Source organism: Micromonospora sp. NPDC049275, assembly GCF_043197115.1.
GTDB lineage: Bacteria > Actinomycetota > Actinomycetes > Mycobacteriales > Micromonosporaceae > Micromonospora.
In genome coordinates this window covers 544,675-659,460 of the sequence record NZ_JBICSN010000001.1, presented here as the reverse complement: position 1 = coordinate 659,460, position 114,786 = coordinate 544,675, and the positions used below count along the sequence as shown (strand labels likewise).

At 72.0% G+C, this 114,786-nt stretch carries 102 protein-coding genes and 1 riboswitch (2 of these 103 cut by a window edge); of the genes, 68 read left to right on the top strand and 34 right to left on the bottom strand.

Annotated elements, in window-relative coordinates; genetic code table 11:
* Positions 1-1,211, top strand: partial view of a sensor histidine kinase gene (locus ACGFIE_RS03075; protein ID WP_393290427.1) — the 3' portion only. Its footprint begins 151 nt before the window's first position; the window shows 1,211 of its 1,362 coding nt (coding positions 152-1,362); its start codon lies off the left edge, out of view; the stop codon is at positions 1,209-1,211.
* Entirely contained in the window at positions 1,208-2,755 is a 1,548-nt protein-coding gene (locus ACGFIE_RS03070) for a SpoIIE family protein phosphatase (protein WP_363681279.1), read from the top strand. Before ACGFIE_RS03075 ends, ACGFIE_RS03070 begins: the two co-directional genes overlap by 4 nt.
* A 20-nt stretch (positions 2,756-2,775) precedes the next feature.
* Here the strand turns inward: ACGFIE_RS03070 and ACGFIE_RS03065 are convergent, their stop codons facing one another.
* The gene (locus tag ACGFIE_RS03065; protein WP_393290424.1) at positions 2,776-3,642 is read right to left on the bottom strand and encodes a DUF6597 domain-containing transcriptional factor; all 867 of its coding nucleotides are present in this window, start codon (positions 3,640-3,642) and stop codon (positions 2,776-2,778) included.
* A 31-nt stretch (positions 3,643-3,673) separates the two neighbouring features.
* On the opposite strand from ACGFIE_RS03065, the gene ACGFIE_RS03060 reads away from it, so the two are divergent.
* The 4 genes from ACGFIE_RS03060 (at position 3,674) to ACGFIE_RS03045 (ending at position 7,194) form a co-directional block, all read left to right on the top strand.
* A complete protein-coding gene (locus ACGFIE_RS03060) occupies positions 3,674-4,258 on the top strand; it encodes a TIGR03086 family metal-binding protein (protein ID WP_393290422.1) in 585 nt (194 codons plus the stop codon).
* Positions 4,259-4,439: 181 nt separating this feature from the next.
* A complete protein-coding gene (locus ACGFIE_RS03055; protein ID WP_393290420.1) occupies positions 4,440-4,976 on the top strand; it encodes a PadR family transcriptional regulator in 537 nt (178 codons plus the stop codon).
* Positions 4,973-5,674: an ABC transporter ATP-binding protein gene (locus tag ACGFIE_RS03050; protein WP_358096848.1), complete on the top strand. Its 702-nt coding sequence runs from the start codon at positions 4,973-4,975 to the stop codon at positions 5,672-5,674. The genes ACGFIE_RS03055 and ACGFIE_RS03050 overlap by 4 nt, the downstream gene beginning before the upstream one ends.
* Positions 5,671-7,194, top strand: a complete 1,524-nt coding sequence (locus ACGFIE_RS03045; RefSeq protein ID WP_393290417.1) for an FtsX-like permease family protein — start codon at positions 5,671-5,673, stop codon at positions 7,192-7,194. The genes ACGFIE_RS03050 and ACGFIE_RS03045 overlap by 4 nt, the downstream gene beginning before the upstream one ends.
* Positions 7,195-7,213: 19 nt before the next feature.
* Here the strand turns inward: ACGFIE_RS03045 and ACGFIE_RS03040 are convergent, their stop codons facing one another.
* Positions 7,214-7,399, bottom strand: a complete 186-nt coding sequence (locus ACGFIE_RS03040; protein WP_393290415.1) for a hypothetical protein — start codon at positions 7,397-7,399, stop codon at positions 7,214-7,216.
* Between the two features lie 113 nt (positions 7,400-7,512).
* Positions 7,513-9,609 (bottom strand): S9 family peptidase, encoded by a 2,097-nt coding sequence (locus tag ACGFIE_RS03035; RefSeq protein WP_393290413.1) that lies wholly within the window; start codon positions 9,607-9,609, stop codon positions 7,513-7,515.
* A 95-nt stretch (positions 9,610-9,704) separates the two neighbouring features.
* On the opposite strand from ACGFIE_RS03035, the gene ACGFIE_RS03030 reads away from it, so the two are divergent.
* The gene (locus ACGFIE_RS03030) at positions 9,705-11,063 is read left to right on the top strand and encodes an FAD-binding oxidoreductase (RefSeq protein WP_393290411.1); all 1,359 of its coding nucleotides are present in this window, start codon (positions 9,705-9,707) and stop codon (positions 11,061-11,063) included.
* 19 nt (positions 11,064-11,082) lie between these two features.
* Here ACGFIE_RS03030 and ACGFIE_RS03025 read toward each other — a convergent pair whose 3' ends face one another.
* The gene (locus tag ACGFIE_RS03025; protein WP_393290409.1) at positions 11,083-13,152 is read right to left on the bottom strand and encodes a SpoIIE family protein phosphatase; all 2,070 of its coding nucleotides are present in this window, start codon (positions 13,150-13,152) and stop codon (positions 11,083-11,085) included.
* A gap of 345 nt (positions 13,153-13,497) precedes the next feature.
* Here ACGFIE_RS03025 and ACGFIE_RS03020 point away from each other — a divergent pair, with 345 nt between their 5' ends.
* Together ACGFIE_RS03020 and ACGFIE_RS03015 are read left to right on the top strand one after the other, a co-directional pair.
* A complete protein-coding gene (locus ACGFIE_RS03020; protein WP_393290407.1) occupies positions 13,498-17,865 on the top strand; it encodes a HAMP domain-containing protein in 4,368 nt (1,455 codons plus the stop codon).
* Entirely contained in the window at positions 17,862-18,416 is a 555-nt protein-coding gene (locus ACGFIE_RS03015) for a response regulator (RefSeq protein WP_363681299.1), read from the top strand. Before ACGFIE_RS03020 ends, ACGFIE_RS03015 begins: the two co-directional genes overlap by 4 nt.
* Positions 18,417-18,425: 9 nt before the next feature.
* Here the strand turns inward: ACGFIE_RS03015 and ACGFIE_RS03010 are convergent, their stop codons facing one another.
* Positions 18,426-18,923, bottom strand: coding sequence for a GbsR/MarR family transcriptional regulator (locus tag ACGFIE_RS03010; protein ID WP_393290405.1), 498 nt, complete (start codon positions 18,921-18,923; stop codon positions 18,426-18,428).
* Positions 18,924-19,015: 92 nt separating this feature from the next.
* Between ACGFIE_RS03010 and ACGFIE_RS03005 the strand changes: the two genes are divergently transcribed.
* Both ACGFIE_RS03005 and ACGFIE_RS03000 read left to right on the top strand, forming a co-directional pair.
* Positions 19,016-19,912, top strand: coding sequence for an ATP-binding cassette domain-containing protein (locus ACGFIE_RS03005; RefSeq protein ID WP_393290403.1), 897 nt, complete (start codon positions 19,016-19,018; stop codon positions 19,910-19,912).
* On the top strand, positions 19,909-21,522 hold the full coding sequence (locus ACGFIE_RS03000; protein WP_393290401.1) for an ABC transporter permease: 1,614 nt from the start codon (positions 19,909-19,911) through the stop codon (positions 21,520-21,522). Before ACGFIE_RS03005 ends, ACGFIE_RS03000 begins: the two co-directional genes overlap by 4 nt.
* A 156-nt stretch (positions 21,523-21,678) precedes the next feature.
* On the opposite strand, the gene ACGFIE_RS02995 is transcribed toward ACGFIE_RS03000, so the two are convergent.
* Positions 21,679-22,014, bottom strand: a complete 336-nt coding sequence (locus tag ACGFIE_RS02995; protein ID WP_007454492.1) for an STAS domain-containing protein — start codon at positions 22,012-22,014, stop codon at positions 21,679-21,681.
* Positions 22,015-22,178: 164 nt separating this feature from the next.
* Between ACGFIE_RS02995 and hemL the strand changes: the two genes are divergently transcribed.
* From hemL to ccsB, 6 genes are read left to right on the top strand one after another with little or no spacing between them, the layout of a single operon-like run.
* Complete coding sequence (gene hemL, locus ACGFIE_RS02990; RefSeq protein ID WP_393290399.1) at positions 22,179-23,516, top strand: glutamate-1-semialdehyde 2,1-aminomutase; 1,338 nt, start codon at positions 22,179-22,181, stop codon at positions 23,514-23,516.
* 6 nt (positions 23,517-23,522) lie between these two features.
* Entirely contained in the window at positions 23,523-24,170 is a 648-nt protein-coding gene (locus ACGFIE_RS02985) for a histidine phosphatase family protein (RefSeq protein WP_393290396.1), read from the top strand.
* Positions 24,170-24,736 carry a TlpA family protein disulfide reductase gene (locus tag ACGFIE_RS02980; RefSeq protein WP_393290394.1) on the top strand — a complete coding sequence of 189 codons (567 nt, stop codon included), beginning with the start codon at positions 24,170-24,172 and terminating at the stop codon, positions 24,734-24,736. Before ACGFIE_RS02985 ends, ACGFIE_RS02980 begins: the two co-directional genes overlap by 1 nt.
* Positions 24,736-25,551 carry a cytochrome c biogenesis CcdA family protein gene (locus ACGFIE_RS02975; protein ID WP_393290392.1) on the top strand — a complete coding sequence of 272 codons (816 nt, stop codon included), beginning with the start codon at positions 24,736-24,738 and terminating at the stop codon, positions 25,549-25,551. The genes ACGFIE_RS02980 and ACGFIE_RS02975 overlap by 1 nt, the downstream gene beginning before the upstream one ends.
* A complete protein-coding gene (locus ACGFIE_RS02970) occupies positions 25,551-27,206 on the top strand; it encodes a cytochrome c biogenesis protein ResB (RefSeq protein WP_393290390.1) in 1,656 nt (551 codons plus the stop codon). The genes ACGFIE_RS02975 and ACGFIE_RS02970 overlap by 1 nt, the downstream gene beginning before the upstream one ends.
* The gene (gene ccsB, locus ACGFIE_RS02965; protein WP_393290388.1) at positions 27,206-28,183 is read left to right on the top strand and encodes a c-type cytochrome biogenesis protein CcsB; all 978 of its coding nucleotides are present in this window, start codon (positions 27,206-27,208) and stop codon (positions 28,181-28,183) included. Before ACGFIE_RS02970 ends, ccsB begins: the two co-directional genes overlap by 1 nt.
* A gap of 70 nt (positions 28,184-28,253) precedes the next feature.
* On the opposite strand, the gene ACGFIE_RS02960 is transcribed toward ccsB, so the two are convergent.
* The 3 genes from ACGFIE_RS02960 to ACGFIE_RS02950 form a co-directional block, all read right to left on the bottom strand.
* Positions 28,254-29,612, bottom strand: coding sequence for a hypothetical protein (locus ACGFIE_RS02960; protein WP_393290386.1), 1,359 nt, complete (start codon positions 29,610-29,612; stop codon positions 28,254-28,256).
* Positions 29,613-29,716: 104 nt separating this feature from the next.
* On the bottom strand, positions 29,717-29,965 hold the full coding sequence (locus ACGFIE_RS02955) for a hypothetical protein (protein ID WP_363681321.1): 249 nt from the start codon (positions 29,963-29,965) through the stop codon (positions 29,717-29,719).
* A gap of 475 nt (positions 29,966-30,440) precedes the next feature.
* A complete protein-coding gene (locus ACGFIE_RS02950) occupies positions 30,441-30,917 on the bottom strand; it encodes a MarR family winged helix-turn-helix transcriptional regulator (protein WP_393290384.1) in 477 nt (158 codons plus the stop codon).
* Positions 30,918-31,014: 97 nt separating this feature from the next.
* Between ACGFIE_RS02950 and ACGFIE_RS02945 the strand changes: the two genes are divergently transcribed.
* Positions 31,015-31,569, top strand: coding sequence for a carboxymuconolactone decarboxylase family protein (locus ACGFIE_RS02945; RefSeq protein WP_393290381.1), 555 nt, complete (start codon positions 31,015-31,017; stop codon positions 31,567-31,569).
* Positions 31,570-31,617: 48 nt separating this feature from the next.
* Here the strand turns inward: ACGFIE_RS02945 and ACGFIE_RS02940 are convergent, their stop codons facing one another.
* Positions 31,618-32,493 (bottom strand): alpha/beta fold hydrolase, encoded by an 876-nt coding sequence (locus ACGFIE_RS02940; protein ID WP_393290379.1) that lies wholly within the window; start codon positions 32,491-32,493, stop codon positions 31,618-31,620.
* Between the two features lie 226 nt (positions 32,494-32,719).
* Between ACGFIE_RS02940 and ACGFIE_RS02935 the strand changes: the two genes are divergently transcribed.
* Both ACGFIE_RS02935 and mqnP read left to right on the top strand, forming a co-directional pair.
* A complete protein-coding gene (locus tag ACGFIE_RS02935) occupies positions 32,720-34,180 on the top strand; it encodes a menaquinone biosynthesis decarboxylase (RefSeq protein ID WP_393290377.1) in 1,461 nt (486 codons plus the stop codon).
* On the top strand, positions 34,180-35,091 hold the full coding sequence (gene mqnP, locus ACGFIE_RS02930) for a menaquinone biosynthesis prenyltransferase MqnP (RefSeq protein ID WP_393290375.1): 912 nt from the start codon (positions 34,180-34,182) through the stop codon (positions 35,089-35,091). The genes ACGFIE_RS02935 and mqnP overlap by 1 nt, the downstream gene beginning before the upstream one ends.
* A gap of 8 nt (positions 35,092-35,099) precedes the next feature.
* Here the strand turns inward: mqnP and ACGFIE_RS02925 are convergent, their stop codons facing one another.
* Positions 35,100-36,062, bottom strand: coding sequence for a terpene synthase (locus ACGFIE_RS02925; RefSeq protein WP_393290373.1), 963 nt, complete (start codon positions 36,060-36,062; stop codon positions 35,100-35,102).
* Positions 36,063-36,223: 161 nt separating this feature from the next.
* On the opposite strand from ACGFIE_RS02925, the gene ACGFIE_RS02920 reads away from it, so the two are divergent.
* Positions 36,224-36,853, top strand: a complete 630-nt coding sequence (locus ACGFIE_RS02920; RefSeq protein WP_363681334.1) for a UbiX family flavin prenyltransferase — start codon at positions 36,224-36,226, stop codon at positions 36,851-36,853.
* Between the two features lie 100 nt (positions 36,854-36,953).
* On the opposite strand, the gene ACGFIE_RS02915 is transcribed toward ACGFIE_RS02920, so the two are convergent.
* The gene (locus tag ACGFIE_RS02915; protein ID WP_007454516.1) at positions 36,954-37,220 is read right to left on the bottom strand and encodes a BldC family transcriptional regulator; all 267 of its coding nucleotides are present in this window, start codon (positions 37,218-37,220) and stop codon (positions 36,954-36,956) included.
* Positions 37,221-37,489: 269 nt separating this feature from the next.
* Between ACGFIE_RS02915 and ACGFIE_RS02910 the strand changes: the two genes are divergently transcribed.
* The 3 genes from ACGFIE_RS02910 to ACGFIE_RS02900 are packed head-to-tail and all read left to right on the top strand — an operon-like array spanning position 37,490 to position 39,947.
* Positions 37,490-37,948, top strand: coding sequence for an Lrp/AsnC family transcriptional regulator (locus tag ACGFIE_RS02910; protein ID WP_363681336.1), 459 nt, complete (start codon positions 37,490-37,492; stop codon positions 37,946-37,948).
* A 44-nt stretch (positions 37,949-37,992) separates the two neighbouring features.
* Positions 37,993-38,823 carry an SDR family NAD(P)-dependent oxidoreductase gene (locus ACGFIE_RS02905; protein WP_393290371.1) on the top strand — a complete coding sequence of 277 codons (831 nt, stop codon included), beginning with the start codon at positions 37,993-37,995 and terminating at the stop codon, positions 38,821-38,823.
* A gap of 32 nt (positions 38,824-38,855) precedes the next feature.
* A complete protein-coding gene (locus tag ACGFIE_RS02900) occupies positions 38,856-39,947 on the top strand; it encodes a PLP-dependent cysteine synthase family protein (protein ID WP_393290368.1) in 1,092 nt (363 codons plus the stop codon).
* A gap of 98 nt (positions 39,948-40,045) precedes the next feature.
* Here the strand turns inward: ACGFIE_RS02900 and ACGFIE_RS02895 are convergent, their stop codons facing one another.
* From ACGFIE_RS02895 to ACGFIE_RS02880, 4 genes are all read right to left on the bottom strand, one after another.
* Positions 40,046-40,666 carry a putative glycolipid-binding domain-containing protein gene (locus ACGFIE_RS02895; RefSeq protein ID WP_363681445.1) on the bottom strand — a complete coding sequence of 207 codons (621 nt, stop codon included), beginning with the start codon at positions 40,664-40,666 and terminating at the stop codon, positions 40,046-40,048.
* A 107-nt stretch (positions 40,667-40,773) separates the two neighbouring features.
* Positions 40,774-42,747 carry a DEAD/DEAH box helicase gene (locus ACGFIE_RS02890; RefSeq protein ID WP_393290366.1) on the bottom strand — a complete coding sequence of 658 codons (1,974 nt, stop codon included), beginning with the start codon at positions 42,745-42,747 and terminating at the stop codon, positions 40,774-40,776.
* Between the two features lie 259 nt (positions 42,748-43,006).
* A complete protein-coding gene (locus tag ACGFIE_RS02885; protein ID WP_393290364.1) occupies positions 43,007-44,968 on the bottom strand; it encodes a hypothetical protein in 1,962 nt (653 codons plus the stop codon).
* A 112-nt stretch (positions 44,969-45,080) separates the two neighbouring features.
* Positions 45,081-46,610, bottom strand: a complete 1,530-nt coding sequence (locus ACGFIE_RS02880) for a C40 family peptidase (RefSeq protein WP_393291261.1) — start codon at positions 46,608-46,610, stop codon at positions 45,081-45,083.
* Positions 46,611-46,847: 237 nt separating this feature from the next.
* On the opposite strand from ACGFIE_RS02880, the gene mqnE reads away from it, so the two are divergent.
* The 3 genes from mqnE (at position 46,848) to ACGFIE_RS02865 (ending at position 48,821) form a co-directional block, all read left to right on the top strand.
* Positions 46,848-48,017, top strand: a complete 1,170-nt coding sequence (gene mqnE / locus ACGFIE_RS02875) for an aminofutalosine synthase MqnE (RefSeq protein ID WP_354853815.1) — start codon at positions 46,848-46,850, stop codon at positions 48,015-48,017.
* A gap of 23 nt (positions 48,018-48,040) precedes the next feature.
* Entirely contained in the window at positions 48,041-48,478 is a 438-nt protein-coding gene (locus tag ACGFIE_RS02870) for a hypothetical protein (RefSeq protein WP_363681345.1), read from the top strand.
* Positions 48,479-48,548: 70 nt separating this feature from the next.
* On the top strand, positions 48,549-48,821 hold the full coding sequence (locus ACGFIE_RS02865) for a DUF4229 domain-containing protein (RefSeq protein ID WP_363681347.1): 273 nt from the start codon (positions 48,549-48,551) through the stop codon (positions 48,819-48,821).
* Positions 48,822-48,939: 118 nt separating this feature from the next.
* Here the strand turns inward: ACGFIE_RS02865 and ACGFIE_RS02860 are convergent, their stop codons facing one another.
* Positions 48,940-50,277: a C39 family peptidase gene (locus ACGFIE_RS02860; RefSeq protein ID WP_393290362.1), complete on the bottom strand. Its 1,338-nt coding sequence runs from the start codon at positions 50,275-50,277 to the stop codon at positions 48,940-48,942.
* Between the two features lie 223 nt (positions 50,278-50,500).
* Here ACGFIE_RS02860 and ACGFIE_RS02855 point away from each other — a divergent pair, with 223 nt between their 5' ends.
* The 4 genes from ACGFIE_RS02855 to ACGFIE_RS02840 all read left to right on the top strand — a co-directional run bounded on the left by ACGFIE_RS02855 (position 50,501) and on the right by ACGFIE_RS02840 (position 55,742).
* A complete protein-coding gene (locus ACGFIE_RS02855; RefSeq protein ID WP_393290360.1) occupies positions 50,501-52,378 on the top strand; it encodes a M14 family metallopeptidase in 1,878 nt (625 codons plus the stop codon).
* 123 nt (positions 52,379-52,501) lie between these two features.
* Positions 52,502-52,647: riboswitch (cobalamin riboswitch) on the top strand.
* Positions 52,648-52,730: 83 nt separating this feature from the next.
* A complete protein-coding gene (locus ACGFIE_RS02850) occupies positions 52,731-53,660 on the top strand; it encodes an ABC transporter substrate-binding protein (RefSeq protein WP_393290358.1) in 930 nt (309 codons plus the stop codon).
* A 166-nt stretch (positions 53,661-53,826) separates the two neighbouring features.
* Positions 53,827-54,891 carry a FecCD family ABC transporter permease gene (locus ACGFIE_RS02845; protein ID WP_393290356.1) on the top strand — a complete coding sequence of 355 codons (1,065 nt, stop codon included), beginning with the start codon at positions 53,827-53,829 and terminating at the stop codon, positions 54,889-54,891.
* A gap of 59 nt (positions 54,892-54,950) precedes the next feature.
* Positions 54,951-55,742 carry an ABC transporter ATP-binding protein gene (locus ACGFIE_RS02840; RefSeq protein ID WP_393291259.1) on the top strand — a complete coding sequence of 264 codons (792 nt, stop codon included), beginning with the start codon at positions 54,951-54,953 and terminating at the stop codon, positions 55,740-55,742.
* Here the strand turns inward: ACGFIE_RS02840 and ACGFIE_RS02835 are convergent.
* The 5 genes from ACGFIE_RS02835 to ACGFIE_RS02815 form a co-directional block, all read right to left on the bottom strand.
* Entirely contained in the window at positions 55,714-56,487 is a 774-nt protein-coding gene (locus tag ACGFIE_RS02835; protein WP_363681357.1) for a VOC family protein, read from the bottom strand. The genes ACGFIE_RS02840 and ACGFIE_RS02835 overlap by 29 nt on opposite strands.
* 93 nt (positions 56,488-56,580) lie before the next feature.
* Positions 56,581-57,318, bottom strand: a complete 738-nt coding sequence (locus ACGFIE_RS02830) for an ABC transporter permease (protein WP_393290354.1) — start codon at positions 57,316-57,318, stop codon at positions 56,581-56,583.
* An 11-nt stretch (positions 57,319-57,329) separates the two neighbouring features.
* Positions 57,330-58,325 (bottom strand): ABC transporter ATP-binding protein, encoded by a 996-nt coding sequence (locus tag ACGFIE_RS02825; RefSeq protein ID WP_393290352.1) that lies wholly within the window; start codon positions 58,323-58,325, stop codon positions 57,330-57,332.
* The gene (locus ACGFIE_RS02820; RefSeq protein WP_393290349.1) at positions 58,322-58,648 is read right to left on the bottom strand and encodes a winged helix-turn-helix domain-containing protein; all 327 of its coding nucleotides are present in this window, start codon (positions 58,646-58,648) and stop codon (positions 58,322-58,324) included. Before ACGFIE_RS02820 ends, ACGFIE_RS02825 begins: the two co-directional genes overlap by 4 nt.
* The gene (locus tag ACGFIE_RS02815; protein ID WP_393290347.1) at positions 58,645-59,283 is read right to left on the bottom strand and encodes a transporter; all 639 of its coding nucleotides are present in this window, start codon (positions 59,281-59,283) and stop codon (positions 58,645-58,647) included. Before ACGFIE_RS02815 ends, ACGFIE_RS02820 begins: the two co-directional genes overlap by 4 nt.
* A gap of 214 nt (positions 59,284-59,497) precedes the next feature.
* Between ACGFIE_RS02815 and ACGFIE_RS02810 the strand changes: the two genes are divergently transcribed.
* Positions 59,498-60,130: a hypothetical protein gene (locus ACGFIE_RS02810; RefSeq protein ID WP_393290345.1), complete on the top strand. Its 633-nt coding sequence runs from the start codon at positions 59,498-59,500 to the stop codon at positions 60,128-60,130.
* Between the two features lie 187 nt (positions 60,131-60,317).
* On the opposite strand, the gene ACGFIE_RS02805 is transcribed toward ACGFIE_RS02810, so the two are convergent.
* Together ACGFIE_RS02805 and ACGFIE_RS02800 are read right to left on the bottom strand one after the other, a co-directional pair.
* A complete protein-coding gene (locus tag ACGFIE_RS02805; RefSeq protein ID WP_393291257.1) occupies positions 60,318-62,675 on the bottom strand; it encodes a HelD family protein in 2,358 nt (785 codons plus the stop codon).
* Between the two features lie 846 nt (positions 62,676-63,521).
* A complete protein-coding gene (locus tag ACGFIE_RS02800; protein WP_393290343.1) occupies positions 63,522-64,772 on the bottom strand; it encodes a DUF222 domain-containing protein in 1,251 nt (416 codons plus the stop codon).
* A gap of 423 nt (positions 64,773-65,195) precedes the next feature.
* Between ACGFIE_RS02800 and ACGFIE_RS02795 the strand changes: the two genes are divergently transcribed.
* From ACGFIE_RS02795 to ACGFIE_RS02785, 3 genes are all read left to right on the top strand, one after another.
* Positions 65,196-65,774, top strand: coding sequence for an ArsR/SmtB family transcription factor (locus ACGFIE_RS02795; protein ID WP_393290340.1), 579 nt, complete (start codon positions 65,196-65,198; stop codon positions 65,772-65,774).
* Between the two features lie 43 nt (positions 65,775-65,817).
* On the top strand, positions 65,818-67,371 hold the full coding sequence (locus tag ACGFIE_RS02790; RefSeq protein WP_393290339.1) for an MFS transporter: 1,554 nt from the start codon (positions 65,818-65,820) through the stop codon (positions 67,369-67,371).
* Between the two features lie 83 nt (positions 67,372-67,454).
* Positions 67,455-68,306, top strand: a complete 852-nt coding sequence (locus ACGFIE_RS02785) for a menaquinone biosynthetic enzyme MqnA/MqnD family protein (protein ID WP_393290337.1) — start codon at positions 67,455-67,457, stop codon at positions 68,304-68,306.
* Between the two features lie 111 nt (positions 68,307-68,417).
* Here the strand turns inward: ACGFIE_RS02785 and ACGFIE_RS02780 are convergent, their stop codons facing one another.
* Together ACGFIE_RS02780 and ACGFIE_RS02775 are read right to left on the bottom strand one after the other, a co-directional pair.
* Positions 68,418-69,380, bottom strand: a complete 963-nt coding sequence (locus ACGFIE_RS02780) for a hypothetical protein (RefSeq protein ID WP_363681379.1) — start codon at positions 69,378-69,380, stop codon at positions 68,418-68,420.
* Positions 69,380-70,375: a serine hydrolase gene (locus ACGFIE_RS02775; RefSeq protein ID WP_393290335.1), complete on the bottom strand. Its 996-nt coding sequence runs from the start codon at positions 70,373-70,375 to the stop codon at positions 69,380-69,382. Before ACGFIE_RS02775 ends, ACGFIE_RS02780 begins: the two co-directional genes overlap by 1 nt.
* A gap of 371 nt (positions 70,376-70,746) precedes the next feature.
* On the opposite strand from ACGFIE_RS02775, the gene paaA reads away from it, so the two are divergent.
* From paaA to ACGFIE_RS02645, 26 genes are all read left to right on the top strand, one after another.
* The gene (gene paaA, locus ACGFIE_RS02770) at positions 70,747-71,838 is read left to right on the top strand and encodes a 1,2-phenylacetyl-CoA epoxidase subunit PaaA (protein ID WP_363681383.1); all 1,092 of its coding nucleotides are present in this window, start codon (positions 70,747-70,749) and stop codon (positions 71,836-71,838) included.
* Positions 71,835-72,122 carry a 1,2-phenylacetyl-CoA epoxidase subunit PaaB gene (gene paaB, locus ACGFIE_RS02765; RefSeq protein ID WP_234584771.1) on the top strand — a complete coding sequence of 96 codons (288 nt, stop codon included), beginning with the start codon at positions 71,835-71,837 and terminating at the stop codon, positions 72,120-72,122. The genes paaA and paaB overlap by 4 nt, the downstream gene beginning before the upstream one ends.
* A gap of 76 nt (positions 72,123-72,198) precedes the next feature.
* Positions 72,199-72,924, top strand: coding sequence for a 1,2-phenylacetyl-CoA epoxidase subunit PaaC (gene paaC / locus ACGFIE_RS02760; protein WP_393290332.1), 726 nt, complete (start codon positions 72,199-72,201; stop codon positions 72,922-72,924).
* On the top strand, positions 72,921-73,397 hold the full coding sequence (gene paaD, locus ACGFIE_RS02755) for a 1,2-phenylacetyl-CoA epoxidase subunit PaaD (RefSeq protein ID WP_393290329.1): 477 nt from the start codon (positions 72,921-72,923) through the stop codon (positions 73,395-73,397). The genes paaC and paaD overlap by 4 nt, the downstream gene beginning before the upstream one ends.
* Positions 73,394-74,503, top strand: coding sequence for a 1,2-phenylacetyl-CoA epoxidase subunit PaaE (gene paaE, locus ACGFIE_RS02750; RefSeq protein WP_393290327.1), 1,110 nt, complete (start codon positions 73,394-73,396; stop codon positions 74,501-74,503). Before paaD ends, paaE begins: the two co-directional genes overlap by 4 nt.
* 165 nt (positions 74,504-74,668) lie before the next feature.
* Complete coding sequence (gene mqnC / locus ACGFIE_RS02745) at positions 74,669-75,859, top strand: cyclic dehypoxanthinyl futalosine synthase (protein WP_393290324.1); 1,191 nt, start codon at positions 74,669-74,671, stop codon at positions 75,857-75,859.
* Positions 75,860-76,156: 297 nt separating this feature from the next.
* Positions 76,157-77,344: a cell wall anchor protein gene (locus ACGFIE_RS02740; protein ID WP_363687926.1), complete on the top strand. Its 1,188-nt coding sequence runs from the start codon at positions 76,157-76,159 to the stop codon at positions 77,342-77,344.
* Positions 77,345-77,546: 202 nt separating this feature from the next.
* Complete coding sequence (locus ACGFIE_RS02735; protein ID WP_393290321.1) at positions 77,547-78,788, top strand: LPXTG cell wall anchor domain-containing protein; 1,242 nt, start codon at positions 77,547-77,549, stop codon at positions 78,786-78,788.
* Between the two features lie 135 nt (positions 78,789-78,923).
* Complete coding sequence (locus ACGFIE_RS02730) at positions 78,924-79,634, top strand: demethylmenaquinone methyltransferase (RefSeq protein ID WP_039907192.1); 711 nt, start codon at positions 78,924-78,926, stop codon at positions 79,632-79,634.
* Positions 79,635-79,692: 58 nt separating this feature from the next.
* Positions 79,693-79,917: a hypothetical protein gene (locus ACGFIE_RS02725; RefSeq protein WP_363687922.1), complete on the top strand. Its 225-nt coding sequence runs from the start codon at positions 79,693-79,695 to the stop codon at positions 79,915-79,917.
* Positions 79,918-80,055: 138 nt separating this feature from the next.
* Positions 80,056-81,333 (top strand): geranylgeranyl reductase family protein, encoded by a 1,278-nt coding sequence (locus tag ACGFIE_RS02720; RefSeq protein ID WP_234584654.1) that lies wholly within the window; start codon positions 80,056-80,058, stop codon positions 81,331-81,333.
* A gap of 134 nt (positions 81,334-81,467) precedes the next feature.
* Complete coding sequence (locus ACGFIE_RS02715) at positions 81,468-81,833, top strand: NADH-quinone oxidoreductase subunit A (RefSeq protein WP_007454588.1); 366 nt, start codon at positions 81,468-81,470, stop codon at positions 81,831-81,833.
* Between the two features lie 14 nt (positions 81,834-81,847).
* Positions 81,848-82,525: an NADH-quinone oxidoreductase subunit B family protein gene (locus ACGFIE_RS02710; protein WP_007454590.1), complete on the top strand. Its 678-nt coding sequence runs from the start codon at positions 81,848-81,850 to the stop codon at positions 82,523-82,525.
* Complete coding sequence (locus ACGFIE_RS02705) at positions 82,522-83,250, top strand: NADH-quinone oxidoreductase subunit C (RefSeq protein WP_393290318.1); 729 nt, start codon at positions 82,522-82,524, stop codon at positions 83,248-83,250. Before ACGFIE_RS02710 ends, ACGFIE_RS02705 begins: the two co-directional genes overlap by 4 nt.
* A gap of 112 nt (positions 83,251-83,362) precedes the next feature.
* Positions 83,363-84,688, top strand: a complete 1,326-nt coding sequence (locus tag ACGFIE_RS02700; RefSeq protein ID WP_007454592.1) for an NADH-quinone oxidoreductase subunit D — start codon at positions 83,363-83,365, stop codon at positions 84,686-84,688.
* Positions 84,685-85,857 (top strand): NADH-quinone oxidoreductase subunit NuoE, encoded by a 1,173-nt coding sequence (gene nuoE, locus ACGFIE_RS02695; RefSeq protein WP_393290315.1) that lies wholly within the window; start codon positions 84,685-84,687, stop codon positions 85,855-85,857. The genes ACGFIE_RS02700 and nuoE overlap by 4 nt, the downstream gene beginning before the upstream one ends.
* Positions 85,854-87,170 (top strand): NADH-quinone oxidoreductase subunit NuoF, encoded by a 1,317-nt coding sequence (gene nuoF / locus ACGFIE_RS02690; protein ID WP_393290313.1) that lies wholly within the window; start codon positions 85,854-85,856, stop codon positions 87,168-87,170. Before nuoE ends, nuoF begins: the two co-directional genes overlap by 4 nt.
* Positions 87,170-89,677 (top strand): NADH-quinone oxidoreductase subunit G, encoded by a 2,508-nt coding sequence (locus ACGFIE_RS02685; RefSeq protein ID WP_393290311.1) that lies wholly within the window; start codon positions 87,170-87,172, stop codon positions 89,675-89,677. The genes nuoF and ACGFIE_RS02685 overlap by 1 nt, the downstream gene beginning before the upstream one ends.
* Positions 89,674-91,026, top strand: a complete 1,353-nt coding sequence (gene nuoH, locus ACGFIE_RS02680) for an NADH-quinone oxidoreductase subunit NuoH (protein ID WP_393290308.1) — start codon at positions 89,674-89,676, stop codon at positions 91,024-91,026. The genes ACGFIE_RS02685 and nuoH overlap by 4 nt, the downstream gene beginning before the upstream one ends.
* A 1-nt stretch (position 91,027) precedes the next feature.
* On the top strand, positions 91,028-91,669 hold the full coding sequence (gene nuoI, locus ACGFIE_RS02675) for an NADH-quinone oxidoreductase subunit NuoI (protein ID WP_393290306.1): 642 nt from the start codon (positions 91,028-91,030) through the stop codon (positions 91,667-91,669).
* On the top strand, positions 91,666-92,436 hold the full coding sequence (locus ACGFIE_RS02670; RefSeq protein ID WP_393290304.1) for an NADH-quinone oxidoreductase subunit J: 771 nt from the start codon (positions 91,666-91,668) through the stop codon (positions 92,434-92,436). Before nuoI ends, ACGFIE_RS02670 begins: the two co-directional genes overlap by 4 nt.
* 58 nt (positions 92,437-92,494) lie before the next feature.
* Positions 92,495-92,794, top strand: coding sequence for an NADH-quinone oxidoreductase subunit NuoK (nuoK, locus tag ACGFIE_RS02665; RefSeq protein WP_007454601.1), 300 nt, complete (start codon positions 92,495-92,497; stop codon positions 92,792-92,794).
* Between the two features lie 11 nt (positions 92,795-92,805).
* Entirely contained in the window at positions 92,806-94,731 is a 1,926-nt protein-coding gene (nuoL, locus tag ACGFIE_RS02660) for an NADH-quinone oxidoreductase subunit L (protein ID WP_393290302.1), read from the top strand.
* A 64-nt stretch (positions 94,732-94,795) separates the two neighbouring features.
* Complete coding sequence (locus tag ACGFIE_RS02655) at positions 94,796-96,331, top strand: NADH-quinone oxidoreductase subunit M (protein WP_393290300.1); 1,536 nt, start codon at positions 94,796-94,798, stop codon at positions 96,329-96,331.
* Between the two features lie 55 nt (positions 96,332-96,386).
* The gene (nuoN, locus tag ACGFIE_RS02650) at positions 96,387-97,940 is read left to right on the top strand and encodes an NADH-quinone oxidoreductase subunit NuoN (RefSeq protein ID WP_393290297.1); all 1,554 of its coding nucleotides are present in this window, start codon (positions 96,387-96,389) and stop codon (positions 97,938-97,940) included.
* A 90-nt stretch (positions 97,941-98,030) separates the two neighbouring features.
* Complete coding sequence (locus ACGFIE_RS02645) at positions 98,031-99,116, top strand: polyprenyl synthetase family protein (protein ID WP_393290296.1); 1,086 nt, start codon at positions 98,031-98,033, stop codon at positions 99,114-99,116.
* 71 nt (positions 99,117-99,187) lie between these two features.
* On the opposite strand, the gene ACGFIE_RS02640 is transcribed toward ACGFIE_RS02645, so the two are convergent.
* On the bottom strand, positions 99,188-100,378 hold the full coding sequence (locus ACGFIE_RS02640; RefSeq protein ID WP_393290294.1) for an MFS transporter: 1,191 nt from the start codon (positions 100,376-100,378) through the stop codon (positions 99,188-99,190).
* 154 nt (positions 100,379-100,532) lie between these two features.
* Between ACGFIE_RS02640 and ACGFIE_RS02635 the strand changes: the two genes are divergently transcribed.
* The gene (locus tag ACGFIE_RS02635; protein ID WP_393290292.1) at positions 100,533-101,315 is read left to right on the top strand and encodes an IclR family transcriptional regulator; all 783 of its coding nucleotides are present in this window, start codon (positions 100,533-100,535) and stop codon (positions 101,313-101,315) included.
* A gap of 105 nt (positions 101,316-101,420) precedes the next feature.
* On the opposite strand, the gene ACGFIE_RS02630 is transcribed toward ACGFIE_RS02635, so the two are convergent.
* Entirely contained in the window at positions 101,421-103,547 is a 2,127-nt protein-coding gene (locus tag ACGFIE_RS02630) for a PhoX family protein (RefSeq protein ID WP_393290290.1), read from the bottom strand.
* A 227-nt stretch (positions 103,548-103,774) separates the two neighbouring features.
* On the opposite strand from ACGFIE_RS02630, the gene ACGFIE_RS02625 reads away from it, so the two are divergent.
* Together ACGFIE_RS02625 and ACGFIE_RS02620 are read left to right on the top strand one after the other, a co-directional pair.
* Complete coding sequence (locus ACGFIE_RS02625; RefSeq protein ID WP_266249813.1) at positions 103,775-104,290, top strand: sigma-70 family RNA polymerase sigma factor; 516 nt, start codon at positions 103,775-103,777, stop codon at positions 104,288-104,290.
* Positions 104,287-105,006, top strand: a complete 720-nt coding sequence (locus ACGFIE_RS02620) for an anti-sigma factor family protein (protein ID WP_393290287.1) — start codon at positions 104,287-104,289, stop codon at positions 105,004-105,006. The genes ACGFIE_RS02625 and ACGFIE_RS02620 overlap by 4 nt, the downstream gene beginning before the upstream one ends.
* 8 nt (positions 105,007-105,014) lie before the next feature.
* Here the strand turns inward: ACGFIE_RS02620 and rarD are convergent, their stop codons facing one another.
* From rarD to eccE, 4 genes are all read right to left on the bottom strand, one after another.
* Positions 105,015-105,935, bottom strand: a complete 921-nt coding sequence (rarD, locus tag ACGFIE_RS02615) for an EamA family transporter RarD (RefSeq protein ID WP_393290285.1) — start codon at positions 105,933-105,935, stop codon at positions 105,015-105,017.
* A complete protein-coding gene (locus tag ACGFIE_RS02610; RefSeq protein WP_393290283.1) occupies positions 105,932-106,429 on the bottom strand; it encodes a GNAT family N-acetyltransferase in 498 nt (165 codons plus the stop codon). Before ACGFIE_RS02610 ends, rarD begins: the two co-directional genes overlap by 4 nt.
* Before the next feature lie 108 nt (positions 106,430-106,537).
* Positions 106,538-106,924 (bottom strand): phage holin family protein, encoded by a 387-nt coding sequence (locus ACGFIE_RS02605; protein ID WP_007454618.1) that lies wholly within the window; start codon positions 106,922-106,924, stop codon positions 106,538-106,540.
* Positions 106,925-107,013: 89 nt separating this feature from the next.
* Positions 107,014-108,909 (bottom strand): type VII secretion protein EccE, encoded by a 1,896-nt coding sequence (gene eccE / locus ACGFIE_RS02600; protein WP_393291254.1) that lies wholly within the window; start codon positions 108,907-108,909, stop codon positions 107,014-107,016.
* Positions 108,910-109,313: 404 nt separating this feature from the next.
* Here eccE and ACGFIE_RS02595 point away from each other — a divergent pair, with 404 nt between their 5' ends.
* Together ACGFIE_RS02595 and ACGFIE_RS02590 are read left to right on the top strand one after the other, a co-directional pair.
* The gene (locus ACGFIE_RS02595; RefSeq protein ID WP_007454622.1) at positions 109,314-109,634 is read left to right on the top strand and encodes a WXG100 family type VII secretion target; all 321 of its coding nucleotides are present in this window, start codon (positions 109,314-109,316) and stop codon (positions 109,632-109,634) included.
* A gap of 20 nt (positions 109,635-109,654) precedes the next feature.
* Positions 109,655-109,948 carry a WXG100 family type VII secretion target gene (locus tag ACGFIE_RS02590; protein WP_363687884.1) on the top strand — a complete coding sequence of 98 codons (294 nt, stop codon included), beginning with the start codon at positions 109,655-109,657 and terminating at the stop codon, positions 109,946-109,948.
* 85 nt (positions 109,949-110,033) lie between these two features.
* Here the strand turns inward: ACGFIE_RS02590 and mycP are convergent, their stop codons facing one another.
* The gene (gene mycP, locus ACGFIE_RS02585) at positions 110,034-111,257 is read right to left on the bottom strand and encodes a type VII secretion-associated serine protease mycosin (protein ID WP_393290281.1); all 1,224 of its coding nucleotides are present in this window, start codon (positions 111,255-111,257) and stop codon (positions 110,034-110,036) included.
* Between the two features lie 152 nt (positions 111,258-111,409).
* On the opposite strand from mycP, the gene ACGFIE_RS02580 reads away from it, so the two are divergent.
* Together ACGFIE_RS02580 and ACGFIE_RS02575 are read left to right on the top strand one after the other, a co-directional pair.
* The gene (locus ACGFIE_RS02580) at positions 111,410-114,223 is read left to right on the top strand and encodes an SseB family protein (protein ID WP_393290279.1); all 2,814 of its coding nucleotides are present in this window, start codon (positions 111,410-111,412) and stop codon (positions 114,221-114,223) included.
* Positions 114,220-114,585, top strand: coding sequence for a hypothetical protein (locus tag ACGFIE_RS02575; RefSeq protein ID WP_344360983.1), 366 nt, complete (start codon positions 114,220-114,222; stop codon positions 114,583-114,585). The genes ACGFIE_RS02580 and ACGFIE_RS02575 overlap by 4 nt, the downstream gene beginning before the upstream one ends.
* 4 nt (positions 114,586-114,589) lie before the next feature.
* Here the strand turns inward: ACGFIE_RS02575 and ACGFIE_RS02570 are convergent, their stop codons facing one another.
* On the bottom strand, positions 114,590-114,786 hold the end of the coding sequence (locus ACGFIE_RS02570) for an alpha/beta fold hydrolase (protein ID WP_393290276.1). It continues 736 nt past the right edge of the window; 197 of the gene's 933 nt are visible here — the last part of the coding sequence; its start codon lies off the right edge, out of view — the gene reads right to left on this strand; the stop codon is at positions 114,590-114,592.

The following is a 114,786-nucleotide window of genomic DNA, read 5'->3' as shown; positions in this document are numbered from 1 at the left end:
AGGTGGCCCGGGACCTGCTGCGCCTGACCGGCGGCGCGGACGTCACGTTCCACATCGACGCCGGCGCCGACGGGCGGTTCTACCTCCGCGCCGACCTGGCCCCGGTGGCCCCACTGCCCGACGGCCGGTTCGAGCCGCAGTCGGGTGCGGTGTCCCGACTGGTCGACACACTGAGCGTGTCGACCGTCGAGGGGGTTACGGTCGTACGGATGTCCCGAAGAGTCCCGGCCAACGCGCCGACGCCGACCCCGGAGCGGCTGGTCGAGTTCCGCGCGGAACTCGGCCGTACCGCGCCGGGCAGCGCGCTGGACGAACTGACCGTGCAGAACGGCCAGCTCATCGCGGCACTCGACGAGGTACGCAGCCAGCGCGACGAGTTGGCCGTGCTGAACGACGAACTGGCTGAGACCAACCGCGGTGTGCTGGCGCTCTACAACCAGCTGACCGAGGAGTTGGAGGAGACCAACCGGGGGGTCGTCGCCCTCTACGCCGAGCTGGACGAGAAGTCGGCTCAACTGCGGGCCGCGAGCGAGTCGAAGAGCCGCTTCCTGGCCAACGTGAGCCACGAGCTGCGCGCCCCGGTCACCGCGATCATCGGGTTGGGGCGTCTGCTCGCCGACTCCTCCTCCGACCCACTCACCGCCGAACAGGCCCGCCAGGTGGGTCTCATCCGCTCGTCGGCGGAGGACCTGCTCGGGCTGGTCAACGAACTGCTGGATCTCGCCAAGGCCGAGTCGGGCCGCATCGAGCCGGACTGGGCCGACGTGGATCTGCGATCGGTCTTCGGTCAACTGCGCGGCACCATGCGGGCACTTGCCACCCGGCCCCAGGTGGAACTCGTGGTGGAGGAGCCGCCCGCGCCGGCCGCGCTCCGCACCGACGAGGTGCTGCTCGGTCAGGTACTGCGCAATCTGCTGCACAACGGGTTGAAGTTCACCGAGCGCGGCGAGGTGCGGCTGCGCGTCCGGCGTCGCGACAACAGGTGGAACTTCGAGGTCAGCGACACCGGTCCGGGCATCGCGACCGAGCTGCACGATCGGATCTTCGAGGAGTTCTACCAGGTGCCGGGCGCGACCCGGGTCGGCGGCACCGGCCTCGGCCTGCCGTACGCCCGGCGGCTGGTGACCCTGCTCGGCGGCACGTTGGAGCTGGCCAGCGAGCCGGGCCGGGGCAGCACGTTCACAGTCTCCCTGCCCACAGGCGGAGCGTGACGGTGGACGGCGGCGGCCCGGCGACCCTCCTGGTGGTCGACGACAGTCGTACGAAGCGCTATCTGCTGGTCAGCTGGCTGACCCGGGCCGGGTACACGGTGCTCGAAGCGGAGAACGGCGCCGAGGCGTTGGCCCGGGTCGAGACGGACCGGATCGACCTGGTGGTGCTCGACGTCCGGCTGCCCGACCTGAGCGGCTACGAGGTGTGCGAACGGATCAAGGCGTCCCACCCGGCGATGCCGGTGATCCACGTCTCCGCGCACGCCGTGGACGTCGCGGACCGGGCCCAGGGGCTGACCCGGGGTGCGGACGCCTACCTGGCCGAGCCGATCGAGCCGGAGGAGCTGATCGCCACCACCCGGGCGGTCCTGCGGTACTACCAGGCCCGGCAGCGTGCCGAACTGCTCGCCGAGCGGCTCCTCGGCCTCGCCGACACCACAGTGGCGGTGCACGCCGCGGCGACCTTCGCGCGGCTGCTCGAAGTCGCCGCGGAGGGTGCCGCGCAGATCTTCAAGAGCCCGGCGGCGGTGATCGCCGAGACGTTCGACGGTGACTGCCTCGCCGGGATCTGCGCCGGCCCGGGCGCCGAGGCGGCAATCGTGCCGTGGGTCGTCGACGACACCGGGGTGCCCACGGGCGCCACGGTCAAGGTGGAGGCCCCGGCGAACTGGGGGCTGCTCGCCTGGCCGGCGGACGACACGGTGACGGTGGCCGCCGCCCGGCTACGGGAGGACCGGGCCCCGCTGTACGTGGTGGTCCCCACCGCCACCCAGACCGCCCGCACGCCGGTGCTCGTGCAGCTCGCCCAGGCCGTCGCGGCGGCGGTCGAGGCGCAGCGCTCCTTCGACGAGGAGCACCGGATCGCCGTCACCCTCCAGCGCAGCCTGCTCCCGCGCAGCCTGCCCACGGTGGCCGGCCTGGACCTCGCGGTGCGTTACGAGCCGGCCAGCGCGCAGACCGAGGTGGGCGGTGACTTCTACGAGCTGGTGATGCTCGACGGGCACCTGCTGCTGGCGATCGGCGACGTTGCGGGTCACTCGCTGCACGCGGCCACCGTGATGGCCGAGCTGCGGCACGCGGTCCGGGCGTACGCGGTCGAGGGGCACCAACCCGGCGAGATCCTGCACCGGGTCAACGAGCTGATGCGGACCCTGCTGCCGAACGAGTTGGCCACGCTCTGCGTCCTTCTGCTGCACCCGCCGACCGGGCGGGTCCGGCTGGCCAGCGCCGGCCACCTGCCCCCGCTGCTCCAGCAGAACGGAAAGATCGAGTTCGTGCAGCACTCGGCGCCACTGCTCGGCGTCCGCGCGCCCCGACCGGCCGACCTGGAGTTCGTCCTGCCGGCCGGCGCCACCCTGGTGTTCTACACCGACGGGTTGATCGAGCGCCGGGACGCCACCATCGACGAAGGGCTGGCAGCGCTCGCCGCGGTGGCGGCCACCGTCGACGACGACCTGGACGAGTTCTGCGCCCGCCTGCTCGTGGAACTGGCCCCGTCCAAGATCCAGGACGATGTCGCCGTGGTGGTCCTGCGCCGTCGCTGAGGGCCCGCTGCGGTGGCGGCTCAGTGCACCGAGCGCGCGTACGCGGCGGGTGACACCCCGGCGACGGCTGTGAAGTCGCGGACCAGGTGAGCCTGGTCGCTGTAGCCGAGGTTGGCGGCGAGCCCCGCCCAGTCGAGCGGAGCCCCGGCGGCCCGCTCGACGGCCTCCTGGAGGCGGTAGCGGCGGATCACCCACTTCGGGCCGACCCCCACGTACTCCGTGAAGAGCCGTTGCAGCCGGCGGACCGGAACGTCGTGCCGCGCGGCGAACTCGTCGACGCGCAGCACCGTCCGGTCGGCCCGGATGGACTCGGCCAGCCGGACGGCCTCCGCGGCGCCCGGGTCCGGGTCGGGCGCCCACGCGGTGAGCGCCGCGTCGAGCGCGCGACAGCGGTCGTCGTCGCTGCCCGCGCAGACCGGGTGGGCGGGGCGAGTCAGCCGGCCGGCGGGCAGCGGCAGTCGACGTCCGGTCAACCCGGCCACGGACTGCCGCCAGAACGGGTGGAAGCCACCGGGGCGGAACTGGACCCCGCAGACCCGGCCGGTGCCGGTGAGCGTGATCCGGAACAGGTCGCGGCCCACTCCGGCCACCTCGCCGGACTCCACCGCGCCGCCGTCGCGGTGGCTCTGGCCGTCGCTCCCGCCGTTGCCCTCGGCGCGCTCGTTGTCGCGGTCGGCCTCGCCGTCGCTCCGGAACACCACGTTCACCGCCGGGTGCGGCACGATCCGCTGCTCGAAGGGCGCGCTCAACGTCCAGTCGATCAACCAGTAGTGCTCGACCCACGCGCGCAACGGTTCGGCCGGCAGGTGCCGGCGGAACCGGACCTCGCGCAGCAACCGCGCCGGGTCGAGAATGCCCCGACTGTCGCCGCGCGGTCGCTGTCGCATTTCTTCAAGACCACCCTCATACGCTGGCCATATGGCCACTCAGACTAGCGATCTGCTGGCGGCTGCGGCGCCGCGAACCGTGGACGTGGTACGCGGTGTCGCCGACGACCAGCTCGACCTGCCCACTCCGTGCCGCGACTACGTGGTCCGTGATCTGCTCAACCACCTGTTCGAGGTGGTGGTGAACTTCCAGGACCTGGCCGAGAAGAGGCCTGTGGAGTGGGCCGAGAAACCCGACCACCTGGACGACGGCTGGCGGGACCGATTCGTGGTCGAGACCGACCGCCTGGTCGCCGCCTGGTCGGACCCGTCCACCCTGGAGGGTGTCTCGCCGGGCATGGGGCTGCCGCAGACCGTCGTCGGCGGCATGGCGCTGCTGGACCTGATCGTGCACGGCTGGGACCTCGCCGTGGCGACCGGCCAGCCCTACCGACCCGCCCCGGAGGCGGTGGCCGAGCTGCACGCCCTGGTCGAGCAGCTGGGCCCGACCGCCCGCAAGATGGGCGTCTTCGCCGACCCACCCCAACCTCCGACCCCAACCAAAACCCGAACCCCCGACCTGGACCGCCTCCTGACCCAGACCGGCCGAACCCCCACCTGGCCCCAAACCCCCTAACCCCACCCCACCCGCCCACCCCACCCCGGCCCCGACCGGCTGACTCCGTTGATCATGAAGTTATTGCCACGACACGCCGGTGCGGGTGGCAATAACTTCATGATCAACGGAGAGTCCCCGGGGAGGAGTGGGGGGTTGGGGGTGTTGACTTGCGGTATTCGCTCGGTGAATAGTGGGCCCGGTGTCCACGCCTCATGTGCTGCTCGGGTTGCTCGCTGGGGGCAGCCGGCACGGGTATGAGCTCAAGCGTGCACATGACCAGCGGTTGCCGCGGGCTCGGCCGTTGGCGTTCGGGCAGGTCTACGCCACCCTCGGCCGCCTGGAACGGGACGGCCTGGTGGCCGCCGCCGGCCAGGACCGGGCCTCCGGGCCGGACCGCACGACGTACGCGCTGACCGGTGAGGGTCGCGCCACGCTGGACCGGTGGCTGTCCACAGTGGAACCACCGATGCCGTACGTGGCCAGCACGCTCTTCGCCAAGGTCGTGGTGGCGCTGCTGGTGGCCGACGTCGAGCGCGCCCGGTCGTATCTGGTAGCCCAGCGCGCCGCGCACACCGCGCGGCTGCGGGAGTTGACGGCGGTCAAGGCCGACCCGGCCGCAACCCTCAGCGACGTGCTCGCGGCCGACTTCGCGATCGTCCACCTCGACGCCGACCTGCGGTGGCTGCACACCACCCTGGGCCGCGTCGCCGACTGGCACCGGGAGGTGCATCCGTGACGCAACTCCAGGCTCGCGGCGTGGTTCGGGCGTACGGCCCGACGCCCGCCCTGCGCGGTGTGACGCTCGACGTGGCCGAGGGCGAGATCGTCGCGGTCACCGGTCCGAGTGGCTGCGGCAAGTCGACCCTGCTGCACTGCCTGGCCGGGATCCTCCGGCCGGACGCGGGCGAGGTCACCTGGCGCGGCCACCGGATCGACACCTGGTCGGAGGCGGCCCGGTCCCGGCTGCGGCGCACCGAGTTCGGCGTGCTGTTCCAGTTCGGTCAGCTGGTCGCCGAGCTGACCGCGGCCGAGAACGTGGCGCTGCCCCTGCTCCTCGCCGGCACGGGGCGGCGAGAGGCACGGACGGCGGCGCTCACCTGGCTGGAACGGTTCGGGGTGGCCGACCTGGCCGACCTCCGGCCGGGGGAGATGTCCGGCGGTCAGCAGCAGCGGTGCGCCACCGCGCGGGCGCTGGTCACCGAGCCGTGGGTGCTCTTCGCCGACGAGCCGACCGGCGCGCTGGACACGCTGACCGGCGAGCAGGTGCTCACCCAGCTGGTACGCCTCGCCCGCGAGCAACGTACCGCCGTCGTGCTGGTCACCCACGAGCCGCGGATCGCCGCGTACGCCGATCGGGAGATCGTGCTGCGCGACGGCCTGGTGGACCACACCGGCCTGGGGCTCGACGTGCCGTTGGCGGGCGGCTCCCGGTGAGGCCGGCGACGCTGGTGCGGCTCGCGCTGGCCGGCAACCGGACCGACACGACAAGGGTGGTGCTGACCGCGCTCAGCGCCCTGCTGGCGTCGCTGGCCGGGTTGGCGGCGCTCACCGTGCTGGCCATCCCGAAACCGGCGGGTGATGCCTGGGCGGAGTCCGAGCAGTACCGCAACGAGTTGCTGCGGGAGCCGGGGTTGCGCGGGGGGACGGCGTTCGCGCTGCTGATGCTTGCCATTCCGGTGTTGGCGCTGGCCGGCCAGTGCGCCCGGCTCGGCGCGCCGGCCCGGGACCGACGACTCGCCGCCCTCCGGCTGGCCGGCGCCACCCCCGGTCAGGTCACCCGCCTGGCGGTGCTGGAGACCGGCCTGGCGAGCCTGCTCGGCACTCTCGTCGGGCTGGGCGTCTACCTGGTCGGCCGCCAGTTGCTGCACCGGCCGGACGAGCGGGGTCGCCTGGCCCTGCCCACCGACGTGCTGCCATCGACGGGCGCGCTGGTCGCGGTGGTGCTGGGTCTGCCGGTGCTGGCCGCGGCAGCCACCGCCCTGATGCTGCGTGCGGTCACGACCAGCCCGCTCGGGGTCAGTCGCAGGACCGTCCGCGAGCGGGGTCCGCGCCCCTGGGCCGGGCTGTTGATCGGCCTGGGCCTGGCCTGCTTCGTCGCCGTACGCCCGCTGCTCTACTGGGTCGAGGGGAACGACGTGGTGCTGGGCTGGCTGGTGCCGCTGCTGTTCCTGGCGGGTGGGCTCGCCGCGATGATCGGGGTGGTCATCGGCACCGGTTGGATCTCGCACACCTGTGGCCGGTTGCTGCACCGGCACGCCCGTGGCGCGTCGGCACTGCTCGCGGCGGGCCGGCTGCTGGCCGATCCGTGGGCGGGCAGCCGGACGTTCGCCGCGCTGCTGGCCGCCGTGATCTTCGGTGCCGGTGCGGCGGCGCAACGTGCGTACTTCGCCACGCAGGACCAGGTGGAACGGGAACAGAGCCGCCTCGCCGGGGTGGCGGCGGACATCAACCCCTTCTACCTGTCGACAATGGATCTGGTCGACGCCGCCGTGGCCGTGGCGATGCTGATCGCGGCGGGCGGGCTGGTCGTCGCGCTGGTCGAGGGGATCGTCGCCCGCCGACGTGCCTACGCCGCGCTTGTCGCCACCGGCGTGCCCCGTGCCACGCTGAGCGCATCGGTGGCCTGGCAGGCGCTGACCCCGGCGGTGCCGGCGATCCTGCTTGCGCTCACCGTGGGAACGATGCTCGGCCGAGGACTCTTCCCGAGCGTCAGCACGGGCGGGTCGTCGACGGTGGTGTGCGACGCCACGGCCGCGCTCTGTGACGATCCGGCGACCCGCGACCAGTACACCCGGATCGTGCAGATCGCCGAGGCGGAGCGGGCGATCCCCGTACCCCTGGAGCAGCTGGTCTGGCTCGGCGCCGGCGCCCTGGCGGCGGTGCTGGTGACGGTCGGTGTCGGCCTGCTCTTCCTGCGGGTGAGCACGGCGGCGGACGAGCTGCGGACGGCCTGAGCCGGGGCGGCAGGCCCCGTCAGGCGCCGAGCAGGCCGGCGGAGAGCGCGAGCAGCGCGCCGACGACCGCCGAGCAGCAACACACCAGGAGGCCGGCGACCACGGCGAGGATCAGCCAGACACGGCGATCCCGGGCGAGCACCGCGATGCTCGGCCGGCGGACCTCGTCGGCCGACCCGCCGTCATCATCAGGTGCCCCGGTCACGCCGGAAGTCTAGGCCGTGACCACTCCAGCTCGGCCCGAGCCGCGCCTGAACGGTTCATGATCGCGCCCGATCCTGGGGCGTCCAGGATCGGGCGCGATCATGCCGGGGTCGGTCAGGCGCGACCGAGGCGGTCCAGGATCCAGGCGTTGATGAACGCCTCCTCGCGCCACGCGTCGTAGCGCCCGCTCGGGCCACCGTGCCCGGCGCCCATCTCGGTCTTGAGCAGGTAGTCGCCCTGCGGGGCGGTGGCCCGCAACCGCGCGATCCACTTCGCCGGCTCGGAGTAGAGCACCCGCGTGTCGTTGAGGCTGGTCACCGCGAGGATCGCCGGGTAGTCCACAGCCGCGACGTTCTCGTACGGCGTGTACGACTTCATGTACGCGTAGACCTCGGGGTCGTCGAGGGGGTTGCCCCACTCCTCCCACTCGGTGACGGTGAGCGGCAGCGACGGGTCGAGGATCGAGGTGAGCGCGTCCACGAACGGCACCTGCGCCACGATCCCCGTGAACGCGTCCGGGGCGAGGTTGGCGACCGCGCCCATCAGCAGCCCACCGGCCGAGGCGCCCCTGGCCACCAGGCGGTCGCTGGCCGTCCAGCCGGCCTTGACGAGGTGCCGGGCGCAGGCGACGAAGTCGGTGAACGTGTTCTTCTTGGCCAGCATCTTGCCCTGGTCGTACCAGCGCCGGCCCAGCTCACCACCGCCGCGCGTGTGCGCCACCGCGAAGACCACACCCCGGTCCAGCAGGGACAGGCGGGCCACCGAGAACCAGGGGTCCATGCTGGCCTCGTACGAGCCGTAGCCGTACAGCTCGCAGGGCGCCGAGCCGTCCCGGGGTGTGCCGACGCGGCAGACAAGCGAGATCGGCACCCGCGTGCCGTCGTCGGCGAGCGCCCAGTCGCGGTGCTGCTCGTACTCCGCCGGGTCGTACGGCCGCCCGTCCGGCCCGGGCAGCACCGGCTTCTGCTTGCGCAGCACCATCTGCCGGGTGACCAGGTCGTAGTCGTACACCGAGTCGGGGGTGACAAGCGACGAGTACCGCAGCCGGATCTGCCCGGTGCGGTACTCCGGGTTGGCGTCCAACCCGACGCTGTACAGCGGCTCGGGGAAGTCGATGTCGTACGAGTCGTCGCTGCCGACCGGCAGCACCCGCAGGCCGGTGAGCCCCTCGGTGCGCAGCGACACCACCAGGTGGTTCGCGAACGCGTCGACCGCCTCCAGGCGGGTGCCCGGGGTGTGCTCGATGAGCGGCACCCAGTCGCCCGGTGCGTCGGCCGAGGTGAACGCCAGCGCGAAATCCTCCGCGCCGTCGTTGTGCAGGATCAGGAAACGGTGGCCGTGGTGCTCCACGGCGTACTCGACGCCCTGCCGGCGGGGCGCGATCACGGCCGGTGCCCCGGTGGGGTTGCCGGCCGGGATCACCAGCACCTCGCTGGTGACCTTGCTGTGGATGTCGACCAGGATGAACTTCTCCGACCGGGTCAGCTCGACGCCCACCCAGAACCGTTCGTCGTCCTCCTCGTGGACCACCACGTCGTCGCCGGCGGCGGCGCCGATGGTGTGCCGCCAGACCCGGTTCGGCCGCCAGGCGTCGTCGACTGTCACGTAGAACAGCACCGACGCGTCGGCCGACCAGGCGGTGCCGTAGAACGTGTCGGGCACCTCGTCCGGCAGCAGCTCGCCGGTGCTCAGGTCCTTCACGCGCAGGGTGAACCGCTCGTCGCCGGAGAAGTCGGTCGAGTATGCCAGCCAGCGCCCGTCCGGGCTGACGTCGAACGCGCCCAGTGAGAAGAAGTCGTGCCCCTCGGCCAGCAGGTTGCCGTCGAGCAACACCTCCTCGCCGTCGAGCGGGGCGCCGTCCGCGCTGACCGGCGGGTCGGTCTCGCCGTCGCGGACCGCGCGCCGGCAGTGCACCCCGTACTGCTGGCCCTCGATCGTCCGGGTGTAGTACCAGTGCCCGCCCTTGCGGGTGGGCACGGACAGGTCCGTCTCCCGGGTGCGCTGACGGGTCTCCTCGAACAGGTCCGCGCGCAGGGCGGCCAGGTGCGCGGTGCGCTCCTCGGTGTACGCGTTCTCGGCGGTCAGGTAGGCGATCGTCTCCGGGTCGTCCTTGGCGGCGAGCCAGGCGTACTCGTCGACGACCGTGTCGCCGTGGTGGGTGCGCTCGGTGGGCACCCGCTTCGCCGCGGGCGGGGCAGTCTCGGTGGTCACGCGGCCACGTTACCGGCCGGCTCACCCCGTGCGCCGGACCCGCGGCATCCCGAAGGCCGTCACCACGACTTTCGAACACATGTACGATAGCCGGCATGGCGGCAGCAGCGAGTTCCCTCGGCCGGTCCGGCGCCCTCGAGATCACCAGGCGACTGACCGCGATCTGTGGTCCGCCGTTCGCCCGACTCGCCGGCCCGGCCGACGAGGTGGCCGGGCGTCCGGCCCGCTGGGTGGCGGTGCCCGGTGGCCCGCACGCCGCGGCCGAGGTGCTGCGGCTGGCCGCCGCGCACGACCTGGCGGTGGTGCCCCGGGGCGCCGGCACGAAGATCGACTGGGGCGCTACTCCGACCCAGGTCGACATCATGCTCGACACCGGCCGGCTGGCGGGCATCGGCCACGAGCCGGTCGGTGCGCCGGTGGCCGAGGTGGGCGCGGGCACGCCGCTGCGGGCGGTGCAGGCCACACTGGAGCGCACCGGCCAGCGGCTCGCGATGGACGCCCCGTCACCGGGCGCGACGCTTGGCGGGGTGCTCGCCGCCGGGGAGGCCGGGCCGCTCCGGCACCGGCACGGCAGCCCCTGTGACCAGCTCCTCGGCGTCCGCTACCTCGCCGCCGACGGTGAGCTGGTGAGCGTCGGCGGTGGGGCACCCGGGCTCGACCTGGCCCGGCTGCTGTGCGGCTCGCAGGGCGCCCTCGGCGTGCTGGTCTCGGCGAGCCTGCGGGTGCAGCCGGTGCCGGCCAGCCGGCTCTGGGTGTCCCGTCCGGTGTGGACGCCGCTGGAGGTCCACGACCTGGTCCGGGCGATCCTCGCCGCCCGACTGGAGCCGGCGGCCATCGAGCTGGACCTGCCCGGTGGGCCGCCCCGACCGCGCACCGCCTACCCGCCCGGCCACCCGGCCGCCACCGCCCGCGAGCGCCACCCGTCGATGTCCGGCCGACCGGGCGCCCCGTCCCGGGCGGGCAGCCTGGTCGTGCTGCTGGAGGGCGGCCCGGCCGAGGTCACCGAGCGCGCCGAGCGACTGGTCGGCCTGCTGCACGGCGAGGCGACCGTCGCCCACTCCGCCCCGCCGTGGTGGCGGCGCTACCCGTTCGCCCCCGGCGACACCGCACTACGCCTGGAGGTGCCGATCAGCGACCTGCACGCCGCCGTCTACGCCCTGCGGGACGCGGCAGGCGCTCCCGTGCCGGTGCGGGGCTCGGCCGGCCTGGGCGTGGTGCACGCGGCCCTGCCCGGCGCGGTGGCGCCCGACCGGGTGGCGTCCATCCTGGCGGCCGTCCGTGGCGTGCTGCTGGCCCGACAGGGCCACTGCGTCGTGGTCTCCGCGCCCGCTGCGGTGCGCCAGGCCGTCGACCTCTGGGGTGACATCGCCGGCCTGGCCCAGTTGCGGGCCGCGAAGGAGCACCTCGACCCGGAGCACCGCCTCGCCCCCGGCCGCCTCCCCGGCGGCCTGTGACCCGGCTCTGCCGCCTCGGTCAGACCGCGTCGTTGCGGAGCACCAGCACGGCGATGTCGTCCCGGGGCGGCTCGACCGAGAAGTTGATTGCGGCAGCCCGCAGGCGGGCGGCGACCACGTCCGCCGAGTAGCCGGCCAACGGCGCTGCCGCGTCCCGCAACCGGTCGGTGCCGAACAGTTCCCGGCCGCGCCGCCGCTCGGTGACCCCATCGGTGTAGAAGATCAGCGAGTCACCCGGCGCGAGCGTGATCTCCGCCGTCGGCGAGGTGATCGTGTCGAGCAGGCCCAGCGCGGTGCCCCCGGTGCCGACGAACCGGGCGCCGCCCCCACCGGCCAGCAGCACCGGTCTGTCGTGCCCCGCCAGGTGCAGCGAGACGTCCAGGCGGTCACCGTCACCCGGCCCGACCGCCGCCAGGGCCAGCGTGCAGTACCGGCCGCCACCGCGCTCGACAAGCGTTTCGTTGAGCCGGGCCAGCGCCTCCGGCAGCGGCTTGCCGTCGCCGACCAGCACCCGGATCACGTCACGGACCAGCCCGGTGACCGCGGCGGCCTGGACACCCTTGCCCGAGACGTCGCCGATCACCACGAGCCAGCGCCCGTCGGGCAGCGGCACCACGTCGTAGAAGTCGCCGCCCACCTCGGCGTCGTCGCCCGTCGGCACGTACTCCGCGGCGAAACCGATGCCGTCCACCACCGGCAGCACGGGCGGCAGCAGGGACTGCTGGAGCGTCTGCGCGACCCGTCGGCGCTCGGCGTGGATGCGGGCGTTCTCGATCGCCAGCGCGGCCCGCCGGGCCACGTCCTCCAGCACCGCCACCTCGTCCGGGTCGTGCCGGTGCCGCTGGTGCCGGCCCACCGCGAGGGTGCCGAGCCGCTGGCCGCGCGCGATCAGCGGGACCGCGAAGCCCTCCATCGGACCGCCGAGCGGGATCTGCGCCGCGCTGCGGGACGCCTCCCGCAGCCGGGCCTGGACCGAGTCCGGGCCGGTCTCCGCCAGCACCTTGTGCAGTTGCGGCAGCATCGACTCGTCGGCGTGGCTGGCGGCCGCGAGGCGCAGCCGGCCCCACTCGTCGGCGGTGTGCACCGCGCACCACTGGCCGAGGCGGGGCACCACCAGCTGCGGGATCAGCGCCATGGTCAGCTCGACGTCCAGCGACTGGGCGAGCAGCTCGCTCGCCTCGGCCAGGAACGTCAGCCACGCCTGCCGGCGTACGTCCGCCCGGCGCAGCCGGTCGTTCTCCAGGTGCAGCGACAGGCGCTCGGCGGTGAGCACCGCCAGCGGCCGGGCGTACGCCGACGGCGCCGCGTCCAGCTCCAGCTCCCCGGCGTACGGGCGGTGCACGGTCAGCGGCACCCGGAGCAACTCGCTGTCCGGGCGGGGCTGCCGGCCGAAACGCGCCAACAACTGTCGGCCCTGACCGTCGCCCCGGTCCAGCCGGATCGCGCCACCGGCCGCGCCGACCATCTCGGCGACCCGGCTGAGCAGGCTGGCGGCGAAGTCGGGCAGCGGGTCGTCCGCGTACACGTCGGGGGCGGTCTGCATGAGTTCGCTCATCGCGCCGGCGCTCGGAGCGGAACCGTCGACGGCCCCGGGGTTGCCCGCCATCGACGTGCCGCCGGAGCCGGTCCCGGCCGCAGGCTCCGCCCCGGGTCGGTCCAGCCGGAACCAGACGCCCTTGCCGGTCGGGAGGTACGTGGTGCCCCAGCGGCTGGCGAAGTGGTCCACGAGCAACAGGCCGCGGCCTCGCTCGGAGACCTCGTTGATCTCGGTGGCGTCGTTGCGGGTGCCGACGGTCAGTTCGTCGTTGCCCGGACTGGCCGCGAAGTCGGAAACGGTCACGGAGAGGCCGACGTCGTCCGCGACGACCTCGATGTCCAGTTCGGTGCCGGCGTGCTCGACGGCGTTGGTCGTCAGCTCGGTGGTGAGCAGCAGCGCCTCGTTTACCAGGTCGTCCAGGTGCGCCTCGGCGAGGACGGAGCGGACGACCGCGCGGGCGGCCGCGGGCGTACGGCGGTCGGCGGGCAGCCGGACACGCCGGACGGCTCCGCTCCCAGCCCCGGCCGTCGCGGCCCCCGCCTCGGCTGACATCCCCGTATCCTCCACCGTTCCCCCGCCAGGTGCCAAGCCGATGCAGGATCATCCCCGCAGCCCGCAGCCCGCAGCCCGCAGCCCGCAGCCCGCAGCCCGCAGCCCGCAGCCCGCAGCCCGCAGCCCGCAGCCGGTCGGCCGGCCCGAGGGCACGCAGTCGCGATTCACCCGTGATCAGCGCCACTCGGCGAGGTCTGTGCCGGGTTGGGTGTCGCCGGGGGGATCGCGGAGGCCACCAGGGCCGACCGGCGGGTCGCGCACCCTGGCACTACGGCGCGCGCGGGCACAATATGGGGTGCCGGTGTGTCCGTACGGGCACGGCGCCCCCGAGTTGAGCGAGGAATGATGACCACGGCGAAGCAGTCGGTCGCGGACCCGTCCGCGCCCGACCACGAGGCGCTCCTCGGTGAGTTGACCGAGGCGCTGCGACGGATCGGTCGCGGCGACCTGAAGGTCCGGCTTCCCCGCCGCGCCGGCGCTGCCGGTGAGGTGGCGGACGCCTTCAACGAGGTGGTCTCGCTCCAGGAGCGGCAGTACCTGGACCTGAGGCGGATCAGCCGGATCGTCGGTCGGGACGGCCGGCTCACCGAGCGGCTCGACGACGAAGGGCTGGACGGTTCCTGGGCGGAGGGGCAGCGGGCGATCAACTCGCTGATCGACGACCTCGGCCGGCCCACCACCGAGATCGCCCGGGTCATCGTGGCGGTCGCGGACGGCGACCTCTCCCAGCACATGGCGTTGGAGATCGACGGTCGGCCGCTGCGCGGTGAGTACCTGCGCATCGGGCGCACCGTGAACACGATGGTCGACCAGCTCTCGTCGTTCTCCAACGAGGTGACCCGGGTGGCCCGCGAGGTGGGCACCGAGGGCAAGCTGGGCGGCCAGGCCGACGTCCGGGGCGTCGCCGGCACCTGGAAGGACCTCACCGACTCGGTGAACACCATGGCGTCGAACCTGACCGGCCAGGTGCGGTCGATCTCGCAGGTGGCGACGGCGGTGGCCAAGGGCGACCTGTCGCAGAAGATCACGGTCGGCGCGCGCGGTGAGGTCGCCGAGTTGGCCGCCACGATGAACTACCTCACCGACACGCTGCGGCTCTTCGCCGAGCAGGTGACCCGGGTGGCCCGCGAGGTGGGCACCGAGGGCAAGCTCGGCGGCCAGGCCGAGGTGCCGAACGTGGCAGGCACCTGGAAGGACCTGACCGACAGCGTCAACTCGATGGCGTCGAACCTGACGGCCCAGGTCCGCAACATCGCCCAGGTGTCGACTGCGGTGGCGCGCGGTGACCTCTCGCAGAAGATCACCGTGGCGGCGCAGGGCGAGATCCTGGAGCTGAAGGACACCGTAAACACGATGGTGGACCAGTTGTCGTCGTTCGCCGACGAGGTGACGCGGGTGGCCCGTGAGGTGGGCATCGAGGGCAAGCTGGGCGGTCAGGCGCAGGTGCGCGGCGTGTCCGGCACCTGGCGGGACCTCACCGAGAACGTCAACCAGTTGGCCGGCAACCTGACCAGCCAGGTCCGCAACATCTCCCAGGTCTCCACGGCGGTGGCGAAGGGCGACCTGAGCCAGAAGATCACCGTGGACGCGCAGGGCGAGATCCTGGAGCTGAAGAACACCGTCAACACGATGGTCGACCAGCTGTCGTCGTTCGCCGACGAGGTGACGCGGGTGGCCCGCGAGGTCGGCACCGAGGGCAACCTGGGCGGTCAGGCCCAGGTCAAGGGCGTCAGCGGTACGTGGCGGGATCTGACCGACAACGTGAACTCGATGGCATCGAACCTGACCAGTCAGGTCCGCAACATCGCCTCGGTGACCACGGCGGTGGCGAAGGGTGACCTGTCGCAGAAGATCACGGTGGACGCGCGGGGCGAGATCCTGGAGTTGAAGTCGACTGTCAACACGATGGTCGACCAGTTGTCGTCGTTCGCCGACGAGGTGACCCGGGTGGCCCGCGAGGTGGGCACCGAGGGCAAGCTCGGCGGCCAGGCGCAGGTACGCGGGGTCGCCGGCACCTGGCGGGACCTCACCGACAACGTCAACTCGATGGCCTCCAACCTGACCGCCCAGGTCCGCAACATCGCCCAGGTCTCCACTGCGGTGGCGAAGGGTGACCTGTCGCAGAAGATCACGGTGGACGCGCGGGGCGAGATCCTGGAGTTGAAGTCGACCGTCAACACGATGGTCGACCAGTTGTCGTCGTTCGCCGACGAGGTGACGCGGGTGGCCCGCGAGGTGGGCACCGAGGGCAAGCTGGGTGGTCAGGCGCAGGTCAAGGGCGTCTCCGGCACCTGGCGGGACCTGACCGACAACGTCAACTCGATGGCGTCGAACCTGACCAGCCAGGTCCGCAACATCGCCTCGGTGACCACCGCCGTCGCGAAGGGCGACCTGAGCCAGAAGATCACCGTGGACGCGCAGGGCGAGATCCTGGAGTTGAAGTCGACCGTCAACACGATGGTCGACCAGCTCTCGTCGTTCGCCGACGAGGTGACGCGGGTGGCCCGCGAGGTCGGCATCGAGGGCAAGCTGGGTGGTCAGGCGCAGGTCAAGGGCGTCTCCGGCACCTGGCGCGACCTCACCGAGAACGTCAACCAGCTCGCCTCGACGTTGACCACGCAGTTGCGGGCCATCGCCCAGGTGTCCACGTCGGTGACCCGCGGTGACCTGACCCAGCGGATCGCGGTCAAGGCGCAGGGCGAGGTCGCCGAGCTGAAGGACAACATCAACCAGATGATCGTCACCCTCCGGGAGACGACCAAGAAGAACGCCGAGCAGGGCTGGCTGGACTCCAACCTGGCCCGCATCGGTGGCCTGTTGCAGGGCCAGCGGGACCTGGGCGAGGTCTGCCGCATGATCATGACGGAGGTGACCCCGCTCGTCGACGCCCAGCTCGGCGCCTTCTTCCTGGCCGACGACACGGACGGCAGCATGCGGCTGCGGTTGACCTCGTCGTACGGGTACGTGGCGCGCGGGCACGACGTCACCTTCGGGCCGGGTGAGGGGTTGGTCGGCCAGACCGCCCTCTCGCGCCGGACGATCCGGGTCAGCGCCTCCCCGAACAGCCGGCTCACGCTGCGCTCGGGCCTGGCCGAGACACCACCGTCCGATCTGGTGGTGCTCCCCGTGCTGTTCGAGGGCGAGCTTCTCGGGGTGATCGAGTTCGCAAGCGTGGCCGCCTTCTCCGAGCTGCACCTGTCGTTCCTGGAGCGGTTGGTGCTCACCATCGGCATCGCTGTCAACACCATCCAGGCGAACCGGCGTACGGAGGAGCTGCTGGCCCAGTCGCAGCGGCTCGCGCACGAGTTGCAGGAGCAGTCGGCGGAGTTGCAGCGCACCAACGCCGAGCTGGAGGAGAAGGCGACGCTGCTCTCCGAGCAGAAGGGCAACATCGAGACCAAGAACCGGGAGATCGAGCTGGCTCGGCTCGGCCTGGAGGAGAAGGCGCAGCAGCTCACGCGGGCCTCGGCGTACAAGTCGGAGTTCCTGGCCAACATGAGCCACGAGCTGCGTACGCCGCTGAACTCGCTGCTGTTGCTGGCCCGGCTGCTGGCGGAGAACTCGGAGCAGAACCTCAACCCGAAGCAGATCGAGTTCGCCCGGACCATCCACAGCGCCGGCTCGGACCTGCTCTCGCTCATCGACGACATCCTGGACCTGTCCAAGATCGAGGCCGGCCGGATGGACGTCGAGCCCACCGAGATCCGTTTCACGGAGATCCGCGGCTACGTCGAGCAGGCGTTCGCCCCGCAGGCCGAGGAGAAGAACCTCGACTTCCAGGTACGCGTGAGCAAGGACCTGCCGCCGGCGTTGGTCACCGACGCGCAGCGGTTGCAGCAGATCCTGCGCAATCTGCTGTCCAACGCGGTGAAGTTCACCGACAACGGCGCGGTGACGTTGCGGATCGCCCCGGCGGCGGAGAACGCGGTGTTCGACGTGCCGGCGCTCACCAACGCCCAGCAGGTGATCGCGTTCACCGTGATCGACACCGGCATCGGCATCTCCGACGACAAGCTGTCGATCATCTTCGAGGCGTTCCAGCAGGCGGACGGCACGACCAGCCGCCGCTACGGCGGCACCGGCCTGGGACTGTCGATCAGCCGTGACCTGGCCCGCCTGATCGGCGGCGCCATCACCGTGTCGTCGGCGCCCGGGCAGGGTTCGACGTTCACGTTGTTCGTACCGCAGGTGCTGGCGCCGGACGCGGTGGTCGCGCCCCAGTCGCCGTCGCCGCAGCGTGCCGGCCTGCCGTCGTCGCTGCTGATGCCGCCGCTGGAGCTGCTTCCGGCGCGGCCGGAGGCGCCGGCCACCCGCCAGTTGGACGGCGCGACAGTGCTGATCGTGGACGACGACGTCCGTAACGTCTTCGCTCTGACCAGCGCGTTGGAGCTGCACGGCATGACCGTGCTGTACTCGGACAACGGGGCGGACGGCGTCCGCCTGCTGGCCGAGCACCCGGAGGTGGACATCGTGCTGATGGACGCCATGATGCCGGACCAGGACGGCTACGAGACGACCCGCCAGATCCGCCGCAACCACCGGTTCGCCGACCTTCCGGTCGTGTTCCTGACCGCGAAGGCGATGCCTGGTGACCGCGAGTCCGCGCTCGCGGCCGGGGGAAGCGACTACATCACCAAGCCGGTCGACCTGGACGACCTGATCGAGCTGATGTCGTCCTGGATCAGCGGCAGCCGGACCGAGGAGACTTCGTGACCCAGATGGCCAAGGCGCTGCTCGTGGACGACCGCCGGGAGAACCTGATGGCCCTGGAGGCGATCCTCCAGGGCCTGCCGGTTCAGTCGGTGGCGGTGGAGAGCGGCGAGGCGGCGCTCAAGCAGCTGCTGGTGGACGACTTCGCGGTGATCCTGCTGGACGCGCAGATGCCGGACATGGACGGCTTCGAGACGGCCGGCCACATCAAGCGCCGGGAGCGGACCCGGCACGTGCCGATCATCTTCCTCACCGCCGCCGACCGGGACGCCCAGCTCGCGCTCCGGGGCTACCAGGTGGGTGCGGTGGATTACCTGACCAAGCCGTTCGATCCGTGGGTGCTGCGGGCCAAGGTGTCGGTCTTCGTCGAGCTCTGGGTGAAGACTCGGCAGTTGGCCGCCCAGTCGGACCTGGTTCGGGAGCGCGACACGCAGTGGCGGCGGCTCACCGACGCGGTCGACGAGGCGACCACCCTGCTCCGCTCCGATGACCAGGAGTCGCGGGGCCGTGCGGTGGAGCTGCTTGAGCAGGCGCGCTGGGGCAGCTCCGCCTGACCGGGCCGATCAGGCCTCGCCGGGGCGCAGGTGGCCGGTCTGGGCCCGGCGGATCCGCCAGCGCTCACCCAGCGAGTCGATCTCCTCCTGGACGAAGATGAAGAAGTCGCGCATCTCGGCCACCCGCTCGCCGGCAGGCGTCTCCGGGCCCTTCAGGGCGACCACTCCGCCCTCGGCCGCGTCGATGAACGTCTTGTAGAGCGCGGTCTTGGTGATGGTCGCCTCGTACCAGGGGTTGTCCGGCATCCGGTAGCGGTCCCGGCGGGACCGGGGGACGGGCTCGCGGATCAGCATGCCGAACTGGGTGAGGTAGCGGACCGCGCCGCTGACCGCCGCCGCGCTGACTCCGAGCCGCTCGCCGATCTCGGCGGCGGTGAGGGGGTCGTCCGCGCTCATCACTGTGAAGAGCACCCGGGCCGCCATTCGCGGGAAACCGACCTCGGCAAAGGTCAGGGCCATCCGCTCGACGAAGAGGTGCACCGGGTCGTGGCCGTCGCCGGTTGCCATGGTGGTCCCCTCCTGCGTGGTGGTGTGAGCCTCGATGCTGCCCAGATCTCACTGTCTTCACAACTTTCTGAAACGAGTGTAGCTTCCGATGTATGGAAACTCCGATTTCGGTGTCCGGCCTGGTCAAGACCTTCGGCCGGACCCGGGCGCTGGACGGTCTGGACCTGACCGTCCGCGCCGGCGAGGTGCACGGCTTCCTCGGCCCCAACGGCGCCGGCAAGTCGACGACGATCCGGGCGCTGCTCGGCCTGCTGCGGACGGACGCGGGGGACGTCCGCCTGCTCGGCGGCGACCCGTGGCGCGACGCGGTGGCCCTGCACCGCCGGCTGGCGTACGTGCCGGGCGACGTGACGCTCTGGCCCAACCTCTCCGGCGGCGAGGTCATCGACCTGCTCGGCCGGATGCGCGGCGGCCTCGATCCGGCCCGCCGAGCCGAACTGCTCGACTCCTTCGAGCTGGACCCCCGCAAGAAGGGCCGGGCGTACTCCAAGGGCAACCGGCAGAAGGTAGGCCTGGTGGCCGCCCTCGCGTCGGACGTCGAACTGCTCATCCTGGACGAGCCGACCTCCGGTCTGGACCCGCTCATGGAGGAGGTCTTCCAGCACTGGGTGCGGCGGGCCAAGGCCGACGGCCGCACCGTGCTGCTCTCCAGCCATATCCTGGCCGAGGTGGAGGCGCTCTGCGACCGGGTGACGATCATCCGCAACGGGCGGGACGTGGAGACCGGCACCCTGAGCGAACTGCGGCACCTGCGCCGCACCTCGATCGAGGCCGAGCTGACCGGCCCGGTGGACGGGCTGGGTCAGCTCTCCGGCGTACACGACCTGCGGGTGGACGGGCAGCGGGTGCGCTTCGACGTGGAGGACGTCGGGCTGGACGTCGCGCTGCGTCGGCTCACCGAGATCGGCGTACGGAGCCTGGTCAGCCAGCCGCCGACGCTTGAGGAGTTGTTCCTCCGGCACTACCAGGCCGAGCAGGTGCGGTCATGACCGCGTTCACCGGCACCCGGCACCTGGTGCGGCTGATCCTGCGGCGGGACCGGGTCGTGCTGCCGATCTGGGTCCTCCTGCTTGCGGTGCTGCCGGCCAGCTACGCCGCCACGTACGCCGAGCTGTACCCGACCGCCGCCGAGCGCGCCGCGTACCTGGCCGGCACGGCGAGCAACCCGTCGATCGTCGCCCTGCTCGGGCCGGTGTTCGGCGACAGCGTCGGCGCGCTCACCGTCCAGCGGGCCGGTCTGCTGGTGTTGATCGTCGCGCTGATAAGCGTGCTGATGGTGGTGCGGCACACCCGCACCGAGGAGGAGGCCGGCCGGCGGGAGCTGCTCGGCGCGACGGTCCTCGGCCGGTACGCCGGTCTGACCGCGGCGCTGCTGGTGACGTACGCCGCGAATGTGCTGCTCGGCCTGCTCATCGCCGGCGGTCTGGTCGCGGCGGGTATGCCCGGCGCGGGTTCGCTGATCTTCGGCGGCGGGTTGGCGCTCACCGGCGTCGCCTTCGCCACGGTCGGCGGCCTGGCCGCTCAGCTCACCGAGAGCGCCGGTGGCGCGCGCGGCATCGGCCTGGGTGTGCTCGGGCTGGCCTTCGTGCTGCGGCTGGCGGGCGACGCCGGAGGGTCCGGCGGCACCGCCGGAGAGGCCGAGTGGCTGAGCTGGCTCTCACCGCTGGGCTGGGCGGCCCGAGGGCGGGCCTTCGCCGGTGAGCGCTGGTGGGTGCTGCTGCTGCCGGTGCTGTTCGCCGCGGTGGTCGCGCTCGTCGCGTACCCCGTCTCGGTGCGCCGGGACCTCGGCGCGGGGGTGCTGCCGCCGCGGCTCGGCCCGGCCGTCGCCGGTCCGGGGCTGGCCGGTCCGTTCGGCCTGGCCTGGCGGCTGCACCGGGGCCAACTGCTCGGCTGGACCGTCGGCTTCGGGCTGCTCGGTCTGGTGCTGGGCGGCGCGGCGGACGCGGCCGGCGAGGCGGTGCAGGGCAACGAGCAGATCGCCGAGATCATGGCCCGGCTGGGTGGCACGTCGGCGCTCGCCGAGGCGTACCTCGGTGGCACGTTGAGCCTGACCGCGCTGGCCGCAGCCGGATATGGCATCCAGGCCGCGCTGCGGGCTCGGGCGGAGGAGACCGCCGGGCGGGCCGAACCGCTGCTCGCCACGGCGGTGAGCCGGACCCGCTGGTTGGCAGCGCACCTGCTTTTCGCGCTGCTCGGCCCGGTGGTGGTGCTGGCCGTGGCCGGCCTGACGACCGGGCTGGCGTACGGCCTCAGCGTGGGCGACGTCGGCGGTGAGCTGCCCCGACTGGTCGGTGCCGGGCTGGCCCAGGTGCCGGCGGCGTGGGTGCTCGCCGGGCTCGCGGCGCTGCTGGTGGGCTGGCTGCCCCGGTTCTCCTCGGGGGCCTGGGCGGTCCTCGCCGGCTGCCTGCTGCTCGGTCAGCTCGGCGCGGTGCTGAAACTGAGCCAGTGGGCGCTGGACCTGTCCCCGTTCACGCACACCCCACAGGTCCTCGGCAACAACTGGACAGCCACCCCACTGGCCGTGCTGACGGTGATCGCAGCGGCCCTGCTAGCGCTGGCCCTGAGAACCTTCCAAACCCGCGACATCCCCACCCCCTGACCCGGCCTCCGGGCCCGTGAACCACGTTGATCATGAAGTTATTGCCGACAAATGGGACGGAAGTTGGCAATAACTTCATGATCAACCCCAGGGTCGGCGGGGTTAGGCCGGGGGTGGGGGTGGGTGGGTGGGTGGGTGGGGGTGGGTGGGGGTGGGTTAGCCCGTTGGTTGGTCGTTGCGGATCATCAGGGCGCTGCGTAGGCCGGTGATGTCCAGGACGCGGATCAGGAAGTCGCCGACGTGGGTGAGCATCAGCAGGCTCTGCGCGTGACTGGCCTTGCGGCTGAGCACCACGAGCGTCCCCAGGCCCTGCGAGTCGCAGAAGGTGACGCCGCCTAGGTCGAGCACGATCCGCGGAGGCGGGTCGGCCAGCACCTCGTTGACCACGGTGCTGAGCTGGGCGGCCGTGAGCATGTCGATCTCACCGGCCAGGCGCAGCACTGCTTCGTCGCCCGTCCGGTGTAGCGTGATGGACAGTTCGGCACGATCCACCCGGTCAGCCTAGCGCGATCCAGCCGACCCGGCCTGTTGAGGCCGCGAGCCGCCGCCCAACCGGTGTTCGGGCTGGTGACGGGCACCGGCAGTGGGTGAGCCTGGTAACCCCGGCCCGGGGTGGCTGCCGGTTGACCGTCCGGCGCTGACACAATGGCGGCATCGTGACCGACATCGTTTCCGCCGGAAGTGGCCGTTACCCGGCCGACGCGCCGGCTTCCGAGGCCCTGTTCGACCGCGCCCGCGCCATCGTGCCGGGCGGGGTGAACTCCCCCGTGCGCGCCTTCCAGGCGGTCGGCGGCACCCCGCGATTCATGGTCCGTGGCGAGGGTCCGTGGCTGTACGACGCCGACGGTCGCCGCTACGTCGACCTGGTCTGCTCGTGGGGGCCGCTGATCCTCGGACACGCCCACCCCGAGGTGGTGGAGGCCGTCCAGGCCGCCGCGGCCCGGGGCACCAGCTTCGGCACGCCCACCCCGGGCGAGGTGGAGCTGGCCGCCGAGCTGGTCGACCGGACCCCGATGGAGCAGGTGCGCCTGGTCAACTCCGGCACCGAGGCCACCATGTCGGCGATCCGGCTGGCGCGCGGCTTCACCGGCCGCTCCAAGATCGTAAAGTTCGCCGGCTGCTACCACGGGCACGTCGACGCCCTGCTCGCCGCCGCCGGATCAGGCGTGGCCACCCTGGGCCTGCCCGACTCGCCCGGCGTGACCGGTGCGGCGGCCAGCGAGACCATCGTGCTGCCCTACAACGACATCCGGGCCGTCGAGGAGGCGTTCGCCGCCGAGGGCCCGCACATCGCAGCGGTGATCACCGAGGCGGCAGCCGGCAACATGGGTGTGGTCGCCCCCCGCGACGGCTTCAACCAGCAGCTCGCACGGATCGCGCACGCGCACGGCGCCCTGCTCGTGGTGGACGAGGTGATGACCGGGTTCCGGGTGTCCCGCGCCGGGTGGCACGGCCTCGACGCCTCCGATGCCGACCTGTGGACGTACGGCAAGGTCATGGGTGGTGGCCTGCCGGCCGCGGCCTTCGGCGGGCGCGCGGACATCATGGCGCGTCTCGCGCCGGCCGGCCCGGTCTACCAGGCCGGCACGCTCTCCGGTAACCCCCTCGCGTGCGCCGCCGGTCTGGCGACCCTGCGGCTCGCCGACGACGCGCTGTACCGCAAGCTCGACGACACGGCCGCCGTCGTGGGCAAGCTGGCGTCCGACGCGCTTGCCGCCGCCGGGGTCCCGCACCGACTGTCGTACGCGGGCAGCATGTTCTCGATCTTCTTCACCGACGCCGACGTCGTGGACTACGACAGCGCCCGCACGCAGCAGGTGCCCGCGTTCAAGGCGTTCTTCCACGCGATGCTCGCCGCCGGCGTCTACCTGCCGCCGAGCGCGTTCGAGTCGTGGTTCGTGTCGGCGGCGCTCGACGACGCCGCTCTGGAGCACATCGCCGGGGCGCTGCCCACGGCGGCGAACGCGGCGGCAGCGGCGGGTCACGGGGGGTAACAAACTGTGAGCAAGACTGTGGTCCACGTGCTCCGGCACGGCGAGGTGCACAACCCCGACCAGATCCTGTACGGCCGGCTGCCCGGTTTCCGCCTGTCCGAGCTGGGCGTGCAGATGGCCAAGGCCGCCGCGGAGGGTCTCGCCGAGCGGGAGATCGTGCACGTGGTGGCCAGCCCGCTGGAGCGCGCCCAGCAGACCGCCGAGCCGATCGCGGCCCAGTTCGGGCTGCCGGTCGGGGTGGACGAGCGGCTGATCGAGAGCGCCAACTGGTTCGAGGGCAAGAAGGTGTCCCCGGGTGACGGGTCGTTCCGCGACCCACGCAACTGGTGGGTGCTGCGTGACCCGGTGACCCCGTCCTGGGGTGAGGCGTACCGGGTGATCGCCGAGCGGATGTTCGCCGCCGTGCACGCCGCCCGGGTCGCCGCCGAGGGGCGCGAGGCGGTGTTGGTGTCGCATCAGCTCCCGATCTGGACGCTGCGTCGCTACGTGGAGCGCAAGCGGCTCTGGCACGACCCGCGCAAGCGGCAGTGCGGGCTGGCGAGCCTGACGTCGTTCCACTTCGACGGCGCGAAGGTGGCGGGCATCGGCTACAGCGAGCCGGCCGCGCACCTCGTCGCCCTCTCCGCGACAGCCCGGACGGCCAAGGGGGCCTGATGACCGCCCGGAGGTGGACCGCGGGTCTGCTCGCCACCCTCGCCGCGGTGGCGCTGGCCGGCTGCTCCTCCGGGGGCGGCGAGGAGAAGCGCTGCACCAGCGACGGCCTCACGATCACCTGCGCGCCGGACCAGCGGTCGAAGACCCCGAAGATGAGCGGCGACCTGCTCACCGGCGGCCGGTACGACGTCTCCCAGGCACGCGGCCAGGTCGTCGTCGTCAACTTCTGGGGTTCCTGGTGCGCGCCCTGCCGTGCGGAGGCCGACGATCTGGAGGCCACCTACCAGGCCACCAAGGCGTCCGGGGTGACCTTCCTGGGGGTCAACGTGCAGGACAGCAAGGACAAGGCGATCGCCTTCGAGCAGGGGCGAGCCACCTATCCGAGCATCTTCGACCCGTCCAGCCGCCAGGCCCTGAACTTCGACATCCCGCCCAACACCACACCGGCGACGGTGGTCCTCGACCGTGACGGCCGTATCGCCGTGGTGATCCGTCGTGCCGTGACGCAGGACGAGCTCAGGCCGATCGTCGAACGGATCGCGGCCGAGAAGCCGGCGTCGAACTGATGGGCGAGACCTTCCAGGAGCTGGCCCTGAGTGGGCCGCTGGTGCTCGCCATCGGCGCGGCGGCGCTCGCCGGGCTGGTCAGCTTCCTCTCCCCGTGCGTGCTCCCCCTCGTTCCCGGCTACCTCTCGTACGTCACAGGTCTGGCCGGCGCCGACCTGGAGGGCCGCCGGCCGGCTGTCGAACCCGCACCGGCCAGCGGTGGTGTCGCGGTCAGGGAGCGGACGGCGTCGGTAGCGGTCAAGGGTCGGGTGCTCGCGGGCACGCTGCTCTTCATCGCCGGCTTCACAGTGGTCTTCGTCGCCACCGCGATCCTCTTCGCCGGGATCGGTCGGATCTTCTTCGACTACAAACGCGAACTGCAGATCGGCATCGGCGCGCTGATCATCCTGCTCGGCCTGGGCTACCTCGGCATGATTCCGGCACTGCAACGCGAGTTCCGCATCTCCCGGCTCCCGTCGGCCGGCCTGCTCGGCGCACCGGTGTTCGGCGCGGTCTTCGCGCTCAGTTGGGTGCCGTGCACCGGTCCGACGCTCGGCGCGGTGATGGGCATGGCCGCCACCAGCGGTCAGAGTGACCGCGCCGTGGTGCTCGCCGTGGCGTACTGCCTCGGTCTGGGGATACCGTTCGTCGTCTTCGGGCTGGGCTTCGAGCGCCTGCTCGGGGTCTTCCGCGCCATCAGGCGCAACAGCCGCTGGGTCACCCGGGTCGGCGGCGCCCTGCTCATCCTGATCGGCCTGGCGCTTGTCACAGGCGGATGGCAGAGCTTCGTGATCTGGTTGCAGACCACCGTCGGGGTGGGCGAGGTGAGCATCTGATGACTGTCGTCGACGACCGACCGGAGACCGTGGCCCCGGCGCCCCGGCGCCGGCCCAACCGGCTGCTGGCCCTGCTGCGCAACTCGTGGCGGCAGCTCACCAGCATGCGTACGGCGCTGATCCTGCTCTTCCTGCTGGCGATCGCCGCGATCCCCGGTTCGGTGCTGCCGCAGCGCGGGATCAGCCCGGAGAAGGTCAACAAGTACTTCACCGACCACCCGGACTGGGCGCCCCGACTGGACCGGATCGGCGCGTTCGAGGTCTTCGGCTCGGTCTGGTTCTCCGCGATCTACCTGCTGCTGTTCGCATCGCTGATCGGCTGCATCACGCCCCGGCTGCGCGACCACTTCCGGGCGCTGCGTTCCCGGCCACCAGTCGCGCCGAAGCAGCTGGCGCGACTGCCGCAGCACGCCGTACTGCCCGCCCCGGCCGGTGGCGCTGCCGCCGTCGCCGAGGTGCTGCGCAAGCGCCGCTGGCGGGTCGAGGTCCGCGGCGACGAGGTCTCCGCCGAGAAGGGCTACCTCAAGGAGACCGGCAACCTGCTGTTCCACACCTCGCTGATCGCGGTGCTGATCGGTGTGGCGCTCGGCTCGTGGTACGGCTGGAGCGGCAACCGGCTGCTCGTAGCGGGTGCGGACAACGCGTTCTGCAACACCCGCCAGCAGTACGCCGAGGCCAAGCTCGGCCCCCGCGTGGACAGCGCCGACCTGCCCCGCTTCTGCCTGCGGCTGGACGACTTCCAGGCCCGGTTCCTGCCGTCCGGCCAGCCGGAGTCCTTCAAGGCCCGTGTGCAAGTCGACGGCCCGGACGAGCCGACCCGCAGCGTGGAGTTCTCGGTGAACTCGCCGCTGCGCCTCGCCGACGCGAGTGTCCACCTGCTCGGCCACGGGTACGCCCCGGTGATCCGCTACACCGACCGGTTCGGCAACAGCCAGGTCAGTGACGAGCCGTTCCTGGCCACCGGTGACAGGGGCCTGACCGGTGAGGGAGTGGCCCAGTTCCCGGACGCCAACGTCGACCCGGCCACCGGCAGGCGGGCGCCGGACCAGCAGGTGGCGTTCAGCGGCATCTACCTGCCCACGGCCCCGCAGCAGGGCCCGTTCGTCCGCTCGGAGTACCCGACCGAGCGCAACCCGGTGCTGAACCTGGTCGCGTACCGGGGCAACCTCGGCCTGGACGCCGGCATCCCCGGCTCGGTCTACCAGCTCGACCAGCGGCAGGTACGCAACGGCAAGATCAAGGAGATCGGCAGCAAGCTGCTCCGCAAGGGCGAGACCTGGACGCTTGACGACGGCAGCAGTGTCCAGTTCCTGGGCACCGAGCGGTACGTCACGCTCTCCATCCGACACGACCCCGGCTCGCTGCCGCTGCTGCTGAGCTGCGCCACCCTGCTGGTCGGGCTGATGGGCTCGCTGTTCGGTAGGCGTCGCCGGGTGTTCTTCCGGGTGGCGTCGACCGACCCCGGGAACGGATCTCCGACGGGCGGTAGTAGCTTGATGGAGGCCGGTGGGTTGCCGCGCACCGACTATCCAGGGTTCGCCGACGAGTTCGCCCAGCTCGTCACCGCCGTGAGCGGTGCCGACCGGGCTGCCGAGCGGGCCGGCACCGACGCTGACTCCAGCGACCGGGCCGGTGTGCGAGAAGGGACCGAGTGATGTCCGCGCTCTCCGACAATCTGGTGACCTTCGCGATCCTGACGTACCTGATCGCGATGATCAGCCACGCCGTCGAGTACGCGCTGGGCAACGCGCGTACCCGGGTCGCCGTGGCGTCGCCCGCCCGCGAGCTGGTGGGCGCGGGGGTCGGCGGTGGCGGCGGCGTCACCCCGGAGCAGCCCGCGCCGGTCCCGCCGTCGTTCGACGCTTCCGCGCGTCGGGCACGAATCGCCGGCCTGATCGCGGTGGGGGCCACCGCGCTCGCCGCCGTGCTGCACCTCGCGGCGCTTGTCACCCGCGGTCTCGCGGCGGACCGGATGCCCTGGGGCAACATGTACGAGTTCGTGCTCACGGTGACGTTCATCGGGGTGGCGGCCTGGCTCGTGGTGCTCTGGAAGCGGCCGTCGCTGCGCAAGCTGGGGCTGTTCCTGACCCTGGTGATGGTGCTGCTGGTGGCCACCGCCGAGCTGGTGCTGTACGTGCCGATCGTGCCGCTGGTGCCGGCCCTGAACTCGTACTGGTTCGTCATCCACGTCTCGACGATCGTCTTCGCGTCCGGCATCTTTCTGCTCGGCGCGGTGCCGGCGGTCGGCTTCCTGATGCGCAACGGCTACGAGCAGGGCAAGCGGAGCTTCCCGTACACCCTGGCGAAGCGGCTGCCCGGCGCTGTCGGCCTGGAGCGGTTGACCTTCGCGCTGCACGCGTTCGCGTTCCCGGTCTTCACGTTCGCGGTCATCGCCGGCGCGATCTGGGCCGAGGCGGCCTGGGGTCGGCCGTGGGGCTGGGACCCGAAGGAGACCTGGGCGTTCATCTCCTGGGTCGTGTACGCCGGCTACCTGCACGCCCGCGCCACGCCCAGCGTCAAGCGCAACGTGGCCACCTGGATCGCGGTGCTCGGCTTCCTCACCATGCTGATGAACCTGTTCGGCGTGAACATCTTCTTCACCGGCCTGCACTCGTACGGCGGGCTGAGCTGACCCGACCAACGAAAATCGGGCCGGCCACGGAGTTCTCCGTGGCCGGCCCGATCTCGTTGTGGTGACTTGGTCAGCTCAGCGTGACCGGGGCGATGTCGTTGCCCGGGTTGTCGTCCACCCGGGGGTAGCGGCCGTACGGCTGGACCTCTCCGGCTGCTCCGGTGTTGCTGTCGATCCGCAGATCGAAGGTGACAGTGTTGCTGGTCCCGGCGGGGAACACGGCTCTCGGGCCGTAGCAGAACCAGGTGCGCGTGGGTGCTTCCCCGTCCTCCTCGCCGCCGGTCGGCGCGCAGCCGGGGTGAGCCAGCACGGTTACTCCGGTGGGCGGGGTGAAGTAGAACGACCCGACCGTGTCGCCGGAGTTCGTGCCATCCGGCACGCCCGGCCCCTCGTTACGGATGCCCACGGTGACCCGGACGGTGTCGCCGACGGCACCGGTGACGGCGGCCCCCTGGGCGACGATGTCGAAGGCACCCTGGACCTCGCGCAGGTAGCTCTGCCCGCCGGCGCCGGCCACCTCGACCGGAATCACGCCGAGCGGCTTCCCGACCGGCCGCAGCCGCAGCGCCTGGTCGGTCTCGCGGTGCTTGAGCCGCACACCGCTCGGGAGCGGCCCGGCGGTCGCCAACGGCTCCACGAGCTGGGTGATCCGTTTGTCGCCGAGAGTGGCTGGGCCGACAGTGGTGGCGAACCCGCCACGCAGCTCGTGCCGCTGACCCGGCGCGAACGTGCCCCGCACGGTGCAGACGACAACTGTGGCGAGCACCCGGTCGGTGCCGTACCGGCAGTTGCGGTAGCTCGCCGGGACCAGGCCCACCGCGAAGCGCATGGTGAGCCGCAGGTCGACGGCCGGCTGGTCACCTGCGTTGACGACGGCCACCGGAACGGGGCGCGTGTCGCCCACCTCGACGCCGCTGACGTACTCGTCGACCATGTCGAGCAGGTCGGGACCGGACCGGACGGTGATCGTCGCCTGTTGGGCGTACGCGTCGGTCTGCTCGCCGAGCGCCGTGTAGTCGAGGGTGCCGCTGGCGCCGTCGGCGGCACCGGGAGCGGCCCGGAACACCACAGGCACGACGCCGGTGAGCGTGCCGTCCTCGTCGACGGCGGTAGGTGGCATCGGGCAGGTGACCGAGGTGCCCGCGGTGACACACCACTCGGGGAAGCTTGCCGTCGCGACTCCGGCCAGGCCGGTCAGGTCGATCGTCACCCGGGGCTGGGTGGCCCCGGTGCTGCGGAGGTCGAGCGGCACCGTGCGGCCGGGAGCGCCGGGGCCGCCGACAGTGACGTCTCCGAGCCAACCGCTGACCCAACCGGGGTCGTCGCCCGCCGCGGCGGGCGATCCCGCCACGCCCACCCCTGCGGCGGCCACGACGAGCGCGGCCAGGCCGCGCAGGAGCCCGCCACGCGTAACGCGCACAGATCTCATCGATCTCCTTGGTGAGGGATGAACCGGTCGGAAGAAGCCGGGACTGCTCGCCCACGACCCGACCGGCACCCCTGATCCTAGAGATCGCCTGTGACAGTTTTCGATCAGTCGACAGGGCCGCGATGGCCGTCGGAAAGCCGCTCTATTGGGGACGGACGCCCGGGTCGCCACGCGCGCAGCGCCCGCTCGACCTGGATCGTGACCTGGTACGACACCTCCGGCAGGTCGGCCAGCTCGATCCTTTCTCCGCGCAGCGCCACCTGCGCGTGCAGCTCCCGGGCGATGGCGTCGCGCAGCGCGACCAGCAGGGGCGACAACCCGTCCGGGTCACCGACGACGTACGCGTCCGACATGGATCCACCCTGCCCCGAGCCGGTGTGGCCACGCCAGGGCTGGTGAGATGTGTCCGCCGGGCTTGACCCGGACACGGTCGGCCCGCACGTCGGCTTCCGCTTCGGCGTGCGTGGCAAGGGCGCGGTGTCTCGCGCCCGGTACCCGTTGATCCACTCGACTTCCAGGAAGTCGTGGTGTCCGCGCCCGGTCGGCGTTTGATCCACTCGGTTTCCGTGAACTCGCGGTGTCCTGCTGACCGGAGGCACCGACTTCAAGGAACCCGAGTGGATCTTGTCGTGGCGGCCGCCGAATTGAGGGGTCGGGCCGGGTGGTCGGGTGCGGCGGTCGTGCTGGGTGGTCGGGTGCGGCGGTCGGGCCGGGTGGTCGGGTGCGGCGATCGGGCTGGGTGGCCGCGAGTTGGCGGTCAGGCTGGGTGGTCGGGTGCGGCGGTCGGGCTGGGTGGTCGCCGTGCGGCGGTCGGTGCGGCGGTCGCGGTCAGCCGCCGAACCAGCCGGGTACGTCGAGGCGGAACCAGTTCGCCGCTGCCATGGTGCGCAGGTCGTCCTCCAGCGCGTCGACCCGGTCCGCGCCGAGGGTGTCGGCCCACCGCTCGCGCAGCCGGTCGAAGATCTCGGCCGAGCGGCGCAGGCCGTCGGCACCGCGCGGGGTCACCCGGACCAGCCGGCGACGGGCGTCGGAGGGGTCGTCGACCCGTTCCAGGTAGCCGACGGCGACCAGCCGGTCCACCGTCTTGCCGGCGGCCTGCTTGGAGATGCCCAGTCGTTGACCCAGCTCAGTCGCGGTGGTGCCGTCGGCGCCGACGGCCTGGAGCACGAAGCCGTGCAGTGGCCGCAGCTCAGGATGCCCCTGGCGGGCCAACTCGGCGTGCAGGTCGTCGATCAGGGTGCGGAAGCCGGCCAGCAGCAGCAGGGGCAGCACGAAGCCGGGCCGGTCAGGTTCAGGGGTTGCCATGTTCGACAACCACGTTTACTATTTCGTCAACCACGTTGACTATTGTACGGGATGCGGCACCGGCCCTCCCGACCGGCGCTGCCGAAAGCAGGTACCCATGTCCGTCTTCACCGAGCACACCGCCGAAACCGCCCCCGCCGCCGCCCGTCGGGCCGTCGAGGGGGTGCAGGGCCGGTTCGGCTGGCTGCCTACCGGGGTGGCGCTGATGGCCGAGTCGCCGCAGCTGCTCACCGGCTTCCTCACCGCCAGCGCGGGGTTCGACCAGACCGACCTCGCACCCCTGGAGCGGGAGGTGGTCGTCTTCGCCGTCTCCACCACCTACGAGTGCCACATCTGCGTCGCCCTGCACACCGGCACGCTCACCCGGCTCGGGGCGTCCAACGAGCTGATCGCCGCGCTGCGTTCCGCCACCGAGCTGCCCGAACCACGGCTGGAGGCGCTGCGCCGGTTCACGCTGGCCGTGCTCGACCACCGGGGCGCGGTGCCCGACGACCAGTTGGACGACTTCCTGGCCGCCGGCTACCAGCCCCGGCACGCGCTGGACGTGGTGCTCGGCGTCGGGGCGTACACCATCTCGACCTTCGCCAACCGGCTCACCCGCGCGCGGCTCGACCCGCCGCTGGCCGCCCACGCCTGGGCGCCCGCGGCCTGACCCGTTCGCAGACTGGCCCCCGCCCGCAGGCGACGGCGGGGTCGCTGGTCAGGCCGCTTCGAGGAAGTCGCGCAGCAGGGCGAGCATCTCGTCCGGGCGCTCCTCGTACAGCCAGTGCCCGCAGTCCTCGATCACCTCGCCGCGGACGGTGTCGGCGTACCTGCGGACCTGTTCGGCGATCTGTCCACCGAGGCTGGCCGCCGCGCCGACGGCCAGCACGGGCATCTCGAGCTTCATCTCCCGGTACGCCGCGTTGTCGGCGATGTCCCGCTCGAACGCCCGGAAGTGGGCGAAGCTAGCGCGCAGATGCGCCGGATCGCGCAGGTGGCTGGCGAACTCCTCGATGTCGGGCGCGGCGATGCTGCCCTTGCGCACCATGAGCGCGTCGGTGAACCGGTCCACCCAGAGCGACTCCCGCCCACTGACCATGTCCTCCGGGAGCCCGTTGCCGAGGGAGAAGAAGCCGAAGTTCCACACCCCCGGCCCGGCCTGGGTGAGCGCGGGGAAGGTGTAGATGCTCTCGTCGGGGATCGGCGCCTCGCTGAGCACCAGCCGACTCACCCGCTGCGGATGGGCGGCGGCGTACGCGTACGCCACCATTGTCCCCAGGTCGTGCCCGACCAGCCGGAGGTCACCGACCAGGCCGAGCTGGTCGAGCAGGCCGTGCAGGTCGGCGGCGACTGTCTTCTTGTCGTACCCGCCGGCCGGTGCGTCGCTGCCCCCGAAGCCGCGCAGGTCGGGCGCTACCACGTCGAAGGAGCGCCCCAGCTCGGGCAGGAGGTGTCGCCACATGTACCAGCACTGCGGGTAGCCGTGCAGCAGCACCAGTGGCGGGCCACTGCCGCCACGCACGTAGTTCATGGTGATCTGGCCGACCCGCGCCCGTTGCTCGGTGAACCCCGCCGGAACCCGCTCGCCGCTCATTGCCGCCCCCGTCCCCCGTGCCCTGCCCGGCTACCCGCTCAACCGCCCGGCACGCCCGGGGGATGTGGGTTGATCCACTCGCCTTCCTGGAAATCGCGGTGTCCTGCGGCCGGGGACACCACGGTTTCCTGGAAGCCGAGTCGATCAAGGATGCTGGCCCGGTCATCGCGGGTGTCACACCACCCGGCCTGGGCCGTGCGGGAGCCGGTGCGGGAGACTGGGCGACATGGCGGCTCGTGGCTTCCCGTACACCGATCTCAAGGACTTCCTCGCGGCGCTGGAGCGCGCGGGGGAACTGCGGCGGGTCGACGTCCCCGTCGACCCCACCCTGGAGATCAGCGAGGTGGTCACCCGCACGGTGCGCGCCGGCGGGCCGGCGCTGCTCTTCGAGCACCCCACCCGGGGTGAGATGCCGGTGGCGATCAACCTGTTCGGCACCGAGAAGCGGATGGCGATGGCCCTCGGCGTCGACTCGTTGGACGAGATCGGCGCCCGCATCGGCGCGCTGGTCAAGCCGGAGCTGCCGGTCGGCTGGTCCGGCATCCGCGAGGGCCTCGGCAAGGTCATGCAGCTCAGGTCGGTGCCGCCGCGCAAGGTGAAGACCGCGCCCTGCCAGGAGATCGTCTACCGCGGTGACGACGTCGACCTGAACCGGCTGCCCGGGTTGCAGGTCTGGCCCGACGACGGCGGGATCTTCCACAACTACGGGCTGACCCACACCAAGCACCCGGAGACCGGCAAGCGCAACCTGGGCCTCTACCGGCTCCAGCAGCACGGCCGCAACACCCTGGGCATGCACTGGCAGATCCACAAGGACTCGACGGCCCACCACGCGGTCGCCGAGCGGCTCGGGCAGCGCCTGCCGGTCGCGGTCGCGATCGGCTGCGACCCGGTCGTCTCGTACGCGGCAAGCGCGCCGCTGCCCGGCGACATCGACGAGTACCTGTTCGCCGGGTTCCTGCGCGGCGAGCGGGTGGAGATGGTCGACTGCCTCACCGTCCCGCTGCAGGTGCCGGCGCACGCGCAGATCGTGCTGGAGGGCTACCTGGAGCCCGGCGAGCGGCTGCCCGAGGGGCCGTTCGGCGACCACACCGGCTACTACACCCCTGTCGAGCCGTTCCCGGTGCTGCACATCGAGGCGATGACGATGCAGCGCAAGCCGGTCTACCACTCGATCGTCACCTCGAAGCCGCCGCAGGAGGACCACGGCCTCGGCAAGGCCACCGAGCGGATCTTCCAGCCGCTGCTCAAGCTGATGATCCCGGACATCGTCGACTACGACCTGCCGGCCGCCGGGGTGTTCCACAACTGCGCGATCGTGTCGATCCGCAAGCGCTACCCGAAGCACGCGCAGAAGGTGATGAACGCGATCTGGGGCGCGCACCTCATGTCGCTCACCAAGTTGATCGTGATCGTCGACGAGGACTGCGACGTGCACGACTACAACGAGGTCGCCTTCCGTGCCTTCGGCAACGTCGACTACGCCCGCGACCTGCTGCTCACCGAGGGCCCGGTGGACCACCTGGACCACTCGTCGTACCAGCAGTTCTGGGGCGGCAAGGCCGGCGTCGACGCGACCCGCAAGCTGCCCACCGAGGGCTACACCCGCGGTTGGCCGGAGGAGATGAGCATGGCCCCGGAGGTCACGGCCCTGGTCGACAAGCGCTGGAAGGAGTACGGGATCTGATGGCCGTTATCGACGCACCGGTGGAGAAGCCGGGCCGGGTCAAGTCCTTCCTCAAGCTCGTCACGATCGAGCACTCCGTGTTCGCGTTGCCGTTCGCGTACCTGTCGGCCCTCACCGCCATGCAGGTGAACGGCCGGCACGTACGGTGGCTCGACCTGCTGCTGATCACCGTGGCGATGGTCGGCGCACGGACGTTCGCGATGGCCGCCAACCGGATCCTCGACCGGCGCATCGACGCCCGGAACCCGCGTACCGCCGGGCGGGAACTGGTCACCGGGGCGGTGAGCGTGCGGACGGCCTGGACCGGCGCGGCCGTCGCCCTGGTCGTCTTCCTCGTCGCCGCCGCCCTGCTCAACCCGCTCTGCCTGGTGCTGGCGCCGCTCGCCGTGGTGCCGCTCGTCGTCTACCCGTACGGCAAGCGGTTCACCAACTGGCCGCACGCCATCCTCGGGATCGCCCAGGCGGTCGGCCCGGTCGGCGCCTGGCTGGCGGTCACCGGCACCCTGGACGGCTCCGGGCCGGCCTGGCTGCTCGGCGCGGCCGTCGGCCTGTGGATCGGCGGCTTCGACCTCATCTACGCCTGCCAGGACTCCGAGATCGACCAGGAGATCGGCGTGCACAGCGTGCCCGCCCGGTACGGCAGGCGCTTCGCCCTGCACGCCTCCACCGTCGCGCACGTGGTGACGTTCGGGCTGTTCATCTGGTTCGGCGCGCTGATCGGGTTCGGCTGGCTCTGGTGGATCGGGCTGGCGTTGACGGCTGTCGCGTTCGCCTACCAGCACCTGGTGGTCAGCCCGACCGACCTCAGCAAGGTCAACCGGGCGTTCTTCACCGCCAACGGCTTCGTCGGCATCGCGCTGTTCGTGTTCGCACTGCTCGACCTGGTGATCCGCCTCGACCTGCGCCCCTAGGGCCAGGTCTAGGCGTTTGTCGGGTAGCGGGCGCTCTCCAGCGTCCAGTCGATGGTGCCGCGCACCGCGTACGCGACCCCGTCGAGATGGTCGGTGACCGCCTCGTCCAACGCCGGCCCGAACGACGGCACGGCGGCGCGGAGCGCCTCGAACTGTCGCATCGACTCCCGCCAGCGCTCGGCCACCCGGTCGACCGCCTCCGCCGCGGACACGCCCCACTCGGCCTGCGTGGCCAGGACCAGGTTGTGCCCGCCCGAGGTGGCCCGATCCCGGTCCAGCGAGGCCAGGTCGTTGTACCAGGAGAGCAGGTCGTTGCCGGTGCGCGCGACCTGCCGCAGCAGCGGATGGTGGTAGACCGGGTCGGGCAATTGCCGGCCGGTGACGAACTCCACGAGCGGGTACGACACCTCGGCCGCCGACGTTTCCCGCCGCAACTCGACGTACTCGTCGACGCTGGGTGGGCGGACGGCCTCCTTGTTGACCGCCTCCCGCCAGGTGCCGTCGAGGTGCCGGGCCACCGCGTCGGCGAAGCGCAGCCGCCACCGGGCCGGCATCCGGCGACGCGGCTCCCGCCAGGCCAGCACCAGCAGCCGCCGCAGCGGACCGGTCAGGCCACCGTGCCGCAGCCGGGGGCCGTCGTGCAGCAGTGCCAGCGTCCCGTCGCGCAGCGCCCGGATCTGCGCCGGGGCGAGCCGGTGCGGACCGTCGCAGGCGTCGTCGACGAGGAAGAACCAGGTGAAGAGGGCGGTCAGCACGCGCAGGTCGGCCTCGCTGGCATCGGGGTAGAGCCGCCCCGCGTACCGTGCGAAGCCCCCACGGGCCAACCGGTGCAGTGCGGCGTCGTCGAGTGGCAGACCCAGCTCGGGCAGCAGGCCGAGCAGCCACTGCTGGACCCCGTCCGCGTGCGGCGAGAGCCGGGCAGGAATCGGGCACTCGGCGCGCAGCGCCCAGAGGACCTCGCCGGTCGTCACCGCTGCCTCCCGTGCGATCTGCTCCCGGTGCGAATCGCCACCGGCAGCATGTCAGGTCGCCGGGACGGGGAGGGACCCGCCCGGACATCTCGGACGACAGGCGTCGACCGGATCGCGGGGGTGCCCACCGGCGCGCGACGCGGACCAGGCAGGCTGGAGGGATGCGGGAACCATGGGTGATCGGGGTCTCCGGAGCCTCCGGCACGCCGTACGCGGCGGCAGTGGTCGGCGGGCTACTCGACGCGGGCGAGCCGGTGGACCTCATCGTGTCCCGGGCGGCACGGCTCACCGTGCTCGACGAGACCGGCCTGTCGTTCCGCGACGCGCACTGGGCCGAGGACCTCGCGGCCTGGCTCGACCGGGACCTGACCGACGCGGACGTACGGCACTGGCCGGCGGGCGACCTGGCGGCCGGGCCCAGCAGCGGCTCCTACCGGGTACGTGGAATGGCAGTGGTGCCCGCGAGCACGGCGGCCTGCGCGGGCATCGCAATCGGGCTCTCCAAGGACCTGCTGCAACGCGCCGCCGAGGTCAACCTCAAGGAGCGCCGACCGGTGGTGGTGGTGCCCCGGGAGACCCCGGTGACCCGCAGCCACCTGGAGCATCTCATCGCGTTGCACGACGCCGGGGCGGTGGTGCTGCCGGCCAGTCCAGGCTTCTACGGCGCGGGCGCGGCGGCCAGCGCGCAGCAACTTGTCGACTTCGTGGCCGGCAAGGTGTTGGACGCGCTCGGCGTGCCACACACCCTGTTCCGCCGGTGGTCGGGCCAGCTGGGCGCGGCCCGGAGCTGAGCCCTCGGCTCAGCCCGTGCTGCCGTGCCGCCCGGTGGATCGTCGCAGCGGGACGCGGACCGGACTGGTGTCCGGTCCGCCTGACGTTGTCCGCACCAGTTCAGTACATGCCGGCGTTGGCCGGACCCGGCCCGGTGGAGGCGGCCGGTCCCACATTGCGTGGCTTTCCGACCTCGTCCACCTCGTCCAGCATGCCCTCCCCCTCAAGCAGGGCCCGCACCTCGGATTCCCGAAACCGGCGATGCCCGCCTGGAGTCCGGATGCTTCCTATCCGGCCGGCCGCCGCCCATCTCGTCACAGTTTTCGGGTCCACCCGAAACAGCGCGGCGACCTCACCCGGTGTCAGCAGGCGATCTCCAGTGTCCACAGCCCCCTCCTCGCGTCGACGAAGCCCCTGGCTGAACACACTGCCCCCGGCTGGTGCGAGCCCAGAGCCGTCATGAGGGACGTATGGCAATTACAGCACCAGGGACCTGGCCTGTCCGCCAAACGCGAAAAATGCACTGACTGGGAAGTTAGTAAATGGTACTGGTGCAACCCCTACCTAGACCGTCAGTTTATGAACAGTTACTCACTGTTCTGACCAACGGATGCCGAAGGCATCGCGTTACGCCCAACCCGTTAAGGTCACTCTCCGTGGACGCCATCGACCTGAGCCTCGTCGACCTGCTGCGGGGCAACGCCCGCCTCTCGTACGCCGAGCTGGCCCGACAGGTGGGCCTCTCCGCCCCGGCCGTGCACGAACGCGTCGGCAAGCTGGAGAGCAGCGGCGTGGTCCGGGGCTACCGCGCGGACGTGGAACCCGAGGCGATCGGGCTGGGCGTCACCGCGCTCATCGGCATCGTCGAGGACTCCGGCGCCGACTCGGACGACATGCTGGAGTCGCTGCGGGTGCTGCCCGAGATCGAGTCCTGCTACTTCATGGCCGGCGTCGAGTCGTTCCTCCTCAAGGCCAGGGTCGGCACGATCGCCGAGCTGGAGCAGCTCATCGTGCGGCTGAACCGGACCCCCGGGGTCGCCTCCACACGCACCGCCATCGCCCTCTCCACCAAGTGGGAGAACCGCCCCCAGCCGGTCGGCCCGCAGCCCGCCTGACCCCGGCCCTGGTGTCCTCTGCCGGGCGGCGGTAGCGTGCGCCGATGACCTCGCCGGGACGCGGCGCGGCAGTGGTGACCGGAGCCGCCGGCGGCCTGGGCCGCGCCGTCGCCGCCGCGCTGCACGCCGACGGCTGGTCGGTGTTGCTCACCGACCTCGACCCGGACGCGGCAGCGGCAGCCGCCGTGCCGTTCGGCGGCTGGTCGGCCGCCCTGGACGTCCGCGACGAGATCGCGTGCGCCGAGATCGCGGCGACCGCCGCGACCCGAGGCGGCCTCGGCCTCTGGGTCAACAACGCCGGCATCCTGGTCACCGGCCCCTCCTGGGAGCACGACGGGCCGACCCGCCGCCGCGTGCTCGACGTCAACGCGCTCGGCGCCATGAACGGCACGCTGGCGGCGCTGGCGGTCATGCGCGGCCAGGGCCACGGCCACGTCCTGAACATCGTCTCGCTGGCCGGGCTCGTCGCCGCACCCGGCGAGACGGTGTACGCCGCCAGCAAGCACGCGCTGCTCGCGTTCAGCCTCGGCACCCTGTCCGACCTGCGCATGGCCGGGTACCGGCGGGTGCACGTCTCCTGCCTCTGCCCGGACGGCATCTGGACCCCGATGCTGCACGACCGGCTCGACGACCCGGGCGCGCTGGCCTCGTTCACCGGGTCGATGCTGACGCCGCAGCGGGTGGCCGCCCGCGCGGCCCGGTTGGCCCGCCGACCCCGCCCGGTGGTCAGCCTGCCCCGCTGGCGGGGCGCCCAGGTCCGGCTGCTGGACGCCCTGCCCCGACTCGCCGTCGCACTGACCCCTCTCGTTCAGGCCGCCGGCCGGGCCGGGCAACGCCGACAACGCCGTCGGGGCAGCCCACCGGACCGGCGCTGACCACCGCTGACCTGCTTGCTAGGTTTCCGAGCGTGACTCATCTCGACCGGTGCGACGAGACCAGCCGCAGCTGGGTGACCGAGGCGATCGCCGCCGTCGAGGCGGACGCGAACCGCTCGGCCGACACCCACCTGCTGCCGTTCCCCCTGCCTCGGGCCTGGGGAATCGACCTCTACCTCAAGGACGAGTCGTCACACCCGACCGGCTCGCTGAAGCACCGGCTGGCCCGTTCGCTGTTCCTCTACGGCCTCTGCAACGGCTGGATCGGGCCGCAGACCACGATCGTCGAGGCGTCCTCGGGCTCCACGGCGGTCTCCGAGGCGTACTTCGCCCGGATGCTCGGGCTGCCGTTCATCGCCGTGATGCCCGCCTCCACCTCGCCCGAGAAGATCACGCAGATCGAGTTCCAGGGCGGGCGGTGCCACCTGGTGGACGACCCGGCGAGCGTCGTGGTCGAGGCCCGCTGGCTGGCCGAGGACTCGGGCGGCCACTTCATGGACCAGTTCACGTACGCCGAACGGGCCACCGACTGGCGGGGCAACAACAACATCGCCGAGTCGATCTACGCGCAGTTGGAGTTGGAACGGCACCCCATCCCGGCGTGGGTAGTCGTGGGCGCCGGCACCGGGGGCACCAGCGCCACCATCGGCCGGTACGCCCGCTACCGCCGCCTGGCCACCAAGCTCTGCGTCGTCGACCCGGACAACTCCGCGTTCTATCCAGCCTGGCTGGCCGCCGACTGGTCGGTACGCACCGGCAAGGGCTCCCGCATCGAGGGGATCGGTCGGCCCGCCGTGGAGGCGTCCTTCCTGCCCTCGGTCGTGGACCGGATGGTCCAGGTGCCGGATGCCGCCTCGCTGGCCGCGATGCGCGCCGGCTCGGCGGTGCTCGGCCGCCGCGTGGGCGGCTCCACCGGCACCAACCTGTGGGGCGCGTTCGGCCTGATCGCCGGAATGCTCGCCGAGGGCCGCACCGGCTCGGTGGTCAGTCTGATCTGTGACGCCGGTGACCGGTACGCCGACACGTACTACTCCGACGACTGGGTGGCCGCCCAGGGCCTCGACCTGGCACCCCATGCCGCCACCATCGAGCGCTTCCTCACCACCGGCGCCTGGCCCGCCTGAGCAGCACGTTCCCGCCGGGCTGTCCCTGGGCGAGGGCTCTGGCCTGCGATGCGGGTCTGCTTCGGCTGCCGGCCCGGCGGCGTGTCGGATCGGCTCGGTCAGCGTGGGTCGATGCGCTCCGCCAGGCCGGGGTAGCGCACCACATAGCCGTCGGCGTCCAGGTCGATGTCGGCGGTGAAGGTGCCGCTGGCGAACCGCACCCGACCCGGCCCGAGCCCGCTGTAGATCTGCTCGGCCGGCACCACCTCCAGGCCGGGCAGCAGCACCCACGCGACGGTGATCCGGTGCGGCATGTCGGCCGGCCCGCTGGTCAGCCCGAGCCGGCGCACCGGGCCGGAGTTGAACAGCGGCGAACCACTCAGGTCGACGTCGAGCGCCTCGGCCAGCCGATCCGGGTCGTCGGTGCCCGGCAGGCCGGCCCGGGGATGCCCGGCCCCGGTCAGCGCGGCGTCCAGGTTGCCCTGCTCGGCGGTTGTCACCCGCCACCGGGACGCGGCCCGCTCCAGGGTCACCCGGCGCATCCAGCCGGACCCCTCGGCCTCGACCTCGACCCGGGCGGCGCTCCAGTCGGGCGCGGTGGTCAACCGGTAGCGGGCGGTGAACGGGATCGGGTCGACGGCGAGCAGGGTGCCCCGCGCCGCGAGCCCGTCGCCGTCGGTGAGCAGGGCCTGCTCACTGCCGGCGGTGTCCGTCCGGGACCAGAAGATCGACTTCGGCATGGTCGCCATGAGCCGGACGTTACGCGACCGGACCGACATCGGCAGGGCATGCGCGAACGCCGCCGCGAAGCATGCGCTCCGCGACGGCGTTCGGGTGGATCAGTGCGTCAGTGGGTACGCGCCGTCGGCCGGCCGCCGAAACCGCGCCTGTCGTCACGCGGCCTGTCGTCACGCGGCCTGTCGTCCCGACCGCGGCCCTCGGAGCGGTAACCACCCCGGGTGTCCCGGTCGGCGAAACGCCGCTCACCGCCCGGCCGGTCACCCCGGTCAGCCTGCGGGCGGTCGCTGTAGCGCCGCTCGCCGGTGGGTCGGTCGCCGTACTGGCGGTCGCCCTGCGGACGGTCGCCGAAGCGGCGCTCACCCTGCGGACGGTCGCCGTACTGCCGGTCGCCGGTGGGTCGGTCGCCGAAGCGCCGCTCGCCGGTGGGCCGGTCGCCGTACTGCCGGTCGCTGGCCGGCTGGTCGCCGTAGCGCCGCTCACCCTGCGGTCGGTCGCCGTAGCGCCGCTCGCCGGTGGGCCGGTCGCCCCGGCCATCCCGGTCACCGAACTGCGGGCGGTCGCCGAAGCGGCGGTCGCCACCGGGTCGGTCGCCGTAACCCCGGCTGTCCCGATCGGCATGGCGGCGCTCGCCGGTCGGCCGGTCGCCGTACTGCCGGTCGCTGGTCGGCCGGTCGCCGTAGCGCCGCTCACCCTGCGGCCGGTCGCCGTAGCGGCGTTCGCCGGTGGGCCGGTCGCCGAAGCGACGCGGACCGCCGGAACGGTCGTCGAAGCGACGCGAGCCGCCGGAGCGGTCGCCGTAGCCGCGCGGCTCCGCCTCGACGCGGACCGGGACGCCGCTGGGCTCACGGGCGCCGATCAGCTCGCCCAGCACCGGGTCGCCGACCCGAACCCGGGTCTCGGCCGGTGCCACGCCCGCCTTCTCCAGCATTGCGAGGGTCGTACGGCGCTGCTTGGGCAGCACCAGCGTGGCGACCGCGCCGGACTCGCCGGCCCGGGCGGTGCGGCCGGCGCGGTGCAGGTAGTCCTTCGGGTCCTTCGGGGGGTCGACGTGCAGCACCAGGGTGACACCGTCGACGTGGATGCCCCGGGCCGCCACGTCCGTGGCGACCAGGACGTTCATCCGGCCCTCACGGAACTCGGCCAGGGTCTTGGTCCGCATCCGCTGGGTCTTGCCGCCGTGCAGGCCACCGGCCCGGACGCCGACCGCCGCGAGCTGCTCGACCAGCCGGTCGACGCCCAGTTGGGTACGCGCGAAGACCATCGTCCGCCCGTCACGAGCCGCGATCGAGGCGGCCACCGGGAACTTCTCGTGCGGCGGGATCAGGAGCATGTGGTGATCCATGGTGGACACCGACGCGGTGGACGGCGCGGTGGAATGGGTCACCGGGTCGTTCATGAAACGCCTGACCAGCGCGTCGACGTCACCGTCGAGGGTGGCCGAGAAGAGCAGCCGCTGACCGTTGGCCGGCGTCTTCGCCAGCAGTTCGGTCACCTCGGGCAGGAAGCCCATGTCGGCCATCTGGTCGGCCTCGTCGAGCACCGTCACCTCGACGTCGTCGAGCTGGCAGATGCCCCGCTCGATCAGGTCGCCGAGCCGGCCCGGGGTCGCCACGATGATCTCCACGCCGCGGCGCAGCGCGTCGATCTGGCGGTCGTACGGAACGCCGCCGACGGCGGTCTTCAGGAAGATACCGACGGACTTGCCAAGCGGCACCAGGGCGTCGTTGACCTGCATGGCCAACTCCCGGGTGGGGACCAGGACCAGGGCGCGCGGACGCATCGGCCGGGCCCGGTTGCGGTTGGCCAGCCGGGCGATCATCGGCAGACCGAAGGCGAGCGTCTTGCCCGAACCGGTCTGCCCGCGGCCCAGCACGTCCCGGCCGGCGAGCGCGTCCGGAACGGTGGCCCGCTGGATCTCGAACGGGCTGGTGATGCCCTGTTGCGCCAGTGCCCGAACCAGCGGCTCGGGCAGGCCGAGGCTCGCGAAGTCGACCGAATCAGCGGTCTCGGCCAGCGTCGGGTTGGCAGCGGTCACCACCGGTGCGGCGGCGGGGGTCTCCGGGGCGGCGTCGATCGCCACCGGGGCGGAATCGAAAACGGTCGGAACGTTGCTGGGGTCAGCAGAGGTGGTCAACAAATGCCTTTCGAGCGGGGCGCATCTTCGCGATGGCCTGCCGCGGCTGTGCCGCCGGATCGCCCGCAAGATCGCCCATGGGCGCGCACCACGCGCACCGGGTCAGTGATCTCGACCAGTGTACGGCGGTTCGGCGAAGCCGCCAGCCGGTTGACCGACGGTAGTGGGCGGACTCACGGACCCGCGATGGCACCCGGCCGTCGGATCAGCTGTTGAGCACCCCGCCCACCAGGCCGTCCATGGCATCGTTCGCGAGCAGGACGACCAGCACACTGATCGCCACCAGCAGCCCCAACGCGGCGATCAGAACGATTACCACCCGGGTGTTTCGCGACCGTTCGGCCGGCGCGTCCGACCAGCCCTGGGCGAGGATGTGCCCGGTCAGCGAGCCGGAATTCTCCACCGCCGCGTTGGCCGGCAGGGCAATCGTGGCGAACCCCGGCCCCTCACCGCTGCCGTAGACGGTGCCCGCGAGTTCGGTGCCGCCGTCGCGCCTCCCGGCGCGGGGGCCGGCGGGCGAGTCCCGCCGAGCAGGGCCGCCCGACGGCGTGGTCGTCCGGTAGCCCGTACCACCGGTCGCCGGGGCGCCTGCGTTGGTCGGCGTACCGGCGGTGGTCGGCGTACCGGCGGTGGACGGTGGCCAGCTCGGCAGCGCGGGCGCGGGCACCACCGGTGGGGCCGAGACGGGTGCCTCGGTCCGGGTGCTGCTCGGGGCCGACGACGCGCCAGCCGATGCCCATGCGCTGCGCGGGGCCGACGATGCGTCATCCGACATCGGCTGTGCCGTGGACGGGGCAGCCTGCGGGGCGCTGACGGTTCGCGGTGCCGCTCCGGGGGCGGAGGACCAGGCCGGCACCGCTGCCGGTGGTGCCGATACCGACGCGGTGGCCCGTACTCCCGATTCGGAGGACGCGCCGGAGACCTGCCGGTCGAAGTCGGCGCGCTCGACCGGCGACGAGGCGGACCATCCGGCCGGGCCGGCCGGCGGTGCGGAAACCGACGCGGTGGCCCGTACGCCCTGCGTGCCGATCGTCGCCGGGGGCGGCGGAAACGGTGGTGCCGGCATCGGACCGGGCGACGGCGGTGGTGCGGGCACCGGCGGGCCGGGCGGCGGCATCGGAGGCCCGGGGACGGGCGGTGTCGGCGGGCCCGGCAAGGGTGGCAGCGGCGAGGGCGGCGGTACGGGTGGACCGGGCACGGGCGGTACCGGGTCGGGCGGCGGCGTGGGGAAGGGGCCCGGCGTCGGCGACGGACCGGGCGGGTACGGACCCGGACTCGGCGCGGGCTCCGGCTCACCCGGCCCGGGAGGCGTCGGTTCCGGGGTCGGCGGCACGGGAGGCTGCGCCGGTCCCGGGGGCTGCGCCGGCTCCGGCGCCTCGGAACTCACCGGCCCCGACCGGTAGACGGCGGACGTGCTCGCCCGGGAGTCCGGCGTACCCTCGCTGCCGGCCGTGACCCGGCTGCTGCCCGGCACGGTGGCGCTGGCCCGAGCCGGGGCGGTCGAGCTGGCCCGCTGTCCGGGCAACGGGACGCCGGCCGGACTGGCCGAACCGCCCGCCCGATAGGTCGTCGCGCTGGCCGGAGCGCTCGCCGGGAGATCACCTGGCAGTGCTCCGGCGGTCGCGACGCTCGCGCGGGCCCGCACGGGAGCCGCGGCAGCCGGCCCGGGGCCGGGGTCATCCGACGGCTGCTCGACGTCCCCGCCCGAGGCGAGCGCGACGACGTTGTCGCCGGCGTCGGCGCGAACGCCATCCGCGTCGGCGCGAACGCCATCCGCGTCGGCAGCGGCCGAATCGGCGGCGTCGTCCGCGTCGGCGCGAACGCCATCCGCAGCGGCGGCGGCCGAATCGGCGGCGTCATCCACTTCGGCGGCCTTCGCGTCGGCGGCCTTCGCGTCGAGCGCGGCGGCCTCCGTTGCGATCTGCCCGTCGCGTACACCGGCGGCTTCGCCGTCGACCTTGCCAGCCTCCGTCAGCGCCGGGTCGTCGGCGGCCCCGGAAGGCGCGGCGTCGGTGGCTCCGGCGTCGGTGGCGGTGCTGTGCCGCCGCACGGCACCGGCACCGGCAGCGCCGGTGTCGGTCGCCGGATCGGCGGTGGTCAGCCTCGGCGGGTCGGCCCGGTCGACGACGGGGTCGACACTCTCCACCGGATCTCTCTGCTCGGCCATCTCCGCCCTCCGCGCCACGCTCGCACCCGGCCCGTGACATCGGACCGGGTGTGCCTGGTTGTCACCGTGCCACAGATCGCCCCGGGCGGACAGCCGGAGCCCGTGTGGTGGCTCAGCGGTCGGTGCTCGAGCTGCTCGTCGGGCTGTCGCTTGTCGTTCCGCTCCTGCTGGTGGACGGCGCGGCGGGCACGGAGGCCGACGAACTGGCCGGTGCCGTGGTGGGCGGCGTCGGCAGGGTCGTCGGCGTGTTGGTCGGGCTGCCCGTCGGGGTCGGCGTGCTGCCGCCGGTCGGCTTCGGGGTCGGAGTCGGGGTCGGGGTGCCGGTGGGCTTCGGGGTGGCCGATCCGGTCGGCTTGGGCGTCGGCTTGGTGGTCGGCGTCGGCTTCGGCGGGGGAGTCGGCTTGGTGGTGGGGGGCGGGGGCACGTTCGGAGTCGGCACCGCGCCGATCACCCGGGTCGCGGCGTAGAGCCGGGACCAGTTGACCACCGAGACCTTGACCACGTCGCCGGTCGTGGGCGCCTGCACCATCTTGCCGTTGCCGATGTACATGGCGACGTGGTGGATCGTGGTCCAGCTGCTGCCGGAGGCGAAGAACATCAGGTCGCCGGGGAGCAGTGCGTTCTGCGGCACGGTGCGGGCCCGGGTGGCGGCGTACTGGTCGCGGGAGACCCGAGGCAGGTCGAAGTAGTCGGCCCCCGGGGATCGGTACGCCGCCCACATCAGACCCGAGCAGTCGAACGCGTCCGGCCCCTCCTCGGACCACTTGTAGGGGTCGCCGCGCTGGGCGAGCGCGTACCGGACGGCGGCCAGCGCCCGCGGGTGCGCGGACATCCCGTTGCTGCTCTGGCCGGCGACGTAACCCGCGCCCAGCTGCTGCTCGCTGGCCTCCTGCTGACGCTCGATCTCGATCAGCTGCGCGGCGTTGTCCTTGCGCAGTTTGAGCAGGCTGGCCTCGGCGGTGCGCAGGGCCTTCTCGCCGGTGGCGAACTCGGCCTCGGCGGCGTCGACGGCGGCCTTGGCAGTGGTGTGCGCCTGGTAGGCGGCCTGCTCGCTGGCGCGGGCCCGGGACAACTCGCCGGCCACGGCGGTGGTAGCGCCCTCGACCTTCTGGCCGCGGTTGATCCGCTGGAGCCGGCTCAGGCCCTGGATGTCGTCGGCGAAGTCGCCGGGTGGCAGGGCAGCAGCCGCCTTGACCGCGTCCGAGGCGGCCGCGTCGGCTGCCTGCTGGGCGCGGAGCAGGGTGTCCTGCGTGGTCGCCAGCACCTTGCCGGCGGCGGCGAGCTGCGCCTGCGCGTCGGTGCGTTTCTGTCGAATGAGCAGCAGTTGGTCGCCGAGCAGGCCGACCTGGCTCTCGGCGGCGGCGACCTGGGCGGCCAGCGGGCCGGTGCCGATGTTGGCCACCGGCGGGGCGGGGACGCCGACGACGGGCGGGCTGCCGGGCACCTGCGGCGCGCCGATCGCCGGCGGGCGGGCGCCGGTGTCCGGCACCGTCGTGGGCACGCTGGGCTCGGCGTACGCGGGGGTGGCCAGCACGGCGGCGGCGATCGCGCCGAGCAGGGCGGCCCAGAGCTTCGGTCGCAGCACCGGCGAGATCACCGGGCTCCGTCGTCGCTGCCGTCGCCCGCGCCCGCTGTCGACCATTCCACTCCCCGTCCGGTGCTCGGCGCCGCGCTCGGTGGGCACGGCCGTCGGGACGCTACCAGTGTGTGAGTTCCGCCCCACCTTGTCTTACCGCACGATGGCAGTGATGTCGATGCATCGGCGGGTTACGGGAGGCTGAGAGTCCGGTGAACTGGATCGCTGCCGCCGACCGTGCCGCCGGGGCCACCCGAGTGCCGACGTACCCTCGGGAGGGACCGCAGGTGGAAGGGACGTGCCATGGACGCCGGACTCAAGCGTGAGCTCGAAGCGAAGGTGTACGCCGGTGAGCGGCTGAGCCGCGAGGACGGGATCGCCCTCTACGACAGCGACGACCTGACCTGGTTGGGGCGGCTGGCGCACCACAAGCGCACCGAGCTCAACGGCGAACGCGTGATGTTCAACGTCAACCGGCACCTCAACCTCACAAACGTGTGCTCGGCGTCGTGTGCGTACTGCTCGTTCCAGCGCAAGCCGGGTGAGAAGGACGCGTACACGATGCGGATCGACGAGGCGGTTCGCAAGGCCAAGGAGATGGAGGACGAGCAGCTCACCGAGCTGCACATCGTCAACGGCCTGCACCCGACGCTGCCGTGGCGCTACTACCCGAAGGTGCTGCGCGAGCTGAAGGCGGCGCTGCCGAACGTCAAGCTCAAGTGCTTCACGGCGACCGAGGTCCAGTGGTTCGAGAAGATCAGTGGCCTGAGCGCCGACGAGATCCTCGACGAGCTGATGGACGCCGGCCTGGAGTCGCTGACCGGCGGTGGCGCGGAGATCTTCGACTGGGAGGTCCGGCAGCACATCGTCGACCACGCCTGCCACTGGGAGGACTGGTCGCGGATCCATGCCCTCGCGCACCGCAAGGGCATGAAGACCCCGGCGACCATGCTGTACGGCCACATCGAGGAGCCCCGGCACCGGGTCGACCACGTGCTCCGGCTGCGCGAGTTGCAGGACGAGACCGGTGGCTTCGCGGTCTTCATCCCGCTGCGCTACCAGCACGACTTCGTCGACTCGGCGGACGGCAAGATCCGTAACCGGATCCAGGCGCGCACCACGATGGCCTCGCCGGCCGAGTCGCTGAAGACGTTCGCCGTGTCCCGGCTGCTCTTCGACAACGTGCCGCACCTGAAGAACTTCTGGGTCATGCACGGTCTCTCGGTGGCCCAGCTCTCGCTGAACTTCGGCGTGGACGACCTGGACGGCTCGGTGGTCGAATACAAGATCACCCACGACGCCGACTCGTACGGCACCCCGAACACCATGCACCGCGACGACCTGCTGCACCTGATCTGGGATGCCGGGTTCCAGCCGGTCGAGCGGGACACCCGCTACAACGTGGTCCGGGAGTACGACAAGGCGCCGTCGCTGGCCGAGCGCCGCGCCGAGCCGCAGCAGGTCTGGGCCTGAGGCACCACGTACCCTCGCAGTCGATGACCGAGCAGCGCGGATCCGAGCAGCAGGGCGGGTTTCCCCGGCGGGACGCCGAGGGACGCGTGCGTACCCTTGGTGACCTGCTCGGGGTGTGCCTGGCCGGCCTGGTGATCGGCGTGCTGGCGCTCGTGTTGTTCGAGTGGGCGTTCGCCTCGTTCGGCGCCGGCGACTTCGGCCACACCAACGGTTGGCTGGCGGTGATCCTGCCGGCCTGGCTGTTCTGGGACGACTTCCGGGCCTGGGATTTCGGTGCGGCCCGGGTGGTGGCGGCGCTCGTCGCGCTTGCCGTCGCGCTGCTCGTGGGGCTGGTGGTCGCCGGGTTGGGTGCCGGGTTCCCGGCGCTGCTGTCCGGCGCGTTGGGGGCGGCGGCGTTCACAGTGGCGTACGCGATGGTCTGGTTCCCCGGCGTCCGTTGGCTGGCCCGCCGGACCGGCTGACCCCGACCGCCCGCCGGGCGGGTCGACCTCCGCCGACACCGGCGGGCGAGCAGAGAGCGGAGTGGTGCAGGTGAGCGCGGCGGTCAAGTACACGCTGGGCCGGGTCGGGCTGTTCGTCGCCGTGTTGGCCGGCCTCTGGCTGGTCGACATGAACGTGTTTCTGAAGTTGATGCTGGCGCTGGTCTTCTCCGCCGCGCTCTCCTTCTTCCTGTTGCGCGGCTGGCGCGACGAGATGGCCGCTGAGATGGCCGACGCGGCCGACCGCCGCCGCACGGAGAAGGAACGTCTCCGCGCAGCCCTGGCCGGCGAAGACCAACCCCCCACCCCGCCCACCGACTCCTAGAGTTGATCATGAAGTTATTGCCGCGACACGCCGAGTAGTCGGGCAATAACTTCATGATCACCGCGCCGGGGTGGGCCCCGGGGCCGGGCCGGTGGGCCGGGTGGGTGGGGTGCGGGGGCTACCAGTTGGTGGAGCCGGGGACCTTGGGCCAGGGCTTTGACGTCGGCTTGATCAGGTACGCGACGCCGCCCGAGCCGCCGGAGACTCCGCCGCTGGCGTTTGTGCGCTTGGTCCGCAGCCAGATCTGCTCGAACTGCGCACGCTTGTAGACGTTGCGCACGACGTCGTTGCTCGACGACGCGGGGTCGTTGACGATGACGTCGCCGTCGGCGGTGAAGCCGATCACCACGAACAGGTGCCCGGAGGTGCCGTAGTTCGCCCCGTCCAGCTCGCTGGCGAGGAAGGACTGGCTGGTGACCACGGGGATGCCGGCGGCGATGAAGCGCTCCAGCTCGTCCAGCGAGTGCAGTCGGGTCACCCGCCCCTCCAGCCCGGGGAAGCTGGCCGCGTACGCGGTGTTGAACGGCCAGTTCCCGGCGCCGTCGTACGCGTAGTCGTAGGTCATCCGGGCGGCGTGGTTCACCGTCGGATCGGGGTAGGTCGGGTCCACCCAGGAGGTGTCGGCCGCCGACGGCTTGCGCCCCCAGTACTCGACGACCATCTCGGTGGAGGTGGGCGAGCACCACGCCTCGCCGCCGCCGTCGTACTCGGGGTAGTGCCCGGCGTGCACGTTCTGCGAGTAGCGCGGCACCGGCAGCTCGACGCCCCAGGCGATGTGCCCGGCGCTCGGCGGGACGGTGAACCGGTCCGGCACTGTGGAGCTCATCGCGCCGAGCATCCGTACGACAGGCGCGGCGGTCTGCCCGGGCGCCCGGTAGAGGGTCAGCCGCAGCTGGTACGACCGCAGCAGCACTCCGGCGTCGGCGTCGTCGATGCTGAACGTGTCCGTCCAGATCGTCGACCAGGGGTCGCCCTGTTCGTCGACGCTGGTCCGCTTGATGTCGGTGTCGCCGGACGCCCAGCGGCCCAGCACGTACCAGGGGGTCTGGTCGCCGCTGGTGTAGCCGCCCTGCATCTCCACCTGGATCCAGGTGCCGGCGGGGGTCTCGGCGTTCCAGGAGGCGATCAGCTCGGTCGCGTCGAAGCCGATCCGGGTCACCGGCGAGGTCCAGGTGCCGTACTCCCAGGTGCGGGTGGTGCCGGTGTGCGGGTCGGCGTACTCGATGGTGCCGGCCGGGCGGGCCAGGGTGACGCCCGCTCGCGCGCCGGGCACGACGCGGGTGCCGTCCTGGCTGCCCCGGTGCCAGTCGGCGGGGCCGGACCAGTCCTGGAAGGTGATCTGCTCGTCGTGGGCGGGGGAGGGCGGCCGGGCCGCCGTCGCGGGGGCTGCGGTGGCGAGCAGGGTGAGCGCGCTGACGCCGGCGAGGGCGGCCGCGTGCAGGCGGGGACTGGCCATGGGTGCTCCGCGGTGTCGAGAGGGGCATCGTCGCTGGTCAGTTTTCCGCTTGGAGGGAAGTTTCGCCAGATGTTCAGCAGTAGAAAATCTTTGCCGCCGCGATGGTCCACCTGGGATGGACGGGACGGCATCCAAGGCAGCGAGCAATATTGATATGACCATGTGACTGATGGTGAAGTGTGCTTCACCGAGCGGGACATCCCGCCCTCCGAGGAGGTAGTCCATGACCCTGGACAGACCCCACCCTCTCCGTCGCGTCCTGGTGCTCGCCGTCGTCACCGGGCTGGGAATCGTCACCGTCGCCGCCGGACCTGTCGCCGCCCAACCGGCACCCGACCGGACCGCCGAGCCGGCCGCCGCCGGCTACCGGGTGCTCGGGCCCCGGACCCTCGCCGAACGCAACGCGGTGGCCCGCACCGGGGCCGCAATCGACTACTCCGAACACGGCGTGCTGCACATCTCGGCCACCGCCGCCGAGGCCGCCGCCATCGGCAAGCTCGGCTTCCGGTTGGAACCGCTCGCCCCGCCGCCGAACGCCGAACGCGGCGCCGGCGAGGTGGGCACCCTCGCGTTCCCGCCCGCCGACTCCAACTACCACGACTACGCGGAACTGACCGCCGTCGTGAACCAGGTCGTCGCCGACCATCCGGCCATCGCCCGCAAGACCAGCATCGGTACGTCGTACGAGGGCCGCGACCTGATGGCCGTGAAGATCTCCGACAACGTCGGCACCGACGAGAGCGAGCCGGAGATCCTGTTCAACGCCCAGCAGCACGCCCGCGAGCACCTGACCGTCGAGATGGCGATCTACCTGCTCAACCTCTTCACCGACAGCTACGGCAGCGACTCCCGGATCACCAACCTCGTCAACGGCCGGGAGATCTGGATCGTGCCGACCGTCAACCCGGACGGCAGTGAGTACGACATCGCCACCGGCTCGTACCGGTCCTGGCGCAAGAACCGCCAGCCCAACAGCGGCTCGTCAAACGTCGGCACCGACCTCAACCGCAACTGGGGCTACAACTGGGGCTGCTGCGGCGGCTCCTCCGGGTCGACCTCGTCGGAGACCTACCGTGGCCCGTCCGCGTTCTCCGCGCCGGAGACCCAGGCGCTGCGCAACTTCGTCAACGGCCGGGTGGTCGGAGGCGTCCAGCAGATCAAGGCGAACATCGACTTCCACACGTACTCGCAGCTGGTGCTCTGGCCGTACGGCTACACCACCGCGAACACCGCCACCGGAATGAGCGCCGACCAGTACAACACCTTCGCCACCATCGGTCAGCAGATGGCGGCCACCAACAACTACACCCCGGAGCAGTCCAGCGACCTCTACATCACCGACGGGGACAGCCTCGACTGGATGTGGGCGACCCACAACATCTGGGCGTACACCTTCGAGATGTACCCCGGCTCGTCCGGCGGCGGCGGCTTCTACCCACCCGACGAGGTGATCACCGCGCAGACCACCCGCAACCGGGAGGCGGTGCTGCTGCTCAGCGAGTACGCCGACTGCCCGTACCGGGCCATCGGCAAGCAGTCGCAGTACTGCGGCGGTGGCGGCGGCACCACGGTCTGGTCGGACACCTTCGAGACCGCCACCGGCTGGACCACCAACCCGGCCGGCACCGACACCGCCACCCTCGGGGCATGGGAACGGGGCGCCGCCCAGGCCACCACGTCCTCCGGCGCGAAGCAGCTCACCCCGTACGCCGGATCCAACGACCTGGTCACCGGTCGGCTCGCCGGCTCGGCGGCGGGTGACCACGACGTCGACGGGGGCGTGACAAGCGCCCGGTCCCCGGCGGTGGCCCTGCCGTCGTCCGGCACGCTGACCCTCTCGCTGGCCTGGTACCTGGCGCACGGCTCGAACGCCTCGTCGGCCGACTACCTGCGGGTGAGCGTGGTGCACAACGGCGGCACCACAGCCCTGCTCACCCAGGCCGGCGCGGCCGCCAACCGCAACGGGAGCTGGGCGGTGGCGAACCTCAACCTCACCCCGTACGCCGGCCAGTCGGTGCGGATCCTCGTCGAGGCGGCGGACGCCTCCGGCGCCAGCCTGGTGGAGGCGGCTGTGGACAACGTCACCATCACGGCCTCCTGATCGGGTGGGGCCCCGTTCCGCCCCTGCGGGGCCCCACCACCCGCTCCCGAGACTCCGGATCCGGGACATATGCCGCCCCTACGTCCACCGCATCGATCGACGGGTTCTGATCAGCACTTGATCGATTCGGCACGTCCCGGCGGTGCGCTACCGTCTTATCGACCACTCCGCAGCGAAGCCGGTGCGAAACCGGTGCTGTCCCGCAACTGTGATGCCCCGCCCGACGGTGGGGACGAGCCAGGTCGCCTGCGGACGGGTCGCGAAACGCGCTCTCGAGGAAGGGCGCCTCGTGGGCGGGCGTACGGAAGTCCTGTCGGCGAAGCACCACACTCCTCGACCGACAGGAGGCCCCATGTCCAGACGTACCCCTCGGCTCCTCGCCGCGACCCTCGCGGTCGCCGCGCTCGCCCTCGGCGCCTGCGCCGAGAAGACCGACGACAAGCCGGCCACGGGCACCGCGGCCGCCAGCTACCCGGTCACGGTCGGCGCGCTCACCCTCGACAAGCGTCCCGAGAAGATCGTGTCGCTCTCGCCCAGCGCCACCGAGATGCTCTTCGCTATCGGCGCGGGCCCGCAGGTGAGCGCGGTGGACGACCAGTCCAACTATCCGGCCGACGCGCCCAAGACCGACCTGTCGGGCTTCCAGCCCAACGCCGAGGCGATCGCCGGCAAGAACCCCGACCTGGTGGTGCTCTCCAACGACACCAACAAGATCGTCGACCAGCTCGGCAAGCTGAAGATCCCGGTGTACCTGACCCCGGCGGCCACCACGCTTGACGACTCGTACGCGCAGATCACCGACCTGGGCAAGCTGACCGGGCACGCCGACCAGGCCGCCGACGTCGCCAGCCGGATGAAGGACGACATCGCCAAGCTGGTCAAGGACCTTCCGCAGCGCACCGAGAAGCTCACCTACTACCACGAGCTGGGCCCGGAGCTGTACAGCGCGACAAGCAAGACGTTCATCGGCTCGATCTACAGCCTGGTCGGCCTGACCAACATCGCCGACCCGGCCGACGCCGACGGCAAGAACGGCGGCTACCCGCAGCTGTCCCAGGAGGTCATCGTCAAGGCCGACCCGGACTTCGTCTTCCTGGCCGACTCCAAGTGCTGTCAGCAGAACGCCGACTCGGTCAAGGCCCGCAGCGGCTGGTCCGGCCTCACCGCCGTGAAGAACAACCAGGTGGTCACGCTTGACGACGACATCGCCTCCCGCTGGGGCCCCCGTGTCGTGGACCTGCTCCGGGTGATCATCGACGCGGTCGCCAAGGTGCCCGCGTGACCGACGTCCGTCGGTGACCGGGACACCGCCGATGGCCGCCCCGCCACCCGCCAACCCGCCGGCCGGGACGCCATCCTCGTCCCGGCCCGGCGGGCCGCCGTCCGTCGCTGGATTGCCGTCTCCTGACCGGCCCGGCGGGCTGCCCTCCGGCAGTCGGGACGCGGGGTTGCCCCCCGCCCGGTCGCGGCCCGCCGGAGTGCGCAAGCGCTGGTTGGTCGCCGGCGTCCTCGCGGTGCTCGTCGCGCTCCTCGCCGGGGTGTCGCTCGGGCCGGTCAGCCTGCCGCCGGGAAGCGTCGCCGCCGAGCTGCTCAACCTGATCCCCGGGGTGCACCTCGACAGCGGGCTGACCGAGCGCGAGATCGCCATCGTCACCGAACTGCGGCTGCCCCGGGTCGTGCTGGGCCTGCTCGTCGGCGGTCTGCTCGCCCTGGCCGGCGGCTGCTACCAGGGCGTGTTCCGCAATCCGCTGGCCGACCCGTACCTGCTCGGCGTGGCCGCCGGCGCGGGCCTCGCGGTCACCGCGGTGATCGCCCTCGGCGGCGTCGGTCGACAGGGCGCGATCTCCGGGCTGCCGTTGACCATTCCGCTTGCCGCGTTCGCCGGCTCGCTGCTCGCCGTGACGATGACCTACCTGCTCGGCGCGGCAGGCGGGCGGAGCAGGTCCCCGGCGATGCTGATCCTGGCCGGGGTCGCGGTCTCCGCGTTCCTCTCCGCCGGGCAGACGTACCTGCTCCAGCGGCACTCCGACAGCATCCAGCCGGTCTACTCCTGGCTGCTCGGCCGGCTGGCCACCGCCGGCTGGCACGACGTGCTGCTGGTGCTGCCGTACGCCGCCCTGACCACGGTGGTGGTGCTGCTGCACCGCCGCGAACTGGACGTCCTCACGGTCGGCGACGACGAGGCGAAGAGTCTCGGCCTGCACCCGCAGCGCTCCCGCTACCTGCTGATCGCCGCCGCGTCGCTGGGCACCGCCGCGGCGGTCTCCGCGACGGGGCTGATCGGCTTCGTCGGCATCATCGTGCCGCACACCGTCCGGCTGCTCGCCGGGTCGAGCTACCGGGTGATCCTGCCGCTCTCCCTGCTGTTCGGGGCCGCGTTCCTGGCCCTGACCGACGTGGTGGCCCGAACCGCCGCCGCCCCGACCGAGGTGCCCATCGGCGTGGTCACCGCCCTGCTCGGCGGCCCGTTCTTCGTCCTCGTGCTGCGTACCGCCCGACGGGCACTCCTGTGAACCCCGAGTCCGCCACCAGCCCGGCCGGCAACGCCGCGCGTCCCGCGGGCGCTGGCCCGTTGGCCGTCGAGGTGTGGGGGTTGCACGTCAGCCTGGACGGCACGCCGGTCCTCGCCGGCGTCGACCTCACAGTCGTGGCCGGCGAGTGGGTCACCGTGATCGGCCCGAACGGCGCCGGCAAATCCACACTGTTGCGCGCCGTCGGCGGCCTGCTGCCCGCGCCGCAGGCCATCACCCTGTTCGGTACGCCGAGCGCCGCGCTGCGCCGCCGCGACCGCGCCCGGGTGGTGGCGACTGTGACGCAGTCCCCGGTGGTGCCGCCCGGCATGTCGGTGCTGGACTACGTGCTGCTCGGCCGCACCCCCTACATCCCGACGCTGGGTCGGGAGTCGACAGCGGACATCGCCGCCGTGCACGAGGTGCTGGACCGCCTGGACCTGACCGGCTTCCACCGCCGCGAGCTGGCGACCCTCTCCGGGGGAGAACGACAGCGGGTCTTCCTCGCCCGCGCGCTCGCCCAGGGCGCGACGCTGCTGCTGCTCGACGAGCCGACAAGCGCGTTGGACATCGGCCACCAGCAGGAGGTCCTGGAGGTGGTCGACCAGTTGCGCCGCGCGCACGGCCTGACGGTGCTCGCCACCATGCACGACCTCTCCCTGGCCGGCGAGTACGCGGACCGGATGGTGCTGCTGGCCGACGGTCGGGTGGTGGCGACGGGAACCCCGCACGAGGTGCTCACCGAACATCTCCTCGCCACCCACTACCGGGCCAGCGTCCGGGTGATCCCGGGCACCAACGGCCCCCTGGTGGTCCCCGTCCGGCCTAGCTCCGGTCGTCACCCAGGTCGATGACCGAGAAGAGGGCGCCCTGGGGGTCGCGGAGGGCGGCGAATCGGCCGGTCGGGATGTCGCGGGGTGGCACCAGGATGGTCCCGCCCAGTTCGGCGGCGCGAGCGGCGGCGGCGTCGGCGTCGGTGACCGCGAAGTACACCGTCCAGTACGCCGGGAGATCGGCGGGGAAGTCGTCGGCGAGCGGCGGCATCATCCCGGCGACGACCCGCGCGCCGAGCCGCCACCCGGTGTACGTCATGCCGCCGACCGGCTGTTCGTCCGGCTGCCACCCGAACACCAGCTCGTAGAAGACCTTCGCCCCTTCCGGGTCGGGGGTGACCAGTTCGTTCCAGCTCATGGCTCCGGGCACGTTGAACGCCTCGGCGCCGGGCATCGCCAGTGGCTGCCAGACGCTGAACGTGGCGCCCGCCGGGTCGGCGAACACCGCCATCCGGCCCCTGTCGAAGACCTCGAACGGCGGCACCACCACCTGCCCGCCGGCCCGCTCGACCCGGCCGGCGACGAGTTCCGCGTCGTCGGTGGCGACGTACGTCGACCAGATCGGCACCTGGTCGGGTATCGCCGGCGGGCCGACACCGGCCACCGGTCGGCCGTCGAGCAGGAAGACCGTGTAACCGCCCGCCTCGGGTTCCGGTGTCACCCGTCCGGTCCAGCCGAACAGCTCGGGGTAGAAGCGCCGCGCGGCGGTCAGGTCCGGGGTGGCCAGGTCGGCCCAGCACGGCGTACCCGGCGGGACGGTGCTCACGTCAGACCCCTCTCGGCCGGCGGCCACGGGCGGCCCCCCTGCCGGAATCCTGGCACCGTCCCGCCGTCGTACGGGGCGGAAACGGACGAATCGTCAGCTGAACCGGCGACCCTCGTCCCGTCGGTACGCCCAGGCCGCGAGCGAGGCGAGAAGCACGACCCAGACGCCGAGCATGATCAGCGCCAGCGGCTCGACCCGGTAGTCGCCGACCGCCGACCACATCAGCTCGGCCGCGCCCCGGGTGGGCAGGAACGGTGCGATGGTCTCGATGAACCCGGGCGCGTCTCCCGGGGCGGAGAGCAGCCCGCCACCGAATGCGAGCGGCAGGAAGACGATCTGCGCCACCACGATCGCCGCCTTGCTGGGCAGCGAGTAGCCGATGGCCAGCCCCATCAGCGTGAACGGCACCGAGATGACGGCCACCGTGGCGGCGGTCAGCAGGAACGCCAGCGGAGTGACCCGGGCCGGGGTCAGCGTCGCGCCGATCACCACGACCGGGATCAGCGAGAGGTACGTCAGCGCGAGGCCGGCCAGCACCCGGCCCGCGAAGCGAGGCGTGGGCCCGGCCGGCAGAGTCCGCGTGTACGGGCTCCACGGCTGGTCGCGATCCTCGGCGACACCGGCGCCGTACTGGAAGATGTTGGCGCTCATCACCGAGAAGGTGATCATCGAAGCGGTGGCGAAGGTGGCGCCGACCGCGTCGTCGCCGATGAACGGCACCACGAAGAAGATCATGGCGGCGGCGGGGAAGAAGGCGCTGCCGACGACTGCCACCGGGATCCGGATGATCTCCAGTAGCTGGTAGCGGGCGTGGACCAGGGCGAGCTGCACGGTACGCCTCCTCAGAGGGTGGTGGGTCGACCGCCGGCAGCGGCGGTGGGCTGGTCGTCGGCGGCGGTCGGGTCTCCGGCACCGGTCTGGCTGGGTGCGCTGGCCGGGGCCACGCTGCCGACCCGCTCTCCGGTGCTCGGCCGGTCGCCGCTGGTGATGGCGAGGAACGCCTCCTCCAGCGAGGTGGGCCGCACCTCCAGGTCGGTGAAGGCCGCTCGGGAGTTGACAAGCGCGCGGATCAGCTCGTCGGCGTCGGTGGTGAGCAGGTGCAGTCGCCCGTCGACGCGTTCGGCGCGGACGACACCGGGCAGATCGGGCAGCTCGTCGGCGACCAGGCTGACCCGTCGTACGCCGACGATGCCGCGGATGGCCTCGACTGTGTCGTCGGCGAGCACCCGGCCCTGCCCGATCACCACCACGCGGTGGGCCAGCGCCTCCACCTCCTCCAGGTAGTGACTGCTCAGGAGGACCGTGCCGCCGTCGTCGTGAAACGCGCGGATCGCGTCCCACAGGGTGTGCCGGGCGGCGACGTCCAGGCCGGTGGTCGGCTCGTCGAGCAGCACGAGCCGGGGTCGGCCGGCGAAGGCCAGCGCCACGGCCAGCCGGCGACGCTGGCCGCCGGACAGCCCGCCGGTCTGCCGCCGGGCGAGGTCGCCGAGGCCGAAGCGGTCGAGCAGTTCGCCCCGGGGCACCGGGTCGGTGTAGTGCGCGGAGACGAAGTCGACGACCTCGCCCACGCGTAGCGTGCCCGGCAGGCTGGTCTCCTGGGGGGTGACGCCGATCTGCCGGCGGGACGCCGGATCGCGGGGATCGCCACCGAACAGTTCGACCCGGCCCGAGCTGGGCCGACGCAGGCCGACCAGCAGGTTCATCAGGGTGCTCTTGCCGGCGCCGTTGGGGCCGAGCAGGCCGACCAGTTCGCCGGCCCGGACCTCCAGGTCGACGCGGTCGAGCGCGAGGACATCGCCGTACCGGCGGCTGGCCTGGTCGGCGCGGGCGAGGATCATGACTGCTCCTTCGACGGGGTGGGGCCGAGCTGGGCGGGATCGAGCAGTGCGCGGATGGCTTCGGTGTACTCCTCGAACGCCAGCCGACCCCGCCGGCTGAGGCGGATCAGAGTGGTCGGGGTGCGTCCGCGGTGGGTCTTGCTGATCTCGACGTACCCCGCGTCCTCGAGCTTGCGAAGGTGGACGGAGAGGTTGCCGGCGGTCATCGCGAGCAGTTCCTGGAGGCGCGGGAAGGTGATCCGGTCCCCGTCGGCGAGCGCGGAGAGCGCGGCGACCACCCGCAGTCGCGCCTGGGCGTGGATGACCGGATCGAGGTCGGTCATGGCCGGTGTCGCTGTCGCAGTCGGGACATCGTTCCGGCGACCAGGATCCCGCCGCTGCCGGCCACCGCGACGACAAGCGCGTGCCAGCCCGGCCCGGCGATCGCACCCACCACGTTGATCACGCTGATCCAGACGCCCAGCCGGAACAGGTTCCGGTCCAGCCAGATCGCGCCGCCGGCCATCTGCAGCGCGCCTGTCAACCCGACGGCGGTGGCCGACCAGAGCAGGGCCGCCAGATCGTGCGGCAGGTGATCCGACACCCGGCCGACCCCCACGTACACGCTCACCGAGCCCAGGGCCCAGGCGAACCCGTACCAGCGGCCGCGCCGGGCCGAGTCTCCGGTCACCTGGCCGTACGCCCGCGCGCCGGCGATCGCCTGGACCACCGAAGCGGCCGCCAGCAGGACGAAGAGGACGGTCAGGGGCAGCCAGTCGGGCAGTCGCACCAGCACCCGACCGTCCGGGGAGAAGCGCAGGAAGAACAGCCCGAAGCCGACCAGCCAGGCCATCCCCCACGGCCAGTAGAGCAGCCGGGCATCGGGCTCCAACCGGGAAGCGGTGGCGGCCTGCTGGTCACGGATCAGCCGGAGCGCCGTCGCGGCGTCGGCGGGGGGTCGATCATCGTCCTGTTCCACGCAAACAACTTTACGGCGCAAAGTAGAAGTCATGTGCCCCGCTCGGGTGGCGGTTACCCGACAGCGGCGCGCAATGCCTACGGTGAGAACCGTCAGCGGCTGACCCGTCGCACAGGACACAGAGGAGGGCCGGTGTCGAGCCCGAGCAGTGCGCTGGAGGCCCAGCCGTCGAGCGCCGCACCCTCCGGCGAGCGCACGGCCGGCAACTGAGCCGATGGCAAACATCAGTTACCCGGCGTGGCTGACCACCCTCGTCGAGCCGGACGAACAGGTGCTCGCCGTCGCGAAGGCGGAGATCGCCCAGGGCATCCCTCCGGCCGACCCGCCGGCTGTCGACCGGCCGGCCGACCCGCCGGCTGCCGACCGCCCGGCCTCGTCCCGCGCTGCCGGGATCGTCTGCGGGGTGCTGCTCAACCTGCTCGTGCCGCTGCTCTCCTTCCCCAGGGGCGACCGGATAGTCGACCGCGTGATCTTCGGGGTCGCCGGCCGGGGCGCCCCCGGCTCGGCCGCCTCCACGCTGCGGCACGCCCGGCGGCCGGTGCCTCCGGTGACCGCACTGGAGGACACCATCCTCGCGGTCACCGACCGGCGGCTGCTCGTCTGCGCGTCCGGGCCGGTGAAACTCTGGTCGAGCAGGGCCGACGACGAGCGGGCAGCGGCCGAAACCCGGATCGTCTGGTCGGTGCCCCGGCCCGCGGTGGCCGACGCCCGCGTGGGTTGGTACCGCCTCAACCCGAAGCGGCTCCGGATCGAGTTCAGCGACGGCTCGTGGCTGGCGTTCACGGTGCCGATCGCCGAGCCCGGCACGCCGCTGCGCGAGATCGCCGCCGCACTCACCGCCCGCTGACCCGCCGGACACCCCGAGCACCGGCGAACAGGCCGCAGCCTGTGCCAGCGCAGCCTGCGACCAGCGCAGCCTGTGCCAGCGCAGCCTGTGCCAGCGCAGCCTGCGACCAGCGCAGCCTGTGCCAGCGCAGCCTGCGACCAGCGCAGCCTGCGACCAGCGCAGCTTGTGGCAGCGCTGGCAGTGTGGTCTACAGCGGCGCCGACTCCAGTGGCGCGGCCTGCGACGGCGTCTGCGGCGGCGCGGGCAGCAGTGGAGCGGGCAGCAGTGGCGCGGGCAGCGGTTCGCGGTGCAGCACGGAGAGGCGGGACACCGCGCGGGTGAGCACCACGTACAGCCGGTGCAGCCCGCGCGGCTCGGCCGCGACGATAGCGGCCGGCTCGACCACCACCACATGGTCGTACTCCAGGCCCTTCACCAGCGTCGCCGGCACCACTGTGACCCGCTCCGCGGCGGCGACGTCGTCGGCGGTCGCGGTGGCGACGCCCGCGGCGGCCAGCGCCGCGCGCAGCCCGTCGACGGCGTCGTCCGTGGCGATCACGCCGACCGAACCGTCGTGCGCCAGCGCCGCGCGCACCTCGGCCACCGTCGCGACGGTCAGATCCGCCACGGTACGCACATCCAGGCCGCCGTCGTGACGCAGCGACTCGGCCGGCGGTACGTCCACCGCGAGCGCCGGCAGCAGCAGGTTGGCGAACGCGACCACCGCCGCGGGTACCCGGAAGCCGATCGTCAGCGGAACCACCACGGCGTCCGGCTTGCCCAGATGGGTCAGGGATTCCCGCCAGTCGGTCGCCGCCCACGGCGCGGTGCCCTGCGCGAGGTCACCGAGCAGCGTGACCGAACCGTGCTCACTGCGGCGGGCGATGGCCCGACACTGCATGGGAGAAAGATCCTGCGCCTCGTCCACCACCACGTGCCCGAAGCCGGAGGGGCGTTCCAGCAGGCCTGCGGCCTCGTCGACAAGCACCGCGTCGGCGGCGGTCCAGCGGGCGGCCTTCGGCGTACGGGGCGGTTTCGCCCAGACCAGCAACGCCTGCTCGGCGTCACTGAGCAACCCGTCCGCAGCGGCGGCGAGTCGGGCCGGGTCGGACAGCAGGCTGTGCACAAGCCCTTCCGGGGTGAGCGCCGGCCAGACCGCGTCGAGGAGGTCCAGCACGGGCCGGCACCGGCTCATCCGGCGCAGCCACGCGTCGCCGGGCGACTCCGCTCGCCGTGCCTCGGCCTGCCGTTGCAGCAGACTCACCACGCGTGCCCGGACCCGCTCCCGGCCGGTGCCGTACGGCAGCCCTTCCCGGCGGGTCTCCTCGACGATCCGGTGCAGCGGCTCCAGCCCGATCCGCCACCGGAACGAACCGTCCGACACGGTGATCGATTCGGTAGGCGTACCGATCTGTGTCTGCACCGCGCGCCGCAGCACGCTCGCCATCCGTACGTCGTGCTTGAGCGCGGCGACGGCGGGCGCCTCCACCGCCCGCACCGGCACCCGCGAGATCAACTCCTCGACGGTGGCCTGCTCGACCTCGACCTCGCCGAGCGCCGGCAGCACCGCAGCGATGTACGACAGAAAAGCCCGGTTCGGGCCCACGATCAGCACACCCGCCCGCCGCAGCCGCTCCCGGTGCAGATAGAGCAGGTACGCGGCCCGGTGCAGGCCGACCGCCGTCTTTCCGGTGCCCGGCGCCCCCTGCACGCAGATCGAGTCGGCCAGATCGGCCCGTACCAGCTCATCCTGCTCCGGCTGGATCGTGGCGACGATGTCCCGCATCGGCCCGACGCGCGGTCGCTCGATCTCGGCGGTGAGAATCCGGCTGGTCGTGCCCAACTCCTCGCCCCGGTCCAGCCGCTCATCCTCGAAGCTGGTCAAGACCCCGTTGCTGAACCCGAAACGTCGGCGGACCGCCAGGCCCTGCGGATCGCGCGCACTGGCCCGGTAGAACGACCGGGAAACCGGCGCCCGCCAGTCCAGCACCAGCGGCTCGCCATGCTCGTCGGTGACATGCCGCCGCCCCACGTGATACCGCCGACCGTCATGCTCGCCGCTGCCGCTGCCGCTGCCGCTGCCGCTGCCGCTGCCGCTGCCGCTGCCGCTGCCGCTGCCGCTGCCGCTGCCGCTGCTGGCGCCTTCGCTGCCGCCGCTGCTGCTGGCGCCTTGGGTGCCCGTGCCGCTGCCGCTGGCGCCTTGGGTGCCTGTGCCGCTGCTGCTGCCGCCTTCGGTGCTGCCGCTGCCGCCGGCTTCGGTGCTGCCGCTGCCGCTGCTGGCGCCTTCGCTGCCGCCGCTGCTGCTGGTGTTGGCCGTGCCGGCGTTGCTGCTGGTGGTGGCCGCGGCGTTGCTGGTCGTGGGCGCGCTGGTCGTGGGCGCGCTGGCCGCTTCCTCGTCGTGGGAGGTTCCCGCGAAGTCGAGGCGGCCGAAGAACAGTGGCGTGGTGGGGTCGTCCGCCAGTTCGACCACGCGGCGGGCCAGCGTACGGCCGAGCATTTCCGCCGCGTAGGGGTCGCCAGCAACCTGATCACCGGTTGAGAAGAGGGCTTCGGCCCGCTCCCGCATCCGGCGGAGCGCCGCGCGCGAGGTGGCCAGGTGGGCGCGTTCGGCGACCAGATCCGTGTCGAGATGAGCGTCCAGGTCAGGTGCGGGCATGCTGACGGTCCCATCGTTCACATCTGCTGCGCGCTCGCGTATCCGGTGGCGGATGGCCGCCCACCCGGCGCGGCGACGTCCGTTCCGGTGCAGCTCACCTCGGCCGTCAAGCGGGCTGCAACGCTACGCCCTCACGGCGGCCCTTTCCACCGAATTACCGACCAGATCACCCGTGAGTGCTGGCGTGGCGTTTGACGACGTACCGCCGAGCGGGCCGTTCTGCATCGTGTGCGGGCCCGCAGCCGGCGCTGGGTGGGGCAGATCAGCGCAGGACAAGGCCGGGTCGTGCAGCAGGACCGGCCGAGCAGGCAGGGCAGGCAGGGCAGGCGGCGTCGGGCAGGGTCGGGCCGGTGGGGCAGGGTCGGGCCGGTGGGGCAGGCCGGGTCGGGCAGCCAGGGCCGGCCGGGCAGCCAGGGCCGGCCGGGCAGCCAGGGCCGGCCGGGCAGCCAGGGCCGGCCGAGCAGCCAAGGCAGCCAGGCAGGGCAGGCAGCGCCGGTGGGGCAGGCGGCGCCGGCCGAGCAGCCAGGGCAGCGCAGGCAGGCAGGGCAGCGCAGGCAGCGCAGGCAGGCAGGGCAGCGCAGGCAGCGCAGGCAGGCAGGGCAGCGCAGGCAGGCAGGGCAGCGCAGGCAGGGCGGGCAGGGTCGGCCGTGCAGGGACGTTGTGGGAGGGCCAGGTGGGCCGGCCGGTGCGTCGGGGCTGGCGTGGCGATCCGGTCGTTGGGCTCGGCCGGTTCGCGATGGGTGAACCTCGCGGAACTCAGCACCGCCTGTGGTAGAGGTTGCGACGTGGAGCGCGGAGCGGGTCGATCCAGTCCGGCGGGAGGAATTCGGGCTGGCCGTCCGCCGCAATGCGGACTGTCCAGTCGCCCCGGTGGAGGAGGCGGTGATGGTGGCCGCAGAGCAGGACCGCGTTGCCCAGCGTCGTGGCACCGCCGTCGGCCCAGTGGCGGACGTGGTGGCCGTCGCACCAACGCGATGGCTGGTCGCATCCGGGGAAGGCGCACCCACCGTCGCGCAGCACCAACGCGCGCCGCAGGGGACCGGTGAAGAGTCGGCGCTGACGCCCGACGTCAAGGATCTGGCTGTTGCCGCCCAACACGGCCGGCAGCACGGCGGAGTCGCAGGCCAGGCGCCGGACCGCACCGGGTGTGAGAGGCGCACCGGTCTCCAGGGTGCCTACGCCCACGCCGTTGACCAGCGCGTCGAGCGACATCGTGACCACGAGTTGCGGCCGGTCTCCGCCGTTGTCGGGTAGGTGACCGGTGCGCAGTGCCAGCCGGCAGACCTCGCCGAGCGCGTCCGCCCTGCGTTGGCCGGGACTGCGCTCGTCGTGCTCGCCGGCCGGGGCGCAGAGTGGATCGATGGCCTCGCGCAGCAGGCTCGCGGTCTCGGTGTCGAGGTTTCCGCTGAGGCGTACCTGCCCGTCCCTGGGCTCGGAGAGGGTGACGTGCCGGCGAGTCTCGGCCCGCTCGGTGGCCCGGTCGAGGGCGGCCAGCTCTGCCTGGTCGGCCACCTCGGGGGCGACGTGCGTGAGGACGCGCTCCCCGAGACGACTCAGGATGGTCGGGTCGAAGCGGTCGGCCCAGGAGATCAGCAGCTCGGTGGCCTTCTCTGCCACCTCGGGCCCGGCCTCGACCGGCAGGGCCGCGACCGCCTCCGCCACCACCCGGCCCTGCTCCACGGTGAGGCTGCCGTCGAGCACGGCGTCGCGCACCGGTGGTGGGGCGGCGTCGATGGTGGCGGCGAGCTGGACCATCTGCCGGGCCGACCGGCCGGAGAGCCGCAGCCGCTCCCGCAACCAGGCGGCGGTGGACGACGCTCCCTGGGCGACGGCGAGACCACGCGCGTCCAGCTCGCGCACCAGAGCGAGCTGGACGGCCGCCAGACGCTGCGCCGCCATGTGCGCCGCGTCGAGCGACGCGAGCAGATCACCGTCGGGGAGGGCCCACAACGCGGCGTCGGCGCAGTCGTCGACGGCACCCGCCGCCTGCGCCAACGCCCTCAACATGAGACGACAATAGAACAGGTGTACGACACTTTCGATCGAAGAACACGACCGCGCGGCCCGCGATCCGACAAGCCGGCGAGCAGCTGCAGTGTGCACCCGAGGAGCCCGACCAAGCGGGCCTGCGATCCGACAAGCCGACAAGCCGACAAGGTGGCGACGGCTGCAGGCGCACCTGGGGGGCCTGACTGAGCGGCCCAGCGATCGGACAAGCCGGCGGGATGGCGAGCAGTGGCAGTACGCAACCGAGGAGGTCGACCGCGCGGCTCCGTCATCCGGCAGTGCGGCGAGGTTGTGCGCGGCGGCAGCGGGCGCCCTTCCTCCGTCGCGCAGGCCCCCCAGTGGGTCGAGGGCGCCGCGTGATGCTGCGGCCGGCCAACTCGAGGGCCGATGGCGGGTCGAGTGGCTGGCCGGGATCATGGGGTTATGACCGAGGCCCGTCCCGAGCCGCGTCGGATGGTCAGTGACCCGCAGGTCATGCGGGCGTTGGCTCATCCGGCCCGGATCGCGATCATGGAATATCTGAACAGCCGCGAGGGTGGCGGCACCGCCACCGAGTGCGCGGAGATCGTCGGACTGTCGCCTAGCGCGACCAGTTACCACCTGCGGGCGCTGGCGAAGTTCGGCCTGGTGGAGCAGGCGCCTAGCCGGGGGGACGCTCGGGAGCGGGTGTGGCGCACGACGAGCTCAAGCCTGATGGTCGACGCGGGTCATCAGGCCGGGCGCGATGCGCGGGCCGCGGAGCAGGCCGTGGTGGAGGCGCATGCCGTGCTGGCCATGGAACGGACCCGGGACTGGTCGCGTCGCGCCGGGGATGAACCCGCCGAGTGGTACGACGCGGTGATGTTCAACGAGGCGATGCTGGTGCTCACGGCCGAGGAACTCGTGAGGCTCAACGAGGCCGTCACGGCGCTGCTCAGGCCGTACCAAGCTCGACGCCGAGCCGACCCGCCGGCGGGCGCTCGCGCCGTGGCGGTGCAGTACCGGGCGGTGCCGCTGGCGTAGCCGGGGGTTGTGTCGATCAGTTGTGAAGGATTATTTTCGAAGTATGTCCTTCACAACTGAGACATCGCGCTGGCCGGACGTGTGGCTCGCCAGCGCGGCTCGTGGCACCACGATCTGTGGCGACTTCCTCGCCGCCACCGCGCTCGCGCTGGCTCTGCAGGGCGCCGGTGCCGGAGGATTGGCCGTCTCAGGGCTGCTGCTCGCGGCCACTCTGCCCCTGGTGGTGCTGGCCCCGCTGGCTGGACGGCTCGCCGATCGGGTGGACAGTCGTACCCTGCTGGTGACCATCGGGTTGGCGCAGACCGTGATCTGCCTGCTGCTCGCCGTCGCCGACGAACCGGTCCTGGTCGTGGTCCTCGTCGCGCTGCTCGCCTGCGGCCTCGCGGTCACCCAGCCCTGCCTGGCGGCGTTGCTCCCGGAGATGGTCCGCCCGGCCGACCTGCCCCGCGCCAGCGCGATCAGCCAGACCGCTGTCTCCCTCGGCGCGCTCGGTGGCCCGGTGCTGGCCGGGCTGCTGGTGGGGCAGTTCGGCACCCGCGTACCGCTGCTGGTCGACGCCGCGACCTACCTGGCGCTCGTGGTCGCGGGCCTGCTGCTGCGGACCCGGCGCGGCGGCCGACGGCCCGTCGCCGACCAGACCGGCCGTGCCGACCATGCGGGCGGTAGGGATGAGGCGGGCGGTGCGGGCCAGGCGGGCGGTGTAGAACGGGCGGGGCAGGCAGATGAGGCCGGCCAGGCGGATCAGGCGGGCCAGGCGGAGCAGGTCCCGGCGGGAGGCCAGGGCCGCGCGGGGGGTTCGGGCAGCGGGGACAGCCCGGGTGGTACGGGCCAGAGCTGGCGGCTTCGCCGGGATCCGCTGATGCTTGTCATGGTGGTCAGCACCGCCGTGGTGATCGCGGCGATCGGCGGCATCAACGTGATCGAGGTCTTCTTCATCCGGGAGACGCTGAACGGGTCCGCAACCACCTATGGCCTCGTCGGTGCCGCCTGGATGGCTGGGATGTTGCCCGGCGGCTGGCTGGCGGCGCGGCTGGCGCGCCGGCTCGACGACGACGGCGCGCTGGTCCGTGGGGTGCTGATCACACTCGCCGGGTGCAGCCTGATGGTGCTGCTGGCCGCGCTGGTGCCGGCAGCGAGCCTGCTGGTGCCGCTCTGGCTGGTCGGCGGCGCGGCCAACGGCGCGGACAACGTCTTCGCCAACCTTCTCACCGCGCGCCGGGTGCCGGAGGCGATGCGCGCCCGCGCGTACGCCAGTTACGGCGCGGCCGTGCAGGGCGGCTCGATGGGCGGCTACCTCATCGGCGGCGCACTGCTCACCGGTGTCGCGCCCCGGCCGCTGATCGCGGCCGCCGGGGCCGCCGGGCTCCTGGTGGTGCTGGTCTTCGTGCCGGTCGTCGTCCGGGCGACTGCAGGCGTGCGGTCGGCCACCGATACGGGTCGGTGTGACCGCGTGCTGTCGGCCACCGACGCGGGCCGGGGCGACCGCGCGCCGGCGGCCACCGACGTGGGCCAGGGCGACCGCGCGCCGGCGGCCGGACCGGTACTCCTGAAGACGGCCGGCCCCGAGCGCGAGGGAGCGACGGGACCCGAGGTCTAGCGACCGGGTGCGGCGGATGCGGGGTTGGCCACTCCCGGCCGGCCCGCCGAGCCGGGGCCCGAGGCCGGGGATACGGTCGGGTCATGGCTGAGCGCATCGCACGCCCGCGGGTCGGGCACATCCAGTTCCTGAACTGTCTGCCCATCTACTGGGGTCTGATGCGCTCGGGCACCCTGCTCGACGTGGACCTGCACAAGGACTCGCCGGATCGGTTGAGTGCGGCGCTGGTCGCCGGCGACCTCGACATCGGCCCGATCACGCTGATGGAGTACCTGAAGCACACCGACGAGCTGCTTCTCCTGCCGGATCTGGCGGTGGGCAGCGACGGGCCGGTGCTGTCGGTCAACATGGTCTCCACCCGGCCCCTCGCCGAGCTGGACGGCGCGCGGGTGGCGCTCGGCTCGACCTCGCGGACCGGGGTGATGCTCGCGCAGTTGCTGCTCGCCGAGCGGTACGACGTGCGGCCCGACTACTTCCGCTGTCCTCCGGATCTGACCCAGATGCTGCTGGAAGCCGACGCGGGGGTGTTGATCGGGGACGTGGCGCTCCGGGCGTACCACGAGGCGCCGCTGCGGGGGCTCACCGTGACCGACCTCGGTCAGGCGTGGCGGGAATGGAGCGGCCTGCCGATGGTCTTCGCCGTCTGGGCGGTCCGCCGCGACTTCGCCGCCGCACACCCTGGCCTGGTCAAGGAGGTGCACGAGGCGTTCCTGCGCTCGCGCGACCTCTGCCTCTCGGAGCTGGACCAGGTCGCCGAGGCGGCCGCGCGCTGGGAGGCGTTCGATGCCTCCACGCTGGCCACGTACTTCCGGACCCTGGACTTCTCGCTCGGCGAGCGGCAGGTCGCCGGGCTGCGCGAGTTCGCCCGGCGGGTCGCCGCGCTCGGCGAGGTCCCGGCGCTGCCGGACGGTGGCCCGGAGTTCTTCGCCGGCTGACCCGCCGACCCGGGCCGCCCGCCGGGCCGAGCCGGGCCGCCCGCCGGGCCGAGCCGAGCCGAGCGCCCGCCGGGCCGAGCTGACCCGCCCTGCCCTGGCGGGCGAGGGCGGTCAGGCGCCGGGGCGCAGCAGGGCCTCGGTGATCTTTTCGCAGTTCTTCATGCCGTAGTCGTAGCCCATGCCGATCGGGTACTTGACCATCACGCCCATCGTCCAGGTGTCGCCGATGGCCAGGCAGTTGATGTGCATCTCCTGCTCCCTGGTCCGGTCGATCCACCCGTTCTTGATGGCGATCTTCTTCTGCTCAGCAGCCGGGAACGCCTTGCGGATGCCGAAGTCACCGGCGCCGCGAACCAGCTTCATCTCGTTGAGCAGCCACTTGGTCCACTTCGGGCCGGCGGCGGTGCCGGTGGCGATGCAGTTGCCCAGCCGCGCGGTGTCGCGGGGGGAGAGCGCCGTGCGGCTCCACCCGCCGTCGGGGGCGACGCTGCTGTCGGTCAACTTGCACATGGAGATCAGTCGCTTGATCGAGGCGTCCCGGCCGACCTCGTTGTAGAACTGTTCGGCCCGGGTGTTGTCGCTGTCCCGGATGATCCGGGTGGCGTCGGCGAGCTTCGCGTCGCTCGGTGTCCGCCCGGCGTCGGCGGAGCGGCGCAGGTAGTCGGCGACGATCCAGGACTTGATCATCGAGGCGGTGGTGCTGGTCTCGCCCATGTTCTTCGAACCGATGATCTTTCCGGTCCGCCGGTCGAGCACGCTCCAGGAGTACCAACCCTGGATGTCGAGTTTGAGGTCCTTGGCCTGGAAGGGCAGCGGCGCCAGCGAGGGGCTGGGGCTCGGCGACGGCGGGGACGGCTGCCGGGCGCTGCGGTCGGTGGCCGCGCCGGTCTGCCGGTCGCTTGTCGTCGCCTCGGAGTCACCCCACTGGGCGGCCGCGGACGACTCGAACGGTGACCCGGGCAGGAGGCGCAGCGACACCAGCACCAGCCCGATGAGGATGACCGCGACAGCGATCAGGCGCAGCGGTGAGGTCTCGCCCGCACCGCGCCGGGCGGCCCGCCGGTTGCCGGCCATCAGAGCTTCCCGACCGGCTGCTGCGGCACCTTGAGCGCGGCGCCCGGCTGCGGGGTGACCAGTTGGGTGGCCACGCTGGCACAGACCTGCGCGCCGTAGTCCAGACCGCTCTTGATCGGGTAGCGGAGCATCACCGCGAGGCTCCACTTGCCGGTGACGGCGAGGCAGTTGACGTGCCAGTTTCCGTCGCCGGCGATCGGCGTCCAGCCGTTCTTGATGCTGACCGGTCCCTGCGCGGTGATCGACTTCGGCAGGCCGTCGATGATCCCCCAGTGCCCACCGCCGTAGGAGGGCTTCTGGTCCTTCTTGGCGGTGGTGCCGCGAACCTTGCTCATCTGGTCCAGTACCCACTTGGTCCACTTCGGCCCGGCGGCCTTGCCGTCGGCGATGCAGTCGCCGAGCCGGACGGCGTCCCGGGGGGACATCCGGGTGAAGCTCCAGTAGCCGGTGTAGGGCTCGGTGTTGCCGCGCTTGGTGTCAGTGAGGCCGCAGATCTTGATCGCCCGCTGGATCACCGGGTCGGGGATGCTGCTCTTGGACGCCCGGTAAGACCCACCCGCGGCGGCGTAGACCCTGTTCGCCGCCGTGTCGTCGCTGTTGATGATGGCCACTCGGGCCGCCTCCTTCAGCGGGGCGGGCGGCTCCCTGTCCTTGAGCTGACGCAGGTAGTCGGAGACGATCCACGCCTTGATCATCGACTCGGTGGAGCTGGTCGCGGCCATGTTCGCCGACCCGGAGATCTTGCCGGTCTGGCGGTCCATCAGGGCCCACGAGAAGAACTGACCCTTAAAGGCCACCGACACCCGCCCGGCGGCCAGCGTGGGTGGTGGCGGCGGGGTGGGTGCGGGCGCGGCGACGCTGCTGCTGGCGGCACCGCCGCCACCGCCACCGCCGCTGTCGTCGGCGGCGAGCTTGGCGTACGCGGTGGGGACCAGCAGGACGCCACCGAGGAGGACCGCCACGACGGCGAGCACCATGGTCACGCGAGGTCGCATGAGTTGGGTGAGCTCCAGATGTCAGGGCCGGGGGGCCGGCTTCGTTGTCCGGGGCGACCGGTGCGTGCGCCGAGGCCGGGGGGAGATGGCCTCTGTGGAGACGGCGGGTGGGCAGCCGATCGTGTGACCGGCAGAAGTCTACGTCCGAGCGGGCCGGGTGCCAGGGTTCGACACCACCCAACGTGCGATATGGGGACAAAATCCGGTCGGTATGCGGCTTCTAGGGGGTTTCATCTTTTGCCGGTGACCCAAGTCATAGGCGATTGAGTTGCGCTGCGTGGTCGGGAAATGCCCAGGAGTGACGGAACGTGACTCGGGTTTCCTGTTACACCCCCTAGTGCATCGGGGCGCAAGCTGTAACACTTGTCCTCATGTATGGCAACGACTTCTCCGCCCCTGGCGACGCGCCGGACCACGCGCCGGACGACGCGCCCGGCGCCGGCCTGCTCGGCGAGGTCGAGGCGGCCGAGGCGGAGCTGCGTGCCGCCGCCGCCCGCCAGCGCCGCGGCGGCCCCGCACCTGACGAAGACCTGGCGGCGTACTTCACCGAGGTGGTGGACGCCGAGCAGAAGATCGAGCCGCGCGACTGGATGCCCGAGGCGTACCGCCGGACGTTGATCCGGCAGATCGCCCAGCACGCCCACTCCGAGATCATCGGCATGCAGCCGGAGGGCAACTGGATCAGCCGGGCGCCCTCGCTCAAGCGCAAGGCGATCCTGCTCGCCAAGGTCCAGGACGAGGCGGGCCACGGCCTCTACCTCTACGCCGCCGCCGAGACCCTCGGCATCAGCCGCGACGAACTGGTCCAGCTGCTGCTCGACGGCAGGCAGAAGTACAGCTCGATCTTCAACTACCCCACTCTGAGCTGGGCCGACGTGGGCGCGATCGGATGGCTGGTGGACGGCGCGGCGATCGTCAACCAGGTGCCGCTGTGCCGCTGCTCCTACGGCCCGTACGCGCGGGCGATGATCCGCGTCTGCAAGGAGGAGTCGTTCCACCAGCGCCAGGGTTACGAGATCCTGCACACCCTTGCGCACGGCACCCCGGAGCAGCTGGCCATGGCGCAGGACGCGGTGGACCGCTGGTGGTACCCGTCGTTGGCCATGTTCGGCCCGCCGGACGGCGACTCCACCCACTCCGCCCAGTCGATGGCCTGGAAGATCAAGCGCTTCTCCAACGACGACCTGCGTCAACGCTTCGTCGACATGTGCGTCCAGCAGGCGGAGGTCCTCGGGCTGCGCATCCCCGATGACGACCTGCGCTGGAACGAGGAGCGGCAGGCGTACGACTACACCCAGCCGGACTACGACGAGCTGATGCAGGTGATCAAGGGCAACGGGCCGTGCAACCGGGAGCGGATGGCCCACCGCCGGGCCGCCCACGCCGACGGCGCGTGGGTACGCGAGGCCGCCGCGGCGTACGCCGCCAAGCGGGCGGACAAGAGGGAGAAGGTGGCCGCGTGAGCAACGAGCACTCGCCTCTGTGGGAGGTCTTCGTGCGGGCGCGACGGGGGCTGTCGCACACGCACGTCGGCAGCCTGCACGCCCCGGACGCCGAGCTGGCCCTGCGTAACGCCCGCGACCTCTACACCCGCCGGCAGGAGGGCGTGTCGATCTGGGTGGTGCCGGCGGGCGCGATCACCGCGTCCAGCCCGGACGAGAAGGACTCCTTCTTCGACCCGGCCGCCGACAAGGTCTACCGCCACCCCACCTTCTACGAGGTGCCGGACGGGGTGGCGCACCTGTGAGCGAGCGGAGCGAGCGAACCAGCCAGCCCAGCAGCGGGGCGCTCCGCGCCGCCGCCGAGCGAAGCGAGATGGTGGCGTGAACGGGCCGTTCGGCTTCGCCCTGGCCCTCGGTGACGACGCGCTGGTCGCCGCGCAGCGGCTCGCCGAGTGGACGACCCGCGCGCCGGAGATGGAAGAGGACATCGCGCTCGCCAACATCGCCCTCGACCAGCTCGGTGCGGCCCGCCTGCTGCTGTCGTACGCGGGTGAACTGGAGGCGGCAGGTCGGGACGAGGACGCGCTGGCGTACCTGCGTGACGACCGCGAGTTTCGCAACGTGCTGCTGGTCGAGCTGCCCAACGGCGACTTCGCGGTGACCATGGCGAAGCTGTTCTTCCTGGCGGCGTACCAGTTGCCGCTCTACACCGCGCTCGCGTCGTGCGCCGACGAGCGGCTGGCCGCCATCGGCGCGAAGGCGCGCAAGGAGTCGGCGTACCACCTGGACCACGGCGCGCTGTGGGTCAAGCGGCTCGGCGACGGCACCGAGGAGTCGCACCGCCGGATGCAGGAGGCCGTGGACCACGTCTGGCCGTACACCCACGAGTTCTTCGCCGCGGACCCGGCGGCGCCTGTCGACCCGGCGGGCCTGCGACAGGCTTTCGACGAGACCGTCGGCCCGGTGCTGGCCGAGGCCACGCTCACCCGGCCGGAGCGCGGCTGGGCGCCGACGGGCGGGCGGGCCGGCGTGCACACCGAGCACCTGTCCTACCTGCTTGCCGAGATGCAGGTGCTGCACCGCGCCCACCCCGGGGCGAAGTGGTGACCGACGCGCGAACGGCGGCGGCGAGCGTGGTGGACCCGGAGATCCGGGTGATCACCATCGACGAGCTGGGGATCCTGCGCGCCGTCGAGGAGGACGGGGCCAGTGGGCGGGTCACCGTGACCATCACGCCGACGTACACGGGTTGCCCCGCCATGGACGTGATCCGGGCCGACGTCCGGCGTGCGCTGGCCGTAGCCGGCTATCCGGACACCGAGGTGCGGACGGTCTACACCCCACCGTGGAGCACCGACTGGATCTCCGACACCGGGCGGGCCAAGTTGGCCGCCGCCGGGATCGCCCCGCCGGCCCCGGCGTCCGCACCGGGCGTGGTGGCATTGACCCTCGCGGTCCGTTGCCCGCTCTGCGGCTCGCCGGACACCGAGCAGGTCAGCCGGTTCGGCTCGACCGCCTGTAAGGCGCTGTGGCGCTGCCGTTCCTGCTCCGAACCCTTCGACCACCTGAAGGCGCTGTGACTGTCACCATCTCCCGGCCGGTCCGCCGCCGGCCGGCCTTCCACCCGCTGCCGGTAGACGCCGTCGACCGGCTCACCGACGACTCGGTCGCGGTCACCTTCGCCGTAGGAGAGGAGTTGCGGGAGGCGTTCGCGTTCCGCGCCGGTCAGCACCTCACCGTCCGGCGGGTGACCGACGACGGCGACGACGTACGCCGGTCGTACTCCATCTGCTCCACCCCGGACGACCTGGCCCGGCGCGGCCGGCTGCGGATCGGGGTGCGGGAGATCCCCGGCGGCGCGTTCTCGGCGTTCGCCTGCGGCGCGCTGCGCCGCGGCGACACCGTCGAGGTGATGACGCCGCTGGGCACCTTCACCACGGCGTTCGCGGCGGACCGGGTGCGGCACTACGGCGCGGTCGTCGCCGGCTCCGGCATCACCCCGGTGCTCGCGCTCGTCGGGACCGCCCTGGCCGTCGAGCCGGCCAGCACCTTCACCCTGGTGTACGGCAACCGCACGGCCAACCGCGTGATGTTCGCCGAGGAGTTGGCCGACCTGAAGGACCGCTACCCCACCCGGCTGCACCTGGTGCACGTGCTGTCCCGGGAGCAGGGTGAGTCGCCGCTGCTCTCCGGTCGGATCGACGCCGACCGGCTGGAGCGACTGCTGGGCACCATCGTGCCGGGCGACGTCATCGAGGAGTGGTTCCTCTGCGGCCCGTACGGCATGGTGGTCGACGCCCGGGACGTGTTGACCGCGCGTGGGCTGCCGGAGTCGGCGGTGCACACCGAGCTGTTCCACGTCGACGGGCCGCCGGAGCCGGTGGCCCGCCCCGCCGATCAGCCGGGCACCGGCACGGACGTCACAATCGTGCTGGACGGCCGGTCGTCGAGCTTCTCGATGGGCCGCGAGGAGCGGGTGCTGGACGCCGCGTTGAAGGTCCGGGGCGAGCTGCCGTACGCCTGCAAGGGCGGTGTCTGCTCGACGTGCAAGGCGAAGGTCGTCGACGGTGCCGTCACGATGGCCCGCAACTACGCCCTGGAGCCCGACGAGGTGGCGGCGGGCTATGTGCTGACCTGCCAGTCCAGCCCGACCACCGACAAGCTCACGGTCGACTACGACGCCTGAGCGGCTCCTTGCGCAGATCTTGGACACTTTCCGTTCCGAGCTGACGGGAACTGTCCAAGATCTGGGCGCTGGACGGGGCAGCGTGGACTGACACCGCCCTGGGGCGCTCGTCACCGGTGACGGAGGGGCGTGCCGGCCGCTGAGCGGGCGACGTAGGCTCGGGACGTGACGGTGAGCCGGGAGATCGACGACATCCTGCAGCGTGGCGCGGACGGCGGGCGGATCACGCCCGAGGAGGCGCTGCTGCTCTACACCGAGGCGCCCTTCCACGCGCTGGGCGAGGCGGCGGACGCGGTGCGCCGGCGGCGCTACCCGGACAACATCGTCACCTACCTGATCGATCGCAACATCAACTACACGAACGTCTGCGTGACGGCGTGCAAGTTCTGCGCGTTCTACCGGGCGCCGAAGCATGCCGAGGGGTGGACCCACCCGACCGAGGAGATCCTGCGCCGGTGCGGCGAGGCGGTCGAGCTGGGCGCGACCCAGGTGATGCTCCAGGGCGGCCACCACCCGGACTACGGTGTCGAGTACTACGAGGAGCTGTTCTCCTCGGTCAAGCAGGCGTACCCGCAGCTGGTCATCCACTCGATCGGGCCGAGCGAGATCCTGCACATGGCCAAGGTCTCCGGCGTGAGCCTGGACGAGGCCATCGCCCGGATCAAGGCCGCCGGCCTGGACTCGATCGCCGGCGCCGGCGCGGAGATGCTGCCCGAGCGCCCGCGCAGGGCCATCGCCCCGCTCAAGGAGTCGGGGGAACGCTGGCTGGAGGTCATGGAGCTGGCCCACCGGCAGGGCGTCGAGTCGACCGCGACAATGATGATGGGCACCGGTGAGACGCACGCCGAGCGGATCGAGCACCTGCGCATGATCCGCGACGTGCAGGACCGCACCCGTGGTTTCCGGTCGTTCATCCCGTGGACGTACCAGCCGGAGAACAACCACCTCAAGGGCCGTACCCAGGCGACCACGCTCGAGTACCTGCGCCTGGTCGCGGTGGCCCGGCTCTTCTTCGAGACCGTGCCGCACCTGCAGGCGTCCTGGCTGACCACCGGCAAGGACGTCGGGCAGTTGTCGCTGCACATGGGCGTGGACGACCTCGGCTCGATCATGCTGGAGGAGAACGTCATCTCCTCGGCCGGCGCCCGGCACCGCTCCAACCTGCACGAGCTGATCGGCATGATCCGCTCCGCGGACCGGATCCCGGCCCAGCGGGACACCCTCTACAACCGGCTCGCGGTGCACCACACGCCGGCCGACGACCCGACCGACGAGCGGGTGGTGTCGCACTTCTCCTCGATCGCGCTTCCCGGCGGCGGCGCCGGGAAGTCCCTGCCACTGGTCGACGCCCGTTGACCGCCGGGCGGCCGCTGGCTGCCCGGTGTGAACGTCCGTTGCACGGTGGGTGACGCTCGTCGTAGCCCACCGACTCGTCCGAACGCTGACCGTCGTTGCCCGGACAGGCGGACTCTGCGGCACGGTTGTCGGAGCGTCACGCGAGTCATCAACGACAATCAGTGTCAATGCGGACAAGCCTGGGACGATCCCGACCCCGCAGCCCGGCCTGGCCGTTTGTGGGGGATAGCGCGGGTGATCGGCAGCCGATAACCTCCGCGGGTCCATCCATGAGCCAGGCACACGGGGGCACCTCAGATGAACGTACGCAGCCGGGTTTCTGCCCGGATCGGGGCGGCGGCGCTGCTCGCGGCCGGGGCGGTCGGGCTGGCCGGGGCGCCGGCCCAGGCCGCCGACACCAAGGCCGACCTGGAGATCTCGGTCGCCGGCACCAGGCTGGCCGAGGGTACCAAGGGCAAGATCGGCTTCATGAAGGTCAAGAACAACGGTCCGGGTACGCCGAGCGCCCTCACCGTCGGCGTCGACCTGTCCGGCATGCACGACGAGCGGATCATCTCCCTCCCGCTCGGGGAGAACTGCAAGGGCGGCCCGGGCTCGACCATCGAGTGCACCGTGCCCGCGGCGCAGATCCCGGGGCCGGGTGAGACGCTGGAATTCCCGATCTTCACGGCGAAGGCAGCCGTCGGCTACGACGGTGGCGACACGCAGGTCGGGTTCTTCCTCCGGTCGGCGGACGACACCACCCCGGACAACAACATCAAGCAGGTGAAGCTGGAGTTCGACGGCGAGCCGGGCGTCGACCTGGGTGTGGTCGCGCCGGACGTGAAGACCAGGCTCAGCCTCGAGGGCGGTGTGGTGTCGGAGCAGTCCCCGCTGTACCCGGGTGACCAGGCCGTCTTCGTCGGCGAGATCGTCAACCAGGGCGACACCATCGCCAAGGGCGTGGAGTTCACCGTCCAGCTGCCGAAGGGCGCCACCTTCAGCGAGCAGTACGACGGCTGCGAGTACTCCACTGACCTGCGCACCGCGACCTGCACCGACGAGGCCGACCTCATCGGTGCCGACCTGGGGCTGCTGATCACCTTCCCGATCAAGGTGGCGCCCGGCGTCAAGGCACCGGTCGCTCTGCCGAACGGCTCGCTGGTCGCCGACGCCCTCGGCGTCGCGCCGGCCGGCACCCCGTTGCCCGGGGCGGGCCGCAAGGCGGGGATCGAGAACGTCCGGATGCTGGCCAAGGGTGAGCGCGTCACCGACGTGGACCCGACGGACAACAGGGACGATTTCGCGGTCATCGTCGCGGCCAAGGGCGGCTCTGGCGGTGGCACCGGCGGCGACGACGGCGGTCTGCCGGTGACGGGCGCCAAGGCGGGTCTCATCGGTGGCATCGGCGTGGCCGTGCTGCTCGCGGGTGGTGTGATGTTCCTGGTCGCCCGGCGGCGTCGGGTGGTCCTCGTGGCGCCGGCCGACGAGCGGCCGACCGCCTGAGAAAGTCCTCCATCGGCCCAGGCGGGCCGTTCATATAACGCACGGCGGTACGGGCGGGATGGGTGACCATTCCGCCCGTACCGTTTGGCCGGTCCAGTCCGGACGGTTGAAATCCGCCGCCCAGGCTGGCGCCGCAGATTGACCTTCGATAACGTCCGCTCGTTCCGCAACCCGTTCTTTCTTCCCTACCCCCGGGGGACCGATGACAGCGTTCCACCGCTCGGCCCTGGCCCGCGCCGGTGTCGTGGCCCTGCTCGCGGCCGGTGGCCTGGCCACCGTGGCCGCCCCGGCGCAGGCCGCCGACCAGGCCGATCTGGCCCTGGTGCCGATCAGCACCGAACTCGCCAAGGGCGTCAAGGCGGCCAAGGCCAAGCCGTTCAAGTTCCGGGTCGACAACAGCCGGAGCACGGTTGCCGCCACGGGTGTCAGCTACACCGCGGACACCAGCGCGTTGAAGAAGAACAAGGTCGGCGTCGTGGTGCCCGACGGCTGCCAGGTGAAGGGCAAGACGTTCACCTGCCCGCTCGGCGACCTGCCGGCCGGCACCCGCGAGGAGTTCGGCATCCCGCTGTTCTCCACCGGTGGCCGCGGTGACGCCGGCACGCTGGTGGTCACCATCACCTCGACCGCCTCCGGCTCCACGCCGATCGACACGGTCGAGCACCACATCACCGTTGCCAAGCCCGGCTACGACCTGACCAGCTGGGTGCAGGACGTCCAGGCGAACGTTGTGGTGAACGGCGTCCAAGGCGACGACCCCGACCTGCGCCCGGTGCGGCGGGGCGAGACGGTCCCGTTGGACTGGGCGGTCTACAACGACGGCAGCCGCAAGGCGACGGGCATCTTCTACGGCCTGACCCTGCCGGTGGGCGTCGCCTTCGCGCAGAAGCCGGAGGGTTGCCTCGAGCAGGTGTTCCAGGGCAAGCAGCAGCTGTTCTGCGAGGACGCCGGAGCGGTCATCAAGCCGGGCGAGTACTACACGGCGGACGTCCAGGTGACGGTCGGCGACGACGTGACCGAGCCGGTGCTGCACGAGGGCGACCTCTTCGCGTACGGCCTGGACGGCGCCGAGGGGCAGCCCGAGGAGGAGCCCGAGGTGGCCAGCTCGGCGCAGCGTAAGGCGTTCACCGAGGTCGACGAGCTGGACAACCACACCACCTTCGAGGCGTTCGTCGACCTGAGCGCGCAGCCGACGGCCACGCCGACCGCGACCCCGACCGCGACTCCGACGCCGGGGGGCACGACGACGCCGGGTGCGACCGTGTCGCCGACCACCGGTGGCGGTGGCTCCGGTGGCGGTGGGCTGCCGGTGACCGGTGTGCAGGCCGGCCTGATCGGTGGCATCGGTGGTCTGATCCTGCTCGCGGGAGGGGCGCTGCTGGTGCTCTCCCGCCGCCGCAAGGTCGTCCTGGTCGCCCCCGGCGACGAGACCTCGACCGACTGACACCGGCACGATCCGACACCGGCACGACCCGAACAGGCACGACGCGAAGGGCGGGGTGGGCGACCACCTCGCCCTTTCGCGTGTCGAGCGGACCCAGCGGCCGAGGGCTTGAGCGTGGCTGGCAGAGTGGAGCGGGTGAGCCGTACCCCGCAGGGCCAGCGAGCCAGCCTGGACAAGCAGCCGCACGAGGTCGCCGCGATGTTCGACGGCGTGGCGGAGCGTTACGACCTGACCAACACGGTGATTTCCCTGGGGCAGGACCGCTCCTGGCGCCGGGCCACCCGTGCGGCGCTCGGGCTGCGGCCGGGCGAGCGGGTGCTGGACGTGGGCGCGGGCACCGGCGTCTCGACGCGCGAGCTGGCCCAGTCCGGGGCGTACGCGGTGGGCGCCGATCTGTCCCTGGGCATGCTGTACGCCGGCAAGCGGGCACGCCCCGAGGTGCCGCTGCTGGCCGGGGACGCGCTGCGACTGCCGTTCGCCGACGCGAGCTTCGACGCGGTGACCATCTCCTTCGCGCTGCGCAACGTCAACGACACCGACGCGGCCCTGCGCGAGCTGGCCCGGGTCACCCGACCGGGTGGCCGGCTGGTGGTGTGCGAGTTCAGCACCCCGGTCAACCCGGCCTTCCGGACGGTGTACCTGTCGTACCTGATGCGGTCGCTGCCGGTGGTCGCCCGTGCGGTGTCCAGCAACCCCGAGGCGTACGTCTACCTGGCCGAGTCGGTCCGCGCCTGGCCGGACCAGGCCGCCCTGGCCGGGCGGGTCGCCGCGGCCGGTTGGGGCCGGGTGGCGTGGCGCAACCTGACCGGCGGCGTGGTGGCGCTGCACCGGGGGATCCGCCAGTAGCACGGCGCGTTTCGGGAATTTACGGCTTAAGTCCACTTTGCCCCGTACGCTCGTTCGCATGACCGGAGTAGAGCCGGCGGACCCGGTGGCCGCCACCGACGACGACGCGGCCGAACTCATCGCGCAGCTTCGCGCGTTGGCCGGTGCCGACCCGACGGACGTCCGGCAGGTGGTCGCCGAGGTGCTGGCCGCGCTGGACCGGGCGGCCGGCGGCGCGCTGCGGGAGCACCTGCCGGAGGCGATCCGGGTCGACGCGGGGTTGGACGCCTCCCGATCGGCCTGACACCCGCTGCTGTGGACGGTCGCCGGCTGTCACATCGGCGAATTAGGTACCCCTGATCCTGCGCAGGTATGACGCCGGTCATACACTCGTCCCGTCTGGCTTGTGAAGCATTTCACGAGCGTGCGGGAGGAGGCGCGAATGACCGCGGTGGAGCATGACGCCGACGTCATCGTCGTTGGCGCCGGTCCCGGTGGGTCGGCGACTGCGTACCACCTGGCCCGGCACGGCGTACGGGTGCTGGTGTTGGAGAAGACCGAGTTCCCCCGGGAGAAGGTCTGCGGCGACGGGCTGACCCCGCGCGCGGTGCGCCAGCTCATCCGGATGGGCGTGGACACCTCGCCCGAGGCCGGTTGGCTGCACAACAAGGGCCTGCGGGTGATCGGCGGCGGCGTACGCCTGGAACTGGACTGGCCCGAGCTGGCCAGCTTCCCCAACTACGGCCTGGTCCGCACCCGACTGGACTTCGACGACCTGCTCGCCCAGCGGGCGGTCGCGGCCGGCGCCAAACTGCGGACCAACGTCAACGTGCTGGGCCCGGTGCTCGACGGCGACGGCCGGGTCACCGGTGTCGAGGCGGAGGTGGGGCCCGGCAAGGAGCCCGCCACCTTCCACGCCCCGCTGGTCGTGGCGGCCGACGGGGTCTCCGGTCGGTTCCCGCTCGCGCTCGGACTGGCCAAGCGGGAGGACCGGCCGATCGGCGTGGCCGTCCGCCGCTACTACCACTCGCCGGTCAAGCACGACGACGACTACCTCGAGTCGTGGCTGGAGCTGCGCAGCAAGGACAGCGGCGACAACCTGCTGCCCGGGTACGGCTGGATCTTCGGGCTCGGTGACGGGCGGGTGAACGTCGGCCTCGGCGTGCTCAACTCGTCGTCCGCGTTCGGCAAGACCAACTACCGCCGGCTGCTCACCGACTGGCTGGCCAACACGCCCGCCGACTGGGGCATGACCGACGAGGCCAACGCCGACGGCCCGATCCTCGGCGCCGCGCTGCCGATGGGCTTCAACCGGGTGCCGCACTACACGCGCGGTGTTCTGCTCGTCGGCGACTCCGGCGGGATGGTCAACCCCTTCAACGGCGAGGGCATCGCGTACGCCATGGAGTCCGGCGAACTGGCCGCGGAGGTCGCGGTGCAGGCCCTCGCGCGTCCGGCCGGGCCGGAGCGGGAACGCGCGCTGATGGCGTACCCGAACGAGCTGAAGGCCCGGCTCGGTGGCTACTACCGGCTGGGCGGCATCTTCGTGAAGCTGATCGGCCGTCCGGAGATCATGCGGATCGCCACCAAGCACGGCATGCCCCACCCGACGCTGATGCGCTTCGTCCTCAAGTTGCTGGCCAATCTGACCGACCCCCGAGGCGGGGACGCGATGGACCGGGTCATCAACGCGATGACCAAAGCCGCGCCAGCCGTTTAGAGCGACGGCATCGGTGCTGGTCACAGCCCCGACGCCGACAAAGATCGACCCCCGCCGGCAGCCACCGCGAGGGACGTGAATAGTGTGATTTTCGTCAAGCACCGAGGGCAGGGAAGGACGAGCAGGAGAAAACGATGTCGCTCTCGCCTTACGCACCGATCATCGGGCTGTTCGCCCTCGCCGCGGCGTTCTCGCTGTTCTCCGTCGGCGCCGCCCGCTTCGCCGGTCCACGTCGCTACAACAAGGCCAAACTCGAGGCTTACGAGTGCGGCATCGAGCCCAGCCCTCAGCCGGTCGGCGGCGGGCGGTTCCCGATCAAGTTCTACCTGACGGCGATGCTCTTCATCGTCTTCGACATCGAGATCATCTTCCTCTACCCCTGGGCGGTCTCGTTCGACGCTCTGCCGATCTTCGGCTTCGTGGAGATGGTCCTGTTCATCGTCGCGGTCTTCGTCGCGTACGCCTATGTGTGGCGGCGCGGCGGCCTGGACTGGGACTGAGGAAGGAACGTCAGATGGGCATCGAGGAGAAGCTCCCCGCCGGCGTCCTGCTCACCTCGGTGGAGAAGCTGGTCAACTGGTCCCGGAAGTCGTCCGTGTGGGGCGCCACCTTCGGCCTGGCCTGCTGCGCCATCGAGATGATGGCCGCCGGTGGTCCGCACTACGACATGGGCCGCTGGGGAATGGAGGTCTTCCGGGCCTCGCCCCGGCAGGCCGACCTGATGATCGTTGCCGGCCGGGTCAGCCAGAAGATGGCACCGGTGCTGCGCCAGATCTACGACCAGATGGCCGAGCCCCGCTGGGTGCTCTCCATGGGCGTCTGCGCCAGCAGCGGCGGCATGTTCAACAACTACGCGATCGTGCAGGGCGTCGACCACGTCGTACCTGTCGACATGTACCTGCCCGGCTGCCCGCCCCGGCCGGAGATGCTCATCGACGCGATCCTCAAGCTCCGCGAGAAGATCATGTATGAGCCGCTGGGTCCGAACGGTCGCAAGATGCTGGCGGCCCGCCAGGAGCGCGGCGACGTTCCGGTCGTGCCGTACGGCTCCATGCCGTCCTCGTACCGCAACGACAAGGCCCGGCGTGCCGAGTGGACCCAGGCGGTCCGTGAGGGGCGCGAGGAGCAGTTGCGGATCGAGAACTGGATGAACGCCCAGAACCACCTCCACCCGCAGGCAGGCCCCAAATGAGCGACAAGCCCAACGACGCTGGCGTACCGCTGCCGGTGGTGCCTGCCGGCGCCACCAGCGGCGCTCCGGCCGAGCAGCCGCCGGCCAGCCCGGCGGGGCGCGGCATGTTCGGCAACCAGGGCACCGGCGACGTGTCCGGCTACGGCGGCCTGGTCCGCCCGCGCCAGCCCGTCGAGGAGGCTTCCCGGCCGTACGGGGGCTACTTCGACGAGGTCCGCGACGCGTTGGAGGAGGCGTACCCGGCCTTCGCCGACGCGATCGAGAAGGTGGTCGTGGACCGGGGTGAGCTGACCCTGCACGTCCGCCCGGAGCGGATCGCCGAGGTCTGCCAGGTGCTGCGGGACGACCTGGCGCTGCGTTTCGAGCTGTGCTCCTCGGTGTCCGGGGTGGACTACCTCGGTGCCGACGAGCGCCGGCTGCACGTGGTCTACCTGCTGACCTCGATGACCTACCGGCGTCGGATCCGGCTGGAGGCCGCGGTCTCCGTCGAGTCGCCGCACCTGCCCAGCGTCACCGCCGTCTATCCGACGGCCGACTGGCAGGAGCGGGAGGCGTACGACATGTTCGGCATCGTCTTCGACGGCCACCCCAACCTCACCCGGATCCTCATGCCCGACGACTGGGAGGGCCACCCGCAGCGCAAGGACTACCCGCTCGGTGGCGTGCCCGTCGAGTACAAGGGCGCCGAGATCCCGCCGCCGGACAAGCGGCGGTCGTACCAGTGAGCGCGAGGAGTGCAGGGGGTCGGCGCCCCATCCGCCCGCGCGAGGAGCGAGCGGAGCGAGCCCCGCAGTCGCGGGCCGGGACCAGCCGAGTCGCGAACGGAGGGCTAGCACTGTGACCACGTCGAACTACGCGACCGAACGCGAGACCACCGAGGGCAGGGTCTTCACCGTCACCGGTGGAGACTGGGACACTGTCGTCTCGGGCACCGACCCGATCAACGACGAGCGGATCGTGGTCAACATGGGTCCGCAGCACCCGTCCACGCACGGGGTGCTGCGCCTGATCCTGGAGCTGGAGGGCGAGACGGTCCGCGAGGCCCGCTCGGTCGTCGGCTACCTGCACACAGGCATCGAGAAGAACCTCGAGTACCGCAACTGGGTCCAGGGTTCGACGTTCGTGACCCGGATGGACTACCTCGCCCCGATCTTCAACGAGACGGCGTACGCCCTGGCGGTCGAGAAGCTGCTCGGCATCACCGACGACGTCACCGAGCGGGCCACCACCATCCGCGTGCTGATGATGGAGCTCAACCGGATCTCGTCGCACCTGGTCTGGCTGGCCACCACCGGCATGGAGCTGGGCGCGATCTCGATCATGCTGTACGGCTTCCGCGAGCGGGAGTACATCCTCGACATCTTCGAGACCATCACCGGCCTGCGGATGAACCACGCGTACGTCCGGCCGGGCGGTGTCGCGCAGGACGTGCCGGACGAGGCGATCGTCAAGATCCGCGAGTTCCTGAAGATGATGCCGAAGAAGCTCAAGGAGTACGAGGACCTGCTCTCCGGTCAGCCCATCTGGCTCGAACGGACGAAGAACGTCGCGGTGCTGGACGTGACCGGCTGCGTGGCGCTCGGCATCACCGGCCCGGTGCTGCGCTCGGCCGGGCTCGCCTGGGACCTGCGCAAGACCATGCCGTACTGCGGTTACGAGACGTACGAGTTCGACGTGCCGACCCACCCCGACGGTGACGTGTGGGGGCGCTACCAGGTGCGGCTCGCCGAGATCCGCGAGTCGATGAAGCTTGTCGAGCAGGCGCTGGACCGGCTGCGGCCGGGCCCGGTGATGGTCGCCGACCGCAAGATCGCGTGGCCCGCGCAGCTGGCCATCGGCGTCGACGGCATGGGCAACTCGCTGGAGCACGTCGCGAAGATCATGGGTCAGTCGATGGAGTCGCTGATCCACCACTTCAAGCTGGTGACCGAGGGCTTCCGGGTCCCGCCCGGTCAGGTGTACGTCGCCATCGAGGCGCCCCGCGGCGAGCTGGGCGTCCACGCGGTCTCCGACGGTGGCACCCGGCCGTACCGGGTGCACTACCGGGAACCGAGCTTCGTCAACCTGCAGGCCCTCCCGGCGATGGCCGAGGGCGGCCTCATCGCCGACGTGATCGCCGGCGGCGCCTCGCTGGACCCCGTGATGGGTGGTTGTGACCGATGACGACTTTCACTGACGAGACGCGGGAGCGGGCGCGCGAGATCATCGCCCGTTACCCGGCGGACCGGTCCCGCTCGGCGCTGCTGCCGCTGCTGCACCTGGTCCAGGCGGAGGAGGGGTACGTCTCCCCGGCCGGGGTCACGTTCTGCGCCGAGGTGCTCGGGCTGAACAAGGCCCAGGTCGGCGCGGTGGCCACCTTCTACACGATGTACAAGCGCAAGCCGACGGGCGACTTCCTGGTAAGCGTCTGCACCAACACGATGTGCAACGTGCTGGGCGGCCAGGAGGTCTACGACACGCTCGTCGAGCACCTGGGCGTCGGGCACGACGAGACGACCGCGGACGGCACGATCACGCTGGAGCACGCCGAGTGCCTGGCGGCGTGCGACTACGGCCCGGTGATGACGGTCAACTACGACTTCTTCGACGGCGTGGACCCGTCCACCGCGGTCGGCGTGGTCGACGAGCTGCGCGCCGGTGGCCGGCCGATGCCGACGCGCGGCGCGCGGCTCTGCACGCTCAAGGAGATGGCGGTGCAGCTCGCCGGTTTCGCCGACGAGCGCGACGGCGCGGTCGCCGACGGCGGGCCGGGCGAGCCGACCCTGCGCGGTCTGCGGCTGGCGCAGGAGCACAACGTCTCGGTGCCGGGCTTCGACCCGAACACCCCGATCCGCAGCAAGGCCGAGGCCGACAAGGCCGCCGCCGAGGCGAAGGCGAAGGCGGAAGCCGCGAAGCCGGCACCCGCCGAGGCCAGCGCGGCCCCGGTCAAGGGTGGTGACGGGGCGTCCGCCCCGACGCCCGGCAACGCCGGTGCCGGCGAGCCGGCTCCCGCGGCCGCCGCGAGCGGCAGCACCGCGCCGGACGTGAAGGCACCCGACGACAAGTCGCCGCAGGTGCGTACCGCCGAGACCCGGCAGCCCGACGCGCAGACCGCCGTGCCGGACGCGCCCGGCACGAAGGTGCCGACGGACGGCACCGGCAGCGCGCCCGCGACTGGCGACGCACGGTCGGCCGAGGCCGCCGGCGTGGCGGCCAACGAGCCGGCCGGCGACGGCAAGCCCGCCGGCGACGAGGCCGGGGCGCAGGAGCGCAACCTCACCGAAGCGAAGGCTGGCACGGACGCCGACGGCGCCGGACCGGCGGACGCGAGCGAAACGGGGGCCCAGAAGTGACCACTCCCCGCCCGGAGACGCTGGCCAAGCTGACGCCGGTGCTGACCAAGCGCTGGTTGTCGCCGGACGCCTGGCGGATCGGCACCTACGAGCAGTTGGACGGCTACGCCGCGCTGCGCAAGGCCCTCAAGGCCCACCCGGACGACCTGATCCAGCTGATCAAGGACTCCGGGCTGCGTGGTCGGGGTGGCGCGGGCTTCCCCACCGGTCTCAAGTGGGGCTTCATCCCGCAGGGCGACGGCAAGCCGCACTACCTGGTGGTCAACGCCGACGAGGGCGAGCCGGGCACCTGCAAGGACCTGCCGCTGATGACCCATGACCCGCACGCGCTGGTCGAGGGTGTGATCATCGCGTCGTACGCCATCCGGGCCGCCCGCGCCTACATCTACATCCGGGGCGAGGCGGTGCACGCCGCGCGTCGGCTGCGCAACGCGGTCCAGGAGGCGTACGACAAGGGTTACCTCGGCCGCAACATCCTGCGCAGCGGCTACGACCTGGAGCTGGTGGTGCACTCCGGCGCCGGGGCGTACATCTGCGGCGAGGAGACGGCGCTGCTGGACTCGCTCGAGGGGTTCCGGGGTCAGCCCCGGCTGCGCCCGCCGTTCCCGGCCACCCACGGCCTGTACGCGAGCCCGACGGTGGTCAACAACGTCGGCACCATCGCCAGCGTTCCGCCGATCGTGCTCGGTGGGGCCGACTGGTGGAAGACCATGGGCACCGAGAAGTCCTCCGGGCCGATGATCTACTCGCTGTCCGGGCGGATCAACAACCCGGGCCAGTACGAGTGCTCGATGGGCGTCACGCTGCGCGACCTGCTGGAGCTGGCCGGGGGCATGCAGCCCGGCCACAACTTGAAGTTCTGGACCCCGGGCGGGTCGTCCACCCCGCTGCTCGCCGCCGAGCACCTGGACGTGCCGCTGGACTTCGAGGGGGTGGCGGCGGCCGGCTCGATCCTGGGCACCACGGCCACCCAGATCTTCTCCGACCAGGACTGCCCGGTCTACGCGACGTACCGGTGGCTGGAGTTCTACCACCACGAGTCGTGCGGCAAGTGCACCCCGTGCCGCGAGGGCAACTACTGGATGGTCCGGGTCTACCGGCGGATCCTCGCCGGCCAGGGCACCCACGAGGACCTGGACACCCTGCTGGACACCTGCGACAACATTCTCGGCCGTTCGTTCTGCGGCCTCGGTGACGGCGCGACCAGCTCGGTGACCTCGTCGCTGAAGTACTTCAAGCAGGACTACCTGGACTACATCGAGGGTCGGACCGCACCCAAGCTGTCGGAGAAGACCCTGGTAGGGGCGCACTGATGACCGACGTAGCCAAGCAGACCGAGACCGTCACCCTCACCATCGACGGCGTCGAGGTCACCGCCCCCAAGGGGGCGCTGCTGATCCGGGTCGCCGAGCAGATGGGCACCGAGATCCCCCGGTTCTGCGACCACCCGCTGCTGGCCCCGGCCGGCGCGTGCCGGCAGTGCCTGGTCGAGGTGGAGGGACAGCGCAAGCCGGTCGCCTCCTGCACCCAGACCGTCGCCGACGGCATGGTGGTCCGCACCCAGCTCACCTCCCCGGTCGCCAAGAAGGCGCAGGAGGGGGTGATGGAGCTGCTGCTGCTCAACCACCCGCTGGACTGCCCGATGTGTGACAAGGGCGGCGAGTGCCCCCTGCAGAACCAGGCGATGTCCACTGGCCGTACCGACTCGCGCTTCCACGAGCACAAGCGGGAGTACGAGAAGCCGATGGCGATCAGCAGCCAGGTGCTGCTGGACCGCGAGCGCTGCGTGCTCTGCCAGCGGTGCACCCGGTTCTCCGAGGAGATCGCCGGCGACAAGTTCATCGACCTGATGGGCCGGTCGTCCGCCGAGGAGATCAACATCTACCGGGACGACGCGTACGGCGAAGAGGGCGACGCCGGCGACGTGCCGTTCAACTCCTACTTCTCCGGCAACACCGTGCAGATCTGCCCGGTGGGGGCGCTCACCGGCGCCCAGTACCGGTTCCGGGCCCGCCCGTTCGACCTGGTGTCCAGCCCGAGCGTCTGCGAGCACTGCTCCGCCGGCTGCGGGCAGCGCACCGACTGGCGACGCGGCAAGGTGCAGCGCCGGCTCGCCGGTGACGAGCCGGCGGTGAACGAGGAGTGGAACTGCGACAAGGGCCGCTGGGGCTTCCAGTACAGCCGAGCCGCCGACCGCCTGACCAACCCGCTGGTCCGCGACGAGCGCACCGGTGAGCTGCGGGAGGCGTCCTGGAGCGAGGCGCTGACCAGGGCCGCCGAGGGGCTGCACGCGGCCCGCGAGAGCGGCCAGGGCACGGCGGTGCTCACCGGTGGTCGGCTGACCGTCGAGGACGCGTACGCGTACGCGAAGTTCGCCCGGGTGGCGCTGAACACCAACGACATCGACTTCCGCGCCCGGCCGGTTTCCCGCGAGGAGGCCGACTTCCTGGCCAGCTCGGTCGCCGGCGTCACCGACGTCACCTACACCGACGTGGAGAACGCGCCGGCGGTGGTGCTTGTCGGCCTGGAGCCGGAGGAGGAGTGCCCGATCCTCTTCCTGCGGCTGCGCAAGGCGTACCTGAAGAAGACCCTGACGGTGTACGCGCTGGCGCCGTTCGCCACTCGCGGCCTGGAGAAGCTCGGCGCCAAGCTGGCCCGGGTCGTGCCGGGCGAGGAGGCCAGCGTGCTCGCCGAGCACGCCACGGTCACCGAGGCGCTCAGCGCCCCGGGCGCGATCCTCATCGTCGGTGAGCGGCTGGCAGGTGTGCCGGGTGGGCTCTCCGCCGCGGCGGACGTGGCCCGGCGTACCGGCGCGAAGCTGGCCTGGGTTCCGCGGCGCGCGGGTGACCGCGGCGCGGTCGAGGCGGGCTGCCTGCCCAACCTGCTCCCCGGTGGCCGGCTGGTCACCGAGCCGGCCGCGCGGGCCGAGCTGGGCGAGGCGTGGGACATCCCGGCCGGGGTGATCCCGAGTCAGGCCGGTCGGGACACCGACGGCATCCTGGCGGCGGCAGCCAACGGGCAGCTCGGGGCACTGGTGGTGGGCGGGGTCGACCCGGCCGACCTGGCCGACCCCCGGCTGGCCGAGACCGCCCTGGACGCGGTGCCGTTCCTGGTCAGCCTGGAGCTGCGCGCCAGCGCGGTGACCCGGCGGGCCGACGTGGTGCTGCCGGTGGCCCCGGTGGTCGAGAAGGCCGGCAGCTTCCTGGACTGGGAGGGCCGGCTGCGCCCGTTCGAGGCGGTGCTGACCACCGCCGCGATGACCGACGGTCGGGTGCTCGACGCGCTGGCCGCGCTGCTCGACGTGCGGCTCGGCACCGCCGACGTGCCGAGTGTGCGTCGCGAGCTGGGTTCGCTGCCGACCACGCGTATGTCCCGGCCGGCGGCTCCGTCGGTGTCGCCGGGGGCGGTGCCGCACCCGCGTGCCGGTGAGGCCGTGCTGGCGACCTGGCACCAGCTCATCGATCTCGGCACCCTGACCGACGGCGACGAGCACCTCGCCGGCACCGCCCGCCCGGCTGTCGTCCGGCTGGGCAAGGGCACCGCCGAGGCGCTGGGTGTGGCCGACGGGGACGCGGTCACGGTCGGCACCGACCGCGGGGCGCTGACCCTGCCGGCGGAGCTGACCGAGATGCCTGACGGCGTCGTCTGGCTGCCGACCAACTCACCCGGTTCGACAGTGCGGCGCAGCCTCGGGGCGACGTCCGGCACTGTCGTCCGGATCTCCGTTCCCGCACCGAGCGCGGCCGTCCCGGCCGGGCGGGTCGCGGCGGACGAGGCCGGTCTCCCGGGTCCGCTCCTCAATACTGGGGGTAACCAGTGACACCGTCACTCCTGGCCCAGGATCCGACGCTCGCCGACTTCGGTCGGGATCCGTGGTGGCTGGTCCTCGGCAAGATCGTCTTCGCGTTCGCCTTCGGCCTGCTGGCCACCCTGCTCGGCGTCTGGTTCGAGCGCCGCGTGGTGGGTTACATGCAGGTGCGGCCCGGCCCCAACCAGGTCGGCCCGTTCGGCCTGCTGCAGACCCTCGCCGACGGCCTGAAGATGGCCTTCAAGGAGGACATCCTGCCGAAGGCGGCCGACAAGGTCGTCTACTTCTTCGCCCCGACGATCTCGGTGATCTGCGCGGTGACCGCGCTGTCGGTGGTGCCGTTCGGCCCGATGGTGAGCATCGCCGGCCACCACACGCCGTTGCAGGTCACCGACGTGCCGGTGGCCGTGCTGCTGCTGCTGGCCTGCTCCTCCATGGGCGTCTACGGCATCGTGCTGGGCGGCTGGGCCTCCGGCTCGACGTATCCGCTCCTCGGAGGCCTGCGGTCGAGCGCCCAGATGATCTCCTACGAGGTCGCCATGGGGCTCTCCATCGTGGCCGTCTTCATGACCGCCGGCACGATGAGCACCAGCGGGATCGTGGCCGCACAGGGCGACGCGACCCGGCTGACCCTCTTCGGCACCGAGATCCCGGCCCCCGGCTGGTACGCGATCCTGCTGCTGCCCAGCTTCGTCATCTTCTTCATCGCCACCGTCGGCGAGACCAACCGGGCGCCGTTCGACCTGCCCGAGGCCGAGTCCGAGCTGGTCGCCGGCTTCATGACCGAATACAGCTCGCTGAAGTTCGCGCTCTTCATGCTCAGCGAGTACGTCGCGATGGTGACCATGTCCGCGGTCACCACCACGCTGTTCCTCGGCGGCTGGCGGGCACCGTGGCCGATCACGCTCTGGGAGGGCGCCAACTCCGGTTGGTGGCCGATGCTCTGGTTCTTCGGCAAGGTGATCGCGCTGGTCTTCGTCTTCGTGTGGCTGCGCGGCACGCTGCCCCGGCTGCGCTACGACCAGTTCATGCGCTTCGGCTGGAAGGTGCTGCTGCCGATCAACCTGGTCTGGATCCTGGTCCTGTCGGGCCTGCGCTCCATCGAGGACTGGGACTCGCAGGGCAAGCTGATCGCGGTCGGCATCCCGGCCGGCGTGCTGCTGATCGCCACCCTGTTCTGGCCGAACCGTCGACCGCAGCCGAAGCCGACCACGCAGGAGCAGGTGGACAGCCGCCCGTACGGGAGCTTCCCGCTGCCACCGATGGATCTACAGGTACCACCGAGCCCGCGTATCACGCGCGTGGTCGCCGAGCGGGAGCCGGCCAACATCGTCGCCGGCTCGGACTCCAGGGAGGTGTGACGTGAGCGCGATCACCGGAACGTTCAAGGGATTCGGTGTCACCTTCTCGCACATGTTCAGGAAGGTCGTCACCACCGACTATCCGTTCAAGCCGCCGGTGTCGGCGCCGCGCTACCACGGGCGGCACATCCTCAACCGGCACCCGGACGGCCTGGAGAAGTGCATCGGCTGCGAGCTGTGCGCCTGGGCCTGCCCGGCGGACGCGATCTACGTCGAGGGCGGCGACAACACCGACGAGCAGCGCTTCTCGCCCGGTGAGCGGTACGCCAGCACCTACCAGATCAACTACGCGCGGTGCATCTTCTGTGGGCTCTGCATCGAGGCCTGCCCGACCCGTTCGCTGACCATGAGCAACGAGTACGAGCTGGCCCGGGACAACCGGCAGGACCTGATCTTCACGAAGGAGCAGCTGCTCGCCCCGCTGCTCGAGGGCATGGAGCAGCCGCCGCACCCGATGCGGCTGGGCGACAGCGAGAAGGACTACTACGTCGGCGCGCTGGACAACCCGGGCACCTCAGCCGGTGCCGAGACGTCCCCGATGGGCCCCGGCCGCTACCAGGTCGACGAGCACCCCGGCGTGACGTTCCCGGGCGCCGAGCAGGCCGCCCAGCGCGCGGCGGCCGGCAAGGGAGAGGGAGCATGACCACGTCTACTCTGCTGGCCGCGGCGGGTGGGGTGTCCGGCGGCGAGGAGGTCACCTTCTGGATCCTCGCGCCGCTAGCGCTCATCGGCGCGATCGGGATGGTGGCGGCCCGCAACGCGGTGCACTCGGCGCTCTGGCTGGTGCTGACGATGCTCTGCCTGGGCGTGTTCTACATCCTCCAGGCCGGGCCGTTCATCGGCATGGTGCAGATCATCGTCTACACCGGCGCGATCATGATGCTCTTCCTGTTCGTGCTGATGCTCGTCGGCCGGGACGCCTCGGACTCGCTTATCGAGACGCTGCGCGGTCAGCGCGTCGCCGCGATCCTGCTGGGGCTGGGCTTCGCCGGCCTGGTTGGCAGCGCCATCTACAACGCCATGGACAACACCACGGCGGTCGGCCTGGACCAGGCCAACGCCGAGGGCAACGTGCAGGGCATCGCCCGGCTGCTGTTCACCAAGTACGTGTTCGCGTTCGAGCTGACCTCGGCGCTGCTGATCACCGCGGCGGTCGGCGCGATGGTTCTCGCGCACGTCGAGCGGCGTAAGCAGGACAAGGTCGACCAGGTGTCGACCATGAAGGCACGCTTCGCGCCGGGCAACTACCCCGGCCCCAAGCCGGGCCCCGGCGTCTTCGCCACCTCCTCCTCGGTGGCCACCCCGGCGCGGCTGCCGGACGGTCGGCTCACCGACCGGAGTACGCCGGACATCCTGCCGGTACGCGAGCTGACCGCGCAGGAGACCACGCTGAAGGGGACGGACCAGTGAGCGCGAGGAGTGCAGCGAAGCGGAGCCCCGCAGTCGCGAACGAAAGGCGAGCTCAGCGATGACGCCCAATCATTACCTCGTGCTGGCGGCGGTGCTGTTCACCATCGGCGCGTCCGGGGTGCTCATCCGGCGCAACGCGATCGTGCTGTTCATGTGCGTCGAGTTGATGCTCAACGCGGCCAACCTGACGCTTGTCACCTTCAGCCGGATCAACGGTGACCTCAACGGCCAGATCATGGCGTTCTTCGTGATGGTGGTGGCCGCGGCCGAGGTCGTCGTCGGCCTCGCGATCATCATGTCCATCTTCCGGACCCGGCGCTCGGCGAGTGTCGACGACGCCAACCTGCTCAAGTACTAAGGGGCAAGCGAGTGGAAGAGACTGTGCAGTACGCAGAGGCCACGGGCTTGCTCGGCAGCGTCTGGCTGCTGGTGGCGATCCCGCTGGTCAGCGCGGCCATCCTGCTGCTGCTCGGCCGGCGGGCCGACCGCTGGGGGCACTGGTTGGGCGTCGCGGCCATCGGAGCCGCGTTCGTGCTCGGGCTGGCGTCCTTCTTCCAGCTGCGCGGCCTGGAGAACAAGTCGGTCGAGCTGAGCCTCTGGGACTTCATCACGGTCGGTGACCTGAAGGTGGACTTCGGCCTGCTGTTCGACCCGCTGGCCGCGGTCTTCGTCCTCCTGATCACCGGCGTCGGATTCCTGATCCACCTGTACGCCGTCGAGTACATGGCGCACGACGGGGGTCGCCGCCGGTTCTTCGCGTACTTCAACCTGTTCGTCGCGGCCATGCTGCTGCTGGTGCTCGGCAACAACTACGTGATGCTGTACTTCGGCTGGGAGGGCGTCGGTCTGGCGTCGTACCTGCTGATCTCCTTCTGGTACGGGCGGCCGAGCGCCGCGACGGCCGGCAAGAAGGCGTTCCTGATGAACCGGGTCGGCGACACCGGCCTCGCCATCGGGATCTTCATCATGTTCGCGACCCTGGGCACCACCCAGTACGACGAGGTGTTCAACGGTGTCGGCGCGCTGACCGGCACCACGGTGCTGGTGCTCGGCCTGCTGCTGCTGCTCGGCGCTGCCGGCAAGTCCGGTCAGTTCCCGCTGCAGGCGTGGCTGCCGGACGCGATGGAGGGCCCCACCCCGGTGTCGGCGCTCATCCACGCGGCCACCATGGTCACCGCGGGTGTCTACCTGATCGCCCGGTCCAACCCGATCTTCTCCGCGAACTCGACGCTCCAGCTCGTGGTGGTAAGCGTCGGCGCGCTCACCCTGCTGATGGGCTGCGTCATCGGCGCGGCGAAGGACGACATCAAGCGGGTGCTGGCCTGGTCGACGGTGAGCCAGATCGGCTACATGTTCCTCGGCGTCGGCCTGGGCGGTGGCGCGTACGCGCTGGCCATCGTGCACCTGCTGGCGCACGGCTTCTTCAAGGCCAACATGTTCCTGGGCGCCGGCTCGGTCATGCACGGGATGAAGGACCAGGTCGACATCCGCCGCTTCGGCGGGCTGTCCACGTACATGAAGGTCACCTGGTTGACGTTCATGATGGGCTGGCTGGCCATCATCGGCATGTTCCCGTTCTCCGGCTTCTTCTCCAAGGAGCCGATCATCGTGGCCGCCTTCGAGCGGGAGGACTGGACCGCCTGGCTCTTCGGCGGGGCGGCGCTGCTCGGTGCGGGGCTGACCGCGTTCTACATGACCCGGCTGTTCGTGCTCACCTTCCACGGGCCGAAGCGGTGGACCGAGGACATCGAGCAGCCGCACGAGTCACCGCGGCTGATGACCATCCCGCTGATCCTGCTGGCGGTCGGCTCGGTCGGCGCCGGTTTCCTGCTCTCCACGTCCGTCCCGGACTGGCTGACGGCGACCGCGGGGCTGGGCGGCGAGCACGCGGAGCACGAGGCGGTTCTCCCGCACGCCGTGCTCACAGCGCTCTCGCTTGTGGTCACCGTGCTCGGCGCCGGGCTGGCCTGGTTCCTGTTCCGCACCGGTACGGCCACCGCGCCGCAGCCGGCCGGGGTGCTGGTCACCGCCGCTCGGCGCAACCTCTACACCGACGCGGTGAACGAGGCGGTCTTCGAGAAGCCGGGTATCTTCCTCACCCGGGCGCTGGTCTTCCTCGACAACCGGGGCATCGACGGGCTGGTCAACGGGCTCGCCGCGGGTGTCGGCGGCGGTTCGGGTCGGCTCCGGCGGCTGCAGACCGGCTTCGTCCGCTCGTACGCCACCTCGATCCTGGCCGGTGCGCTGCTGGTGATGGCGGCGTTCCTGGCGGTGCAGGCGGGGTGGTTGGCGTGATCGACCTGAATACGCCCGCCCCCGCCGGCGGACCACGCATCCACGACGGAGGTAAGGCCGCATAATGTCCAACTTCCCGTTCCTCTCGGTGCTCACCGTGGCGCCGCTGGTGGGCGCCCTGGTGGTGGCCTTCCTGCCGCGCCACCGGCCGGAGCTGGCCAAGCAGGTGGCGTTCGTCTGGTCGCTGCTGGTGCTGGTGCTCTCGGTGGTGATGTGGGTCAGCTTCAACGCGGGCGGTGACCGGTTCCAGTTCCGCGAGTCGTACTCGTGGATCCCGAACTGGGGCGTCAGCTTCACCTTCGCCGCCGACGGCATCGCGCTGGTGATGCTCATGCTGATCGCGGTGCTGGTGCCGCTGGTGATCCTGGCGTCCTGGCACGACGCCGAGTCGTCGAAGCGGTCCATCCCGGTCTACTTCGCGCTGCTGCTCATCCTCGAAAGCACGATGATCGGCGTCTTCGCCGCCGCCGACGTCTTCCTGTTCTACGTGTTCTTCGAGGTCATGCTGGTGCCGATGTACTTCCTGATCGGCAGCTACGGCGGCCACCAGCGGCAGTACGCGGCGGTGAAGTTCTTCCTCTACTCGCTTGTCGGCGGTCTGTTCATGCTGGCCGCGGTGATCGGTCTCTGGGTGGTCGGCGGGAAGACCTTCGACTGGCAGGCGTTGTCGCAGGTCGACATCAGCACCGGCACCGAGCGGTGGCTGTTCCTCGGCTTCTTCCTCGCGTTCGCCATCAAGGCACCGTTCTTCCCGTTCCACACCTGGCTGCCGGACGCCGGTGGCGCCGCTCCGGCGGGTGCCGCCGCGCTGCTTGTCGGTGTGCTGGACAAGGTCGGCACGTTCGGCATCCTGCGCTACTGCCTTCCGCTGTTCCCCGAGGCGTCGAAGTGGTTCGCGCCGTGGGCGCTGGCGCTGGGCGTGATCGGCATCATCTACGCGGCGCTGCTGGCGGTCGGCCAGAACGACCTCAAGCGGCTCGTGTCGTACACGTCGATCGCGCACTTCGGGTTCATCGGGGTGGGCATCTTCGCGTTCACCACGCAGGCCGGCACGGGCGCGGTGCTCTACATGCTCAACCACGGTCTGGCCACCGGCCTGCTGTTCCTGGTGGTCGGCATGTTGATCTCCCGACGTGGCTCGTCGCTGATCAGTGACTTCGGCGGCGCCGGCAAGCTGGTCCCGGTGCTGGCCGGTGTGCTGTTCTTCGCCGGTCTCGCCTCGCTCGCGCTGCCCGGCACCGCGCCGTTCATCTCCGAGTTCCTGGTGCTGATCGGGACGTTCACTGTGAACAAGCCGGTGGCGGTCATCGCCACGCTCGGCATCATCCTGGCGGCGGCGTACGTGCTCTGGATGGTGCAGCGCACCACGCAGGGCACGCTCAATCCGACGCTTACCGAGGTCGACGGGATGCGCCGGGACCTCAACCTGCGCGAGAAGGTAGTGGTCGCCCCGCTGGTCGCGCTGATCGTGCTGCTGGGCTTCTATCCCAAGCCGGTCACCGACGTGATCAACCCGGCCGTCCAGGCGACCATGGACGACATCGGCAGGACCGACCCCGGCCCGTCATCGGTGGGCACCGTCCAGGAGGCAGGCCGGTGAGCGCGAGGAGTGCAGCGAAGCGGAGCCCCGCAGTCGCGAACGAAAGGTCGGCACAGTGACCGAGTTGAAATTGCCGTCGCTCGACTACGCGGCACTCGCCCCGATCATGATCATGCTGGGTGCCGCGTTGCTCGGTGTGCTGGTCGAGGCGTTCGTGCCCCGGCGCTCGCGGCACGTGGTGCAGTTGACGGTGGCGCTGCTGGCCGTCCTCGCGGCGCTGACCATGGTGGTGTTCAACGCCGACGACCGGCTCATCACGGCCGGCCAGTCCATCGCTGTGGACGGGCCGACGCTCTTCCTCCAGGGCGCCATCCTGGTGCTGGCCGCGATGGCGCTGCTGCTGATCGGTGACCGTTCGGTCGAGCGGGGCGGCGCGTTCGTCGCCCAGGCCGCGGTGACCGCCGAGTCGGCCGACGACCGGAAGCAGGCCGAGGGGCGCAACGGGCTCACCGAGGTGTACCCGCTCGTCACGTTCGCGATCGGCGGCATGCTGATCTTCGTGGCGGCGAACGACCTGCTGACCATGTTCATCGCGCTGGAGGTCTTCTCCCTTCCGCTCTACCTGCTCTGCGCGCTGGCCCGCCGCCGGCGTCTGCTGAGCCAGGAGGCGGCGATGAAGTACTTCCTGCTCGGCGCGTACGCCTCGGCGTTCTTCCTGTTCGGTGTGGCCCTGATCTACGGCTTCACCGCGGGCGTGCCCGGCCGCTCGGCCGGGGTCGACTTCGCCACCGTCAACGCGGCGGTGACCGAGTCGCCGTCCAGCCCGGTGCTGCTCTTCGCCGGCATGGCGCTGCTCGCCATCGGTCTGCTCTTCAAGGCCGCGGCGGCCCCGTTCCACGTGTGGACGCCGGACGTCTACCAGGGCGCACCGACCCCCGTCACCGGCTTCATGGCCGCCTGCACCAAGGTCGCCGCGTTCGGCGCGCTCCTGCGCGTCTTCCACGTCGCGTTCGAGGGCGGGGGCTGGGACTTCACGCCGGTGCTCGGTGCGGTGGCGGTGCTGACCATGCTGGTCGGCGCGGTACTCGCGGTCACCCAGACGGACATCAAGCGGCTGCTCGCGTACTCCTCGATCGCCAATGCCGGCTACCTGCTGGTCGGTGTGCTGGCGCCGAGCAAGGACGGGCTCTCCGGCACGATGTTCTACCTGGTCGCGTACGGCTTCTCGGTGCTGGCCGCGTTCGCGGTGGTGACCCTGGTGCGTGACGCCGACGGTGAGGCCACCCACCTGTCCCGCTGGGCGGGTCTGGGGCGGCGCTCGCCGTTCTACGCCGCGCTGTTCACGTTCATCCTGCTGGCGTTCGCCGGTATCCCGCTGACCAGCGGCTTCACCAGCAAGTTCGCGGTCTTCGGGCCGGCGCTGGACGGCGGCCAGGCGTGGCTGGTGATCGCGGGTGTGCTGACCAGCATGGTGCTGGCGTTCCCGTACCTGCGGGTCGTGGTGATGATGTGGCTGTCCGAGCCGGGCGAGTCCACCCCGACGGTCACCGTGCCGGGCGGGCTCACCTCCGCCGCGCTGATGATCGGCGTGGTGGCCACCCTGGCGCTGGGCGTCGTCCCCGGTCCACTGCTCGACCTGGCTACCGGAGCCGCAGAATTCGTGCGGTGAGACGTACCTCGGACAGCGGGGGCCGGCGCGTGATCGCGTGCCGGCCCCCGCTGCGTATCCCCGACCCGGAGCAGGTCGAACGGGTGTGGCATGGTTGATGGTGTGGTGATTCCGGCTGGCGAGCGTTCAGGTGCCACCGGTTCCGGCGGTCGCCGGGGTCGGGCGAGCACGAGTCAGTTCGGCGCGCTCGGCCTTCATCTCGCCGATCCCCGCGTCGAGGCGTCCGTGCTGGGTTTGCTGGACGCGGTCGAGGTCGAGTTGCGCGACAGTGTGGCCAGCGCCGACCCGTTCGTCAGCGAGGCGGCCCGGCATCTTCTGGAGGCCGGCGGAAAGCGGTTCAGGCCGCTGCTGGTGGCGCTCGGCGCCCAGTTCGGCGATCCGTCGGGCGCGCAGGTGGTCCCGGCGGCCGTGGTGATGGAGCTCACCCACCTGGCGACCCTCTACCACGACGACGTGATGGACGAGGCAGTCGTACGGCGGGGCGCTCCGAGCGCCAACTCGCGCTGGACCAACTCGGTCGCCATCCTGGTCGGTGACTACCTCTTCGCCCGCGCCGCGGACATCGCGGCCGACCTGGGCCCCGAGGCCGTCCGGTTGCAGGCGCGTACCTTCGCCCGCCTGGTGCACGGGCAGATCGCCGAGACGGTGGGTCCGCGCCCCGGGGAGGACCCGGTCGCGCACTACCTGAGCGTGATCGCCGAGAAGACCGGATCGCTTATCGCCACGTCGATCCGGTTCGGCGGCATGTTCGGGGGCGCCCCCGCCGAGCAGGTCGAGGCCCTCGCCGGCTATGGCGAGACGATCGGCGTCGCGTTCCAGCTCACCGACGACCTGCTGGACATCGCGTCCGAGTCGGTGCAGTCGGGCAAGACGCCCGGCACGGACCTGCGCGAGGGTGTCCCGACGCTGCCGGTGCTCTACGCCCGTGCGGCCGACGACTCCGACGCCTCGTCGGTGCGGCTCCGGGAGATCCTGGCGACCGGCCCGTTGACCGACGACGCGCTGCACGCCGAGGCCCTGGGGCTGCTGCGGGACAGTCCGGCGCTGAAGCGGGCCCGGGAGACCGTGCGCAGCTACGCCGAGGACGCCCGCGCCCGGCTGGCCCCGCTCCCGGCGAGCGCGCCCCGCCAGGCGCTGGAGTCCCTCTGCGACTACATAGCCGACCGCACCAGCTGACCGTCGGTCGATCATGAAGTTGTTGCCCCGACACGCCGAGTGATCGGGCAACAACTTCATGATCAACGGGGTCAGGGGCGGGGCGCGGCCGTCAGTAGGCGGCTGCCGGCCAGCATCAGGGCTGCTGCCAACAGCATCGCCACCGCTGCCGTGGTCCACATCGTGGGGTAGCCCTGGTGGGCGGCTAGCGGGCCGAGGCTCAGGGGGCCGAGGCAGCCGCCCGCGTACACCCCGGTCTGTGTGATCGAGGTGGCGGCGGCCGGAGCCTGCGGGTGCAGCCGGACCACAGCGAAGTTCATGAGGCCGGGCCACGCCCAGCCCAGGCCGAAGCCGAGCACCACGCCGGCGACAAGCGGCACCGGGCCGGCCACCGCGAGCAGACCGAGCCCGGCCGCCCCGACCACGAGCATCGCGGCGATGAGCGCGACGTGACCGCTGGCCCGTCGGTCGGCCAGCCCACCGGCGCCCACCCGGGCGGCCACGCAGACCGCGCTGCCCAGGGTCAGGGTGAGGCCGGCGAGGCCCGGCGAGAGACCCCGGGCGGCGGCCGAGTCCACCAGGAAGGTGCCCAGCGCGTTGGCGGCGCTCGCCGCCAACGTCGCCGCCGCCCCGATCACCACCAGGGCCGTCGTGGCCCGGCCCGCGCGCGTCGCGTCGGCCCGTCGGCCCCGGCCGGGCACCTGCCGGGGTACGGCCGGCAGCGTCGTCAGCGCCGCGACGGCCGCGGCCACGAACGCCCAGCGCCAGCCGGCGGTGAGCGCGATCGTGGGCACCGCCGCGCCGGCCAGCAGGGTGGAGACCGGAATGGCCGCCTGCTTGACACCGAACGACAACCCCTGCCGGTGGGGTGGCACGTGCTGGGCCAGTGCGGCGTTGCTGGCCAGTTGGCCGAGGGCGTTCGCGGCGGCGCTGAGCGCCAGCAGAGCGAGCAGCACCCCGTACGAGCGGGCGAGCGCCGCCACGGCCAGCATCGACCCGGCGGCCAGCACGATGCCGCTGCGGGCCACCACGGCCGGCCCGTAGCGCTCGACGAGCCGGCCGGAGGGCACCGAGGCCAGCGCGCTCACGCCGAAGTAGACGGAGACGGCCAGGCCCAGCCCGGCCGGGGAGAACCCGAGGTCCGCCCCCATCTGCACGGCGAGGCCGCCGAGCAGGAACACGGGCAGTACGCAGGCCACGGTGGTGGCGACGGCACCGGCGCTGGCCCGGATCGGACGGGTCCGGGCGCGGCCTTCGGCGGGGTTGAGGGCGGTGTCGGTCATCGTCCGGCAAACCTACGCGAGTCCGGCTCAGACCACTCCCGGTGACCGGTGCCCTACGAGGAGTGGATGGTGATCTGGCATCCTCGACCCGAACAGGCATTTCGCACCCGGCCTGTTTTTCATATGGTGTAAGTCCCCGGCGGCGGAGGTGGTTGTGCGCGACCCCTTGGCAGAACCTTCGGACCTGATCCGCAGCGTGTCCCGAGCACTTCGGGTGCTCGAGTCGGTCGGTCGCGCCCCGAAGGGCCTGACCGTCAAGCAGATCGCCCGCCGGTGCGAGCTGACCGTGGCCACCACGTACCACCTGGTTCGCACACTCGCGTACGAGGGCTACGTGATCCGTCGGGAGGACGGCACGTACATCGTGGGGCTGGAGGTGGCCGACCGCTACCGAGAGCTGGTGACCGCGTTCCGGGGCCCTCCGGTGGTCGGTGAGACGTTGCGCCGGGCCGCCGTGGACACGGGCTACAGCCACTACCTGGGCCGCTTCGTCGGCGGTCAGGTCGCCATCACGGCGGTGGCCGAGGGGCACCGCTCGCCCTACCTGGAGGACCTCGTCCCCGGCTTCGACGAGGGCGCGCACGCGACGGCCCTCGGCAAGTCCCTGCTCGCCACCCTCACGACCGAGCAGCGTTTCCGCTACCTGCGCGAGTACGGCATGCGCCCCTTCACCACCGCCACGCTCACCACCACCGAGGCCTTCGAGGCCGACCTGGCCGCCGGCGAGAGGCGCGGGATGCAACTGGAGCTGGGCCAGTTCCGTCAGGGAGTGGCCTGCGCGGCGGTGCTCGTCACGCCGGACAAGGACATGGAACGTCGGGTCGTACTGGCCTGTGCGTTGCCGGCGAGCGAGATGATGACCTCGGCGCGGGTCGTCCGGGCCAAGCTGCTCACCGTCGCCCGTACGGTCGCCGACGGCATCGCCAGCGACCACTGAGCCGTACGACGCCGAGAGGCCCTCTCCCGGGCTGGGAGAGGGCCTCTCGGGGCGGCCGAGCGCCGGACCGCCGGGGATAACGTCAGCGACCCGTTCAGGGCACCGTCAGCTGCCCACCGGGCCGCCGTCGAGACGCCAGGTGACCACCACGCCGGGCTTGGCGTAGTCGCCGTCCGGCCAGTTCGAGGCCGGGTTCTCCACGGACGCGCCGGTGATCTCACCCGGGTGCTGGACGGCCACGAAGACCGAGCGGTTGTCGCCGGTGATGAACGGGCCGCACGTCTCGGCGCCGATCGGCACGGTGAGGAACTGCTTGAGGTGGCCCCGCTCCGGGCCCTCTACTGCCGTCGCGAAGAGGCCGTCGTTGCTGCCCAGCGCGTTGCCGTCGGTGGAGATCCACAGGTTGCCGGTGGCGTCGAAGGCGACATTGTCCGGGCAGGAGATCGGGGAGACCTTCGTCTTGTCGTACCCGGCGAAGAAGGTCGACGGGTCGGTCGGGTCGCCGCAGACGATCGGCAGCGACCAGGCGAAGGTCTCCGCGGTGTTGTCGTTGCGGTCCTCGACCAGCTCCAGGATCTGCCCGTGCTTGTTGGCGTTGCGCGGGTTGGCCTCGTCAGCGGGCGCCTTGTCGGCCTTGCCGCGGTCGGTGTTGTTGGTGAGCGCCACGTACACCTTGCCGGTGAGCAGGCTCGGCTCGACGTCCTCGGGGCGGTCCATCTTGGTCGCGCCGACCTTGTCGCCGGCGAGCCGGGTGAAGGTGAGCACGTCCGCGGCGGTCATCCCGTCGACGAACGAGCGGTTGCCGCTGACCAGCTTGATCCAGCGACCCCGGCCGTTGAACGCGCCGTCGCTGGGGAGCGTGCCCGAGCCGTCGATCTCGCCGGCGCTGGTCGGGTCCAGCTTCGCGACGTAGAGCGTGCCGGACTCCAGCAGAGTCAGGTTGTGCTTGCGGGCAGCCCAGGAGTTGCCCTTCAGGAACTTTTTGTCGGAGACGAACTTGTAGAGGTAGTCGAACCGCTCGTCGTCGCCCATGTACGCGACCACGTGCCCGTCCCTGGCGACGATCACGTTCGCGCCCTCGTGCTTGAACCGGCCCATCGCGGTGTGCTTGCGCGGCCGGCTCTCCGGATCGAACGGGTCGATCTCGACGACCCAGCCGAACCGGTGCGCCTCGTTGGGGTGCCTGGCCAGGTCGAAGCGCTCGTCGGCGCGTTCCCACTTGCGGCTGCCGCTGGGGTAGCGAGCCGCAGTGGTGATGCCGTAGCGGTCGAACTTCGGCTTCAGCTCGGCCGGCGCGCCGTCGGCGCCGACGAAGTACTGGTTGAAGTTCTCCTCGCCGGACAGCACGGTGCCCCAGGGGGTCACGCCGCCGGAGCAGTTGTTGAGCGTGCCGACGACAGTACGGCCCTTCGGGTCGGCGGCGGTCTTCAGCCACGCCGAGCCGGCGGCCGGGCCGGTCAGGTCGAACCTGGTGCTGAGCGCGGTGACCCGTCGGTTGTACGACCGGCGACCATTGTCGACAGGCTTCCACTGCCCGGTGCCGGCGACCCGCTCCAACTCCACCACGGACATGCCGTGCGCGGCCATCGCCGTGCGCAACTGCTCCACCGAGAGCGCGTCCAGGCCGGGGAAGCCGGGGAACATGAGGTCCTCGTTCGTGTACTCGTGGTTGACCACGAGCAGCGCGCGCCTGCCCTGCTTGTCCAGCGGCAGCACGCCCACGAAGTCGTTGTTGTAGCCGAACTGCTTCGACTGGGCGGCGGCGGTCTGGCCGTGCAGGTCGAACTCCGGAGCGCCCGGCAGCACCGGGTCGCCCCACTTGATGACCACGGCGTGGTCGTAGCCGTTCGGCACGACCAGGGAGTCCAGCTTGTTCGGCGGGATCGGCTTGAAGGTCAGCGCGCCACTGCCGACACCGGTGCCCGGGCGGCCGAAGCCGAAGGCCTCGGGGACGTCCGGGGTGGTGGGGGCGGCCAGGGCGGGGGCCGCTCCGGCCAGCGCGCCGGCGGCCGCGCCACCGAAGCCGAGGACCAGGGCGCCGACCGCGCCGGCCCGGACCACGCCACGCCGGGATACCTCCGCGTTCACCACGTCCCCGAAGTACGCGTTGTCGGACGTGTTCGGGACGGGGTGGTCACAGGCGTTGCCGCAGCGGTACAGACAGGTCATGGCGTCACGGGTGCCATGGCGGTTTCCGGTGAGCAGGGGGAGCAGCCGGGGACGGTCGCTCATGGGGGTGGCCTCCAGGAAAGTCGGTGGCACGACAGGCGGCGTACCAGCCGGACGCTAGGAGGACGTGGTGAGCGGTCGTCGGCCACAGTGTGAACCAGGCGTGAACACCTGCGCGGGCACCGACCGCCGCGCGACCGGTCTGACCTCGCACTGAACCGATCGGCGTGACAGCACGTATTCCCGAGCGGACACACCGCCGGACGCGCGCCGGAAGTGAGGAGACCGCCATCAGCGACCATGACGCCCAACTGCTGCGGGCGCTGCACGACGAGCACGCGGAGGCGCTGTACGCACACGCCCTGCGGCTGGTCAACGGCGACCGGCAGCGGGCCGAGGACCTGGTGCAGGAGACGCTGCTGCGGGCCTGGCGGCACCCCGAGTCCCTCGACCCGCGCCGCGGCTCGGTACGCGCCTGGCTGTTCACCACCGCCCGTAACCTGGCCATCGACGCCTGGCGGCGACGGTCCACCCGGGTCGGTGAGGTCTTCACCGACGAGTTGCCCGAGCCGCCCGAGGTGGTCGACGAGGCGGAGCGCGCGGTGGAGGCGTGGACCGTCGCCGAGGCGCTGAACCGGCTCAGCCCCACCCACCGTGAGGTGCTCGTCGAGTGTTTCTACCAGGGGCGGTCGGTGGCTGAGGCGGCGTCGAGGCTGGGCGTGCCGCCGGGCACCGTGAAGTCGCGCACCCACTACGCCCTGCGCTCACTACGGTTGGTCCTGGCCGAGATGGGGGTGACGGGATGACGCGGTGCGAGTTCGCGCACGACGACGGCGCGTACGTGCTGGGTGCCCTGGCCCCCGCCGAGCGGGCGGCCTACGAGCGGCACCTCGCCGGCTGCGCCTCCTGCCGGGACGCGGTCGCCGAGATCGCCGTCCTACCGGGACTGCTCGGCCGCCTCGACCCGGCGGGTCTGGAGCAGTTCCTGCCGCCGCCGTCCCCGCCCCGGGCGCCCGCGCTGATCGAGGAGGCCCGGGGCCGCCGACGCCGCGAGAGCGCCGCGACCCGTCGGCGGTACGCCCTCACCACGCTCGCCGCCGCCGCGCTCGCACTGGTGGTGGGCGTCGGCACGGCCGCGATCCTGCCCCGGCCGGCCGCCCCGCCGGCCCCCCCGGGGGCGCAGGGCACCCGCCCTGGCTCGCAGGTGTCGATGGTCGCCATGCGGCCGGTGGCCACCGCCGGGCCGGTGCACGCCGAGATCGGGTTGGCCGGCAGCAAGTCGGGCACCGAGGTGACCATGCACTGCGGGTACGACGCGCGGACGAGCTACGGCAAGGCGTACCCGTTCCGGCTGGTGGCGCACGGTCCGAACGGCAGCAGCGAGCAGATCGGCTCCTGGCTGGCGGCCCCCGGCGACGACCTCAGCTTCACAGGCGTCACCCGCTTCACCGACGCCGAGCTGGTGAGCGTGGAACTCCAACGATCCGACGGCACGCCCCTGCTGACGTACGCGGTCCCGTAGCCCTCCCCTCAGGGGGTGGAGACGGGCGCCTCGGTGGCGCGCGTGTGGGTGCGGGCACGGCGGGACTGGTCGACGGCGTCGGCGGTGAAGACGATCAGGGCCAGCCAGACCAGTGCGAAACCGGCGAGGCGGGCCGGCGGCATCGGCTCGTGGAAGATGAGCACGCCGCAGGCGAGCTGGAGGATCGGCGCCAGGTACTGGATCATGCCGAGGCCGGTCAGTGGCAGCCGGTTGGCGGCCCCGGCGAAGAGCAGCAGCGGGATCGCGGTGGCCGCGCCGGCAAGCACCAGCAGCGCGGTGTGCCCGGCCGAGACGTGCCCGAAGGTCAACTCGGCATGCCGGCTCAGCCAGGCGAGATAGCCCAGCGCGGGCAGTGCCAGCACCGCCGACTCGACGAAGAGCCCCTCGGCGGCGGGCAGCCCGAGCCGCTTCTTGATCAGGCCGTAGCCGGCGAAGCTGAACGCCAGGGTCAGTGCCAGCCAGGGCAGCCGGCCGTAGTCGACGGCGAGCACCGCGACGGCCGCCCCGCCGATGCCCAGCGCGATCCACTGCGCCGGGCGCAGCCGTTCGCGCAGCACCGTCACCCCGAGCAGCACCACCACGAGCGGGTTGATGAAGTAGCCGAGCGCCGTCTCCACGACCCGGTCGGAGCTGACCCCGTAGATGTAGGTGCCCCAGTTGACGGCGATCAGCGCGGCGGCGGCGACGATCCCGGCCACCGTCCAGGGCCGGCGCAGCAGCGCCCGCAGGAAGCCGACGTTGCGCAGCGCGCCGAGCAGCAGGGCCACGAAGAGCACCGACCAGACGATCCGGTGGGCCAGGATCTCCAGCGGGCCGGTGGGTCGCAGCAGCTTGAAGTAGAGCGGGAAGAAACCCCAGAGCAGGTACGCGCCGATGCCGTAGAGGTATCCCAGGCGGAGTGGCGTCACGCCTCCACCGTAAGTGGTGAACCTCCGCTTTGCTCCTTTCCGGTGAGCGGGGTCACGGGCGGCCGGCGGTCGAGCTGCATCCACCGCTGGGGAGCGTCCAACGGGGTGAAGCCGACCCGCGCGTACACCTCGTGCGCGTCGTTGGTGGCCAGCAGGATCCGGCGTACGCCCAGCTCGGCAAGGTGGTCGCGGACCGTGCCGGCCAGCCAGCCGCCCAGCCCGAGGCCCCGGGAGGCCCGGTCGACGTACACGTCGCAGAGCCAGGCGAAGGTGGCGCCGTCGGTGACCGCCCGGGCCACCGCCACCTGACGGCCGTCCCCGGGCCGGTAGACGCCGAACGGAAGCGACCCGGCGAACGCCCGCACGACCGTCTCCCGGTCACGCCCCAGCGCCCAGTACGCGTCGGTGGACAGCCAGTGGTGTATCCGGTCCAGGTCGAGCCGGGCGGGGTCGGTGCAGATCAGGTGGCCGTCGGCGCGGGTCAGCGAGAACACGTCTGCGAGGCTAGCGAACCCGACCGGCTCGCCGGCCGGCCAATTCCCGAACTCTGGTCACCGGACCGCCCGGCCCATCGGGGGCCGGGCGGCGCGGGTCGGTAGTGGTCAGTCCCGGTCGAGAACGGCGCCGAGGATCCAGGTCACGATGCTGACGAACAGGGCGCCGAGCACGGCGGCCGGCCAGAAGCCGTCCACCGAGAACGGAAGCCCGGCCTGGTCGGCGATCCAGCTGGTGAGCAGGAACAGCAGCCCGTTCACCACAAGCGCGATGAGCCCCAGGGTGAGCAGGTAGAAGCCGCAGCCGACGGTCTTGATGACCGGTTGGAGCACCGCGTTGACAACGCCGAAGATCACCGCCACCAGGATCAGCGTGGTGACCGTCTGCACGGCCGAGGTCGACTCCAGGTCGATGCCCGGGATGAGCAGTGTGGCCAACCAGAAGGCCAGCGCCGTGGTGGCCAGCCGAATCAGCAACCCCTTCAGAAAACCCATGGCCGGGATCGTGCCACGGACCATTCACCTGCGTAACCCACCGGTTGACCATCCCGGGACGACGCGGCCGGGGTGGACGCCCCACCGGCTCAGCCGCGCGCCGGGTGACCGATCAACTGGGCCTCGATCGGAGTGGGAGAGAGCAGCGCCCACCGCAGGGCTCGGCGGTTCACCACGGCCACCATGTCGTCCCGGATCCGGGTGAGCCAGTCGGCCGACCCACCCAGCCCCAACGCCGCGCCGGCCAGCACGGCCTCGGCCGCGTGCAACGGTTGCAGCACCGCCAGGTCGGCGCGGCTCAACGCGTCCACATCGGCCGAGGTCAGCTCGTCGCGCACCACGAGGGTGGCCCGCCACGCGGGACCAGGCTCGGTCTCGGCCGGCATCGGCCCGGCGTCGACCACCAGCAGCAGCGGCTGGAGCGCGGTGCCCACCGACCCGGCGACCTGTCGACCCGGCGGGAGCAGCGGAATCGTTCCACCCGGCGCGCCCACACCGCGCACGAACGGCTCCCACACCCGCGGTCGCGCCGTCTGCACCACCACGAGCGCGCCCAGGGCCATCGCGCGCAGCGCCACCAACTGCGCGACGCGTACGCCGCCCACCAGCAACACCCGGGTGCTCTCCGGCCGGAACAACCGCACGGTCACCGCACCCCCGTGCCGGTTGGTGCCGACCATCATCCCCGCCTCGCCCAGGGTCAGCTCCCAGTCGTCCAGCGCCACCCTCGGCTGCGCCCCGGCGGTGCCGAGGGCCAGCGGCAGCGTGCCCGCCAGCCCGGTCAGGTGCGCGCCGTCGAGTCTGCGCAGCTCCCCGCCCACGCCACTGACCAGTTTGCCAAGCGCGTCGACGGCCACCGTCAGTTCGGCTGTCGACGCGGCAGCCAGGCGTACGGCCAGCTCGGTGGGTGCCGCGCCGGTGCCGCCGCCCGGCGGCGACCCCACGCAGAGCGACACCGTCGTCGCGGTCGCCGGCAGCGCGAGCAGCCGGGGCACCAGCCGCCGCGCGGCCGGGGCGCCGGTCTGCGGCCAGTGGACCAGCCGGAACGTGGCCTGGACCAGGGCGCCCGAGCGCAGCAGCGGCCACGACTCCCGCACCGGCTGGCCGTCGTGCTGGGCCAGCTCGCCCAGCACGCGCAGTGCCGCCGGTACGCCGAGCGGCCGGGCGGTCAGCGGCCCGAGTCGGCGGACGATCCGGCGTACCGTGCCGGCGAGCGCCCGACGCAGGGCCTCAGGCGTCCACCCGTCCGCCCGCAGCACCCGGACCGCCAGCACCGCCCGCTCGCGCCCGGTGAGTCGGCCGTCGGTGAGCTGCCGGTACGACGTGCCGACGGTGCCACCCGCCGCCGGAACGGGTGCCGGCGTCCCGCTGAGGAGCAGTTGGATGCGCAGCGGCGGGACGTCCGGACCGGGCGTCGGCAGCAGCGCGGACGGGGTGGGGATCGCCCGGGACGCGTCGCCGAGCAGGTCGCCGGGGTCGCCGAGCTCCAGCAGCACCACCATGCCGCCGATGTCCTCCAGCACCGCCGCCGGCCCGCCGGGCAGCTCCGTCGAGTGGACCACGGCGCCGGGGGCGACCAGGTCGAGCAACCCGGTCGGGCCGGTCTGCTCGCCCAGCGCCCGGCGTCGGGTCACATGCCCGGCGGCGGTGCCCAGCCACTCGAAGAGCCACCGGCCACGGACCCGGACGACGGCGGCCGCCACGAGGAGCGCCGCCACCAGCAGCGCGGCGACGGTGACCGGAGCGCCCCGGCCCGACGCCGCGAGGACGACCGCGACGGCTACCTGCCCGGTGACCAGTTGACCCACGCGCAACCCCGCGCCGCGCCTACCGAGAGCGGCCCACCGGTCACGAGGTCCTCGACCGCGTACGCCATCCCGAGCCGCCCCCGGCTCGGCGAGGCCGAGCGCGGTCGGGGCGGCGTTGGGCGCTGCGGTAGCGGTTGCTCCGATGTCGATACCCGGTGCGGTGTCGACGGACGTGATCGCGCCGACGGCGGTGGGAATGCCCGGCCCGGCTGTCGCGGCGCCGGCGGCCGGGGCCGGGCCCCGACCGGGCCGGCTCGCCGGCTGCGGGCCTCCGGTGGTGATCGGCGACACCGCGCCTCCTCGACCAGTGTGGACGTGCCGGGCGGCCGACCGCCCCGGATTGCCCGTCACGCGCCGCGACGTGGCTGCCGCACATCGTAAGCGACCGATGGCCGTCGTGGTTGTCCACAGGGGGAGGTGCGCGGGGTAGCAGAACGGCTACCGGGCCGCTACCGTCAGCCACGAAGTTCATCGCTGACCCGCGTCCACCCTTGCTCGTCGACCGGGCCACGCGATCGGTGCGCTCCCACGGTGGGCGCATCGCCGGCCAGGCACAACCGAGGAGACGAGGTGATGTCCGGGTGTCCCAGACCCAGGCAGAAGCGGCGGTGATGCGGCATACCGCCGCGAAGTTCGAGCAGGTGGACCAGTCGTTGCAATCCATGCTGACCGGCCTGCTGGCCGAGTTGGAGGTGTTGCAGCAGGCCTGGCGCGGCGCCGGTGGGCGGTCGTTCGAGCAGGTCAAGCGGCAGTGGTCACAGGATCAGGCGGCGTTGCACCGAGCCCTGCGGGAGACCGCCGGGGCCATCCGCACCGCCGGCCGACAGTACGACGTCTCGGACGACGAGGCGGCCAGCCGGGTGGCCGGCACCAACCGCGGCGGCATCCAACTGCCGCTCTGACCTGCCAGGAGGGAGTTCCGATGGACAACGGTGTGCTGGTCGTCAACTTCGCCGCGCTGCAACAGGCCGGCGTGGACATTCAACGGGCGCTGAACACGCTCGACTCGCAGCTCGGCCAGCTCGAACGCGACGCCGCGCCGCTGGTGTCGGCCTGGGAGGGCGACGCCCGGCAGGCGTACGAGCAGCGCCAGGCGCGGTGGCGGTCCGCCTCGCAGGACCTGCAGGCGATGCTGCGCGCGATCAAGTTGGCGGTGGACGACTCCGCTGCCGACTATCTGGACACGGAGAAGAAGAACACCGGGCTGTTCCAGTGACGCCGGTGGGCCGGGAGCGCTGACCGTGCCCGCGTCGGCGCCCCGGCCACCCTCCGACGAGGGGTGCTCAGGCGGCGCGGTCGGGTCAGGCCGGCTCGGCCGGTCGCCAACGCCGGCGCGCGCCGCGGGGCAGCACGAGGGCGAGCAACACCACGGCGGCCGCCGTCACGCCGATCACCGCGCCGGCCACCAGAGCTCGGTCCCGGGCGGTCGCGCGGCGGGCCTGGCGGGCGAGCAGCGCCGGATCGGGCCGGTCGTCGACGAGTGCGGCGACCGGCTGCGGGCCGGCCGGCAGGCCGCCGCCGGTCTCGGTGACCGCGCGGTACGGGTTCAGCACGCCGGCGCCGTACCCGCCGCCGTGTCCCGTCCCCGGCGCCGGATCCACGGTGGCGACGATCCGCTCGGCCACCTCGGTGGCAGTCAACTCGGGTCGGTACGCGCGCAGCAGCGCCGCCGTGGCGGCCACGAACGGCACCGCGTAACTGGTGCCCTCGACCTGCTGGTGACCCTGCGCGGGCGCGGCGACCAGCACCGCGCTGCCCGGGGCGACCAGATCGACGTACGAGCCGGTCTGGGAGAAGGCCGCCCGTGCCCCGTCCACCCCGATCGCGCCCACCCCGAGCACCCCGTCGTACGCGGCCGGGAACGGGATCGGGTCGCCGCTGTCGTGCAGGTTACCCACGGCGGCCACCAGCACCACGTCCCGCTCGACGGCGTACCGCACAGCCGAGCGGACCTCCGGGTCGTCGGCGTACAGGACGACGGAGAAGTTGACCACGTCGGCGTCGTGGTCGACGGCCCAGCGGATGGCGCGGGCGAACTCGTCGGCGCTTACCGTGCGCCCCGACTCCCGTCCCTGCACCACCTGCTGCTCACTCACCCGTATCGGCAGGATCCGGGCGGCCGGAGCCAGGCCGTGGAAGGCGACACCGGGCCGGGGCACCGCTGCGATGATGCTCGCCACGCCTGTGCCGTGCCCGGCGCAGTCCCGGCCGCCGTCCCCACCCGGGTCGAGCAGGTCCGCGCCGGCCAGCACCCGTCCGGTCAGCTGGGGGTGCGCCCGGTCGACTCCGGAGTCGACCACCGCGACCGTCACCCCGGCGCCGGTGGTCAGCGGCGCGAGCCGCGCGGGTTCGTACCGCTGCTGGGGCCAGGGGGTGGCCTCGACCGGCCGGGCGGGCGCCAGTGGGGTCGCGCAGGCCGGGGCCATCCGGAGCGCGGCGCTGGCGGCGACGGCCGGCCCGGTCGCGCCGGTCAGCAGGGCGGCGGCCAGACCTGCCAGGACGGGGCGCGCGATCGATCGGGACATCGACAGCCTCCGTATCGTGTCGGCGTCGGAACGGGATGTTATCGCCTCGCCGCCGCCCCGGCGCACCGCCGCCCGCCAGCCGTTGTGATCGTGATACCACCTTGTAGGTTGTACGCGATACCTGTGGCCTGTTCTCGGAAGGAGAGGTGGCCGTGACCGAATGGGAGCCGGCCACGGAGGCCGAGGTGGCGATGTGGGACGCGCTGCGCGCCAACGACCAGGAGCTCTACTTCCGCCTCCTGTCCCGCACCGATCTGCTGTTGCCGGTCTCCGCGCCGGCGCCGTCCGGGCAGGCGTCCGCCGGCTGGGGCACCTGGACCACCGGTGGCCGGACTCACGTGCTGGCCTTCACCTCCGCCGCGGCGCTGCGGGCCTGCCTCGGTGAGCACGCCGGCACCAATCGCCGTGTCCCGTTCACCGACCTCGCTCTCGGCTGGCCCAATCACGAGTGGTGGCTCGCGGTCAACCCCGGGTTGCCCGTCGAGGGCTACCTGCCCGCCTGGTTCGTCTCCCAGCTCTCCCGTGGTGACGTCCGGCTGCCGGGCCGCGCCATGGGCGCCCGCGCCCGGCTGGAGCGGGCCGAGACGCTGGCCCGGTCGAGAGCCGGTACGACCGGCCGGGACGCCCCACCCACCACCGGGTTCGTGCCGCCCCCACCGCCCGTGTCGGATTCGACACCGCCGGGACGACCCGCGCCGAGGACCGCGGTGCCACCGGTGGGTGTGCCCCCGGCCTCGGGCATCCCCACCCGGGCCTCCGGCCTGGGTGATCTGTCCCGCCGGCCCGGCTCGGAGGACCTGCCCGCCGCCGGTCAGCGGCAGCCGAGCGCCCCGCCCCGACCGGCTCGCCCCGGCGTCGTTCCGGGCTCGGGCCGCACCGGCGCATCCCGGTACGTGCCGCTGGCCTCCACCGACCGCGCCCAGGTCGCGCCTGCCGACCAGCCCGACCCCAACGCCGGCCGGCCGTCTGCGAGCCGCCCGGCGGGCGACGGTGACGTGCCTGCCGGTGACGGCAGCACCCAGGGTGGCCGACGTTCATTCTTCGAACCGACGTCCGGTCGGGCGTCCGGTCCGGTCTCCGGCGACGGTCGGCCGGGCGACCGCGCAGTGCCGCCGTCCCGATTCGGGCGGGGCAGTCAGCCCTTCCCGCGCCGCCGTCCCGCGGACGCGCCGGGTGGTGACAGCGCGACGGCGGCCTTCCCGATGCCGGCACCGGACGCCACCCCACCGCTGCGGCCCTCGGCCGGCGACCTGGGCGCGTCCCGGGTCGTACGAGCGCCGGCGACCGACTACGAGGCCACACAACCTCTGCCGCCGCGACGGCCCAGCCCGTTGGCCGAGGAACCCACCCATGCGTTCCGGGTGCCCGGCCCAGCGGGGGAGGAGCCGTCGCCGACCCGCATGCGAGGTCCCGTTTCCTCGGCGGACGAGACCCAGGCGATCCCGCGGGGCCGGCCCGCTGAGCGGCAGCGCTTCGAGCCGGTGGAGGAGCTGTCCCCGTCGGTTGCGGAGCCGGTCTCCGGCCCACCCGCCCCGCGGCGCGGCTTCACGCCCATCGTCATTGAGGGCACCATCATCGAGTCCCGGGATCTCGTCGACCCGACCGAGGTCGGCCCGGCGTTCGACGAGCCACGGCGACCCGGCCCGACCACCACCGCCCCACCGGCGGCGGCCCCGCCCGTGCCCGGCCCGTCGCCGTTCGGCCCGTCTACGTTCGACCCGCCGGTGCCCGGCCCGTCTACGTTCGACCCGCCGGTGCCCGGCCCGTCTACGTTCGACCCGCCCGTGCCCGGCTCGTCCGCGCCCGCCCCGGCTATGTCCGACCCGTCCGGCGGTGGTCTGGGCGGCGGCCCGGCCGGCCTGGACGGCAGTGGGACGTCGCTCCGCTCCCCGGGAGGCCATGCGCCGGAGGCGGCACACACCGACAACGCCTCCACCGGGGAACCCGCGGCAGCGGACGGCCAACGGGCGATGGTCGACGAGCCGGCGTCGGTGCCGTTCGAGCCGGCCAACACCGTCGAGGAGGACCTGCTCGGCGCGGCCGGTGCCGGCAGCACCGACACGTTCCTGTCCACCCTGCTGCTGGCCCGGGTCCTGCTTCCGGCGGCGACGGACTCGGTGCGCGGCAGCCGTCCCGGCGACCCGGGCTTCGTCTGGCAGACCGCGCAGCTCGACGGCGAGACGTACGTGGTGGTCTACACGTCGCCGGAGCGCCTCGCCGACCACGTCGAGGGTGACGTCGACACGGTCCGGGTGAAGTTCGCCCAGCTGATCCGGCGGTGGCCCGATGAGGACTGGTCGTTCGCCGTCAACCCGGGCACGCCTGTCGGCGCGAAGCTGCCCGGCGACCAGATCGTCGCGTTGGCCAACTGGGCCGCCGAGGTGGGGCTCGGCGACGACCTGGAGGTCGACCCGCAGGAACCGGCGGTCGAGGCGGAACCCGCGGCCCGCATCCGGTACGCCCCGGCGGCGGTCGATCCGGCCCGACCGACGGTGATGCAGAAGGCGATAGCACCCAGTCAGCTCGCGTACTACCTGGAGCGGGGGTACGACCGGGTCTCCGGTTTCGTGCACCGGGCCGGCGAGTTGGCACACCTGACCACGCCGGCCGAGCTGCACAACGCGCTGGGTCTCAGCTACCCGGGTTCGCCGTTCGTGCGGGACGCCGAGGAGATCTACGTGCTGCGCTGGCCGGCGCACCGACCCAGCCTCTACCGCATTCCGTACGGCGGCCAGAACGAGCCGGCGATGCGGGCCATGGAGGGCTGGGTCATCGAGCGCCCCCCGTTTCGAGGTAACGGCTTCGCCCCGGGCGAGAGCAGTGACGTGGTGGCCGAGTTCAAGGTGGACAGCGCCCGCCTCCCGCACGGCGCGCAGCTCCTGCGCATCGGCGGGGACGCCACCGAGCGGGTGGTCGCGGTGCTCGACACCGACGCGGTGGTCTGGCGACGGGTCGGGGAGGCGTGATGCGCGACGGCTACGTGGCGCGTTGGCAGGGCCGCGAGTACCAGGCGAGCCCGGACGGCGACGACATCCGGCTCTACCAGCCTGAGCCGGGTGAGGGCTTCGAGGAGGTCCGCCCCGGCCGGTACGTGCGGGTGCTGCCGGCGAGCGAGATCGAGGACCTGGCGTACGTGCGGACCACCTGCACGTGGCAGGGACAGCCGTTCATCGTGCTCGGGAAGCACGACGCCTGGCTGCGCGTGGAGTACACGGGCGGGCGCTGGCCGGTGGCCGAGGCAATGCGGCTGGAGGTCTTCGACTTCGGCGTCTACCAGGGCTGGGCGCCGGCCGCCGAGGTCACCGACCTGCGGGAGCAGCGGGTCTGACGGGTCAGGACTTGGCCCAGCGCAGAATCTCGCCGAGCACCAGCTCGGGGGCTTCCAGATGGGGGAAGTGCCCCACCCCGTCGAGCAGGCGCCACTCGTACGGCGCCACGACGTACCGGCCGGACCCCAGGGCGGTCCGTGGCAGGGCGGCGACGTCCTGTGCGCCGTGCAGTTGCAGAGTCGGGGTGACCAGCGGCTTCT

Coding starts and splice junctions, on each gene's coding strand:
- ccsB (WP_393290388.1), top strand. CDS start 27,206: ATGTCCGCGCTCTCCGACAATCTGGTGACCTTCGCGATCCTGACGTAC.
- ACGFIE_RS02785 (WP_393290337.1), top strand. CDS start 67,455: ATGGCTGAGCGCATCGCACGCCCGCGGGTCGGGCACATCCAGTTCCTG.
- nuoK (WP_007454601.1), top strand. CDS start 92,495: ATGACGCCCAATCATTACCTCGTGCTGGCGGCGGTGCTGTTCACCATC.
- ACGFIE_RS02850 (WP_393290358.1), top strand. CDS start 52,731: ATGTCCAGACGTACCCCTCGGCTCCTCGCCGCGACCCTCGCGGTCGCC.
- ACGFIE_RS02715 (WP_007454588.1), top strand. CDS start 81,468: ATGTCGCTCTCGCCTTACGCACCGATCATCGGGCTGTTCGCCCTCGCC.
- ACGFIE_RS02775 (WP_393290335.1), bottom strand. CDS start 70,375: ATGCGACCTCGCGTGACCATGGTGCTCGCCGTCGTGGCGGTCCTCCTC.
- mqnP (WP_393290375.1), top strand. CDS start 34,180: ATGGCCGTTATCGACGCACCGGTGGAGAAGCCGGGCCGGGTCAAGTCC.
- ACGFIE_RS03020 (WP_393290407.1), top strand. CDS start 13,498: ATGACCACGGCGAAGCAGTCGGTCGCGGACCCGTCCGCGCCCGACCAC.
- ACGFIE_RS02645 (WP_393290296.1), top strand. CDS start 98,031: ATGGTTGATGGTGTGGTGATTCCGGCTGGCGAGCGTTCAGGTGCCACC.
- ACGFIE_RS03030 (WP_393290411.1), top strand. CDS start 9,705: ATGGCGGCAGCAGCGAGTTCCCTCGGCCGGTCCGGCGCCCTCGAGATC.
- ACGFIE_RS02795 (WP_393290340.1), top strand. CDS start 65,196: ATGACCGAGGCCCGTCCCGAGCCGCGTCGGATGGTCAGTGACCCGCAG.
- ACGFIE_RS02710 (WP_007454590.1), top strand. CDS start 81,848: ATGGGCATCGAGGAGAAGCTCCCCGCCGGCGTCCTGCTCACCTCGGTG.
- ACGFIE_RS03000 (WP_393290401.1), top strand. CDS start 19,909: ATGACCGCGTTCACCGGCACCCGGCACCTGGTGCGGCTGATCCTGCGG.
- ACGFIE_RS02780 (WP_363681379.1), bottom strand. CDS start 69,380: ATGGCCGGCAACCGGCGGGCCGCCCGGCGCGGTGCGGGCGAGACCTCA.
- ACGFIE_RS02945 (WP_393290381.1), top strand. CDS start 31,015: ATGTCCGTCTTCACCGAGCACACCGCCGAAACCGCCCCCGCCGCCGCC.
- ACGFIE_RS02970 (WP_393290390.1), top strand. CDS start 25,551: ATGACTGTCGTCGACGACCGACCGGAGACCGTGGCCCCGGCGCCCCGG.
- ACGFIE_RS03065 (WP_393290424.1), bottom strand. CDS start 3,642: ATGCGACAGCGACCGCGCGGCGACAGTCGGGGCATTCTCGACCCGGCG.
- ACGFIE_RS02885 (WP_393290364.1), bottom strand. CDS start 44,968: ATGGCCGAGCAGAGAGATCCGGTGGAGAGTGTCGACCCCGTCGTCGAC.
- ACGFIE_RS02790 (WP_393290339.1), top strand. CDS start 65,818: ATGTCCTTCACAACTGAGACATCGCGCTGGCCGGACGTGTGGCTCGCC.
- ACGFIE_RS02870 (WP_363681345.1), top strand. CDS start 48,041: ATGACCGAGCAGCGCGGATCCGAGCAGCAGGGCGGGTTTCCCCGGCGG.
- ACGFIE_RS02805 (WP_393291257.1), bottom strand. CDS start 62,675: ATGCGGGAGCGGGCCGAAGCCCTCTTCTCAACCGGTGATCAGGTTGCT.
- ACGFIE_RS02860 (WP_393290362.1), bottom strand. CDS start 50,277: ATGGCCAGTCCCCGCCTGCACGCGGCCGCCCTCGCCGGCGTCAGCGCG.
- ACGFIE_RS02705 (WP_393290318.1), top strand. CDS start 82,522: ATGAGCGACAAGCCCAACGACGCTGGCGTACCGCTGCCGGTGGTGCCT.
- nuoE (WP_393290315.1), top strand. CDS start 84,685: ATGACGACTTTCACTGACGAGACGCGGGAGCGGGCGCGCGAGATCATC.
- ACGFIE_RS02820 (WP_393290349.1), bottom strand. CDS start 58,648: ATGACCGACCTCGATCCGGTCATCCACGCCCAGGCGCGACTGCGGGTG.
- ACGFIE_RS02960 (WP_393290386.1), bottom strand. CDS start 29,612: ATGAGATCTGTGCGCGTTACGCGTGGCGGGCTCCTGCGCGGCCTGGCC.
- ACGFIE_RS02630 (WP_393290290.1), bottom strand. CDS start 103,547: ATGAGCGACCGTCCCCGGCTGCTCCCCCTGCTCACCGGAAACCGCCAT.
- ACGFIE_RS02725 (WP_363687922.1), top strand. CDS start 79,693: ATGACCGGAGTAGAGCCGGCGGACCCGGTGGCCGCCACCGACGACGAC.
- ACGFIE_RS02620 (WP_393290287.1), top strand. CDS start 104,287: ATGACGCGGTGCGAGTTCGCGCACGACGACGGCGCGTACGTGCTGGGT.
- ACGFIE_RS02720 (WP_234584654.1), top strand. CDS start 80,056: ATGACCGCGGTGGAGCATGACGCCGACGTCATCGTCGTTGGCGCCGGT.
- mycP (WP_393290281.1), bottom strand. CDS start 111,257: ATGTCCCGATCGATCGCGCGCCCCGTCCTGGCAGGTCTGGCCGCCGCC.
- ACGFIE_RS02950 (WP_393290384.1), bottom strand. CDS start 30,917: ATGGCAACCCCTGAACCTGACCGGCCCGGCTTCGTGCTGCCCCTGCTG.
- ACGFIE_RS02880 (WP_393291261.1), bottom strand. CDS start 46,610: ATGGTCGACAGCGGGCGCGGGCGACGGCAGCGACGACGGAGCCCGGTG.
- ACGFIE_RS02935 (WP_393290377.1), top strand. CDS start 32,720: ATGGCGGCTCGTGGCTTCCCGTACACCGATCTCAAGGACTTCCTCGCG.
- ACGFIE_RS03060 (WP_393290422.1), top strand. CDS start 3,674: ATGGCCACTCAGACTAGCGATCTGCTGGCGGCTGCGGCGCCGCGAACC.
- ACGFIE_RS02940 (WP_393290379.1), bottom strand. CDS start 32,493: ATGAGCGGCGAGCGGGTTCCGGCGGGGTTCACCGAGCAACGGGCGCGG.
- ACGFIE_RS02975 (WP_393290392.1), top strand. CDS start 24,736: ATGGGCGAGACCTTCCAGGAGCTGGCCCTGAGTGGGCCGCTGGTGCTC.
- paaA (WP_363681383.1), top strand. CDS start 70,747: ATGTATGGCAACGACTTCTCCGCCCCTGGCGACGCGCCGGACCACGCG.
- ACGFIE_RS02685 (WP_393290311.1), top strand. CDS start 87,170: ATGACCGACGTAGCCAAGCAGACCGAGACCGTCACCCTCACCATCGAC.
- ACGFIE_RS03005 (WP_393290403.1), top strand. CDS start 19,016: ATGGAAACTCCGATTTCGGTGTCCGGCCTGGTCAAGACCTTCGGCCGG.
- ACGFIE_RS02920 (WP_363681334.1), top strand. CDS start 36,224: ATGCGGGAACCATGGGTGATCGGGGTCTCCGGAGCCTCCGGCACGCCG.
- ACGFIE_RS02605 (WP_007454618.1), bottom strand. CDS start 106,924: ATGGGTTTTCTGAAGGGGTTGCTGATTCGGCTGGCCACCACGGCGCTG.
- ACGFIE_RS02640 (WP_393290294.1), bottom strand. CDS start 100,378: ATGACCGACACCGCCCTCAACCCCGCCGAAGGCCGCGCCCGGACCCGT.
- mqnE (WP_354853815.1), top strand. CDS start 46,848: ATGGACGCCGGACTCAAGCGTGAGCTCGAAGCGAAGGTGTACGCCGGT.
- ACGFIE_RS02655 (WP_393290300.1), top strand. CDS start 94,796: ATGTCCAACTTCCCGTTCCTCTCGGTGCTCACCGTGGCGCCGCTGGTG.
- ACGFIE_RS02905 (WP_393290371.1), top strand. CDS start 37,993: ATGACCTCGCCGGGACGCGGCGCGGCAGTGGTGACCGGAGCCGCCGGC.
- ACGFIE_RS02855 (WP_393290360.1), top strand. CDS start 50,501: ATGACCCTGGACAGACCCCACCCTCTCCGTCGCGTCCTGGTGCTCGCC.
- ACGFIE_RS02800 (WP_393290343.1), bottom strand. CDS start 64,772: ATGTTGAGGGCGTTGGCGCAGGCGGCGGGTGCCGTCGACGACTGCGCC.
- ACGFIE_RS02670 (WP_393290304.1), top strand. CDS start 91,666: ATGACCACGTCTACTCTGCTGGCCGCGGCGGGTGGGGTGTCCGGCGGC.
- ACGFIE_RS02810 (WP_393290345.1), top strand. CDS start 59,498: ATGGCAAACATCAGTTACCCGGCGTGGCTGACCACCCTCGTCGAGCCG.
- ACGFIE_RS02895 (WP_363681445.1), bottom strand. CDS start 40,666: ATGCCGAAGTCGATCTTCTGGTCCCGGACGGACACCGCCGGCAGTGAG.
- ACGFIE_RS02735 (WP_393290321.1), top strand. CDS start 77,547: ATGACAGCGTTCCACCGCTCGGCCCTGGCCCGCGCCGGTGTCGTGGCC.
- ACGFIE_RS02740 (WP_363687926.1), top strand. CDS start 76,157: ATGAACGTACGCAGCCGGGTTTCTGCCCGGATCGGGGCGGCGGCGCTG.
- ACGFIE_RS02955 (WP_363681321.1), bottom strand. CDS start 29,965: ATGTCGGACGCGTACGTCGTCGGTGACCCGGACGGGTTGTCGCCCCTG.
- ACGFIE_RS02980 (WP_393290394.1), top strand. CDS start 24,170: ATGACCGCCCGGAGGTGGACCGCGGGTCTGCTCGCCACCCTCGCCGCG.
- ACGFIE_RS03025 (WP_393290409.1), bottom strand. CDS start 13,152: ATGTCAGCCGAGGCGGGGGCCGCGACGGCCGGGGCTGGGAGCGGAGCC.
- ACGFIE_RS03010 (WP_393290405.1), bottom strand. CDS start 18,923: ATGGCAACCGGCGACGGCCACGACCCGGTGCACCTCTTCGTCGAGCGG.
- ACGFIE_RS02825 (WP_393290352.1), bottom strand. CDS start 58,325: ATGATCCTCGCCCGCGCCGACCAGGCCAGCCGCCGGTACGGCGATGTC.
- ACGFIE_RS02590 (WP_363687884.1), top strand. CDS start 109,655: ATGGACAACGGTGTGCTGGTCGTCAACTTCGCCGCGCTGCAACAGGCC.